Genomic DNA, 88,645 nt, shown 5'->3' on the forward strand with positions numbered 1-88,645 from the left:
AAAATGATGAAGAGAGGGATCATGGACAGCAACGAGCTTGCCATGATCATGTTCTGCGAAACATTGCTCTTGCCCTGCATGTCGTTCAACGCAACCGTAAAGGTCCAATACTGGGGCATATTGTTCACGACGAGCGGCCATACGAATTCATTCCAGACCGGAATGAACGTCAGCACCGCAACGGACGTGAATATCGGAATGGACAACGGGATGACGATTTGCGTAAACGTGCGCAGCTCGGAAGCGCCGTCCACTCGCGCCGCCTGCATAAGTTCCTTCGACAATTGGTCGAAAAATCCTTTAAAAAGGAAAATGATGATGCCCCATGCCGTATGCGGCAAAATAATGGCGAATAGGGAATTGACGAGATGCAGATCCTTCATCAACAAGTAAAGCGGCAGCAGCAGCGAGATATCCGGAATCATGATCGTCGCGAGGAAGAACATGATCCAGAAGAACTGCCATTTCTTGCTGCGGATCAAATGGGAGAGCGTATAGCCGGCCAAGCCGCCCAAGACCATTTGAATCAGCACGCTGGACAGCGTGACGATGCCGCTGTTGAGGAAGTATTTGAAAAATCCGAGCGAGCCGGCCGTATCCTTCGCCAGCTTGTTCAGCGAGAGATAGCTGTCGAACATCCGGACCCATGAGGATTTCTCCGTAATCGCCGTCACGTGGCCTTTGACGAATTTGGTCGACCCGTAGAATTCCGAAAACTTCGCGGAGAGCGCCTTGTCGGAAATGCCGGGGGCCGAGCTCTCGGCTTTGCCGTCGTCTCCGTAAAAGCTGAACGAGGACAGCTTCTGTTCCTTGATGAGCGGCAGCTTGATATTCATCATGACATCGTTGAACAGCGTCGAAGGCACGATGATCGGCTGACCGACATGGAACGAAGAGGAGATCGTGCTGGCGCGATACAGCTGCTTGCCGTCTCGAACGCCCGTTATTTTCACTTCTCCGATGTTCTCGCGGATGTTTTTCATCCACGGAAACCAGGTCGCTTTCATCGCGTCCCGCTCGTAATAGAGCGCATCCTGCTCGTCTTGACCGGTGTAATCGATCGTCACTTGAATGGAATGCGGTATGCTTGGCAGCCATTTCGGCGGATAGGATTCGATATCCCGATCCGTCTTCAGCGAGGACGTGATCATCCACAGCAGAGGAATCAAGGCAGCGAGCGTAAAGAAAATCGTCACGACGTACGCCGTAATGGTCAAGGACCGCTGGCCTTTCTCCGCAATGCGATTTTTCATCATATGATTCAATCCTTTTCAGCGGAGATTTTGTTCTGCAAGATCGTAAGCAAGGCAATGACGACGAACATGAACAACGACATGGCGCCCGAGATCCCGAACCTGGACTGCTGGAACGCGGTGTTCACCACGAGCATCGAGACGACGGTCGTGCTGCCAGCGGGACCGCCCTGGGTCATGACGTAGATATTGTCGTAAGCAAGCAATACGCCGGACATGAACGCGACGAACTGAATCACGACGATGAAACGAATATTCGGCAGCAGCATCGTCCACATCCGTTTCCAAGGTCCGGCGCCGTCGATCTTGGCCGCTTCCAATATTTCGGCTGGAACCGACTTGATCGCCGAGTAATACAGCAGCAGCGAGATGCCGTTGCCGGCGAATAACGCCGGAAGCACGATGGCCAGCTTCGTCATATGCAGATCGTTCAGCCACATGTAGGGGCCGAGGCCGAAGAAATGCAGCCAATAGTTCAGCAGGCCGAAATCGGGATTGTACATCCACTTCCATACGAGAATGCCCGCTACGGCCGGCATGATGGTCGGCAATTGATACATGAAGCGGAAGAACGCGTTGCCTTTGCGAATGTCGCTGAGCAGCAGCGCTTGCGCGATGGGAATCCAGAACGTCAGCCCCAAATACAACGCGAAGAAAATAAACGTGTTGGACACGGCCTGCCAGAACGTGGAGGACGTAAGAAATTCCGTATAGTTAGCCAAGCCGACGAAGGAGCCTGGCGGATTGACGACGCTATAGTTAAAGAAGCTGATATAGATCATGTTCAATAACGGGTAATATTTGAACAGCACGTAACAAAGCACGGAAGGAAATAGAAACAGTATGGGCATCCAACGGATGTTTATTTTCCGGATCATGCGGCCTTTTCACCCCGAGAACAGTTGTCGGGATTCCCCGCTCGGAGAATCCCGACAGCTATTATTTTTTAATTTCAGCGTTGTATTTATCGACGACTTCCTTCTGAGCCAGATCCTGCGCGGCTTGCAGCTGCGTTTTCGGATCTGCCTTCTCGTCGAGCAGAACCTTCTGAATCGGCTTCACGACATACGTGCTGAGTCGGGATTTCAAGAAATACTCCAAGTGCGTATTGGCCGTTGCGCTCTGCACGCTCGAAACCAGGTCAGCCGGCAGGCCGTCTACGTACTTCGAGACGTCCACGTCGGTGCGAACCGTAAGCAGATTCGGGAAAATGCCGTTGTCATGGAAATACTGCAGGTTGGCTTCCAGCTGCGGCTGGGAAGAGAAGAACGTCGCGTACGTAAACGCGGCTTGCTGCTTCTCCTTGGACGCTTTCGGATTCAGAATCCAGTAGTTGCCGCCGACTTGCGACGGCGTTACGCTGCCTGACGGTCCGGCCGGAAGCGCGGAGAAGCCGATGTCGTTGATGTCCATGCCTTTGGTAACGAGATTGCCGAACCAGTCGGAAGCCGCGACCATCGATGCCGCATGGCCCGTGTAGAAATCCTTCTGGTTGTCGTCCAAGCTTTGAACGACGTTCTTCTGCGTCGCTTTATACTTGAATTTCAAATCCTTATAATATTGCAGCGCTTTGACCGCGGCATCGGAAGTGAACGTCAGCTTCGCCGAACCGTCCGCCTGCTTCTCGGTCAGATCGCCGCCTGCTTGCCATACGTAATACTCGAAGAACCAGTCTGCCCAGTCCATGCCGAGCATCGCGTAGCCGTACGTTCCTTTGGCGGGATCCGTCAGCTTCTGCGCCGCGGCCCCGAACGAATCCCAATCCTTGAGGGCGGTATTCGGATCGATGCCCGCATCCGCGAACAGCTTCTTGTTGTACATCAGGCCGGTTACGTACATGCTGCTCGGAACGCCGTAGATTTTGCCGTCGACCGTAGCTGCGTTGAGCGAGGATGGCAGGAATTTATCCTTTTCCGGGTAGGAGTTCCACAGATCGGTAATATCCGCCGTAATGCCTTGCGCGATGTAGGATTCCATGTCCGGGTAAGCGTTCAAGACCACGTCCGGCTGTTCGCCGCCCGCGACGGCCGTCATGAATTGCTCGCGTCCTTTTTCTTTCGCCGGCTCGAAGTGCGTCACTTTGATATGCGGGTATTGCGCGTCGAACTCGGCAAACTGCTGTTCCTTGAGCGCTTTGTCCGCGTCGTCTGCATGCGGTTTATCCCACACGACGATGCTGACGTCGGCTTCGGGATCGCCTGCGTTCGCGTTGCCCGCATTCGTGCCCGTATTTGTTCCCTTATTAGCGGATCCGGTATCGTTCGCGGAATTTCCGTTCGTGGAAGCATTGTTATTGCTTCCGCAAGCGGTTGCCGTCAATGCAGTAGCGACGAGCAAGGCGATGGCTGCGGTTTGTTTCGTTTTATTCTTCAACCTGAGTTCCCCCTAATAAAGATCTGCTTGCTAGTTTTATTGTAGGGGAGCCCCCCTGACCTTTTAAGCGAATATCTTAATCGCCGACTATGAAATTCTTAATGTGAAAATCTTAAGATCGCCATCCTTACGATGGAATTCCGAAATTAGCGCTTGGAAGAACACGCATTCCGCGGAATCTTGTGATCGGCCTTCCGTCGCGCGATCGCGATCTCGCTCCTTTTGCCGAGCACGCAGCGTGAAGGATGTCGGAAGCCTAACGGTTGCCAGCGTTGCTAATCCGCGAAAAATACGGTTTTAAAAGCGCTAACGGTTATGACTGGCTTTATTGAGAGCCCGGTAGGCGGTTTGCGCGGAAAAGCATCGCATTAAGCTTGCTGGCAACCTTTAGACATTTAAAATAGCCATTTTGAGCAGATTAGCCACGCGCACAACCGTTAGCTTTTAGGCGGTTAGGTTTTAGCGGTTGGCTTTGGTGATTGGCGGTTTGCTTTTAATGTTTGGTGTTTGGTGTTTGGTGTTTGGTGTTTGGTGTTTGGCTTTTGGCTTTTGGCTTTTGGCTTTTGGCTTTTGGCTTTTGGCTTTTGGCTTTTGGCATTTGGCATTTGGCTGTTGGCTGTTGGCTTTTACTTTTGCTTTTAGGCTATGCGGTGCGGTCAGGCTGCACACGAAATTCTGCGGATGAATCGTTTACGTTGTCTCGCGAGCCCGAAATTGCTTCGGCGTTTCCCCGTGATATTTGCGGAACACGCTGCCGAAGTAGGCCGCGTCCTCGAAGCCGACCCTCTCTCCGATCTGATGGACCTTCAAATCCGTGTCTCGAAGCAGGGCAGCGGCCTTCTTCATCCGTACCGAGGTCAGATAATCGATGAAGCTCTCGCCGTATTTCTCCTTGAAACGCTTGGAGAAGTAATTCGGATGAATGTAGAAACGATCGGCGATCGACTGGAGCGACAGCTGCTCGGCGTAATGCGCATCGATATACAGCCGCACCGCCTCCACGAATTCCTTGCCCGCCAATTCGTCGCTCTTGGAGAGAAGCCCGACGATGTTGCTTGCGAGACGGTTCATCCGTTCCGAAATTTCCTGCCAGTCCGCGACCTGCTGCAGCCAATGCAGCAGATCGTCCATTTCGCCGATCGTCCATTCCGAATCCTTCGCGTTGTCCATCAGAAATTTGTTGAACAACAGAAACAGATCGACGCAGAACCACTCGGCCTGCACGTAGACGGAATTCGGGTCCTGCACGATGGCGCCCAGCCGCCGCTCCACCCAGCGGTGAATCTTGTCCGTCTCCCATCGTCTCAGCCAATCCTCCAGCATTTTGCCATCCTCGTTGCCGATGATCGACCTGCGATTGACTGCTTGCGGCATGGCGCCGTTCGATTGATAGATCCGGTTATTGCCATGCAAAATCGCGTTGCGGGTCAGCTGCTTGGCTTCGCGATAACATTCTTGAATCCGCTGCAGACCGTCAACGAACGAACCGAGTCCGATCGTGAGACCCAGCTTCAAGTATTTGCGGATGCCGTAAGAAATCTCCTCCAGCGCCACCAAGACGGAGGACTTGTCCGGTTCGGATGTAATGCCCAGCACGTAAACAAGCTCGTAACGGTGCAAGGAATGATGGACGAGCACGCCTTGAATGCCTCCTGACTGGAAACGCTCGGTCATAATGTTCTTGACGGCGAACCACAGCAAATCCTCCTCCTCGGCGGAGAAGGAGTAATGCGGCAGGCTGAAGGGCTCCAGAAGAAATACGGCAGCCGTAAAGTAGGCGCATTTCTGAGCCAATTCCTGAAGATCCGTATCGGGAATCGCGGCGTCGCCCGCCTGCAGAAACTGGGTCAACGCTTGCTGACGCACGGTCTCGCGGCTCGTCTGTTCAAAGGACTTCAGCTCCGAATATATTTTCGCCTGATGGTTCTTGGCTTCCTTGCTTTCGATCAGCCCGGACAGCGCTTCGTACAGCTCGTCGTCGTCCACGGGCTTCAGCAGATAGTTGGTAACCCCATGGCGCATCGCCTGCTTGGCATATTCGAAATCGTCGTAGCCGCTCAGAATGATGAACTCCGTCCGCGGTTCGACCTCGATGACGCGCTGGATAAATTCCAGTCCGTTCATTTCGGGCATCTGAATGTCCGTGACGACGATATCGGGCGCGGCCGAGCGAATCAGCTCGAGTCCGGCAATGCCGTCTCCGGCTTCCCCGGCGAGCGTGACCGGCAGGCCGGTTTGACGAATTTTATGTATAATCCCTTGACGAATAATCGGTTCGTCATCCACTACGATGATTTTCAACGTTCCGTTCCTCCTTGAGGCAGGGTTTGATGAATCGTAAGGGTAAAGGCGGTGCCGTACTCCTCGCTGCTTTCGAATTCGATTCCGTAGTTCTCGCCATAGAGCAGTTGAATGCGGTGCTGGACATTCGTCAGGCCAATGGAGGAACGTTCCTCGACGGGCTCTCCGTTCGCGGCGATCTGCTCCAGCAGCATGCGCAGCCACTCCTGCTTGGCGGCATCGATCGGCAAACCGTTATTCCATACCCGGATTTGGACGCTGCCGCCGTCGCCCTTCATCGCTTCGACCCGGACGGTTCCCCCTTTGATGCTGCGGCTGATACCGTGCTGAATGCTGTTCTCCACGAGCGGCTGAAAGAGCAGCTTCGGAATCAGGACGGATTCCAGGCCCGGCTCCAGATAGATCGAATAGTCGAACCGGGTATCGAAACGAATTTTCTGAATGGACAAGTAGAGCCGGATTTGCTGCATCTCGGCATCCAGCGTGGAAATATCCTGGCCGCTGATATTGTAACGGAACATTTTGGCCAAGGATCGGCTGATATAGGACACGCGGGTATCGCCGTCAATGGCGGAGAGGCTGTCGATAATGCCGAGCGTGTTATAGAGAAAATGCGGGTTGATCTGCGACTGCAGCGCCTTGATCTCCGCGTTCTTCTTCACGAGCTCCGTCTCGTACACCTTCATGATCAACCGATTGATCTCCCGGGCCATCCGGTTAAAGGAAGCGCTGAGATAACCGACCTCGTCCTCGCTGCGAACGGGCAAGCTGACCGCATAATTGCCGACTTCGATCGCTTTCATCCCCTTGCTCAGCTCCTTGAGCGGCGTAATGGTGCGCGACGAGAACAAGCTTGCCAGCAGCAGGGAGACGAACAGGCTGATCAAGCCGAAGATCGCCGTTCGCTTGGTGAAATCGTTGACGGGCTTGATGAGCTGCTTCACCGGCGTCTTGGACACCAACAGCCAATCGGTTCCGCTCAGTTGTTGGTACACCGCCAGCGACTTGCCGGACTTGTCGCCGGTGTAGTAATGGCCGCTTACGGGCGCTCGCCGGACACGAGACAAATCCTCGGTATCCATCAGAACTTTTCCTCGCTCTGCCGGATCAAGAGAATGCACGATGGTGCCGTCATGGACTTGAACGATATACATACGATTGGTGTGATCGCCTTCCACGTCCTCCAACCAGCGCTGGAGCGAATCGTACGAGATGTCGAACATCATGACGCCGATCACGTCTCCCGGGGAAGTCAGCGTTATTTTGCGAACCGCTTGCACGAACGTCAACGTTCCCACGGTCTGCTTCGAGCTGATGTGATACGTGACGGACGGCACCCAATTGCCTCTGCCGTTGCTCTCGATCGCGAGATCGGCCAAGCGTGCCCGCTCTTCGGGGGGCGCATCCATCACGGAGTTGCCCGCCCTCATGGAGAAGCCGTTCAACCGGCTCACCACGACCGAGGACAAGATCGGATTATCGGTAATAAAATTGGCGAATTTACCCGTATACGTGCTCAGTGCGTCGGGATCGCTCCCCATGTTCAAAACAAACTTCTGAAACTCGGGATCCCCGAAATAGTTCCACGCAAAGCTGCGCACGTTACTCAGATAAGCGCCAAGCGTGGCGGCGGATTGCTGGGTCAGCTGCTCCCGCGACTCGACCGACTGACGCTTCAGGTCCGCAGCGGTATGGGAGTAGAAATCCGCTACGAGCACGGAAATCGTAATGACGCTGATCAGGAAAAAGGAAAGCAGCATCTTCCGATACATGGAACGCCGAAAGTAGCGAATGAATGAGAAAGCCTTGGCAAACACGTTCAAATAATCCCCTTCCGCACGTCAAATAAATACATTCTTATTATCATACTTGTTTTTTCGACAATTAACAGTCCGATTGATATTGAATTAAAATGCTGAAGAACAATGAATTTAAGAAAAATATGGAAATAAACATAGACATATGTCATTACCGTTCAGCAAATACACAAAATAAAAACGGGATGGAGCAGGTTTAGCACCTGTTCCATCCCGTTTGCAATTGGACAACCCGATTATTCAACCGACCATTCTTCCAGCGACAGCCCCGGCTCCGCCTTCATGTCGAGCAGCGTAAACTCGCCGCGCGTCCACTTCAGATGCGCCGCGGCGCCGATCATCGCGGCATTGTCGGTGCAGAGCCGAAGCGGCGGAATGAGCAGCGGAATGCCCGCCTCGGCGCAGCGTGCCGTCAGCTCCGCGCGCAAGCCGCCGTTGGCAGCGACGCCGCCGCAGAGCAGCAGCTGCTTGACGCCGAATTCGCGGGCGGCGCGAAGTGCCTTGGTCGTCAGCACGTCGATGACGGAAGCTTGGAACCCGCGGGCCAAGGCGGCCTGGCGGATCGTCTCGCCTTTCATCGCGGCGGTGTTGATGCTGGCAAGCACGGCGGATTTCAAGCCGCTGAAGCTGAAATCGTACGAATCCGGCTCCAGCCAGGCGCGCGGCAGCAGAATCTCTTCTTCCGCCTCCTGCGCCAACCGGTCGATATGCGGCCCGCCGGGATACGGAAAATGCAGCGTCCGCGCCACTTTGTCGTACGCTTCGCCGACGGCGTCGTCGCGCGTGCGCCCGATGATGCGGAATTTGCCTTCGCTCTCGAGCAGCACCAGCTCCGTATGCCCGCCGGATGCAACAAGCGCCAGGCACGGGTAGATCATCTCGTGCACAAGTTCGTTAGCGTAAATATGGCCGGCGATATGATGCGTGCCGATGAGCGGCAGGCCTAATGCCATCGCCAGGCCTTTGGCAGCGACGATGCCGACGAGCAGCGCGCCGACGAGTCCCGGACCCTGCGTCACCGCGATTGCGGAGAGGTCGCGGAAGGTAACGCCGGCCTCGGCCATCGCCTGCTCCATGATGATCGTGATGGATTCCACGTGCTTGCGCGACGCGATCTCCGGCACGACGCCGCCGAATCTGCGATGCGTTTCGATTTGGCTGGAAATGACGTTGGATAAGATCTCCTTGCCGCCGCGGATGACGGCGACCGAGGTTTCGTCGCAGCTCGTTTCTACGGCGAGGATGAGTTCGTTTGTTGCGTTTGTTGCGTTTGTTGCGTTTGTTGCGTCTGTTGCGCTGGTCGCGCTAGTTGCGTTCATCGTCATACGAATACTCCACTTCAATGGACTCCGGCAGCTCTGCCCACATGATGAGGGCATCCTCCATATTGTCCGAATAATAGCCGGGCCGAATGCCGGATGGCTCGAAGCCCAGCTTGGCGTACAGCCGCTTCGCGACCTCGTTGCTGACGCGCACTTCCAGCGTCATGCGGCGCGCGCCGAACAGAAGCGCCGTTCGCTGCAGCTCCGTCATGAGCCGTTCGCCGAGACCCTGCCCGCGGTATGCTTCGCGCACGGCCACGTTCGTCACATGCGCCTCGTCCATGATCGTCCACATGCCGGCATAGCCGATCACGGCGTCCTCGTAATCCATGACCATGTATCGGGCAAAATGATTGTTCGTCAGCTCGTTCACGAACGCTTCCTCCGTCCAAGGCGTCGGGAAGCATTCCTGCTCGATGGCGACGATCGTCGGCACGTCGTCCATCGTCATGGCACGAAATACGAGTCGGTTCTGATTAATGGGCGTCATCGGAAACAGCTCCTTCCGCTGCGGCTTGCTTCGCCGTTCTCTCCTGCAGCTTCACTTCGGCTTCCGTCAGCTGCGTGTAATTCGGGGTAAACGCGTGCACGTCATCGCTCTCGCCAGCTGCAAGTCTGGCTGCGCCAAGCGCGGCAACGGCTCGTCCTTCCAGCCATACAGGCAGCTTGCGGACATGAATGCCCGGGCAGACGGTCTGCAGCCGATCGGCTTCCGCCTCATGCAGCGCCAGTTCGCCGGCTATCCAGATGGCGGCCGGGCGCAGCGCGGCATCGGCAGACTCGACGGCAGCCGCCAGCTCGTCCACCCAATCATACATCAGGCGAATGCCGTCCTTGGCCAGCCGCTTCCAAGCTCTGCCGCTTGCACCAGTCCCGGTCTCGAAGGAAGCCGTATACACCTGGCCTCTTCTTGCATCCATAATGGGAACGATCCAGACCGGTCCCGTTGGGTTCTGAACCGTATCGGCAGGCTGGCTGTTCGATTGCTGCGAAGCCGAGTTTGTCGTTGCCGGCATGCCGGCAGCTGCCGAATCGACACCGCCGCCGCTTTCGCGATTGTCCTGCTGCCATGCGCCGTACGCCAACGCCTCCAAGCTGGACACGCCGACCAGCGGCTTGTTCCAGACCCACGCTAACGTTTTGCCGAGCGAGACCGCGATTCGCATGCCGGTATAAGAGCCCGGCCCCCGGCCAATGGCGATGCCGTCCAGCTCCTCCGGCTTCACGCCGCATTCCGCCAGCATCGTCTGTACCGTCGATACCGTATGCACGGAATGATTGCGTTCCGCGAGAGACAACACTTCCTGCAGCACCTCGCCGCCGCGCGTCAGCGCGGCCGCCAGAGCGGCCGTCGACGTATCCACCGCAAGCACGAGCAGCCCCTCCGGACCGCCCTCCGTTGTATGTTCACCCATGTGCTACTTAGCTCCCATTCCCTGTAATTGCCGGCACCACGCCGCATAAGGCTCGCCGATGCCGGTAATCGTAATCCGGCGCGATTCCCCGCCCGTATGCGCGAGATACATCTGCAGCCGGTCCGGCGGCAGCAGCGCCTCGATCAGACTCGCCCATTCCACGATGGTCACGCCATCGCCGAAGAAGTAGTCGTCGAGGCCCAGCTCGTCCGCTTCCGGCTCCGACAGCCGGTAGACATCCATATGATAGAGCGGCAGCCGCGCGCCCTTATATTCTTTAATAATCGTAAACGTCGGACTGTTCACCACGCCCGGCACGCCGATTCCCTTGGCAAACGCCTGCGAGAACCGCGTCTTGCCGGCTCCGAGGTCGCCGTCCAGCGCCAGCACCGTTCCCGGCGCGGCCCAGCCGGCCAGCGTCTCCGCGAGACGAACCGTATCCGACTCGTCCGCCGCGTCCCATATAATTTCGAAGGTCTCGCTCATTCCTTAACGCTCCTACCCGCCAAAATGATTATATCCGCGCTTCGCGAGCGGCTCGCGCCGATGCGATGACGCGCTGCCGCGCCTGTCCGTTCCGCGGTCGTCTCCGTGATCGCGGATCAGCTCTACTGCGGCGGCGCCTTCCTCGACCGCGCCGATGATGTACATCGGCAGGCCGGCTGCTTCCAGCTCGGCCTTGGCCGCGTCCGCGTCTTCGGATGCGATGGTGCCGAGCAGCACGTAGTCTTCGCCGCCGTAGAGGATCCACGACAGCGGATCCTCGCCGCAGCGGTGCGCGTAAGCGGTCAGGCTGCCGCTCCTCGGCAGCCTCGACTCGCGGAGCGCGAGCAAGGCGCCCGAAGCCTCGGCGATTTCCCAGGCTTCGCTGGCGAGTCCGTCGCTGACGTCATTCAGCGACGTGACCGTGCCGCGCGCGGCCAGCAGCGCCGCCGCGCGCACGGACGGCGCCGGCCGGCGGTGCGCCTGCACCAGCGCCGCCGTGCCGGCCGCCTCGGCCGCGGCCAGCGGCACGGGCCGCGGCTGCGCCCCCGGCGGCGGCGAAGCCTCGCCGCCGTCCGGCCCGCTAGGCGCGGCCCCGCCCGCCGCTGCCGCGGCGAGCAAAAAATGCAGACCGGCCGCGGCCATCCCCGCAGCGCCGGTCACGAACACGGCGTCGCCGGGCCGCGCCCCCGCCCGGCGGACCGCCGCCCCGGCCGCGACGGTGCCCGTAACCGTCACGGCGACGACCAAGTGCACCGGCGACGAAGTCGTGTCGCCGCCAATGACCGCCACGCCATAATGGGCGGCGCAGGCGTAAAGCCCGTCATAGAGCCGGCGCACGCGCTCCGGCCCCCAAGCCTTCGGCACGCTGATCGCGACCAGCGCGTGCCGGGGCGTGCCTCCCATCGCCGCGATATCGCTTACGTTCGCGGCCAAAGCCTTCCAGCCGACGTCTTCCTCCGCCATCGTCGCGTCGTTGAAGTGCACGGTCTCCACCATCGTGTCGACCGCGAGCAGCCACTCCAGCTCGCCTCGCTCCCCCGGAGGAGTGCCAACGACCGCGGCATCGTCGCCGATACCGAGCACGACGCCTTGCGACGCGAGCAGCGAATGGCTCTGCCTGCTGTCCGTCCAGTGGCGGATTCGCGCAAATTCGTCCAGACTACCACCCTCCATCGGCACAGATACCGCAACCGTCTAATTGACCTTATTATATCGGTCCGTCCGCGGAGCCGCAACAAAAGGAGGCAGGACCTCGCCTCCGACGGGCGGTCCTGCCTCCTTGATAGACAACTGTTCGCGTCCTGCTTGCCGTGTTTGGCAATGTTTCTGCCGAGCCGCGCGCTCTGCTCCGCGCCGTTAGTGAATATCCCGCTTCTTGAAGCGTCCGCCCTTCACGTCGTGGATGTTGCCGACCGCCAGGAAGGCGCTCGGGTCCAGCTCCTGGACGATGGACTTCATCTTGGCTTCTTCCAGACGCGTGATGACGCAGAAGATGACCCGCTTCACGCCGCCGGAGAAGGCACCTTCACCGTGCAAATACGTGACGCCGCGGCCGAGGCGGCTCATGATGGCGTCGCCGATTTCCTTCGCTTCTTCGCTGATGATCCAGACCGACTTCGACTGATCGAAGCCCTCCAGCGTAATGTCGATCATTTTGAACGCAATGTAGTAGGCAATGAGCGAGTACATCGCGCTGTCCCAAGAGAAGACGAAGCCCGCGCTGCCGAGAATGAACAGATTGAAGAACATGACGATCTCGCCAACGGAGAACGGCGACTTCTTCGTGATCAGAATCGCGATGATTTCCGTTCCGTCGAGCGAGCCGCCGAACCGAATGACGAGACCTACCCCGATACCGAGGATAACCCCGCCGATGACAGGCGCCAAGAATGGACTGTACGTCAGCGCCTTCACCGGGTGCAGCAGCGTCGTGCCGACGGACATGACCGTAACGCCGTAGAGCGTGGAAAGCGCGAACGTTTTACCGATTTGCTTGTACCCGATAATGAGGAAAGGCACATTGAGTAAGAATAGAAAGACTCCGAGAGGCAATCCCGAAACGTGGGCTATAATGATGGAGATACCGACAATGCCGCCGTCAATAATGTTGTTCGGCACGAGAAAAATTTCCAGAGCTACCGATACAAGCGCCGCACCAATCGTAATAAATACGATTCGCCGCAGCAATTCAAGCTTTGTAATCTTATAATGCTGTTTCGCCATATCTTCTCCCCCTTGCGATGGATAGTGAAAAATCCACCTTCTTCCTCCATTATACCTTGTTTTCGCTCAAATTCAAAATGAAAAGCAGAATTATCACGCAATTGAATACGTTTTAATCGATCTATCTTCGAATATCGCATGTTTGATTTACCGTTTCACCTTAGTAAAGCTACCAAGTCACTTGGAATTCAAGAACAACAACAGCGGCCACCGCCGCCGTGCTCCCCGCCCGCCACGACAAAAAGCGGACACCCTCTCGGATGTCCGCTTTTTGTCGTATATTTTCAAACGCTTGGATGCTGTTTCTCACGTGTACTTGATGATATTCGCCACGATAATGAATACCGCGCCGATGACCAGCCACATCAGCATGAGCGGCCAGAAGAACTTCACCCATCGCTGATACGAGATGCCGGATACCGCCAAACTTCCCATCAAGGCCGAGGATGTCGGCAGAATCATGTTCGAGATGCCGTCGCCCAATTGGAACGCGAGCACGGAGGTTTGCCGGGTAACGCCGAGCAGGTCGGAGAGCGGCGACATGATCGGCATCGTCGTAACGGCCATGCCCGAGCCGGACGTAATGAATACGTTCATGACGTTCTGGAACAAATACATGCCGAGCACCTGTACCGAGGAAGGCAGATCGCCGACGAGGATGGCAAGCCCGTTCACGATGCTGTCGATGACGTTGCCTTGGTCGAGCACGACCATGATGCCGCGCGCAAGGCCGATAATGAACGCCCCGTACGCGATCCCCTTGATGCCGACGACGAACTCGTTGGCGATGCGGCTCGGACCCAGTCCTCCGCTGAAACCGGCCAGGATGCCCATGGCAAGGAACAGCGAAGCCAGCTCTTCCATCCACCAATCTTTCTTCGACACGCCCCATACCACGAGCACGAAGCCCGCCGCCACGACGGCAATGGTCAGCACATGCTTGAACCGAAGTGCCGGCAGCTTGCTCAGATCGAGCTTCTCGCTCGCCGCAGCCTGCTCCAATTCTTGCACCAGCCCCTGCTTCGGATCCTTCCGCACTCGGCCCGCATATCGCACCAAATAGAGGCTCGTGACGGTGACGAGGCAGATCAGCAAAATCACGCGCAGCCATGCGCCGGAGAACAAGGGAACATCCGCGATCGCCTGCGCGAGACCGACGTTGAACGGATTCAGAATACCCGCGGTAAATCCGCATGAAGCGCCGAGGGATATCATCGCCGTCCCCGTCAAGGCGTCGAAACCGAGCGCGCGGGCAATCGCGATCCCGATCGGGACGAACACCATGACTTCCGTGGACATGCCCATCGTAAAGCCGCCGACCGAGAAGAGCACGATGAAGATCGGAATTACCCATCGTCCCTTATCCGCGAACGCCCTTGCGACCCGCGAGGTTACCGCCTCAATCGTGCCGGTAGCCGAAATCACTTGGAAAGCGCCCCCGACGATGAAGATGAAGAACACGACATCCGCCGAAGACACCAAGCCGTCGACGATCGCTTTGGGCAAATGCAGCAAGTTTACGGGAGACGCATCCACGTGGTGGTACGATCCCGGCACGACCAGCGTCTTGCCGCTCGCGGCATCGTCGGCCCGGTCAAATTCTCCGGACGGGATGACATACGTGAGCGCGGCCGCGATGATAATCAGCATAATCAATAATACATACGTATGAGGCATCTTGATCCATTTCGCGATTCCCGCCGGTTTGGCCGCGGCATTCGCGGCATTATGGTTTGCCGTGCTAGCCATGGGCTCCGCCTCCATCCTGATTATCCTTAATTTGCTTCCATTGCTCGAATTCGTCCCTGACCTGGCGCAGCGCCGCTTCGTCGGCGATGAGATCGTAGGCGGTCAAGGCAAGCGCTTTGGCTGCCAGATTCAGCTCGACCATGCCTTCTTCCGAGCCGGCCAATCGCGCGAATTCCGGCGTATGCGTCCGCGCGTCGCCAAGACGGATGTACGGATGGATCGCAGCCGTCACCTGGCTGACGTTGCCGATATCCGAAGAACCGACGCCGCCCTGCTGAGGCGGATCAACGACGTCGACGCCCATTCGCTCCAGATTGCTTCGGAACAATCCGGCCATCGCCCGGTTGCTGTTGCGCTCCGCGTAGATGAGCCCTTCCGCGATGTCCACGGACGCGCCGACGCCTTCCGCGGCGCAGCGTACGGCCCGATAGACCTTCTCTCTCACCGTTTCAAGCTCCCCGACGGTCGAGGCGCGCAGGATGAATACCGCTTCGCACAGCTCCGGCACGACGTTCGGCGCGTCGCCGCCCTTGGTGATGATGCCGTGAACGCGCACGTCGTCTTTCATGAACTGGCGCAGCGAATTGATCGCCACAAACGCGTTGATCATCGCATCCAGCGCGCTGATGCCGTTCTCCGGCGCGGATGAAGCGTGCGCCTGCCGTCCATGGAAGGTGAAGGTCGCGTCCACGCAGGCGAGCGCGCCGCGAAGCACCATGGTCTTGTTCTGGGGATGACACAACATCGCGGCGTCGATCTTATCGAATACGCCATGCTCGCACATGATGATTTTGCCGCCGCCCTCTTCCTCGGCCGGCGTGCCGAGCACGACGATCGTGCCCGGCAGGTCCGCGCATGCTTCCTTAAGCGCCAGCGCCGCGCCGACGGCCGACGTGCCGATCAAATTGTGGCCGCAGGCATGTCCGATGCTCGGGAGCGCATCATATTCCGCGAGCAGCGCGATGGCAGGGCCTCCGCTCCGTCCTTCCCATGTCGCCCGGAACGAGGTCGGCAGCCCCGCGATCCCCGTCTCCACGTTGAAGCCCGCTTCGCGCAGCGGCTCGATCAACCATTGCTGCGCCTGGCGCTCGTGAAAGCTCAGCTCCGGATTCGCGTGAATTTGCGTTGCGATCCGGCGAAGCTGTCCGTCCCGCGCGTCCACGGCTTCCTCGATCCGCCGTTTATCATCCTGATTCAAATGCGTCTCATTCAAGGATTTCCCCACCTGTCTATGTCCATGTAGAATTGCCCAGCGGCCCGCAGGCTTTGCCGGGAGGTTGAATATTTATTCATCTTTACGAATATTTTATCCAGCACGCCGAAAGATGTACAATTCATAGTTTTTTGGCGCGGCCTTAAATTTTTTTTGCCTGCTTTCTTCATATCGCGCGTCTTCGCAATCGAACGGCAGGCATAGAAAAAGCACGCTGCCGCCGGCAACGTGCTAAAATCCCCTGCTATTCAGCAGCTTTTCAATCCAAGCCCACCTGCGGCAGCTTTCTCTACTTCCTGAAGCGCTGCGCCTCGGCAAAGCGCTTCAATCAACACGTTTCGAATCGTGTTCGGCTTTCATAAACGCGACGAATCGGTCGACGATCGCCAATTCCAGAGACGCCTCACGATAGAGCATCCAGGTGTTGCGCCGGATGGCGTCCCCGTTCTTCCGAATAAGCTCGACGGTGTGCAGCTCGTCCCTGGACGACACGAACACGCCGGGAACGATGGCATACCCGAGTCCTTGCTTGACCATTTCCTTGCAGGTTTCGTACGTGTCGACCCGCATCGTAATCGAGGGCGGCGCGCCGAAGCGTTCATGCCACCAGGCTTGGATCGTATCGCTGAAGGGCGATTTGGATGGGCTGTTCGATTTGATCGCCGGTTCTTTATAGAGGATATGCGGCAGCTCGGGAAGGCGGCCGAGATCGATCGGCTCCTTGGAAACGATATAAATCGGCTCGTCATGCAGCAGCTCCCGGGCATCGAACCACGGATACTCGCCGCGGATGACGCCGACGTCGATCTCTTCTTGATGCAGCGAATCCAGGATTTCCGGGCTCAGCGCGGAAGTGACGCTGATCTGCACGTCCGGATACAGGTCTTTGAATTTGCGCAGCAGCGGCGGCAGCTTGTACAAGCCGAAATAGCTGGCCACGCCGAGCCGCAGCGTCCCCCGCAGCTCGTTCTTCATGCCCGTAATGTAATGTTTCATTTTATTCAGCTCGACGAGCGTTTTCTTCGCGTAGCCAACCAGATAGACGCCTTCCGGCGTCAGCCGGATGCCTTTGGAAGCCTTGTCGATAATGCGCACGCCCAGTTCCTTCTCCAGCTGCTGGATGCGATACGACAGCGCGGGCTGGGTGATGAACAAGCGCTCCGCCGCTCGGGTCAAGCTTTGCTCTTCCGCCAGATACTGCAGCATGATGCAATCTTTCTCGTTCAAAGCTCCCACTCCTTCGGCAGCCGGCAGGCTCGGCGGTACGTTTTGTTGCCATTGTACTAGGTTTGGACTGCGGCGTCGAATGGCGCCTGCGCATGTGCTCCCGGGGACAACGGCACGGCACAAAAAAGGAAGAGCCCAGGCGCCTGAGCAGCCCGAGCTCTTCCCGAGGCCTTGCAGCCTCCCCGCTTAAATTCCCGCATGACTTCAGAACGTGCTTAGAATTGGGTGAATACGTAATGCACCAGGAAGTACAGTAGCCCGAAGAAAATGATAATGTAGGCTGCATACTTGATAAAGGTCGACGCAACCAAGCTGGAATCCGACTTCCGTTCAATGTGACGTTCCTCGACGTCGATATCGCGATGTGTCATTCCATCCACGCTCCTCTTTCTTGCGAATGAACTGCTGTTAGGACTCTTTTACCCCGCAGCATCCGATGTCAATCAGCCTAACCTCCCATGTTTGTCATTTCATTCCTGCGCTTGTTTGCGGCCAGCCCGTCCTTCCTTGCCACGCCATGCCAAATAGGCGGCCTCCGATGATTCGGAAGCCGCCTATTGCGGTTGAACAGCCGCGTTATGGCATCAAGTCGTCGATAAACCCTTAACGAACGCGTGCTCGATCAAATGGTTCAGCCCGACATCCTTGCCGGACCATTGGCCGTGAAGCATGTCGACCGCCATTCTGCCCATCTCGATCTCATCCTGCCGAATATGGGTAAAGGCATGCTTGTCGAACGGATCGGGCGGCGAGTCGAAACAAACGATCTCGACGTCTTCCGGAATCCGCTTATTCATGCCGGTCAGCACCTCTCGAAGCACCAGCGCCAGGTTGTATTCGGCGGCGACGAATGCCGTCAACTCGGGATTGAGCTCGACAAATTCACGGACTCTCTCGATGTCCGTCTGAATATTGGCCTGATCGGAGGAGCAAGGCAGCGAGCTGTGCAGATTCGCCATCATATGCTGCGGCTTGAAGGTGATCCCGTTCCGCATCAGCGTCTCGGAGAAGCCGGCGATCCTTTCCTCGATTGAGGACGTGTTGTCCGAAGGTACCGATATGAAGCCGATCTCCTTATGTCCGCGTTCCAGCAAATGCATGGTCAAATCGGACACGGACTTCTGGTTATCCGTGTAGACCGAGCATGCGGCAATGCCCTTCAGGTAACGATCGACGAGGACAAGCGGGAATTTGTCCAGCACGAGCCGAAGCAGCGCCGTATTGTAATGCTCGCCATGCACGGGGAAGATGATGAATCCGTCCACGCCCAGATCGATGAACGACTGGATGGCGGACTCTTCGACCTCGCGGCTGTCGTAGGTCAGCTTCATCAGCATCCGGCAATTCGTCTCGGAGCAGCGCTCTTCGACGCCGTGAATCAGCCGCGATCCGTAGGACTCGGCGAACTCGGGAAGAATCAGCCCGACCAGCTTTACGGACTCCGCCTGGGTAACCGTTCCGGTATCCGCAAGATTCTCATATAGCACAGTTTCTTCCTTACCGGGCAGGACTTCCGACACATAGGAGCCTTTGCCTCTGATCCGTTCGACCAGCCTATGCTGGGCCAGCGTCTCGAGCGCCTTCTTGGTCGTAATCCGGCTGACGTTGAACTGATCCGCCAATTCATTCTCCGAAGGCAGGCGGTCGCCGCTCTTAAGTTCGCCGTCTTTTATTTTCTGAAACAGATGATTGTAAATTTGCTCGTACAGAGGCGCCTTCATGTGTGATCATCCTTTGAGAATCATGTTATACCAACTATACATAATAAGTTTACTGATTTCAACGTTAATTTTCACGACGTACAAAATTGAATTTCTTACATTTCCTCGTGTAAACAACTACAATAACGCGCCGGACGAACATTCTTCTTGCATGTAAGGATGAATTGAATCGTCTTTGTTCTATTTAGTTGGTATATCAATATAAAAAATATGTTGACATCATAATTTTCCAAATGATATGCTCGCTCACGTAACCAATTCGCAATACGATGCATCACGATCAACTGTTAAGGAGTGGGACGATGTACGAAACTGTCTACCGCAAAATCGAGGCGATCTCTTCTTCGCTGAAGGAAATCGACCCTCATCTAGCGGATGTATTCCGAAATTGCTACCCGAACACGTTGCAAACGACGGTGGAGCTGCTCGATGACGGCACATCCTTCGTCATTACAGGAGATATTCCGGCGATGTGGCTGCGGGATTCGTCGGCGCAAATCCGTCCCTATATGGAGATGGCGAATGAGGATGCCGATCTTCGCCGGCTCATCCGAGGCGTGATTCATCGGCAAGCGAAGTTCTTGCTTCTGGACAACTATGCAAACGCATTCAACAAAGAAGCGAACGGTCAAGGACATACCGGAGACCTGCCGCCGAAGGGGCCCGGCGTATGGGAACGCAAGTACGAGCTGGATTCGCTCTGCTACCCCGTTCAGCTGTGCGCGCACTACTGGCGGACGACCGGAGATCGTTCGGTGTTTAACGAAGACGTTCACCAGATGTTCAGGCAGATCGTCGCCACGATGCTCATCGAGCAGCAGCATGACCAGCAATCCGGCTATGCGTTCCAACGGTTTCAATGCCCACCGTCGGATACGCTGCCTTTCGACGGCAAAGGAACGCGGACGAATTTTACCGGCATGGTCTGGTCGGGATTCCGGCCGAGCGACGACGCCTGCAAATACGGCTATCTCATTCCGGCGAACATGTTTGCCGTCGTAATCCTGCGCGACCTCGGGCAGCTGGCTCTCGAGATGTACAACGATACCGCCTTAAAAGAAAGCGCTATCAATTTGGCGGCGGAGATTGAATTCGGCATCGAGACCTACGGCAAAGTGCAGCATCCCGAATTCGGGACGATCTATGCGTACGAGACGGACGGATACGGCAATTACAATCTGATGGACGATGCCAACGTGCCGAGCCTGCTCTCCATTCCTTATCTCGGCTATCGTCCGGCAGATGATCCCGTATACCGCAATACGCGGGCATTCGTGCTGAGTCCAGCCAATCCGAGCTACTACTCGGGCACCTATGGACGCGGAGTCGGCAGTCCTCATACGCCGCCCGGACATATTTGGCCGATCGGACTCATCATGCAGGGGTTGACCTCTGCCGATCCTCAGGAACAAGAGTCGCTGATCCGCACGCTCGCAGCTACGACGGCCGGTACGAACTTCATGCACGAGAGCTTCCATCCGGACGATCCCGGCACGTTTACGCGGGAATGGTTCGCCTGGGCGAACAGCCTGTTCGGCGAATTCATCGCGCGTTGGGTCGGCGGGGTGACTACCGCGGACCTGACCGCAAGCCGCTAGGTCTGATTTTCTAATCTACTCTTTTTTACCGACTACTCAGATTTTCAAACTGCATTCAGCGGCTGCATGCCGGCCTCTGCCGGCCAGCCGCAAGCCAGCCTGACGCCGCAAGGCGATCATGAAAGGAGGAATCCGTTTCAATGAAGAGCGCATCGTCACGCAAATACAATCGCTTCGAATGGGTGAAAGGCTATCTGCATATCTCGCCTTCCATTATCGGCTTCGGCATCTTCGTCGCCTATCCGCTGATCATGTCCATCTATTACGCGCTGACCAAATGGGACGGCATCAACAAGCCGGAATTCGTCGGGTTCGACAACTTCAATTATCTGTTCACGGTCGACCCCGTCTTCTGGAAGGCGCTCCGCGTTACGTTCTATTACGTGCTCATCAACGTGCCCGCTTCGTTGATCGGCGGCCTGGCGCTTGCCATGCTGCTCAACAAGAAGCTGCCGTTCATCCGATTCTTCCGTACGGCGTTCTACTTGCCGACCGTGCTTCCGATGATCGCAACGCTCACGTTGTGGAAATTCATCTATCATCCGCAGTACGGCCTGGCCAACCGCGTCCTGCATCTGTTCGGTTCTCCGCCGGTCAACTGGCTTAGCGACGAACGGCTCGCGCTGTTCTCCGTCATTCTCGCCGGGCTGTGGCAAATCGGCGGCGGCATGATTATTTTCCTCAGCGGCCTGCAGTCCATTCCGCAGGACTTGTATGAAGCATCAGGCATGGACGGCGCGAGAGGCTGGGCGGTGTTCCGCAACGTCACGCTGCCGATGATCGCCCCCATCCTGTTCCTGCAGCTCATTCTCGGCATCATCGGCTCCTTCCAATCCTTCGCCCAGGTGCAAGTTATGACCGGCGGCGGACCCAATTACGCGACCGAATTGCTTAATTTCAAAATCTACGCCGACGTCTTCGGCTCGAAAATGTTCGGCTACGGCATTGCCGAGGTTTGGATTCTGTTCCTGATCATCATGTTCTTCACGGTCATCACGTACCGCTATTCCAACCAGTTCGTTCATTACGAAAACGACAATCGATAGGAGGAGACCTCTAGTGAAGACTGTATATTCCGCTCCGGCCGTCCCGAATGCCGGTCGCAACAGGCGCAAGATCGAGCCTGTGAACAGCATCCGGATGGTGATTCTCCTGATCGGTACGGTCGCCATGCTGTATCCGCTTCTGTGGGTCGTCACCATCGCCTTGAAGGGCAACAACGATATTTTCACGACCACGCCGCAATGGTTCCCCAAGGAGTTTCATTTCGAGAACTTCGTCGAGGGCACCAAGCAAATCCATTTTTGGCTGACGTTCAAAAACTCGATGATCATCACCGTCATCAGCACCGTCGGTCAGGTCGCCAGCTCCATCATCGTCGGCTACGGCCTGTCGCGCCTTCGTTTTCCTGGCCGCAAGCTGTGGTTCAGCAGCTTCATCGGCAGCATGATGCTGCCGGGCTTCGTCGGTCTCGTGCCCGTCTTTTATCTGTTCTCGCAGCTCGGCTGGTACAATACGTGGCTGCCGCTGATCGTGCCTTCTTATCTCGGCAATCCGGCCTTCACCTTCCTGTTCATTCAATTCCTGAGCACCATTCCGAAATCGTTCGACGAAGCGGCCAAAATGGACGGCGCCGGCGACACGCAAATCCTATGGCGCATTCTGGTGCCGATGTCGCTGCCCGTCGTCGTGACGATGATCATCTTTGCGTTCAACGGTTCATGGAATCAGTACCTGGAGCCGCTCATCTACCTGGTCGATCAGAATAAATGGACGCTGTCCGTCGCGCTCGCCTCGTTCGCATCCAACTGGTCGACGCAGTGGAACTATTTCATGGCCGCCGACCTGCTCTACATGATGCCGCTGCTCATCATTTTCTTCTTCGGCCAGAAGTACTTTATGCAGGGTCTCGGGTCGGTCAATTCAGCCGGCTTGAAATAAAACAAAACTAGGGAGGTCTTTCTATGAAAGCGATTAAAATCGGAACGACACTAACGGCATTCCTGCTGGTCGCGGGCATGCTGTCCGCTTGCGGCAGCTCCGGAAACGACAACACGAACAACGCGGGAAATACGGGGAACGCGCAGAATACGGGCAATGCGAAGAATGAAGGCAATGCAGGCAACAAAGGCGATGCCGGCACGGAGAAGGCGGAAGTCACGCTGATGACGTGGGAATCGCAGGACATGAACAACAAAATCATGGAAAGCATGAAAAAATTCGAGCAGGAGAACCCGGGCATCACCGTCAAGCTCATGCCGGCTCCGCTCAGCGACTACGGCACGAAGCTAAACGGCATGATTACCGCCAAGCAGGCGCCGGATATATTCCAATTGGGCAACGACATGCTGGTTTCGTACCAAGCCCAGAATCTCCTTTACGATTGGACGGAGCATGCGAGCGCGGACGCGGACTTCATGAACGGCTTCTATCCGGGCGTAATGGACGGTTGGAAGGTCGACGGCAAAAACTTCGGTCTGCCAGGCCTGCTGAATACGTACGGCATTTTCTATAACAAGCAGCTGTTCAAGGACGCGGGACTCACCGAGCCGAAGATCGGCTGGACCTACGATGAATTCTTCGCCGACATGAAGAAGCTTTCTTCCAAGAAAGACGGCGTGCAGCAATACGGCTTCTATTTCCATCCGGATCCGTTCACGGTATCGCTGTATGCGGCCTCCGCCGGCGGCGCTCCGTTCGCCGACAGCCTGCTGAATCCGACGAGCGCGACGGTCAGTCCGCAGTTCGTCGAAGGCGTGACCCGTTATCAGCAAGCCATTGCCGAAGGCTCGATGAACCCGGCGACCTTCGACCTGTCCACGATCATGGGACCGTTCAAGGACGGCAAAGTGGCGATGACGTACCAAGGCCAATGGATCGCGGACGATCTGATCCGTAATGCGCCCGACCTGCAATGGGGCTTCGTGCCGATGCCTGTCGTAACGACGCAGACCGAAATCTATGACGCCGTCGGCTGGGCTACCCCGGTCAGCACCAAGAACCCGGATGCGGTCTGGAAGGTTCTGAAATACCTGGATTCGACGATGTACAAGGACGTGCTGCCGCAAACGCCGGTCGCTCCTTCCGCTTTCCAAGCTTCGGCCTCTTCCTATTACGATACGCTCAAAGCAGCCGGCCACCAGGATCTGGCTGACGGCATCGACCATATCTTGAAATCGCCTACGACCCAGCCGGTCCGCTTCCTAACGGCATGGGCAGGTAAAGCAAATCCGTTCATCGATACCGTATGGAACAACATCCTGAGCGGCAAGGGCGGCGAGAAAGAACTGCAAAGCATGGCCGACAAAATCAATAAAACCATCAAAGCCTCTTAAACCGGCAAGTCGGACATGACTTGAACGCGCACGAATTAGGCGGGAATGACAACGCAGGAGTAGACAGCTAGGGTGCTGCTCCTGTTTTTTTTACCCCATAAAGGAGGTGAAACGAGGGATCCGGCGCTCGCCGCGCGGGAAATGCATCGCTAACACGACTAATGGAGGTTCAATAAATGACGCTGAAAACGAACAGCAAGCTATTGGTATGGACGACGGCCTTTGCCGTCACACTCGCTTCGTGGTCCGGTATCGGGGCTTCGCAGGCTCATGCATCGACCGATACGACAGGTCATTCGGTGACGGCATCCTTCAACGACGCGGATGCGGATGCGGCGATGAAGGCATTCAACCAAACGTTCTGGGACTCCACCGCCAAGTTCTTCTGGGCGAACTCGAATCAAGGCACGTCTTACCAAGGGTTCTGGGTAGAGGCAGAACTGTGGGAAATGGTGATGGATGCCTACGAGAACACCTCCGATCCCGAGCTGAAAGCGCAACTGCGCCAGCAGATCGATGACGTCTTCGACGGCACCGTCGCCAGCTACGGGCCGGATTGGACGAATAATCATTTCAACGACGACATTATGTGGTGGGCGATGGCAAGCGCGCGTGCCTATAAGATAACCGGCGAACAGCGTTATTTGGACAAAGCGAAATATTATTTCGATTTCGTCTACGATACGCAATGGGACGACAGCTTCGCGAACGGCGGCATCTGGTGGATGAACAGCGATCACTCGACCAAGAACGCCTGCATTAACTTCCCCGCCGCGGAAGCCGCCGTGTTCTTGTATAACGCGACGAAGGACGATCATTATTTGGATGCGGCAACGCGTATCTACCGTTGGAGCAAGACGGTGTTGACCGACGGCAACGGCAAAGTGTTCGACCGGATCGAAATGAAGAACGGCGTTGCGCCGGATGCGACGCATTACAACCAGGGCACGTTCATCGGCGCAGCGGTAGGCCTATATAAGATCACCGGAAACAGCGTCTATCTCGACGATGCGATCAAAGCAGCCCAATTTACGGAAGAGCATCTGGTCGACGGGAACGGCGTGCTCCGCTTCGAAGGGCCGAACGGAGATCTGAAAGGCGGCAAAACGATCCTGCTCCGCAACCTGGCTTATCTGCAGCAAGCGGTCAATGAACATCCAGGCGGCAATACCGCCGCGTTCGCCGGCCAATTCAACGACTGGCTGACCTTCAATGCCAACGCGGCGTGGCATAACCGTAACGCCAACAATATCGTCGACGGCAACTGGGGCGGGCAGCTCCTGGCCGGCACCTATGAATCGTGGTCGTCCGCCGCGGCCGTCGAAGCGCTGACCGTCCTGCAACCCGGCACCTCGACGCTGCATGATCCGGTTCGGGATCCGTATGCAAGAACGGAAGCGGAAACGTACGACGTCGGCAGCGGCTTCGGCCTCGAAGGCAGCGGAGACGGCACGCTCCAATTGGGTGGTGTTCAACCCGGAGGTTATGTGGCGTTTAACAATGTCGATTTCGGCAGCACCGGCGCAGCCGGGATGATCGCCAGGGCGTCGAGCGCGACGGGCGGCGGGAATATCGACGTCCATCTCGATTCGCTTGACGGCCCGAAAGCCGGCACCTTGAACGTCCAAGGAACGGGCAGCTGGAACAGCTTCTCCGACGCGACGGCCGTCCTGAAGGACGATCAAGGCAATCCGAGCACGATCACGGGCGTTCACGATGTCTATCTCGTGTTCGCGAAGACGAACGACGACTACTTGTTTAATTTGAACTGGTTCAAGTTCACGACTACAGATCCGACCAAGACCGATGCCTATGCCCGGCTTAAAGCCATCAACGCGGACGGCAGCGGAGGATTGACCAAGAATGCGGACGCGGGCATTCTGGACGGCATTCATGACAATGCGTATGCGTTCTTCAAAGGGATCGATTTCGGCGCCGGCGCAGCCGGAATAACGGCGCATGTCGCAAGCGGCAATCAAGGCGGCTCGATCGATGTGAAGCTGGACAGCCTGACCGGGCCGACGGTCGTAACGCTGGGCTTGCCGGCGCTTGGAGACTGGGATAAATGGGTCGATCTCATGTCCAATCTCGACGATACGCAGGCCAAGGGCATTCATGACGTATACCTCGTATTCCACGGGACGGACGGCGCCGACTATCCGTGCAACCTGGACTGGTTTACGTTCACGACGGTGAAAGGCAAATCGCGCGACGCCTACGGCAAGCTGGAAGCCGAAGACACGACGGGCGGCACCGGCTTCGGTACGGAGAACGGCGGCGGTCAGACGTATCTGGCGGGCATCAACGCGGCAACCAATCCATATGCAATGTACAACTTTATCGATTTCGGGGATACGAGCCCATCGCAAATTCATGTCAATGCAGCCAGCGATACAAGCGGCGGTACGATCGAGGTGCGCATCGATAGCATGAACGGACCGGTCATCTCGACGGCCCAAACGACCGGCACCGGCGGCTGGCAGAATTTCGCGGTCACCGCGGCTCCCGTTACGACGCCCGTGACCGGCAAGCATATCGTGTTCCTCCTCTTCAAAGGAAGCGGCTATCTGTTCAACGTGGATAAATTCACGTTCGGAGATCCGGCCGTCTTTACAGCGCCGGAAGTTCCGCCGGTTACGGTGCCGGACAGCATCCCTCCGGGCGAGGTCGAGAACGTGCAGGTCATCCGCGATAACGGCAGCGTTCAGCTGATTTGGGATGGTCCGTACGACATCGACGCTCAGCAAGTCAAGCTCCAGCCTGTCAAGGGCGGACAGCCGGCGGGCGAAGTAGTGACAGTTGGCAAAGGCATTCAACATGCCGCATGGTCCAATCTCGGCGATACTTCGCATTTGGCTGTGGTGATCAAAGCCGTGGATGCGTCCGGGAATGTATCGCACGGTACCACGGTCAACCTTGCGGATTATCCGTCCTTCACCCTGACGGCGAACGGCTCGGCCCTGCAGAACGGCGCAACGGTTGAAGACAGCGCGATCCTTCGATTCAAGGCTGCCGATCGCAAAGGAGCCATCAAATCGGCCGCGATCGCGTTCGATGGCCGTACGTATGCGGTAAATTCCGCAGGATCGCCGAGCGTCGATATCGATCTGGCCGGCATGTCGGGCGCAAAGTCGGCTGTCATTACGATCGAGGACGTAAATGGCAACAAGCTGCAGCAAACATTTGCTTTCACGGTTAAGGTCAGCATTCATTCGATGCAGCAATTGATCGAACGCTACAAGCGTTCGGGGCAGCTGCGCGGGGCGCTGGTTTCGCAGTTAAGCAATGATTTGGACAAGGCGCAGCGTATGCTTGACGGCAAGAAACGGGATCAAGCGGTCAAAGCACTGAATGACTTCGTGAAGCATCTTAACAATAAGGCGCAAAGCGGCTCGATCGCAGCGGACGCCAAAGCGGTGCTGAATAAAGATGCCGAGGCCGTTATTCGGTCGTTGAAGTAGCGGACTTGCGGAATAAAGGAACGCATTAATGGACGAAAAGCAGGATATGAAGAGCTGCAGTACGAGTAGGAAGGCAGTGCCCGTAAATATAAGCATGGCAAAAAGAAGCAGCATTATTCGCTGCTTCTTTTTTGTTGATCAGCCCGCCAGCGTGCGTTAGCCCAATAGGCTTGGAAAGCTGCTGATAGGCAGCTTTCCAGCGCAATTTAGGGGCGTGGGACTTCGGAAGCTGCTGTTTTGCAGCTTTCAGAGCGGATCCCGACCTGGCGGGGCATGCAAAGCTGCTATTTGGCAGCTTTTTCACGCATTGCGCCCTGCTCGGACTTCTAAAGCTGCTGTTTCGCAGCTTTCAGAGTGGATCCCGACCTGGCGGGGCATGCAAAGCTGCTATCTGGCAGCTTTTTCACGCTTTGCGGCCAGCTGGGACTTATAAAGCTGCTGTTTTGCAGCTTTCAGAGCCGATCCCGAGCTGGCGAGGCATGCAAAGCTGCTATTTGGCAGCTTTTTCACGCTTTGCGGCCTGCTGGGACTTATAAAGCTGCTGTTTCGCAGCTTTCAGAGTGGATCCCGACCTGGCGGGGCATGCAAAGCTGCTATCTGGCAGCTTTTTCGCGCATTGCGCCCTGCTCGGACTTATAAAGATGCTGTTACGCAGCTTTCAGAGCGGATCCCGACCTAGCGGGGCATGCAAAGCTGCTATCTAGCAGCTTTTTCGCGCATTGCGCCCTGCTCGGACTTATAAAGCTGCTGATTCGCAGCTTTCAGAGTAGATCCCGACCTTGCGGGGCCTGCAAATCTGCTATCTAGCAGCTTTTTCACGCATTGCGGCCTGCTCGGACTTATAAAGATGCTGTTTCGCAGCTTTCAGAGCGGTTCCCGACCTTGCGGGGCCTGAAAAGCTGCTATCTGGCAGCTTTCTCGCGCTTTGCGGCCTGCTGGGACTTGAAAAGCTGCTGATTAGCAGCTTTCAGAGCGGTTCCCGACCTTGCGGGGCCTGAAAAGCTGCTATCTAGCAGCTTTCTCGCGCTTTGCGGCCTGCTGGGACGTGAAAAAGCTGCTATCTAGCAGCTTTTTCACGCATTGCGGCCTGCTGGGACTTATAAAGCTGCTGATTCGCAGCTTTCAGAGTAGATCCCGACCTTGCGGGGCCTGAAAAGCTGCTATCTGGCAGCTTTTTCACGCATTGCGGCCTGCTGGGACTTGAAAAGCTGCTGATTCGCAGCTTTCAGAGTAGATCCCGACCTTGCGGGGCCTGCAAAGCTGCTATCTAACAGCTTTCTCGCGCTTTCTGGCCAGCTGAGCCTGAAAAGCTGCTGTTCGGCAGCTTTCCACTCCAACTCACGCAAAAAAGACACTGCTTTGCGGCAGTGTCTTTTTGCATTGCAAGAGGTCGAGGCAGCTAAGGTGCCGCTGCGCCTATTCTTCTCCCTCTTCCGTCAACCGGTCGCACGACACGGTCTGCGTGTTGAGCGGATCCGATCCGACCTGCACCGTCGCCATGCCATTCGTTTCATCTACATTTTCAATCCAAACGGACTTCTCGCCCAGATGCACGGCAAAAGTATCCTTCGAATTGTAAATTTCCATCGCGCGTCTCGTGTCCATAATTACTCCTTCGATTCGATAACCATCGTGTCCGTGGTGGATTCGTCAATCAGACCGTTGTTCAACGTCACTTGGCCGCCGCCCAACCCCTCATTCACCATGCGGTCGATGTCCATGAAGAAATCGTCGCGTCCTTCACTGCATTTGTCGCCGCAGGACCCTGCCTGGGAATTGCCTGTTTCGCTCATTCCGCTGCGCCTCCTCAAGATGATTGATGGTTGTGCTAACGAAAATATGCCCGAAACCGCTTAGGCTCATGCATTCGGGGGAAGACTGAAGATACAGGAATCTTCAGGCAAGACAAGACTGGCCATTATAAAGCACCGCCAATCGAAAAGGAGGAACTCGGTATGCATACCGTTTGGAAAGGCGCCATCAGCTTCGGTCTCGTGCATGTGCCCGTCAAAATGTTTTCCGCCACGGAGGACAAGGACATCTCCATGAAGTTGATTCACCGCACATGCGGCAGCAACGTCTCTTATATCCGCAAATGCCCGACCTGCGAGGTCGAGGTGGAGTGGGACGACATCGTCAAAGGCTACGAGTACGAGAAAGGCCGGTACGTGCTGTTCGAGAAGGACGAGCTGGAGCAGCTGTCCGGCGAGGTCACGAAGACGATCAACATCTTGGATTTCGTCGCGCTGGAGGAAATCGACCCGATTTATTTTCAGAAAACCTATTACCTCTCGCCGGACCAGGCAGGGGGCAACGCGTATAATTTGCTGCTCGAGGCCATGCGCCAATCGGGCCGGATCGGCATCGCCAAAGTATCCATCCGTTCCAAGAGCTCGCTGGCGGCCATTCGGATCATCGACGACTGCTTGGCCATGGAGACGATTTTCTATCCTGACGAGATCCGTTCGGTTAATCAAGTGCCGGGCCTCCCCGATGCCGTCAACGTGAACGAGAAGGAATTGATGATGGCGCGCATGCTGATCGAGCAGCTGTCCACCCCCTTCGAGCCGGCCAAATATACGGATGACTACCGCGCGCGGCTTATGGATCTCATTCAGCATAAAATCTCCGGCGAGGAAGTCTCCGTGGCACCGGAAGCACAGAAAACAAACGTGCTCGATCTGATGGCCGCGCTGCAGGCAAGCCTCGAGGCAGTGAAGCTTCCGCCGAACGCGCCGGGCAGCTTGGATAAGAGCGCCGCAGGCGTGCCAAATCCGGCCGACGCGGCCGGTCAGACGCCAGCCGAAGCAGCCGGCGGCAGCGAAGTCGTCGCGAAGGTGAAGAAACCCCGGGCACCGCGCAAAACGAAGGAAGATACGGTGTCATAGATGGAGCACACTTCGCCGCAGCACATGCCCGATGATTTGACACCTTCTTTCGGCTCGGCAGCCGGGTCAGAATTGCCTGCGCTGCCGTCCGACCCGATGGCACCTCTCTCCGACCCGGAGCTTCCGGCCGGCAGCGAATGGGGCTATCAGCTGAAATGGGACGGGATTCGCATTCTTGCCCGGCTGAACGGCTTCGGGCAGGTGGAGCTTTTCTCGCGGAAAATGTATTTGAAAAACACGATTTATCCGGAAATGACGTCGTTGCTGGAAGCGAAATCCGCCTCTTGGGGACCCTGCCTGCTGGACGGCGAGTTCGTATGGTGGGACGGCATACGGCCGAATTTTCAGCAGGTGCTGAAGCGCGAACGGTCGCGGGGACTGGCACGGCAGCCGCTGCCTCCCCCCGCAATCGGCACGCAAGCCGCGTCGCCGGGAATCCCGGCCGAGCAACGCCCCGGCTCCGAATTATCCGGCACCGGAATTCCGGCGGGCGCGGCAGCTTCCAAGTCGTTCGGCGCGCTCGTCTATGTCTTGTTCGATCTGCTGGCCGATGAAAGCGGCGACCTGCGCCACCTCCCGTACGAGGAGCGGCATCGGCGTTTGACCGCGCTGGTCGGAACCGACGATCCGCGCGTGTTCGTGACGGACTTGTTCCGCGACGGCGAAGCATTATGGACATGGGTAGAGGCAAACCGTTGGGAGGGCGTCGTCAGCAAGCGGCTGTCGAGCCCCTACCGCGAAGGCAAGAAGCACCGCGATTGGCTGAAAAAGAAGATCGAGCTCGTGCTCGACGTCGACATTGTCGGCCTCAAGTGGCGCAATGGCATCGTGGCCAGCCTCATTATGGAGCTCGAAGGCGAATATCTGGGCAGCGTCTCGCTCGGGCTGAATGATGCGCTTCGCCGCGTGCTGGCATCCACCTTCCGTCCGCAGCACGCGCATCTTGCCGTCGTTGCATGCCCGTTCCCCGCGATGCCGGAGGATCTGAAGAACGAAGAAGTTCAGTGGCTGTCCCTGCCGTTTCGCTGCCGGGTAACCGGACTTGAGCTGACGTCCGCGGGCCAGCTGCGCCATCCGAAGCTCGTGACGTTCCTGCCGAAGGAGCCATTGTCATGAGCCGCTCCGTCAAGGGGACGATCGTCGTCGAGGGGCAGGAGCTGACGGTCAGCAACCCCGAGAAGCTGCTGTGGCCCGAGATGGGCATCACGAAGGCGATCTTCCTTCAGCGGCTAGCGGCACTGTCGCCTTGGCTGCTGAAGCATTGCCAGGATCGGCTGCTGACGACGATCCGTTATCCGGACGGCGTGAACGGCAAGTCCTTCTATCAGAAGAACTGCCCGACTCCCGCGCCAGACTTCGTCGAAACCGTCAGCAGCGAAAGCATCGATTACGTCAAATTGACCTCGCTGCCGGTGCTGCTATGGCTCGGTAATTTGGCCTGCCTGGAATATCACGCTTCCTTTGACCGCATCAGCGACCCGGCCCATCCGACGGAATGGGTGCTCGATCTCGATCCATCGCTCGAGGAAGAGCCGCGCATCATGGAAGCGGCGCTGCTGGCCGGTGATCTCCTGCGGTCGCTCGGGATCGCGTCCACGCCGAAGACTTCGGGCGCCACGGGCGTCCAGATCATCGTCCCGCTTGTTAAGGATTTGACCTTCGACGAGCTCCGGAGGATCGGGGAATTCGTCGGCGCTTATCTGGCGGACAAACATCCGAAGCTGTTCACGATCGAGCGGCTCAAGAAGAACCGCGGCGATCTCATTTACGTGGATTATTTGCAGCATTACCAAGGCAAGACGATCATCGCCCCCTACTCCCCAAGAGCGCGCACGGGCGCGAGCGTCTCCACGCCGCTTCATTGGAATGAAGTCCGCCGCGGCGCGGCGATTACCGACTACCATCTGCTCAATATCGAAGAGCGGCTGCTTCGGGAAGGCGATCTGCTGGATCAGGTCCCTGCTCAGACGCTGCGGCCGATTCTATCGTTTATTGGCCGAAGGTAGGATAGATTCACGGTTTCGCCCTTCAGTTTCTGCATTTGCATCATTATATACACGCAAAAAACTGCCTCCGCAGCAGTCCCCCGCCGCAGAAGCAGTTTTTTTTGTCTGGCCTTATTTAAAATACGTCAATAGCTCGTCAACCATCTTGTTCGCCGAGATAATGCCGCCCGACGTGTTCCAGATCGCATCGTCCACCATATGCACATTGTTGTTCTTCGCAACGGACAGGTTTTTCCACAACGGATCGTTCATCCACTCGTCCGCCACTTTTTGCGTCGCGTCGGAGCCGTCCGGGTTGTACATGAAGTAGAACAGGATGTCGCCGTCCATATCCGGAATACGGTCCTTGTTCACGTCGTCCGCGAAGCCGTCCTTCGATTGGGCGGCAGGTCTTGCGAAGCCGAGCTTGTCGAGCAGCATGCCCGAGAACGTCTCGTTGTAATAGATACGCGTCTTGTCCGGCATGAAACGCACGATCGATACCTTCTGCTGAAGCTTATCGCCCAGCGTTGCTTTGGCATCCGCGATTTTCTTGTCGAAGTCGGCAATCAGTTGATCGCCTTCCGCCTTCTTGTTCAGCGCTTCGGCGTACAGCTTGAAGTTGGCCTGCCATTCGCCGCGAAGCGTCTCGGCCATGACCGTCGGCGCGATCGCGTTCAGCTGGTCATATACCTTCTCTTGGCGCATCTTGTTTCCGATAATCAGGTCCGGCTTGAGGCTGGCGATCAGCTCGATGTTAGGCTGCGACTCGCCGCCGACATTCTCGACGCCTTCCATTTGATCCTTGATATGCGGATACCATGGATCGCCTTCGAACGATTCTGCCGCGCCGACCGGCTTAACGCCGAGCGCCAGCAGCGCCTCCGTGCCTTCGTTCGTCAGAATGACGACGCGCTTCGGCGTGCCTGTCAGCTTCGTCGTGCCCATTGCATGCTTGATTTCGCGTACATCATCCGACTTCGCGTTGCCAGTATCGCCAGCTGCCGTATCCGTGTTGCCATTTGCCGTGCCTGCATTGCTATTCGACGTATTGCTCTCCGTATTATTGTTCTTCGAACCGCAGCCGGATGCTACGACAGCGAATGCGAGCATCAGCACGATCATGCCGAGCCATCCTTTTTTCATGCTTTTCAATTGTTTCCCCATCCTTTTCCTAGTTCATAATTGCATAGAACCCAAGACGAATATCGCCTTATAGTGATAACGATTCTCATTATTAATGCCTCACGTATCATAGTACAAGTTGTTAAACGCTGTCAAGCTTTTGAAAATGATTCTCATAATCATTGACGCTCATTTCATCTTTGCCTAAAATAATAGAATCGTCTATTATCGGGAGTCGATATTTTCATAGGCAGGAGCGCATGCGCAAATGAATTCTTATTTCAAAAGCAACGGCCAACGGACTGGTTTTCTCCTTCTTGGCGTTATCCTCATGCTGGCCGCTGCATCAGCCAGTTTGCTGTTCGGCGGCAGTCATACCTTCTCACCTTCCCAAGTGTATGATGCCTACACCCGGTTCGACGGCTCCAATACGGACCTGATCATCCGCAATGTCCATCTACCCCGAATGGCGATCGCCGCAGTGGTCGGCGCAAGCCTGGCGGTCGCAGGCGCGTTCATGCAGGCGATGACGCGCAACCCGCTCGCCTCGCCCTCCGTCATGGGCATTAATTCCGGCGCCGCGCTGGCCGTCGTCATCGCGATGGCTATAGCGGGAAGCAACGCCTTCTCCAGCTCGCAGCTGATTTTGATCGCTTTCGTCGGCGCCGCCGTCACGGCAGCAGCCGTCTTCTCCCTTGGCGCGGCAGGAAAGAACCAAGGCGAGACGCCGATTCGCGTCACGCTCGCCGGCTCGGCTGTCGCCGCATTCGCTTCGGCTTGGACGTCGGGCATCCTGCTCAAACAGAATAAGATGCTGGACGACATCTTGCTGTGGATCGTCGGCTCCGTATCCGGACGCGAGCTTCATCACTTGACGGCCGTGCTGCCTTATACGGCAGTCGGGCTCATCGGCGCGCTGTTGATGACCAAATCCGTGAACGTGCTCAGCATGGGAGAGGAGACGGCGCGCGGCCTCGGTCTTCGGATCGGACTCGTCCGTACCGTGCTCGCAGCGCTGGTCGTGCTGCTCGCGGGCTCGTCGGTCGCCATTGCCGGGCCGATCGCTTTCGTCGGCGTCATCATCCCGCACATCAGCCGTTTTCTCGTCGGACACGATTATCGCTGGATCATTCCCTATTCGATCGTGCTGGGCGCGACGCTGCTGCTCGCAGCCGACATTATCAGCCGATTTATTTTACAGCCGGAGGAGCTTCCGGTAGGCGTCGCTACCGCGATCATCGGCGTGCCGTTCTTCATCTATGTCGCACGGAGGAAAAGCTATGCGCAATCTTAAATTCACGTCCATACTTATTCTGCTGTTCGTTCTGACGGCGGTTGTCATCATCACCTGCGTGGCGATCGGCAGCACGTATATTCCAATCGGCAAAGTCGCCGCGACATTGTTCGGCTTCGGCGATGAGCAATCGTCGCTCATTATCGTGAAATTACGGCTGCCGCGCATCTTGATGGCGGTTCTTGTCGGCGCATCGCTCGCCGCAGCAGGCGCAATCCTGCAGGGACTCGTTCGCAACCCGCTTGCTTCGCCCGACCTCGTGGGCATATCGGGCGGCGCTACCGTCGCCTCCATACTGTTCCTAACGTTCTCCGCCGGTCACTTTAGCATCAAGTGGATCCCGCTGTTCGCTATTCTCGGCGCCCTCATCACGGCCGCGATCAACTACGCGGCGGCGTGGCGCAAAGGCATCTCGCCGCTGCGCTTCGTGCTCATCGGCATCTCGCTGGCAACGGCCATGGGCGCGCTGACGACATTCGCGCTGAAGATCGGACCGCCTTACATGGCGGGGCAAGCGCTCGGCTGGATGACCGGGACGCTGTACGGAACGGCATGGATGCATGTATGGGCGCTACTGCCTTGGGCCGCGGTCCTGCTCTTCGTCGCGATCTACCTCTCCCGCTTCCTGAATGCGCTCGAGCTCGGCGATGAGCTTGCGGTCGGCATCGGTACGCGTGTGCAGCGCATGCGGCTGATTCTGCTCCTGCTCAGCGTCGGCCTGACCGGCGCGGCGATCGGCATGGCCGGCGGCATCGGCTTCATCGGCCTGATGGCGCCGCACATCGCCCGCCGCATCATTGGACCGAAGTATGGGCGCCTTATCCCGACCTCGGCCTTCATCGGCGCCCTGCTGCTGCTCCTTGCCGATCTTGCAGGTCGCACGGCATTCCTGCCGAGCGACATTCCGGCAGGCGTATTCACGGCTGCGATCGGCGCGCCTTTCTTCTTGTATTTACTGTTGTCCAAGCGTAAAGGCGCACGAATCTGAGGGTTGAGCGTACAAGGCGCGTTCAGACAGGTTCTATAGAGCTGCAGATGATTATTAACAAGTCCAACGGGATGGAACAGCATGCTTGCTGCTCCATCCCGTTTCTCTTTATTCTGCGCAAAACCGAACACGCCCGAAGGCGATGCCGGATTTCTTCCGTTGAATTCTCTCCTTCCTTTCAGATGACCATGGACAGGATATTGTTGGAAATTCTAGGCGGAATCTGTGGGACGATACCGTTATTACAGGCAATAATAGCGATTTATAGCACCGAATTATAGTGTTTTTCGCAATTGTAGCAGTTTACGATCGGTTCGAATTTATGACACCATGAACGTGAAGGAGGCGATTGTCACAGTTTGAAACGTAACGATCGATAGAATGCTCACTGTATTCCCGGACGGGCAGACAGACTTGGGAAAAATGAAAACGAAGGATGGAGATTAATGGTGATCAACAAGAACGGGAAACTCGGAAGATTGAAAAAACAAGCGTTTAGCGTCATATGTGCAATGTCCGTTATGCTTCCGGTAATTCCGGCTGCGACGGTGCATGCCGCGACGATTAATGTAACCGCTTTCGGAGCAAACGGAAGCGACACGTCGGATGACTTAACGGCGATTCAGAACGCGGTAAATTCGGCTGCGGTGGGCGATACGGTAGTGATTCCGTCGGGCACTTACTATTTGTCGGCGAACGTGAACGGCAAGACCGGCGTCAAAATCTCCGGAGCGGGCCGCGACTTGACGACCCTTAAAATGACTTCCGGATCGGGCTCCACGATGTTCTTCTATCTTCATAACGTATCGAATTCGGAAGTATCGGATATGACGCTCGACGGCAACAGCAGCACGGTGCTGCTTTCCGCGATCACCTCGGAATCCGGCGACGGCAACAAGATGCGCCATCTGCGGGTGAAGGATTTGGCGGCATCCGCCGGATTTGGACCTTTCGCGCTGTACGCAATCGGATCCACGAACATCGAGATTTCCGACAACATCGTGACCAACACGGGCGTCAACTCCGACTGGGGCGGAGGAATCCGCACGGGCTGGGGCTCCAGTCACGCCCTGATCGAGAACAATACGATCGCCAATACCGGTCGCGGCGGGATCTTCGTCAACGACGACAGCCCGTATGCCATCGTTCGCGGCAACACGATCACCGGCACCGGCTTACACGAGGAAGGACTTGGCATCGAGCTGCACACCAATGCCGACTATTCGATCATCGAGAACAACAACGTCGACCATTGGATCAGCGCGGTGCGTTCGAAATACATCGCGGTGCGCAATAACACCGTCAAAGCCAACGACGGTTCCATCGGCTTCATGGGTCTCGAAGTCATGGTCGACCACGGGGTTACTTCGGGCAACGTGGTCGATGGCGGCCAGCAAGTCGGCATGCAGCAATCGCCGGGCACGGGTTACCAGCTATGGAACTACAATACGGTGAAGAACATCGTCATGTGGGGCATGCAGCTTCAAGGGGCCGGTACCGGCTTCACGGAGCAATACCAATACTTCTACAAGAACATCATCAAAGACGGCGCATCCGGCAATCCGGCCGCCGCATATCCCGGCTACGACGGCAACGCGGTTCGGATTCATGGCGATACGAAGAATATCGTCTTCGACAGCAACCAAATCACCAATAACGGACGCAAGGCGATCGAGATCACGACCGCATCCGGCACGGATCGTTTGAGCTTCATCAACAATACGATCACGGGCAACGGCGGTCCTTCGATCGACCAATACCCTTCCTCCGCGGCAGACCTGGAGTGGAGCGGCAATACGGTAAGTGGCAACGCAACGAACACGCAGCTTACGAGCCGCGGGTTCAACGATGCCAAGCCCGTAGCGAACTTCACGGCTCCGCTTACGGTACAATTGGGCCAGCCGGTGACGTTCACGAACACGTCGACGGACAACGGCACGATCGTCGAGAACTTGTGGGATCTGGGCGAAGGACTTCCGGTTACTACCGCTAGCCCAACCTACACGTATCAGAAGGCCGGCACCTACAAAGTCATTCTCGGCGTGTGGGATAACGGCGGACGTGCGAGCGTCAAAGAACAGACGATCACGGTATTCACAGGACCGCCGGACACGACGGCTCCAACGGCTCCGACGAGCTTGTCCGCTCCGACGAAGTCGAACGTGACGGTCGATCTGTCCTGGACGGCGTCCACGGATAACGTCGGCGTTATCGGCTACGATGTCTACAAAGCCGGCGTATTGATCGGCTCGACGAGCGGAGCCGGCGCGACGACGTTCGGCGTGACGGGCTTGACGCCAAGCACGGCATACAGCTTTACGGTCAAAGCGAAGGATGCTTCCGGCAACGTGTCGGCGGCGAGCAATACGCTGAACGTAACGACGGACGCAGGCGATACGCAAGCGCCGACGGCACCTTCGAACTTGACCTCTCCGGCCAAGACGGACACGAGCGTCAGCTTGTCCTGGTCGGCATCGACGGACAACGTCGGCGTGACTGGCTATAACATCTATAACGGATCCACGCTGGCCGGAACGACGACGGGCGTAAACGCCACTTCCATCACGCTGACCGGCTTGTCGACGAGCACGACGTTTACGTACACGGTCAAAGCGAAGGATGCTTCGAACAACCTATCGGCGGCGAGCAACGCATTGTCCGTCACGACCGATCCGGCCGCGAACTGGACCAATTGCGCGGGCGAAAACAATCTGTGCTCGTTCTCGGGCACGAAGCAGGTGCGTTACGGCGTGACGGGCAGCTACATTTACGGAATGTTCACGACTTCCGTCATGTGCTCGAATAACACCTTCGGATCCGACCCGGCTGCCGGACAATACAAGCATTGCGACGTGAACTTAGCCGGCGGCAGCGGCGGTGACACCACGGCTCCTTCCGCTCCTGCTGGTCTTTCGTCTCCATCGAAGACATCGACAAGCGTCAGTTTGTCTTGGACGGCCTCGACCGACAATGTCGGCGTAACGGGCTATGATGTCTATGTCGGAGGAACGCTCGCCGGTTCGACGACGGGCGCGACGACGTTCACGGTGAGCAGCCTTGCGGCGAACACCGCTTACAGCTTCACGGTCAAAGCGAAGGACGCGGCCGGTAATGCTTCGGCGGCCAGCAGCCCGCTTAGCGTGACGACGAACAGCAGCTCGGATACGACGGCTCCGACGGCTCCGACCGGACTGACTTCGCCATCCAAGACGGATACGAGCGTTAACCTCTCTTGGACGGCATCCACCGACAATGTCGGCGTAACGGGCTACAACATCTATAACGGCTCGAACCTTGCCGGATCTACGACCGGCGCGACGACGTTCACGGTCAGCGGCTTATCCGCGAACACCGCGTACTCGTTCACGGTTAAAGCGAAGGATGCGGCAGGCAACTTATCCGCGGCCAGCAATACGCTTAGCGTAACGACGAACAGCAGCTCGGATACGACGGCTCCAACGGCACCGTCCAGCCTGGCTTCGCCATCCAAGACGGATACGAGCGTTAACCTCTCTTGGACGGCATCGACCGACAATGTCGGGGTGACGGGCTACAACATTTATAATGGTTCGACGCTTGCCGGATCAACGACCGGCGCGACGACGTTCACGGTCAGCGGCTTGTCCGCAAGCACCGCTTACACGTTCACGGTCAAAGCGAAGGATGCGGCAGGCAACTTGTCCGCAGCCAGCAACTCGCTCAGCGTGACGACGAACGCCGCTTCCACGCCGACCAACGGCGTTACCGCCCAATATTACTCCGGTAACTTCGGCACCTTGGCTCTGACGGAAATCGCGCCTACGATCGACTATGATTGGGGAGGCGGACGACCAACCCCCGACGTGCCTGGCGAATGGTTCACGGCAAGATATACAGGCAAAGTACAGCCGCAATACACGGAAACCTATACCTTCTATACGAATACGGACGACGGCGTTCGCCTCTGGGTGAACGGACAACAATTGATCAACAACTGGGTGAACATGAACGGCGAACTCAGCGCTACGATCACGTTGACCGCCGGCGTGAAGTACGACCTCGTCATGGAATACATCGAGAACGGCGGCAACGCGCATGCCCAGCTGTCTTGGTCCAGCGCATCCCAGACGAAGCAGGTGGTTCCGAACAACCGACTGTTTACTAGCTAATACGATTAACACAAGAAGCCTCCCCCATTACGATAAGGGGGAGGCTTCTTTCGCGTTCTTGCATGAACTGCCACGATCTTATTTCAATATCTCTTCCACTCTCGCCAGCACGTCCTCGCTCAGCTCAATGCCGGACGCCTTCACGTTCTCGATGACCTGCTCGGGGCGGCTTGCGCCGACGAGCGCGCTCGCGACGTTGCGTTGGCGGAGAATCCATGCCAACGCCAGCTGACCTGTCGAAATCTCCAGCTCTCCGGCGATGCCGGACAATGCCCGCACCTTCGCCAGCTTCTGTTCGGTGATGCCGCCCCGCATGCCTTCCAGCTTGCTCGCGCGGCTGTCGGCCGGAATATCGGCAAGCGCCGTATATTTGCCCGTCAGCAAGCCTTGCGCCAGCGGAGAAAACACGACTTGTCCGATGCCGTTCTTCTCGCCGTACGGAATGACTTCCTTCTCGATGTAACGCTCGAACATATTATAGATCGGCTGGCTGACGACGATCCGATCCAACAGATAACGATCCGCGGTCGCCAGGGCGTCCGCCATCTGGGAGGCCGTCCACTCGCTCACGCCCGCGTACAGCACCTTGCCCGAACGAATCAAATCGTCGATGGCGCGAAGCGTCTCCGTAAGCGGCGTCTCCGAGTCGTAGCGGTGGCAGTAGAAAATATCCACGTAGTCCGCGCCCAGACGCTTCAGGCTCGCGTTACACTGCTCGATCACGTGTTTACGGGATAAGCCCCGGTCATTCGGCCCGTCGCCCATCGGCCAGAACGCTTTCGTCGCGAGCACGTAAGAGTCGCGCTTGTACGCCTTCAGCGTCTCGCCAAGCAGCGTCTCCGCCGCGCCCCGCTCGTACACGTTTGCCGTATCGAAGAAATTAATGCCGAGATCATAGGCCTGCTCGATCGCCTGTACCGCGTTCTGCTTCTCCACGTACCCGCCGTAGGTCAGCCAGCTGCCCAGACTGATCTCGCTAACCTTCAGTCCGCTGCCGCCAAGTTTACGATATTGCACCGCAATCCCTCCAAGTTCAACTAGATTCGTCTCGCCGCGGGTTCCATACCCACAGCCTATTCTAGAAGAGTCTGGAACAAATAGGAAGCGCGCATCGTGATCTGCTTCATTAGAATCCTATAATCCGCAGGATCTGAAGCTTCCGGTGGCTCGTCAGATCGATGAACTCCTCGCCGGCCCTGACGAGCTGCGCTTCGCCGCTCTGCGGGTTAATGAAGACGATTTCGCCGATCCGCCCATCGGTCAGCAGCACCCGCTGCCCCACTAATTTCGACGTGATGTTATCCAGGAACAACATGACGATGCCGGGATCCAATTGACCGAAGAAGCCCTCGCGAAGCTGGCGGACGACTTCATGGAACGGCAGCGCCTTATGGTAAGGACGGTCGGAGGACATCGCATGGAAAATATCCGCCACCGCCACGATTTTGCTGAACAGGTCGATCTTGTCCGAGGCCAAGCCGAGCGGATAGCCGCTGCCGTCCTCCCGCTCGTGATGCTGCAGCGCCACGAGTGCCGTACGATAGCTGACTCCCTCGGTTTTCCTCAAAATCTCGTAGCCGTAGATCGCGTGTTTCTTCATGAGCTCGTATTCTTCCGACGTCAGGGCACTCGGCTTATTCAGAATCTCCTGCGGAATCTTCACTTTGCCGACGTCATGCAGGGTAGCGGCGAGCGTAAGCGCTGTCAACTCTTCCTCGTCGAATCCAAGCCATCTGCCGATCATCGTGGAGAGTACGCCGACGCCGATGTTATGCTCATAGGTATAGTCGCCGTGTGCCTTCACCGCCTCGAACAGCTCGAAAATGTTCGGATGGCTGGCAACGTCCTTGACCGCCGGCACGATCTCCGCCTCAAGCTCCTTCAGCGGCACTTGTCCCGTCTCATGAATGGAATCGTACAGCATCTTCGCCTGCTCCTTCACTTTCCCCAATGCTTCGCGGGGCGGTTCCGATGGGCCGGATGCAGGTTTGACGTTATCCAAGTGGAGCGTTACTTGCTCGATGCCGTGCCTCTCCAACAGCGCGAGATGCTCTTCGCGAAGCAGAATGCCTGCCGGGAGGACGGTGACGCCGAAGGCGTTGACCAAATCGTTTTTCGTGATTTTCCCCAAATACTGTCGCATTGTGCCTCCGACGAAATAAGACTTGTTGAATTTTTCCAAGGTAAATCTTGTTTATTGTTACTACCATACCATGACTCCATGGCTACTGTCCTATGGTATTGATTTACAGCCGAAAAAATAGGATTAAAGACCTACACTTACTCATGTCGAATGCTAGGATGAAATAATTGTGTCCGTCTTCTATAAATACTGACGGCTCGCGGCGCAAACTCGTTTTACCTGCCGAGAACGGTTTCGCGCGGAATATAAAAAACCTTCGCTGCCGCGCAAAGTCCCGGACTGACTCCGGGCCTCGACTTGGAAAGGAAGGTTTTGTATTTGTATAGTCGGGTTTGTTTGCATTTAACGCTCGCCGGTCATCAGCGCTGTCGTCCAGCGCTCGATCGCATAGGGAGCCGGGGCACTGACGCGCCTTGCCATTTTGCCCCGCGGCGCTCCGGCGTTGATATCCTGCGGGCGGCCGCGCTTGCGGAGCGCGTTCTTCGAGCGGTGCAGCACCATTTTGACGGCGGGCACGGTGCAATGCAGCACATCGGCGATGTCCTGATACGTATAATCGAACACTTCCGCCATCAGCAGCATCTCGGTCTCCCGTTCGGACAAATGCTCCGCCAGCCACTCCAGCATGCCCCGTATGGAGACGTAATCCGGATCATGATGCGGCTGCAGCAGCGCTTCATCGAGCGCAACGGTCACTCCCCGCCGTCTGCGGTGCGCGTCGATCTGCAAATTGCGGGCGATCTTATAAAGCAATGAACGCGGGTGCAGCAGCTTCCCCGTATCCCGGTAATACTTAAACGCCCGAAGAAGCGCCTCCTGCAGCAAATCCTCCGCCTCCCATTTCGATGACGTCAAATAAGTGCAATACGCCTGCACATGCTTGAGATGCGGCTTGACGGTTTCTTCGAACTCGGTCCACGGTTGTTCCATGCTTTCGCCTCCCTGCCTATCGTTAGATTCCCTGTCACGAAACCTAGTCTAGCAGGCCATTATGAACCTCATATGAAAAAGCGCCTGCCGCCAGAAATTAGCACACGGACAGCCGAGGCCCAAATGATACCTGGGATAGAAGGCGGAGGCTCCGGATACGCAAAACCCCGCTTCGTCCGGGAGGACGAAGCGGGGCCGCCATACAATACCTGCTGTCTGCTGCAGTTATTCGAATTCATTGTTATTCAATTCGTTATTATTCGATCGTTATTATTCGATTGGTTGTTATTCGATTTCTTCGCCGATCAATTCGTTATTGCTCGAGCCCGGAGTGACGAGCCACTTGCCGTCCTTCTTCACCAGGTCAAACTGCGTCACGGATTTGAAGGAAAGGGGTTCTTCGTCCGTTGCACTTAAATCATAGCGGAAGGAAGCCAGTACAATCGCAGTGTCTTCGTTCAGTTCAACCACCGCGCTGCGAACGAGAGCGACATTGAGCGTGAAATCCGGATCGGTGAACATTTCTTCTATAGAAGCCACGTCTTCGTCATAAGCATCTTCGTCCGACGGGTCAAGCGTCGCCTTGTAAGCCGCGAGATCCTTCGCATTAACGGCCTTCACATAAGCATCCACCATGCCGGTCAGCGCAGCGCGGTCCGCATCGGAAGTTTTCACTTCCTGCGCCCACAGGCTGTCTTCGTCCAACACCGTCGTATAATCGACGTACACGTCGTACACCGCCCATTGGCCGTTCGCATCCTTATGCAGCGTGTATTCCGTTTCGTTCTCGACGTTCGGATAGAAGCTCGTTCCGCTTACTTTGGTGGACTGTTCCACCGTGCTCACGACCGCTTCCGTCGCCGTATACGATTCCAGCGTCATGTCCGTATAGACGGTCTGGCTGTGCGTCTTCGCGAATTGGTCGCGAATGTACGCATCCATCGCGTCCTTGATCGGGGAAGCGGAATGGAACAGCGCCATGAAGGCGTCGGCATCCTGCTTGTCTTCCGCGGCCGACAGCTTGTTCAGCACCGCGAATACTTCCGCTTGCTGCGCAGCCGTCGGGCCTTTGTCCGTGATCGTGACGATTTTCTTCGTGCCGTCCCAAGCCACGTCCTTATCGGAAAGCGTCGCGATGAAGCGCACGCCGACCATCGTGCGGCCGTTCAGCAGCTTCATCTCGCCGTTCACCGGCACCTTCACGCCGTCTACCAGCGCGCTTGTGCCCGTGGGCGTCATTTGAATGGTGCGGGCAGCAGACTTCGCCTTGATCGTCTTGGTTGCTGCGTTATAGTCGATGGAATAGCCCAGCTTCGTAAAGAGCGTACGGAATTCCACAAAGGTTTTACCGTTCGAAAGTACAGGCGGGGCAGGGAAAATAACCCATTCTCCATTCAGTTTCACTTTGATATCCGTGCTTGCGCTCGCCGCGGAAGCCGTTCCCGCAAACGCCGCGAATACGATCATCAGTGTTAAAGTCAATCCGATCCAACGTTTCATAGTAAACCTCTCTCTCATTTCATAGGTATAAAATCGTCATAGACTTCATAATCCTATCCATTTATCCGTTTTTTTACAATGATCAAATAGTGCCAGCACTAGTGCTTAAGTCGCTATCTTCGCGTACGCGCCCACTGCCGGAACAACCGGATGGACAAAGCGACCCAGCAGGCGCTGACCCAATAACCGGCGAGAACGTCCGACGGATAATGAACGCCGAGGTAGACGCGGCTGAGGCCAATGCTCACGACCATCGCGCCGCTGAAGATCAGAAGCGCCACTCGCCATCCCCGGTTCGGCAAATGCCGCCAGAGCAGGTAGGTGACGAGGAAATAGAACGTGAACGCCGCCATGGAATGGCCGCTCGGATAGCTGTATCCCTGCTCCTCCACGATCCGGTGGATGTCCGGACGCGCGCGTTTGTAGATCGCCTTGAGCAAATCGTTGAGCAGCGTCGAGCCCAGCATGCCGCCGAGGAGCAGCACGAGCTCCTTGCGGTGCTTCAGCACAAGAAACAGAAAGACGGCGAGGACGAGAATGGCCGGAATAATGACGGACGACGAACCGACCTTGCCCATGAATTTGGCGATGCCGGTCAGCGTGCCGTTCTCCCAGCCCTGCACGGTATCTATAACGGAAGCGTCGAAGCGCTCCAGCTTGTTCCGCGAGACAAGCATCGAGGCGCCTTGAAATCCCGCGATCGCGAGCAGCAGCCAAATGATCCACATGATACGAATTCCCCCGTTATTGAAATGATTTTTTTATTATAGCGGCTTGCGGGGGGATAGGCTACGGAAACTTGGCGTTTTAGGGCCGACGGCCAAAGATTTACGTTCGATGACAGCGGTTGTCAGTCAACCAGGGGTACACTAGATGCTGAACTTGAGAAAAGCAAACCGGATACAGCCAGTTCTAAGGAGGTTTTTACGATGACGAATACGCCTTTGGCAGGAAAAATCGCCGTCGTCGCCGGCGCAACGCGCGGAGCGGGACGCGGCATCGCGGTGCAATTGGGGAAAGCAGGCGCAACGGTCTATGTGACGGGAAGGAGCTCGAAGCTTGGCCTATCGGATATGGGGAGAAACGAAACGATCGAGGAAACGGCGGCACTCGTAACGGAGGCTGGAGGTCTCGGCATTGCCGTGAGGACCGACTATACCTTGGAAGCGGATGTTCGCGCGCTGTTCCAGCAAGTAGAGGAGGAGCAGGACGGACAACTGGATCTGCTGGTCAACGATATATGGGGCGGAGATCCGCTTACCGTATGGGGAGAGCCTTTCTGGGAGCATTCGCTCCATAACGGCCTGCTCATTCAGAAGCGGGGCGTGCATACGCATATGATGGCCAGCTATTACGCTGCTCCCCTCATGGCCGCCCGCCGTTCCGGCCTTATTATTGAGATTACGGACGGCTTCGACTACCGGTACCGCGGGAATTTGTATTACAGCTTGGCGAAAATATCCGTCATTCATCTCGCCCAGGCGATGGCGGCGGACTTGGCGCCTCATCAGGTGACGGCGCTTGCGCTGACGCCGGGCTTCCTACGTTCCGAGGCGATGCTGGACCATTTCGGCGTGACGGAGGAGAACTGGCGCGAAGGCGCGGCCCAGGACGTGCACTTCCTGCAATCCGAGACGCCCGCGTTCGTCGGACAAGCTGCGGCAGCGCTAGCAGCCGATCCGAACGTGCATGCGAAGTCGGGTAAGGCGCTAACCTCCTGGGACTTGGCCGAGGAATACGGATTCTCCGATGCCGACGGCAGCCGTCCCCATTGGGGACGCTATGCGGCCGAGCACGGTTTCTAATGGTTAACGGGAGCCGGGCGCGCTGGAAGTAAGTGCTAGAGTCGCAGCGCTCGAAGCGCCAAATGCTGAGCGAGCCGATAAATACGGGCCGCTAAGGAGCGAGCCGGATCCAAATCGCCGTCTTATCGTCGGACTTCTTCATGCGCGGATAGACGGTGCATTCCGGATCGGTGTTTTCCAGATCCGTCAGCTGTTGAAGATAACGGTCAAGCCCTGCTTCGCGGACGAGCGAGGCGATGTCAACCGCGCTGTCCTTGTCCGATTCGCCGGGCGGCTTCGGCATATACAGCCCGTCCGAGAACAGCAGGAGCGACACGACGTTCGTTGCGGCGATCCGGCCGTACTCCACGTAATCCGCGCAGGCGGGATCCCCGTTCAGCACGCCGTATCCGCCGGGACGGTTCGCGAGTGCCCGGCCGATGGCGATTTGATGATGGACATGCTTCCACAATTCGGCGGACGACGATAGGCCCGAGTTGATCCCTTCCAGCCAAACGGCCTTCGTGCGGTCGTCCACATGCGCCAATTGATCATGCGTGACGATGCGGATGGTGCCGTCGTTGTAATAGACCGCCAGCATGCAGTCGCCGAGCTGCGCGTATTCGATCCACTTGGGACCGACACGCACGAGCACCGCGCAGGCGCTCCACAGCGCTTCCGGCACATCCGCCGAGATACCGGCATCCCGCATCTCTGCGCGAAGCCGCGTGTTCGCCTCGATCAGCATGTCCGGCAGCTGGGCATCTTCGAGACGTTCGTCTAGAACAGCTGCGGCGATGGACTGCGCGGCCAAATACCCGCCCGTCTCTCCTCCCGCGCCGCGATAGGGCACGAGCGACGTCGCCCCATCGATGACGCCGAACAGCTGCTCGCTCTCCTTGCATACGACAGCATCCTCGTTCCATGCGCCGACTCCTTGTATCGTACGGACTGTAACTTCCATCGAATCTCCTCCTGCGGTGAATGGCTTGCTTGTTCCTCGACCTTTCATTTAACCTTATCGGATGCTCGGCTTGAAGGCAACCTTTCCGGAAACCAACCATTCGACGGCACGCAGAATGCATTCCGATATTCGGCCAAACGGTCGACAGAAATCGAAAGCCTCGGAATCGGCGCCGGTATCGCGCCAATATCCGAGGCTTCTGCTTCAGCTAGCCGCCTCCGTTTTGTTGCCGGAAGCGGCTCTCTGCTCAAGGTTTGAACTTGTTCATTTCCATATAATTCGAATCCCGCGGATCTTCGAATGACTTGCCCGAGAGGATATTCCCTTGTTTATCTACCGCCTCGATATCGTAGGAAGCATCAGCGGACAGCGGGAGAACCGCATACCAGAGCTTCTTCCCTTGCTCGTACTCGACGACGCTCGCCGCCTTCTTCCCGGCTTCCGGACCGCCGAACGTGACGTTCACGCCCGCGATCGACGCATTCTGAATCTGACCGAAGATAATCGGAAAAGGTCCGTGGATGCCTTGGAATTTCGGCAGGCTCATATAATCGAGTGCGATGTCGCGCCCGTTCGGAGCGGACAAGCCGTACATGCCGCCCATCACCCATTTCCAGCCGAGCCAGCTTTTACGCACGAATTCGATCTCCAGATCGGTCCCGCCCTGGTAGAAGCGCTTGATGAACAGCAGCACGCCGCCGTCAATTTTCTCCCGGTGAATCACCGTCATGGAGGCGTACTGCCGAAACTTCCTGACCGCATCCTCCGGCGTCCGTCCATACGGAATCCGGATGGTGTCCGAGTACCCCGCCGCGCGCGAGTATCGCCAGTCTCCGATTCCGCCCGGCTTGTCGTAAACGTAGACGAAAGCGCCTAGCAGCACGATGATGCTTATAATCGCCGCCGACCAACCGAACACTAACCGTCTCGTCCTTCTCGCTCGCTGCATCGGTTCCGCCACCTCCCGCTGAATATGGGCGATCCGCGCCTCGGAAGGCATCCGTCTCCCTGCGGGACGCTGCCGCATTCGCGCCAGCAGCGGATCCTTGCCCAGCTCCTCATCCGTAATCCGTCTCGACATCGCGTCCCGCCTCCTTCATCAGCTTCGCGAGCTTCGTCCTGGCTCTGTACAACCTCGACTTCACCGTGCCCTCCGAGATCCCGAGCAGCTCGGCCAGCTCCTTGTAAGACAGCTCTTCATGCGCGTGAAGAATTAATATCTCGCGGAAGACCCGAGGAAGACGCAGTACCGTGGTCCAAACGTCGTCCGCGAAGCCGGTGCTGAAGTAAGCCGATTCCGCCGAAGGCGACCTGCGCTGATCGACCAGCAGGCCGACAAGCGTCACTTTGCGCAGAAACGCCGATTTCGTATAGTTGAACGCGGTATTGCGGGCGATTTTGAGCAGCCAAGTCTTGACGGTACACTGTCCGCGAAACGCATCGACCGATCGGAACGCCCGAATGAACGTATCCTGCGCAATATCCTCGGCCAGATGCTCGCGCCGGGTCAGGAAATACGCGTACTGCCATATATCGTGCCAATAATGGCGGACGAGCGACTCGATTTCGGGCGGATCGAGCCGCGTGATCGTCTTCAGGTAATCGTCCTCCATCGCGCTTCCCTCCCCCTCCATCAAACAGACAACGCATGCAGCGGTTTTGTTCCCGATCGGCACAAAAAAGCTGGACCGCATCGGCAATGCCAACCGAAGCAGTAAGAAAAAGCCGCGTTAAATGCGGCTTCAATAGAAGAGCTGACGAATAATAAGCTAACGTTCTTGCTTCCGGTATCGGCCCGGCGTCGTCCCCGTCGCCTTCTTAAACGCCTGTTGAAAATGCGTCAGGCTCTCGTAGCCGACGAGCAGCGCAACTTCCTCTGTCGTCCGCTCCGTATTCGCGAGAAATTGGCATGCCGCCTTCATCCGATAAGCGATCGCATACTGAATCGGCGCCATGCCCGTCGCTTCCTTGAACAGCCGGCTGAGGTAGTACGGACTGAGCAGCCCGACCGCCGCAAGACGTTCCAGCGTGAGCGGTTCGCTGTAATGCTCGTGAATGTAAGCCTGCACCACCATGACGCTCTCTGCCGCCCGGTTCACCCGCGGTGGCGGACGCTTGACGGAGGCGCGGTTCCATTCGGCCAGCAGCGCGGCGAGCTTGTAGCGGATGACCCAGGGATCGCGTCCATCCGGCGCGTGAAATTCCGCATGCAGCTCGCGAAACTGCCTTTCCATGCTCAATGCGTTTTCCCAGATCAGGACGACCGGCGGCATGCCCGGCGAGTGCAACTTTCCATGTTCCTGACCATCCAGACGCAGTCCCTTCACGGCGAGGAACAGCATCGTATGCGGAAGGTCCGGATTCGTCCGCTCCTCGTGCCATTGTCCTTCATTGAAGGTGACGAGCGCGGGGGCATCGGCCTGGTAGAGCTCGCTGCCGATCCGAACCTCCGCGCTCCCTCGCGTAATATACAGCAATTCGATAATGTCCGGATGATGATGGTACAAGCTTTGATACCCTTCTCCCGCCGGCCGCTCGATCCAGCCGATGTACACCAACTCCGGTATTGCCCCGTCAGCAAAAAGCTCCTCCAAGCTCTATTCGCCCTCCACAGAGAAAAAGCAAGATTTTATAATAAATTCACAGGATTCCGAGTTATTTCGCTTCATTCACAATGCTACTCTTACAGTATCAGCAAGATTTTATAGTTTCAAGGAGGAGTCGCGCACATGGATATGCACACGATGCTTACAGAGCTCGGAGTCGAAGCGAATACGCTGAGCGAAGCGGAGAAAACGACGTTGGCGGAGCAAGGCTATATCGTGTTCGAGGGGCTGATCGGACAGGAGCAGCTGCAAGCGCTGCGGGACCGGTACGAGGCGCTGATGGCGAATGCAGTCGGTACGATCGCCCATCAGCGGGAGAGCGGGACGCGGCGGCTGTTCGATCTGGAGAACCAAGGCGAGGAATTCGATGCCATGTACACGATGCCGAAGGTGCTTGCCGCCGTGGCGCATTTGATCGGCCGTGATTTTCGCTTCGTGACGCTGAACGGCCGCGATGCGGTCCCGGGCGAAGGATTGCAGCACCTGCACGCCGACTGGCCCGCGGGTCCAGACGGACGGCAGAATGCAGTCACCTGCCTCGTCATGCTGGACGATTTTACGCCGGAGAACGGCGCAACGCGCGTCGTCCCGGGCACGCACCGAAGCGCCGTGAACCCCGCTTCCGACTGGGCAGCGGGCAAAGCGCTGGAGACGCATCCGGACGAGGTGCTCGTCCTCGCGCCCGCCGGCTCCGTTGCCGTCATGGCCAGCCATCTGTGGCACGGCGGCACGCAGAACAAGACGGACGGCACGCGCCGGGCGCTGCACCCGTTCTACATGGGCCAGGACCAGAAGCAGTCGGACGGGCATTTGGATGCGCGCGACTACATCCGCGTCAAGACGTACAAGCGGCTTTCGCCAGCGGCGAGGTACTTGTTGAACGTGGAGTGGGACTCGATCTAGGGCTCTCGCTGAATCCCCCTCCGTCTCACGCCCGCGCCCGATGCTTCGACCGGTAGGCGCCGGGCGATGCCCCCATGTGCTTGCGGAACAGCCGGATGAAATAGTTGACGTTCGGCTGCCCTGCTTGCTCCCCGACCTCCTGGACCGACAGGTCCGTCGTGAGCAGCAGCGTGACGGCGCGGTTCATTTGCAGATGATGCACGTATTGGAGCGGACTCATGCCGGTGTGCTGCTTGAGGCAGCGGGAGAGGTAGTCGAAATTGTAATGCAGCGCCGCCGCCATTGCCTCCGCGTCGAAAGGCTCCATCATATGCGTCTTCAAGTACTGCACGGCCCGCTCCGAAATCTGGTAGGACCGGCTGTTCAGGCCGCCGCTAATCGTCGATTGCAGCCGCTCGAACAGTTCACCGCTCAGCACGTTGAGCCGCAACGAATTGCGCAGCGTCAACGTCTCGTGAAGCTCCGTCATCTCGTCCAACAGCGGAACGAGCAGCGCGGGGTCGATATTGGCATGCTTCGGCAAATACATGTATTGATCCACGGGAGTCAGGTCCTTGTCGGTCCCTTTGCCGAGCAGCGTCGACCACTTGATGGTTTCGCGCTCTTTCGTCACCGGCGGATGGGGATGGTTGAAATGCACCCAATAGAGTTCCGTCAGCTCCGTGACCGGCCTCTGCCCGAAATGCGTCCGGCCCGGCTCCAAAATCAACAGATCGCCGCGCTCCAGCTCGTACGCCGTATCGTCCTCCGTCATATAAAACCGTCCGCCCGTCACGTACAGCATGTCGTACACGCTGAACGAGCGCTTGAAATGCTGCATCCCCTGCGGCCATAAGCCGTGCCCGATCATAAGCAGCTGGGGAAGCGGCGGAATGCGCAGCTCCAGACAATCCACTTCGGCACCTCCTCTCTAACGCTATCGTAACTACGGCATGCATGTACCGTGTATTATACGGCATGATGGCATGGGCAACTAGTCGGAATCGTGCTAGTTTGGGCAGAAAACGTCGCTACCCATCATGGATTGAAATCCCTTACATTAGAGACAAGACATCTATCCGAAGGGGAGGAAGCTCACGATGCGTTTCCGTCAGGTCCATCTTGATTTTCATACGTCCGAGGCGATCGGCCAGATCGGCAGCCGGTTTTCCAAGGAACAGTTTCAAAGCATGCTGCGCAAAGGCCATGTCGACTCCATTACCGTGTTCTCCAAATGCCATCATGGCTGGGCCTACCACCCGTCCGAAGCGAACGAAACCCATCCCGAGCTGAAATTCGACCTGCTCGGCTCCATGATCGATGCCGCGCACGAAATCAATGTCAACGTGCCCGTCTACATCTCCGCGGGGCTCGACGAGAAAATTACCCGCCGCCATCCGGAATGGCTCATCCGCGGCAAGAACGAAAGTACCACCTGGGCAAAGGACTTCATGACGCCGGGCTATCACCGGCTCTGCATGAACACGCCTTACCTCGACGTGCTCGTCGCCCAGATCGAAGAAGTGGTACAGAACTACGACGCGGACGGCATTTTCCTCGATATCGTCGGCGTCGTTCCGTGCTATTGCCAAGCCTGCGTGGCCTCCATCCGCGCCGAAGGCGGCGATCCGAGAGACGACGAGGCGATGCTCGATCTCTGGGAGCGGACGTATGCGAACTACGCCGCTCGGACCAACGAAGCCGTGCACAAGCATAAGCCGGGACTGCCCGTGTTCCATAACGGCGGGCATATTCGCCGCGGGCGGCGCGACCTGGCGCATTTCAATACGCATCTCGAGCTGGAATCGCTGCCGACCGGCGGCTGGGGCTATGATCATTTTCCGCTCTCCGCGCGCTACGCGCAGACGCTCGGCTTGGATTATCTCGGCATGACGGGCAAATTCCATACGTCGTGGGGCGAATTCGGGGGTTACAAGCATCCGAACGCGCTGCGCTACGAGACCGCGCTCAGCATCGCGAACGGCGCGCGCTGCTCGATCGGCGACCAGCTTCACCCCGAGGGCTTGATGGACGAAGCGACGTACGCGCTCATCGGCGCGGCCTACGGCGAAGTGGAAGCGAAGGAAGCTTGGTGCAGCGGCGTGAAAGCGGTAGCGGATATCGCCCTGCTGACGCTCGAGGCACTCCATCCGGACAAGGAAGAGGCACATGGCAGCACGCGCGGCAGCTCGGATACGGGCGCCGTCCGGATGCTGCTCGAAGGCAAGTTCCTGTTCGACGTCGTCGATTTGGATGCCGACTTCGACGCGTACAACGTGTTGATTCTACCGGACCGGGCCCGGATCGACGCACCGCTGCAGGCCAAGATCGACCGCTTCCTGCAGGGCGGCGGCAAGCTGCTCGCATCGGGCGAATCCGCGCTTCCGGCTGGCGCAGACTTCGCTTCCGGTGCTGCTACCGCGTCGCTCGGCGGTTTTGCATGGGATCTCGGCGCATCGTACGTCGGCCCGTCCGCGTTCAAGCCGAGCTTCTTCCGGCCGGACTTCTCCGTCGCCGGTCTGCCTGCCGCCTCCTTCGTGACGTATGCGGATGCGCAGGAAGTGGAGCTTGCGGACGGCGGCACGTCTCTCGGCTCGCGGGAAAATTCGTATTTCAACCGCGATATCTTCACCTTCTGCTCGCATCAGCACACGCCGAGCACCGGACAGTCGGCGGGGCCGGGCATAACGGAAGGCCGAGACGGTATCTATATTGCCTGGAACGTCTTCGAGGACTATGCATCCAAAGGCAGCCTTGCGCTGAAGGAAATCGTCGTCCACGCGCTGAATCGCCTGCTGCCGGAGAAGACGCTGACGACATGTCTGCCCGCGCAGGGCATCGTCACCCTTCAGAGGCAGGAAGAGCAAGACCGCTGGGTGCAGCATCTGCTCTATGCGGCACCGGTCACGCGCGGCGAGAACATCCAGATTATCGAGGATTTGACGCCGATTCATAATACGGCCGTCACCGTTCGCACTGATCGCCCAGTGCAAGCCGTAACGCTCGCGCCATCCGGAGAGCCGCTGCCATTCGAGCAAACGAACGGCATCGTCAGCTACACCGTGCCGGAATTCACGTGCCACGCGATGGTCGTGCTGCAGTTCTAACTGAAACGGGCTCGCCGCCCAAAGCATCGAAAAGGGGCTACATCAGCCGATGGCAGATGTGGCCCCTTCCCTGTCAGTGCCTTCTTGTGGCCCTGCTTGTTACCTTGCGACCTCAAGCCGCTTCCGACAGCGCCTTGATATGCGCCATGACTTCCAAGTGAACGTTGCGGACGATGCTCTTCGCCCACAGGTTGAAGTACAGCGGCGGTTTGACCTTCAAATCGTACCAGCTGTTGCCGGTCAGCGTAGTCGTGCCGTCGCCGTTGTCCTTCAGAATAAACTGGCCGCGTTGCAGCTCCAGGTGACCCATGATTTCCGGATCATCAGGCTGCTTCGTGATATCGAAAGTCAACTTGACCCCGGGCTCCAGCTCCGCGATCCGCTCCTCGAACACGATTCCGTTGCTGAAGATGCACTTGCGCCACGCCCCGACGAAATCCCCCTCTGCCGTCGACTGCACCGGGCTCGGAAGGCCCATCCGAAACAGCCAATACTGAGGCTTCTCCGCAATCGGCTCGAACGAGACGATATGCTTCCATACCTCATCCGGACTCGCGTCGATGACGACCGTATCGCTGACCAGCGTGCTGCCGGACGGGGAGACGGTGACGAGATTGACGAGCAGCAGCGCGCCGAGCGCCGACAGCACCGACATCCGTATTCGATTGTCGGCCGTCCTGAACATGCCCCAGCCCATCAAGATCCCCATCATGATGAAGAAGTACACCAACGGAGAGATAATGATGATGCAAATATAACCTTCGCCGAGAAACAACGCGGATCCCGCGATCACGACCAGCAGGTTGTACAGCCCATAGAGAAAGTATTTCGCCGCGCCGACCCGCTCGCCGCGCAGCATCCAGGCATTTACGATGCCGATCAGAATCGGCACGATGATGAAATCGCCGATGACGTAGATGCCGGCAAGGCCATCATCGCTCCAGCGCAGCACCCAAACGCTCAGTGCCAACAACGCCGCCGCCAGTACATTCCCGTATACGATGCCGAGCAGCACCTTCATTGCGCGGCTTTTGCCGCTCGTCTCCGTTCCCCCAGCCTCCGGCAGTTTCATTTCCGGCCTGTTCGGCCCCTTATCCTCCGGTCCCTCTCCCACAGAAGAACACGCTCCCCGCCATCTATTTCCGGTGCATTTTAAACTCCAGGAACAGCTCGTTATAGTGCGCCAGCATTTTCTTGCCCAAATTCTTGTACACCTCGAGCTTCGAGGTCAGCTCCGGGTCGGGGTAGAACCGCGTGTCCCCCGAGATATCCTCCGGCAAGTATTCCATCGCCTTCTCGTTCGGCGTGGAATAGCCGACGTATTCGGCGTTCTGCGCGGCATGCTTCGGATCTAGCATGAAGTTGATGAACTTGTGCGCGCCCTCGATATTGCGAGCCGTCTTCGGAATGACCATATTGTCGAACCATAGGTTCGAGCCTTCCTCCGGCACCACGTAGTCGAGCTTGTCGTTGGCATCCATAATCTCCGAGGCATCCCCGGACCAGACGACGCCGACCGCCGCTTCCTCGTTCGCCAGCAGCATCTTGATCTCGTCGCCGACGATGGCTTTCACGTTCGGCGTCAGCCGGTTCAGCTTCGCCTTCGCCTCCTGCAGATGCGCCTCGTTCGTGTCATTGAGCGAATCGTGCAGGCTGTTCAGCCCGAAGCCGATGACCTCGCGGGCGCCGTCCACGAGCAGAATCTGGTTGCGCAGACTTGGATCCCACAGATCGTTCCAGCTCTTGAACGTCCGCCCTCCGAGCATCTCCGAGTTATAGATAATCCCGACCGTGCCCCAGAAATACGGGATGGAGTATTGATTGTCCGGATCGAACGAGAGGTTCATGAACCTCGGATTGATGTACTTCAAGTTCGGCAGCTTCGAATGGTCGATCGGCAGGAGCAGATTTTCTTCTTTCATTTTGCTGATCGCGTATTCGGAAGGAACGCTGATGTCGAACGTCGTGCCGCCTTGCTCGATCTTCGTCATCATCGCCTCGTTGGAGTCGAAGGTTTGGTAGATGACTTTAATGCCGGATTCCTTCTCGAATGCCGAGACGAGATCGGGGTCGATATAATCGCCCCAGTTATAGATCGTGAGCGTGCTGTCGCCGGAGTAACCCTCGGACGAATTGAGCGCGGAAGCGCCGTACATCAGCGCAAAACCAAGAATGAGCACGAGGAGCAGCATACGAATCAACTGGTTCATTTGTTCGGCAGCCCCCAATCCACGTTCCGGTCTTTACGTCCGGCACTCGCGCCTTGTCCGCGGCGGCTGATCACGTAGTACCCGACGACAAGCGCCAGCGTGAACAGGAAGATAAGCGTCGAGAGCGCGTTGATCTGCAGCGAGACGCCTTGTCTCGCCCGCGAATAGATCTCGACGGACAGCGTCGTGAATCCGTTCCCCGTCACGAAGAACGTGACCGCGAAATCATCCAGCGAGTAGGTCAGCGCCATGAAGAAGCCCGCGAAAATGCCGGATTTGATGAACGGCAGCATGACCTTCGACAGCACGTCCCACTCCGTCGCCCCGAGATCGCGCGCGGCGTCCAGCAGCGTCGGACTCATCTCCTTCAGCTTCGGCAGCACCATGATGACGACGATCGGCACGCTGAACGCGATATGCGAGATCAATACCGACGCGAAGCCGAGCTTGATGCCGAGCATCGTGAACAGAATCAGGAACGAAGCGCCGATGATGACGTCCGGGCTGACGATCAGCACGTTGTTGAGCGACAGCAGCGCATTCTGATTGGGCAGCTTGCGCAGCTTGTGGATCGCGATCGCGCCGATGACGCCGAGAATCGTCGAGATGGCCGATGAGAACAACGCAATGACGATCGTATTCAGCAGGATGATGAGCAGCCGCGTATCCGCGAATACTTCGCGGTACCATTGCCATGTGAAGCCTTCAAAGCCGTGCATCGTCTCGCCGCTGTTGAAGGAGTAATAGGCTAAATACAGAATCGGCGCATAGAGGACGATGAACACGAGCCATAGATAGAGGTTCGATAATTTGATTTTACGGGTCATATGCTCGCCTTACCTCCTTACTCTGCTGCGCGTGCCGGTCAGCACCATGATGATGGCCATGGCGATGATGAGGAACACCGCGATCGTTGCCCCCATGCCCCAGTCCTGCGTCACGAGAAAATGCTGCTCGATTGCCGTGCCGAGCGTAATGATGCGGCTTCCCGCGATGAGCCGCGTAATCATGAAGAGCGACAGCGCCGGGATGAATACGGCCTGGCAGCCGGACTTCACGCCGTTCAGCGTCAGCGGGAAGATGACGCGCCGGAACGTCGTCCACGGCGATGCGCCAAGATCGCGCGAGGCATCGATGAGCGACGGATTCAATTCCTCCAGCGCATTGAAGACGGGGAGAATCATGAACGGGATGAAAATATAGACCGATACGAATACGAAGCTGAAATCCGTGAACAGGATTTGCTGGCGCCCGATGCCGATCGTCTCCAGGATGGCATTGGCCGCGCCGTAGGTGCCGAACAGGCCGATGAACGCGTACGTTTTGAGCAGCAGATTGATCCAGCTCGGCAAAATAATGAGCAGCAGCCACAGCTGCTTATGCTTCGTCTTCGTCAATAGATAGGCCGCCGGATAACCGACCAGCAGCGAGAACGCCGTGATGAGGAAGGCGTACCAGAACGAGCTGAACGTCATTTTCATATAGACGGGCGTGAAGAAATGCGCATAATTCGCGAACGTGAAAGTGCCCTCGACGTCGAACAGCGAATCGTAGACGATCAGGAGGATCGGCGCGAAGACGAACAGCACCATCCATAGCAAATACGGAACCAAGTAGATGTTCCGCGCGCGGGGCAGCGTTCCGCCCTGCGTCTGTACCTGCGCTTCCGTTGCCGGCCTCATGCGTAGGCCTCCAGCCGCTTATCGAATTCCTCTTCCGTCTCGTTGTAGCGCATGACATGAATCGCTTCGGGGTCGAACGTGAGGCCGATGGCTTCGCCGACCTCCGCCTTGCGCGTCGAATGCACGAGCCAGCGGTTGCCGGCTTCGTCGGCGCACTGAATCTCGTAGTGCACGCCGCGGAACAGCTGCGCCTCGACGCGGACCTGCAGCTTGGCTTCGCCGGCGCGCGTGATCTCGAGATCCTCGGGACGGATGACGATGTCGACGGGTTCGTTCGGCTGCAGCCCCTGATCGACGCACGTAAACGTTTTGCCCGCGAATTCCACCAGGAAATCCGCCGCCATCCGGCCGGGCACGATATTGGACTCGCCGATAAAATCGGCCACGAACCGGTTGATCGGCTCGTCGTAGATGTCGGTCGGCGTGCCGCTTTGCTGGATTTTGCCCTCGTTCAGGACGAAGATCTCGTCCGACATCGCGAGCGCCTCCTCTTGGTCATGCGTGACGAAAATAAACGTGATACCCAGACGTCGCTGCAGCTCGCGCAGCTCCACCTGCATCTCGGTGCGGAGCTTCAGATCGAGCGCCGACAGCGGCTCGTCCAATAGAATGATTTCCGGACGGTTGACGATGGCCCGGGCAATCGCGACGCGTTGGCGCTGACCGCCGGACATTTCGTTAATCTCCCGGTTCTCGTAACCGGCCAGATTGACGAAGCGCAAAGCTTCCAGCACCTTCTCCTTGATGTCTGCGGGCTTGAACTTCTTGATGCGCAGGCCAAAGGCAATGTTCTCGAACACGTTCAAATGCGGGAACAGCGCGTAATCCTGAAACACCGTATTGACCTGGCGCTTGTTGGCCGGCACGTGGTTGATCAGCTTGCCGTTAAAATAAATGTCGCCCTTCGTCGGCTCCATGAAGCCGGCGATGAGGCGCAAAATCGTCGTTTTGCCGCAGCCGGAAGGACCGAGCAGCGTATAAAAGTTTCCCCGCTCGATCTCGAAGCTGACGTTCTTCAGGACGGCTTCGTCGCCCTCGTATTGTTTCGTGACGCCCCGGAAGGAAATAATCGATCCCGGGTTCGCAGATTCGTTCATGACCGGACACCTCCTTGGATTAGGTAGATTCTAAATGATGGCTAGATGGAAAATGGTTACTTGGGTAGTATACCCAGCAAAGGCGATTGGTTTGCGTTAAGGCGATTGGTTTGCGTTTCCGTCGCGAGACGGAAATGCAGCATTCGCCTGCTTCCTCGAAAAGAGCCGGAAATGCAGCATTCGCCTACTTCGAAAGCATAGGCTTGGCGATTGGTTTGCGTTCACCAACGGAGGTTGGGGAATGCAGCATTCATCTACTTCCTCGAAAAGAGACGGAAATGCAGCATTCGCCTACTTCCTCGAAAGGAGCCGGGAATGCACATTCGCCTTCTTCCTCGATTGGACGGGAATGCAGCATTTGCCCGCTTCGGAAGCATAGGCATGCCATTATCGTCACGCTTAAACACCCTGCATCTAACGGTTGTACGAAGGGCTATTCGGCTCAAAACGGCCCTTTTCAAATACTAACGGGTGCCAGGAAGCTTATTGCGAGATTTCCCCATGCAAATCAGCTCCTCGACGCCAAATAACGTCTGTCATACCCTTTAGCGTTTATTCAGCCGTATTTTTCGAGGATTAGCGATGCTGGCAACCGTTAGAAGTCAGCCGATGTTTAAATGCCCGCTATCGTTGACCCCTCGTCCAACCCTCGCTTCGCAAGCAAAAGCTTGGTGACTGTCATCACCAAGCCAGATAAAACCGCTCGTTATCCATAATTTCATCGACCGCCTGCTCCAAACTGAGCGCGGTGGTATCCAGCAGGTTCGCCTCGTGCGGACCGTCCGCCAGCAGCTCGCGCAGCACGATGCCGCAGCGTTCGCCCATGCGATACTCGGGCACTCGCTCCGCATCGCGCCGGCGAAGCTCATTCTCTTCAACAGTCAGCAGTATGAATTTGACCGCGATCTCCTCGGCCATCTCGCCGAGCGCTTCCTTGAATAACCGAATATCTTCGCGGAATACCACGTAATTGACGACGACGTCATGACCCGCCTCGATGAACCGACTGGCGAGCGCCGCGATATTTTGCCACATCAGCCGGATATGGAACGGACTTTCCCACGGACTGCGGATTCCCCCGATAACCATATGGTACACATCGTCTCCGTCGATCATCGCGCTGCGGCTCAGCCGATCGGCAATGGCCCGCGAGGTCGTCGATTTGCCCGCTCCCGGCGGACCGGAGATCAAGTAAATGATCGGTTTGCTGCCTTGCATCGCTTCTTCCTCCCGTTATCGCGTTATCGCGTTCCCGCTACGATCTGCCCGTCCGCATCGGCCGCGCGTACGACGAAGCTGCCGATCTCCTTAGCGTCCACCGTTTGCCGCATAATGCCGTACTTCTCCGCGACATTCAGCTCCACGTACACGGAGGCATTCCCGTTCACGTCCTTGACGTTCGCCGGCTGGCTGAGCTTATCGTTGCTGATGACGACCTTTTTGACCGATGCCTCGAACGATTCCGCCGCGAATACGAGCAGCCGCTTGTCGTCCGGACTAGCGCTATCCATGGAGAACCAGGCATATCGCACGCTTGGATGCCCCTCGATCGGCGCCATTTCTACGGACGTGCCGGGTTTATACAGGAACCGCCACTTGCGATGCACGACTTGGACTTTGCTTCGGCTGCCGTTCGAGAGAATGACCACTTCATCCTTGCCGAACGATTGCTTGTGGGACTGCGTCATGCCGCCATAGTCCGCGCGTTGAAGCGCCCGCTCCTCGGTAAGCGAATACCCCGACTGATAGTAAACGAAATACACGACCGCGACGAACAGCAGCACGATCGCCAATATCGCATTTCTTCTTTTCATATCCGAATCCCCTTCTCGTATCGGAGCTGGACGAATTCGTCTCCCCGTAAAATAACGCGCCGCTGCCCGTCGGGCCGAAAACCCTGGCGCTCGTAGAACCGCCTTGCTCCCGCATTTTTCTCCAGTACCCAGAGGCCGGCCGACAGGCAGCCGAATTCCCGCAGCCGCTCCAGCCCCCAAGCCATTAACCGGGTTCCGAGCCCGTGTCCCCAGTACTCCCGCAGCAAGTACAGGGCGGTGATTTCACCTGTCCCCTCCTGCTCTTCCGAAGGAAAACGAAGACTTATGTAGCCGACCGGCCGCTTGTCGACAAGCAGGATCGCGATATAGTTCAGCTCGTCCCGCAGCCATTCGCGACAGCCGGACTGCCGGCTCTCCGCGGTCACGCGGTTCAGAAACGCGTTCGGCAGCAGCCCGCGATAGGCATCATGATAGCTTCTTGCCTGCAGCGCGCCGAGTTCCATCCAATCACCCGGCGTCGCCTGCCGGATTACAGCCGCTTTTAACACGTTTGCGCAGCTCCTTTAGATGGGAATGACTTGCTTATGTAAATGAATTCGTTTGAATTCATTCCAATACGACAGCAGTGTTTATGCTGTTGATTCTTACTCAAAACATTATACCAACCCCCCTTCTTTTTGAAAATGAGCGAATTCTTTCGCCTACCTTTCGAAATTAAAACTGACATAAGTCTTTCGTAACGAAATAACTTATGTTAATATCATTTCAAAATGACAGCTAGGAGTGGAGTCATGACTGCCAAACCGCCGCAACAATTCACGCTGCCCGTCGTTTCGCTGGACGAGACGGACCGCAAAATCCTGACTTCGCTGCACGAGAACGCGCGCGTTTCCTACACGGAGCTCGGCAAATTGGTCGGCCTCTCGCGCGTCGCGGTGCAGACGCGGATCGCGGCGCTGATGGACGAAGGGGTCATCGAGCGTTTCACGGCGGTCATCAACCCTGCCCGGATCGGCCTCGAAATATCGGCTTTCTTCAATGTCGAGGTGGAGCCGCAGTTCCTGGAGGAAGTATCCGCCAAGCTCTCGGATGAACCGGAAGTCACCAGCCTCTATCATATGAGCGGCCCCAGCAAGCTGCATATGCACGGCATTTTCGAAACGATTCTCGCCATGGAGCGCTTCCTCGTCGAGAAGGTATATGCCATGCCGGGCATCGTGAGCGTTGATAGTCAGTTGCTGTTGAAGCGGTATAAGAGCCGCATGGGCATGAAATTGTAAGCGTTGGTGGGGCATGACCTGCGGTCAGTATGGGTCTCCACTCGCTGTTGTAGCCGGATTTCTATGAATTAACTTTTTAGTTGTAGAAATCCGGCTACAAAGGCGACCGCTGAGGTGATTGGTTTGCGTTCACTGTCTGGAAGACAGGGAATGCAGCATTCACCGGCTTCGTAAGCATAAGCTCACGCTGTTCCGACTCCATACTGTCCTCCGGTCACTTTCCCCAACACTTACTTGAAGAAAGATAAAGAGAGATAAACGAGAGGATGGAGAAGCCGATGTGGACTGACTTATGGAAACTATTTCTTTCGTTCGGGCGCGCGACGATGCTTGGATACGGAGGCGGGCCTTCGATTATTCCGCTGTACGAGAACGAGGTCGTGAGCCGGATGTCGTGGATGACGACGGAGGATTTCGGTCATGCGCTGGCTTTCGGCAACTCGCTTCCGGGACCGATCGCCACGAAGCTCGCGGCTTACATCGGCTTCAAGATCGCCGGTTGGCCGGGCGCCGTCGTTGCGCTGGCTGCCGTCGTTCTGCCGACCGCGCTGCTCATGATCGTGCTGGTCGGCGTCATGTCCAAGCTGCAGAACAACCCGTACATCAAAGGCATGATTCGCGGCATTCAGCCTGTTATCTTCGTCATGATGGCAATGCTGGCCTATGATTTTGCCAAATACGCGATGAAGACGACGCCTGGCTTCATTTCGTTCATCCCGTTCCTGCTTGCCGCCGGGTACTTCATCCTGGTGAACTATTTGAACCTGAATGCGGTATACGGCATCGTCGGATCGCTGGTAATCGGGGCGTTGTTCCTGCGGGGCTAATTCAAACGCACATAAGGCTGTCGCGACTTTTCGCGACAGCCTTTGCTTTGTTGACCAATCGTGCGTGCGAAGTCGTCCATGCATTGCGCGGGCGCAAAGGTCCAACACCGTCGTCCACCCCTCCCAAATAAATGCAAATCTGCACTTGTTTTTTGAGATACAGCGGCGCTAGAACAAAATAAATGCATATGTACACTTATTTAATCGGACTGGCTCTGATTTTACCTGGAATCAGCTGAATAGGAGCAGATTTGCATCTAAATCCGTTTTCTCGAGAGAAAGCGGAGGAAATAAGTGCAGTTTTGCACTTATTTCTCTCTACTTCGATTTCACGTATTACTTTCTATCGCGAATCGTGTCCGTACGTCGGTCTCCCGCTCAATCTCTGCGTCCCGCGCTTCGCTCGCCCACTGATTCCACAGGCATCCCTGGGTAGCGCTCCAGTTGCACGCCCCGCGTCTGCCCCAGCCTTCCCCTCATGCGAGCGATGCCCAACAACAAAAAGGCCGCCGACGTATCGGCAGCCTGCGGAGCAAGCAAGACTTATTCGGGAATCGAGATCGAGAACGATCCCGTCAACGTCTCCTCGGTCAGGTTCAGAATACCGATCGATTGAATCCGATCGATGCTGACGCCGTATTCCTGGCCGCCGAGAATATCCAATTCAAAGGCAGGCAGACCGTTGTAGCGCGTAACGACCAAACGGGCTGGCCCCGTCAAGCTGTCCACGCTGACCGTTACGATACCGGACGTTCCGGGCGCATCCACCGCGGAATAATAACCCTGCCCGACGCCGGGATCCTGCGAATAGAACGTGAAGAATCCGATCGACATGTGCTCGTACACCTCCTCCTCATCTAGTAGATGACGATAGAGGTGCTAATGGAACGGCCATTGCACGAGGTTCGCGGGAAGCGCGGCTATTCCGTTTCCGTAAGCAAATCCACGCTGATCACTTAAAACGTTCCCGTCCCCCCAAAGTTGTTCTTGGCCGCGAATTTCACGTAAGCCGCCGATACGGCCGGGAATAAACCGACCTGCTTGCCGCGCTGATTGCGCCGTTCGCCGGATGCAACCGCTTCTCCCCAAGCAACGCCGTCTTGGCTGATATGCACGCCGTAGTCCTTGATTCGCTCGCTGAGCGGAGCCCCGTAACCGCCATTTCCGACGGCTCCCGTCTCGGGCTGCACCAGGCTGATTCCCCGGAAAACGAGATATGAGCAGTCCTTAAAACGCTAATTCAGGCGTCTTCCCTATCACGCCGCTCCTCTTATTCTCATAAAATACTAAGAGTCAAACTATAGAAAAGGAGCCGTGATGCTATGCAGGCGAAAAGCGCTAGCAACTTGAAAGTGATTGACGTTTCGCATTATCAGGGCAATATCGATTGGAAAAAGGTGCGTGCGGACGGCGTCGTCGGCGCGTTTATGAAAGCTTCGGAAGGCACGAACTTCAAGGATTCCACCCTGCCGTCCAACGCGGTGAACGCGGCCGCCGAAGGACTGCTCGTCGGCTTCTACCATTACGCGCATCCGGAGAAAACCGATGCCGTGTCGGAAGCGGCGTACTTCGCCTCCGTCATCGCGGGCTACAAAGCGGATTTCCCCCATGTCCTGGACGTGGAAGGCGATGCATCGAAGGTACCTGCCGATAAACTGACGGACTGGTGCGTGAAGTGGCTGCAGGAGGTCAAGCGGCTTACCGGCCATGACACGATGATTTACTCCGGCGCCAGCTTCGCCAAGTCGTACCTGGGCAAGGCGCTCGGCCAATGGCCGCTCTGGATCGCCCACTATGGCGTCGATAAGCCGATGGACAACAGCACGTGGAGCGAATGGGCGGTCTTCCAGTATACGTCCTCCGGAATCGTCAGCGGCATCGCCGGCAAGGTGGACGTCAACGCCATGGAAAAGGCATTCTACGACAAATACTCCGGCGTCGTCGTCGTAAAGCCTCTCAGCGATCAAGATACGATCAAGGTCGTCATCAACGATAAACTGGCCGCTTACGGACGCAACGTGAACGGCTCGGTCTATGCGCCGATCCGCCAATTCGGCGATGCGCTCGGCATGACCGTGTCCTGGAATTCAACGGAGAAAGTGCCCTATCTGAACGACATCCCGTTCACCCAATATACGCTGTTCGAAGGATCGGCTTACGTCAGCGCACGGTCCATCGGCATGATGCTCGGCGGTACGGTGAATTGGGACGGCAAGACGCAGAAGGTGTACATCTACTATTGATCGCGGGAGGATGACGAAACGAATAGGAACTCGAAAAAACCGGGACGGGGCAGAAGCTGCCTCTCCCGGTTTTCTTATGCCCTTATCGGCATTTGCCACCGCTCAACCCTGCGTCGTCGGACCCGCCGCCTCGGCCAGCTGCCGCTCCAGCTCGGCCGCGTAAGCGGAACGCTGCTCCTTCGTCCACCGCAGCCGCTCGGCCATCGCGGCGACGACGGCATCCTTCCAACGGCGCACCTCCGCGATGCGGAAGAACATGCCGCCCGTGCGGCGAACGAGGAAATCGGCCGGCTTCACCGCCATCTCCGATTCCATCGCGTACCGCAGCGCCACGGCAAGCACGAGCGGCAAGCCGTGCTTCAGCGCCCACGGCTTCGTCGAGGCCGCGAGCCCGAACAGCTGCGCGGCATTGGAGCCGTATCGACGCGCCAGGAACGCGGCTTCTCCGGCGGTGAAGCCGCTCCGCTGCCCCTCGCCCGTCTTCGTGCGGACGAACGCTTCGAAATTGCGCGAGCCGCCGACGTCGCCGCCGGACAGCGCGATCGCCTTCGTCCCGCTCGCGGTCAGCGGAGGCTTCCCTTCCGCGCGGAGAAGCTCGTCGATTTTGTTCACGACCGTCTCGGCCATTTTGCGATAACCCGTCAGCTTCCCGCCGGCAATGGAGATCAGGCCCGAGGAAGAGACGAAGATCTCGTCCCGCCGCGAAATTTCCGATGGCGACTTGCCCTCCTGCTGAATTAGCGGGCGCAGCCCCGCCCAGCTCGATTCCACGTCCGCCGCCGTCAGCGCGAGGCTTGGAAACATGAAGTTGACCGCCTCCAGCAGGTAGCTCCGATCCTCTTCCGTCAGCGTCGGATGCGCCGTATCGCCGGCGTAATTCGTATCCGTCGTACCGAAGTAGGCTTTGCCCTCGCGCGGAATGGCGAACACCATCCGCCCGTCCGGCGTATCGAAGTAGACCGCCTGCCGCAGCGGGAACCGTCGCCCGTCGAAGACGAGATGCACGCCCTTCGTCAGGCGGAGCGTCTTGCCCTGCTTGGAGCCGTCCAAGTCGCGCAGCTCATCGACCCAAGGCCCGGTGGCGTTGACGATTTTGTCGGCGTGGACCGCATAGACGCCTCCGCCGATAAGGTCGCGGACGAGTGCGCCGGTCAACTTCCCGTCCGCATCATATTGCAGCTCTTCGACTTTGACGTAGTTGATGGCAAGCGCTCCGTTCTGGACCGCCTTCTTCATGACCTCGATCGTGAGCCGCGCGTCGTCCGTCCGGTATTCGACATAATAGCCGCCGCCCTTCAGTCCTTCCCGCTTCAGCAGCGGCTCCTTCGCCAGCGTCTGCTCCGTGTTCAGCATGACGCGGCGCTCCCCTCGCTTGACGCCGGCCAGGAAATCATACACCCGAAGGCCGACGCTCGTGGACAGCTTGCCGAATGTGCCGCCTGCGTATAGCGGCAGCAGCATCCATTCCGGCGTCGTTACATGCGGTCCGTTCTCGTAAACGATGGCCCGTTCTTTTCCGACCTCCGCCACGACGCCGATCTCGAATTGCTTCAAATACCGCAGTCCGCCGTGGACGAGCTTCGTCGACCGGCTCGAGGTGCCTGCCGCAAAATCCTGCATATCCACGACCGCCGTCCGCAAGCCCCGGGTAACCGCATCCAGCGCGATGCCTGCACCCGTAATGCCGCCGCCGATGACGAGCACGTCGAAGGGCTTGTTCACCATATCCGTCAACAGAGCGGGCCGGTCTTCCGCCGCGAACCGTCCCGTTCTCGTAAATGTCGTTGTCATGACTTCACGCCTGCCTTTCCCCATTCAGTGTACGCCGGAGACGCCGATGCTGCGCATGGCCGCGGGTAATCCGCGGCCCGATAGATTCTGTATTACCCATCAGACGGGCAGATGATATAAGCGTAACAGCCAGATCATTCGGAGAATGCCATGGCCGCCTTGACCGCTCGCAGCCAGCCGCCGTACAACCGGCTGCGCTCCTCCTCTGCCATGGCCGGCCTGAACAGCCGGTCCACCTTGCGCAGACGCGCGATTTCGCTGCAGTCCTTCCAGTAACCAACGGCAAGGCCGGCTAGAAACGCCGCGCCGAGCGCCGTCGATTCGTTCACGACCGGGCGCTCGATCGGCACGCCTAGCATATCGCTTTGGAATTGCATGAGCGGATCGTTGGCCACAGCTCCTCCGTCGACGGACAAGGAACGGAGCGCGAGGCCCGATTCCTGCTCCATGACCGTCAGCACGTCCTTCGTCTGGTAAGCAAGCGATTCCAATACTGCCCGGATGATATGCGCTTTGGTCGTGCCGCGCGTCAGGCCGAACATCGCTCCCCGGACGTCGCTGTTCCAATACGGCGTGCCCAGTCCGACGAAAGCAGGCACGACGTACACGCCTTCCGCGGAAGGCGCTGCAAGGGCGGCCGACTCCGCCGCGGAGGCGATCATCCCGAGGCCGTCGCGCAGCCACTGAATCGCCGCGCCGGCCACGAAGACGCTGCCCTCCAGAGCGTATTCGACGCGTCCGTTCACCTGCCATGCGATCGTCGTCAGCAGCCCGTTCTTGGAAACGACGGGCGTTTCGCCGGTGTTCATCAGCATGAAACAACCTGTTCCGTACGTGTTCTTCACGCTGGCCTTGTCGAAGCAGGCCTGCCCGAACAACGCCGCCTGCTGGTCGCCGGCAATGCCCGCGATCGGAATCGTATGGCCGTCCAGCAGCGAAGGCTCCGTCTGGCCGTATACCTCCGAAGAGGAGCGCACCTCAGGCAGCATTGCTTTGGGCACGTCGAGCAGCGCCAGCAGGTCATCGTCCCATGCCAGCTCGTAAATATTGTATAGGAGCGTGCGCGACGCGTTCGTCGCGTCCGTGATATGCGCCGCGCCGCCCGTCAGCTTCCATATCAGCCATGTATCGATCGTGCCGAACAGCAGCTCTCCGGCCTCGGCCCGCTCCCGCGCACCCGCTGCATGCTCTAGAATCCAGGCCACCTTCGTGCCGGAGAAATACGGATCGATCCGCAGTCCCGTCCGTTCCTTGACGAGAGCATCATGCCCCTGTGCCGACAGGCGCTCGCAGATCCCGGCCGATTGCCGCGACTGCCAGATAATCGCCGAGTAGACGGGTTCGCCCGTGGCGCGGTCCCACACCACGGTCGTCTCGCGCTGGTTCGTAATGCCGAGACCCGCGATTTGCGCAGGCGTTACCCCCGTCTCGCGCAGCAGCTGCAGGATAACGCCGCGCGCCGATTCCCATATAAACGCAGCATCCGCTTCAACCCAGCCGGAATGCGGATATTGCAAGGGCAGCTCCTGCTGCGCCATGCCCGCGATCGTTCCGTTCCGATCCACGAGCAGCGCGCGCGTGCTTGTCGTACCCTGGTCCAGCGCCAACATGTAGGTGTCCATGGTTTCCCCTCCATACGAACAGAGTCACCGCTTTCGCGGCCGTTCATTCATGCGTCCGCCCGCCGCTCCCCTTATGGACAGCTATTGCGGCAGGCGCGCTTCGGTCAATCTCAATATGCCAAATTTCTTGCGCTTTGACAATCGGGCGCGTACGAATTCGCAAGCTGGTCATGCATAATTCAAGCCGGCATAGCGGCATATTGATGAAGAAGCATACCAATAGGACAAAGGAGACTGCAGCATGAACAAATTGCGCGCGCAAGAGATCGCGGCATCGCCCGTCATGGCCGAGGTGACCTGTGACGGCGTGCCGGTCTATATTCAATATGTCGATGACGAGAACGACACGGCCCGTATTTATCCGCTTGACCGTCCGGACGAGGAGTCGACCGTCTCTCTGGGTAGTCTGACCGAACCGTCCCAATTCCAATCGGACGGCCTTCATATGATATGTCCGCCGTCGCAGCAGTAAAGAAAACCAAAAAAGAGACCCGCAGCAACGGGCTGCGGGTCTGAAGTCAATCTATATAATAGGGGGTTGAGTCTTATTATAGGGACCGAAGATTAAAGGAACATGAAAATGGCATTGCAGTTCCGTTACAATTCGATATCAAACGTAATATCCATTCCCCTTCCCCGCCTCGTGAGCCTGCTTCATACCGGATGCGAAATACCGCGGAACAGCTTGGCCGACGCCGTTAGAACAACCATGCCACCCATAAGGACAGCACCACGAGCGTGAAAATAACCGTCACGGGAATGACTACGATGGTGACTTTGATATATTGCATCCAGCTGACCGCGACGCCGCCCTTGCGAACGATGTGCATCCACATCAGCGTGGCGAGCGTGCCGATCGGCAGGAGCAGGGACCCCATATCGCTTCCGATGACGCTCGAAAGGTAAGAGATCTTCAGCGTCAGCGGATCCAGATCCATATGCGTCAGCGTCAACGTACCCACCATAAGCGCGGGATGATTGTTGAACAGATTGGACAGCAGGCTTAGCAGGATGCCCATTAGGACGCTTGCATTCAACAGGCCCGCCGTGACGATCGGCTCGAGCACCCGCACCAAGTAGTCCGTCAACCCAAGGTTGTTCAACCCGTAGATGATTACGTACATGCTGAACGCGAACAGTAAGATGTACCAAGGCGTTTTCTTCAGGATGTCCACTGGGGGAATCTTCAAGTAGAACCATCTCCAGGCCAGCAGCACCGCGGATCCGATGACGGCCATGACCGGCACCGGAAACCCGAAGTATGAGGCAGCGAAGAGGCTTACCCGCACGGTGAATACGAAGAGCAGCACATTGCGCATGAACGCGCCGCGGTGCTCGCCCTGATAAGGGTCCTTGAGCGGATGTCCGCCCGGCATGATGCCGAACTGCCCCGAAGCCGGAAGCTTCTTCGGCAGCACTTTGCTGAAGGTCAAGTACAGAAGTCCCGCCATAAGGAGCAGCCCCAGCGATGCCGGAACGAACATCATCGCGGTCTGCATATAGAGACTCATATTCACGATTTTGAGCGCGATCAGATTGACGATATTGCTGACGCCGATCGGTGCGCTCGAAGCGGTTGCAACAAGCGCGCCGGAGATGAGGTAAGGAATTTTCTGATGATTTTTCAGACCCATGTTCCGCAGCAGCAGCAGCAGGATCGGCGTCGTGATGAGAATGCTCCCGTCGTTGTTAACGAACAATGTCATGAGGAAGCAGAACAAATTCGTCAGCCAAAACAGACGGATGCCCGATCCCCGGGCTTTGCGAATCAACAATTCGGCGGCCCAGTAGAAGAAGCCGAAGCTCTCCAGCACGATGGCCATGACGATCGTCGCGATAATGGTAATGGCCGCGCCGCCGATCGTCTCGGAGATGCTCCAGAGATCGGACAGGGAGACGCTGCCGCACAGCATGACGACGCAGGCGCCGACCGTCGCCGGTATCGCTTCGTTCACGTGAGGACGCCAGAAGATGAAGCCGATGGTAAACAAGAACGCGCAGATTGTCGCTAGAACCATTAAATCATGCATGACTCAACCTCTCTTTCCGTTTCGAAGTGGGAGCGTTCCTTGCTGTATGCCGACGGAAATGAAAGAGCTCCTCCGCGATGCGATTTTCATAGATTTCCTTCTGCGGGAATGCCACCGATAGCAAGGATGTACTGTATTTATACGTATGTGACAGATGGCTCGTACTGGTCATTCTACCTAACTCTATGAAAACCATCTCTTACCGCTTGCAGACAGATGTCTCCGAATGACGTTTGATGGCCCCGGACAAACGCCTATCCTGACCGCAGCCATGCGGGGCAATCGCCCTCGTTCCGCAGCCTTGTCCGGACATGGCAGTAAGCCCTCGGCATCGAAATGCCGGGACTGTATTCGCGCGGTATCCGCTGCCGGGTAACACCTCTAGGCGGCTGGGCGTATAGTAAATCATTCGATCAGGAAAGGAACAACGATCCTATGATTCCCTATATGTTCAGCCCGTACGGGCCTTCCGGTCCATTCGGGCAAAATAGAGCCTTCGGTTATTCGCCGCCGCCCGTAACCTTCTATTACGGCTTTCCGCCTCAGCATTGGACCGCGAATTCCGCGCATCGCCAAGAGCCCTCTCGCAAGAAAGAACAGCCGCTGACGTTCGTGCTCGTCCACGGCTCTTGGGCCGACGCCAGCTTCTGGGACGGCGTCGCCGCCGAGCTGCGCAAGCAGGGGCACTCCGTCTACGTGCCCGAATATCCGGGACACGGCGCGGACTTCGCGAATACGACGGCCACGCACGGCATGATGTCCAAAGCCGTCGCGGACGACATCGAAGCCCTTGATTTGCACGACGTCGTGCTCGTCGGCCACAGCTTCGGCGGCTCGGTCGTGCAGAAAGCCGCGGAGCTCGTACCGGATCGCTTGAAGCGAATCGTCTTTATCGACGGCTTCGTCGTGAAGGACGGCGGTACCTTGGCGGAAGAATTCCCTCCCGAGCGCATTCCTGTCTTCAGCCAGCTCATCGCCGACTCCAAGAACAATACGCTCATGCTCCCGTTCCCGTTCTTCCGCGAGACGTTCGTCAACTTGGCGAGCCTCGAGCTGGCCCGCAAGATCTATGCAGGGACCAAACCGGAGCCGGCAGGGCCGCTCTTCGAGAAGTTGGATCTGAAAAAGTTCTATAGTCTGACTACGCCGAAAAGCTACGTCTACTTGACGGAAGACAACGTGCTGCCGCAAGGCGAAGGCTACGGCTGGCACCCCCACATGTCGAGCCGCCTCGGCTTGTTCCGGCTCATTAAAGGCCACGGCGACCATATGACGACATTCTATACGGAGCCGCGCAAGATCGCCGAGCTGTTGTATGAGGCCGGGCGGGACTGAGCGCCTGGTAAAAAGCAAAAGGGATGGAGCAGCGTTTAGCTGCTTCATCCCTTTTTCGCTTGCTAGCTATGTTATGTCATAGGTCATGAGATGGCTGCTGTACGAGTGTCGTAAGCCCGCAGCTCCATCATCCTATGAACTTCTCGAGCTCGATTTCGTCATGAATGGGAATGCCGTAATAGCCTGTCTGCGGGATGGCCGGCTTAAGCTTCCTGGTCTCATCGATCGCGCCTGGATATACGGCCTTGATTCGATACCCGAGCCTTTGGTAAAACCGCAGCGCGTCAAGGTTATCGTTGGTCGTGATCATCCATAATCGCGCGGCTCCAGCTTGCCTTGCCGCCTGTTCAACGGCCTGCAGCAATCGGCTTCCGACCCCTGCGCCTTTCACGGACGCATTGAGGCTCATCAATTCGCAATCCTCCTGGCTTAACCGATAAGAAGCAGCTCCGACGCGCGCTCCGTCCATCCAAGCAATGACGGCATTCAAGTCATGAAGCTCGTACTTCCGTCCTTTGGTGATCATGATTTCACCGCCCCACTCGTTTAACCATAAGTCCTGCAGCCATTCCTTATCGTCCTTGGTTAAAGGCAGGTGTATTTCTATCACGTTTTGTCGCTCCATATCCATCACCTTCTTCAGTTGATCATAGAACCGTTGATGCATTGTATGTATCCGGACCACACCGCCATTCCCGACGTTTCTCGATCATGCGCCTAAGCGATTCGACTTCGTCGCGCAAGGGACGTAGAATTGGAAGAGGCGGATGCAGCCATAATAGCAATAGGTTTCCATGGCCGAATGGCTTCATGGGGAACACGAGGAAGGACGTAGATAGCATGAGTACCCGGATGGCCGAACGGGATGATGCGCCGCAGGTCGTTCCGCTTCTGATGGATGCGATCGGCGAGATCGCCTACTTACTGACGGGCGCATCGGACGAAGCCGACGCGGCGCGGCGGTTGACGGATTTCTTCAAGCAGCCGGGCAACCGGATCAGCCGCGAGCATATCATCGTGGACGAGCGGGACGGCGTAATCGCGGGCATGATCGTTGCCTACTCCGGCAATGACGCGCAGGCGTTGGACGAGCCGTTCCTGGAGCGCATGCGCCGAGACTTCGGCGATGCCGACCGCGAGATCGTGAGGGAAGCACGGGATGGCGAGTACTACCTGGACGCGCTGGCCGTCGCAGAGGAATTTCGGGGCCAAGGCATCGCGAAGGCGCTAATGACGGCAGCGGAACAACGGGGACGCGAGCTTGGGTTTGATCAAGCCTCGCTCATCGTAGAGTCCTATAACGATCGAGCCTATGGCATTTATGCACGCAGCGGATACATAGAGGACGGGCTGCTGCGCATCGGCGGCAGCGACTATCGGCGCATGGTGAAGCGGCTCTAGAGATAAGGACGAACGTCTTCAAGCGGAGAGCAGCCAATCCGTGCTAAGGCTGCCTTCATAAGGCGCGATTTTAATAGCACGTCGTACGATGACCATCAAACCAATCGCTTCACGAACCCTCTCTTATCCGTCGAATAACCGATGGATTCGTAAAACTTATGCGCGGCTTCGCGATTGCTTGAGGACATGAGCATGGTATAGCTGCATTTGTTCTTTTGCCCGAAATCTTCAAGGGCTTGGAGAAGCAGCTTTCCCACGCCCTGGCCCCGATATTCAAAGGAAACAACGACGTTCTCGATCAACATGAACGGGTTGCAATGGCCGACCAAATCATAGCAAACGATTCCCATTGCCGTACCGATGACCCGGTTACCGTCGCAAGCAACTGCAACGTAATAGTTAGGATGCTTCGCTAGGATATCCAGCTGATTTTTCATGGCAGCGGCATTGGACTTTTCGCCGATAAATTCAACGAACAATTCGGAAAGCCCCTGAACATCACCGATTTCTGCTTTTCTGATCACGATATGATCCAAAGGTACACCCCCTACTAACACAAGTATGAAATATCAGATTCCATCATGCACGGGCGTTCCCGATCTGTGGAATTCCTTGAAGCGCGTTCCTTGATACGTGAGCTCTCCTTGGTCGCCGACAACGATCAAGCCGAATTTATTGTCCTTTACCTGCAGTTCCAGGCGCGATCGATCATTCATTTCAAAGGTCACGTAGTAGTTGGTGCTCGTACTGGAATCCCCGGAACCTCCCCATACCTCTGTCCGTTTATCCACGACCGTCGCGCCCGTCGTCACCATATCTGCGGCATTATTGGACGACCATACCCACAGACCGCGGATGATCACATACAGAAAACCGCCGATGACAATCGTAAAGACGAGTCCTCCGAACAGTTTGAAAAACAGCGGCATCTCATTAAAGAATCCCCAAAAGCCGGTATCATTCGGAAAATCGTTCATGCGATCTCTCCTCTAAGTTGACATTTCATCCATCATTTTCATGACGGCAGGTTATATCCTTATACGACGGGAGGAGCATTAACGTTGCGCAAGGCCATCACCTTACACATAAAAAAACGACAACCATTATCATGGCTGCCGTCTCCTGCATCTATGAAGCTGTGTCGTTCCTCTATGCGCAGACCGTCCGGTTTCTCGGCAAACTAAGCCAGCTTCGGCATTAATCCGCCGCTAAGCACGTCGCCCTTCTCCAAGCCTTGCCCGTCGGTGATGACGTGATTCGCTCCGCTGTAGGTCGTGCCGTCCTCCATGAAAATAATCGCGAGCGCCCGGCGCGGTTTGTCCGTCTTGTTCGCATGCGCGAAGTGGAACGTCATGCCGTCATGGAACGTGGCGCTGCCTGCTTTCATCCGGCAGATGGCGGCCGTGTTGCGGTCGAGGTCCTTGGCGCCTTCCTGAGCGAAAATATCATCCGGCGACACCAGATCGATACTCTTCAGGTTGCGGATTTTCTGGGATTTCGGGACGAACATCATGCAGCCGTTGTTCTCGTCGACATCGTCGAGCGCGATCCAGATCGAGAAGGCGTTCTGCGGCTTCATCTCGTTCATCGGCCAATACGGGCGGTCCTGATGCCACGGGGTAACTTTGGAATCGCCCGGCATCTTGAGCAAGGCGTGGTCGTGGAACAACCGGATGCCCGCGAAGCCCGTCAGCTGCTTGCCTACGTCGGCGAAACGCTCGCCGAGCACAAAGCGCGCCATGCCGCCGTGATCCCGCCAGGTGTTCACGCGCTGATTCAGCACTTTAAAATAAGCGCCGCCGTCTTGGTCCGTCTGCAAGCCGCGTCCGCCTTTGTTGTTCATCGTCTCGTCCATGTATTCCCGAAGCTCTTCGAGCTCCTCCTGCGACAGGATATTATCGATTTGCACGAAGCCGTTTTCCCGGTAAAATGCCACTTTTTCTTCGCTAACCTTCATGTTTGCTTGCAGCATGATCGTCTCATTCCCCTTCATCTATCGGATACCTTAAAGATACATGAAGGTAACCGCTTTCTTCTTGGTCGATAAGAGAAAAAACACGGTTGATCTGCCAAAATCACTCCGAACCTCTCGCTTACGTTGCTGCCGTCTAATACAATCCAAACGTTTATCCCCGCATTTTGCTAACATCTGCCCGGTATGATGAAGCAATCTTGGCTAAATTGGAGAGGTGCATGTTCTTGCTACGCTGGTTAAAACGAAAAAGTCTTATGTTCAGCAGTTCCTTGATCTTATCGCTCGTATTCCTGCTTCTTATAGGCGTCATGTCGTATCTGCTCTACAACGCCCAGAAGAACGCCGCTTACGACCGGTTTACCGCGCTCGGCGACAAGCTCCGCGCCCAAGCGCAGGCGAATTTGAATCTCATCGAGCCGCTGGCCCAAGCGGTCGACGCCAGAACGGAAACGCCGGATAACGAAGCCCAAATCTTAAAACGGCTGCTCGACGGCATGACCGATAAAGATATCATGGCCAACGCTTACTATCTGTCCGCCGTCTCCGCACCCAAAGAAGACGGCACTTACCTGCGAAATATGCTGACCAGCGAGACGCTCAGCGCCTCGGGCCAGAGCACCGGCACCGATTTCCTCGCCATCAGCGAGCTGCTGAACGCCTTTAACGCGGCAGTTAACGGAAAGTCTGTCCTGTCCGCGACGTACGAGGATGAATTCGGTACCTGGATCACGTATATGGCGCCGATCAATGACGCCGTGGGCAAGCCCGTCGCCGTGTTCGGACTGGACTACGATTATGCGAAGGTGCAGGACCAGATGAATCTCATGCTGGCCAAAGCCGTCGGCGCCGGCTTGCTGATCGCCATGATCGCGATCGCGCTTGTGCTGCTGCTTGTCCGCACCGTCGTCCAGCCGCTCCGCTTGCTCGCGCAAACCGCGAAGATCGCGGCCCAAGGCAACTTGACCGTCGCCATGCCCTCATTCAGCACGAACGAAATCGGCCAGGCAGCGAGCTCGTTCAACGAGATGATCGACAGCCTGCGCGCTCTGACGCTGCATATCAAGCAGACCGCCGGCGAGGTCGCGTCGTCCTCCGGCAGCCTGAAGGAAACCGCCGGCCAAACCGCGCTGGCCACGAATGAAATCACGCAAGCCATCCAGCATGTAGCCGAAGGCTCCCAGACGCAATTGGCGAGCACGGAAGAATGCCTGCGGGCGATGACCGAGATGGCCGTCGGCATTCAGCGTATCGCTGAATCGTCGTCATCCGTGTCGGACTTGGCCGCGGAGACGACGGAGCAAGCCGAGAACGGGGAGCGGATTATTACCCGCACCATGGATCAGATGCAGACGATCGAGGATCAAGTCATTCAAGCGGCTTCGACGATGGAGGAGCTCCATGCGTCCAACGGCCGAATCGGAGACATTCTCGCGCACATCGCCGACGTCGCCAATCAGACGAACCTGCTGGCCTTGAATGCCTCCATCGAAGCGGCAAGAGCAGGCGAGCATGGCAAAGGCTTCGCCGTCGTCGCGCAGGAGATCCGCAAGCTGGCCGAACGCTCCAAGGTATCGTCGGAGGAGATCTCCGGCATTCTCCATGCCATCGGCTCCCATGCCCAAGAGGTCGGCGCCGCTTTGACGACGTCCGCCCGACAGGCGCGCATCGGCACCGAGCTTGCCGGTACGACCGGCGAGTCGTTCCGCGCGATTTTGGATTCGGTCAAGCAAGTATCGGAGCAGGTGCAGGAGGTATCCGCCGCTTCGCAGCAAATGTCGGCCTGCAGCGAGCAGATCGCCGCTTCGCTGGAGGAATCGGAACGCATTGCCGAAGCCGCATCCAGTCACTCGCAGCAGGTGGCGGCCGCTTCGGAGGAGCAGCTTGCCTCCGTGGAGGAAGTCGCCAGCGCCGCGCTGCAGCTTCGCTCGCTCGCAGGCGAGCTGGATAACGGCGTCAGCCGGTTCCAGGTGTAACGGGGGACAAGTTAGCGGGGATCGATTAGGGAAGGACCGGTCCGTTAACCGTCTCGAATTTCGTAGGCATCGAGCTTGCTTTTCACTATAATGAAGCTGACGCGCAGATAGAGCCTGTACGCCGCATCCCTCTGAAAGACCACCTGAAATGGAGGAAGCTTCTTATGCCACGGAAGAGACAGGTTTGCATTACGGGCACCGATCGCGGGATCGGACTCGAATTGGTCAAAGGCTTGCTGCAGGACGGCTGTACCGTTTACGCGGGAGGCATCCTGAGCCCGAATCCCGAGCTGGAACGGCTGAAGGAGCAGTATCCGGGACAGCTTCACGATTTGCTGCTGGACGTCGGAAGCGACGCCAGCGTGCAGGAGGCCTCGGAGCGGATTCGCAGCCTGACGCCCGAGCTCGACATGCTGATCAACAATGCCGCCCTGCTGGGGGACACCGGCCATACGATCGCGGATGCCCTCGACTTCGATGAGATGCAGCGGGTGTACAACGTCACGGCGCTCGGCGCGATTCGGACGTCGAACGCGCTGCTTGCGCCGATCATGAACGGCGGCAAGCTGATCGTGAATATCTCCTCGGAGGCCGGCAGCATCGGCAACAGCGGGCGCGAAGCCTGGTTCGGTTATTGCATGGCCAAATCCGCATTGAACATGGGCTCGACGATCATCCATAACCGGATTCGCAAGGACGGCGGACGCGTGCTGCTGCTCCACCCCGGCTGGGTCAAGACGTCGATGAGCGGCAGCTGGAACGACGCCGGCACGTTTACTCCGCAAGAAGCGGCGGCGAATATCTTGAACCGCATTGAAGAACGGCGGGACGAGCTTCGCGAATTGCCTCTGTATATCGAAGCAGATACCGGCAGCGAGCTGCCTTGGTGAGGAGAGATGACGATGAATGAATCAACTCCGCAAGCCCGACTGCCCGTAAACGTCCTGTTGCTGGGTGATTTCAATGATGCTCCATGGCATCCGCTGGAGCCAGCCCGAGCTGCGCTGCAATCCATTCTGGAGCCCGCGTTCCAATTGACCGCGACGGAGAATTACGATGAACTGAGCCGGCTGAATCAGGCCGAGTATCCGCTCTGCATCTCCTACGCGGACTGCTGGAATCGCAAGCCGGCGCCCGAACAGACGGCTGGGCTGCTTCGTTACGTTGCGGGAGGCGGCGGACTGCTCGTCATCCACAACGGCATCTCGCTGCAGGCCGACGACGCGCTGGCGCAGCTCATCGGCGCCCGCTTCACCGGACATCCGCCGTACCAGCCGCTCCGCTATGTCACGCTCGGCGGTCACCCGCTGCTGGACGGCGTCGAGGCCTTCGAGCTGGACGAGGAGCCGTATGCATTCGAGCTCGACCCGCTAGCTGAGCGGACGGCATTTCTGGCGTACGAATTCGAAGGCGCGCAGCACCCCGCCGGCTGGGAACGAAGCTATGGGCTGGGGAACGTCGTTTATGTGCAGCCTGGGCATCACGCACCATCGTTCGAACCCGCGTCTTATCGGAGGCTGATTCTGAATTGCGCGCATTGGGCGAGCGGACGCAAGCAGACAATTGGAAACCAAACGCTTGCAGACTTCATAGAATAGATTTACTAGATATAGATATAGAAACAGAAGCAGCCTTGGACGAGAAGTCCGAGGCTGCTTCTGTTTCATGGCACTGACGTATCCCGCCGGAGCCTGGCTGAGCTTTCTAAAACAAGCCGAACCGTTTCTTGCACGTATTTTTGCGATTCGGATCGACGACTTCGGTTACGCCTGCCTTGTCGAGCTTTTCCAGCAGCGCCTCCGCTCCATGTTGGAGCTTGAAGTTCATTTCTTCGTTATACAGCGGCATTAAGCCGAAGAAATGCACGTCCTTGCCTGGCGAGACCGTAAGCGTGAAGAACTCATTGATGGATTCGACGGAAGAGGGAACGGTGACCATCATGCCGGTTAGCTTGGTATTGCTTGCATAGGGTTCGACAGGGTTCTTATTCGGAATCGTATGCGCCGCATACAGCCAAGTGTTGTATTCGTGCGGCAGTCTGGCAAGCGTCTTGAGGGCTCTGACCGGCCAATAATGGTCTTCGTTCTTGAAGCTTTCATCGGACAGCTTCCACGTTGCAGGAAGACAAATCATCAGTTCCGCATATCGAAAAGCCTCGGCTCCCTCGGGAACCGTCATCGGTAAATTGCTCATGCCGCACGTAATCAAGGTATAGTAGTTACGCGCTGCCGTGGGAGCGACGAGCAGAACATCGAGATGGATCAGATCGGAAACCATTTCGTGGAATACCGCCTCGATCGGTCCGATATGCTTCTCGATATGGTCGGATATCAGGTCGATGGAAGCCGTATCTCCGCTTGCCGGCGTAAACGGACGGTCCGATGACTGGTGACGATAAATCATGCTTCCGGCTGGCGATCGCTCTGCTGTGCTCATGGGGATAGGGGCTCCTTTAGATAGATAGAATTAGCTAAATTATACAGGACGAGCCATTAGTTGGGAATAACAAGAAATTGCGGCGCATAATTGGTTCATTCCCGAATGTCTCTATCGCTCGCATAAATGACTAGTCGACCACGCACTTCCTCAGAATTTCCTCACGGAATTTCAACCCATGCCCGGGGCGATTCCAGGTCGTAACCATGCCGTCCACGATCTGAGGGACCTCTTCGAACACATCGTCGTACCAATCCATGTACTCGATGTAGACACCGTTCGGAATGGCGGCAAAGATCTGAATTTGAAGCTCCCACGCCAGATGAGGCGTCACCGGAATGCGATGCGCGCTTGCCATGTTGGCGATACGGACCGCTTCGCTAATTCCCCCTGCCCTGAGGTTAATCATCAGAATGTCTCCGGCTTTCCTGTCGATCAGGTCGCGAAACGCGTATCGCGAATACTCGGTCTCGCCTGTCGTAATCCGAATATCCAGCGCTTTGGCGACCTCCGCATGACCGATCATGTCATCCGCGGGAACGGGTTCTTCGAACCAGTATACGCCGAGCTTTTCCAGCTCTCTGCCGAACTGAATGGCCGTTGCAACATCCAGCCCCTGGTTCACGTCCACCATGATGTCGATCTCATCGCCCAACGCTTTTCTAACGGCAGCCACCCGTTTAAGGTCGATTCTTAGATCCGGGAATCCCGCTTTCATCTTGAACGCTTTAAATCCGCGAGATACAAACCGTTCTGCTTCCTGGACGAGTTCCCCCTCCGATAACGCCATGAATCCAGCGCTTCCATAGGCTTTGACCCGATCCGCGTAAGGCCCGAGCATGGCATGAATCGACGCATGCTGAAGCTTCCCGGCGAAGTCCCATAGCGCGACATCCACCGCGGATATCCCGTACATCGCAACCCCCTTGCGGCCGATCATATTGAGCGCCCACCAAAGCTTCTCCCCTATTTTGTTTCGGTATAACGGGTTTTCGCCGATAAGCAAGTCGGCAATGTCACGATCCATGCAGGTTTTGATCGTCTCGCCGCCCCTGCCCAGGATGGGCAAGTACCCCATGCCGGTAATCCCTTCATCCGTCTCGATTTCCACGACGATGGCATCTCTATTCGCAATGGAAAACGTAGAAACGCGAATGGGCGCCGGAAACGGCACTGAAATAAGCTTCGTTTTCACCGCTGTAATCTTCATGGCAACCTCCTGCCGAATCAGATTCTTTTCTCCATGCGTAGCCCTCTAAGAACATCTTATTTACCGACTTGGCAAAATAATCGCGAGAAAAAAGAAACGCTTCCGACAGGCGCGAACCATGGATAGCGGCTATTCCACGCGTTCGGGAGGCCCTAGAAGCTCCCAGTTGATCATGCCATCCGTTATGCCCGTTCGTTTCATGCCGAGCTTCTCCAGAACTCGGGCTGACGGTAAATTATCGATCAGACATTCTGCCGTAATCCGATTTACTTTGCCGGTAGAAAACGCCCATTCCATAAGAGCTCCGACCGATTCTGTCGCCATTCCCTTATTATGCATCTCCGGAATGAGGCCGAATCCGACTTCAACCATTCCTTGATAATCAGGCTTCCCTTTAAAGCCGATGTCGCCGATCACTTGGTTATTCTCGGCCAAGGACACGAACCATACGCCCCAGCCCAGCAGGTCGGGATCGCTCTTAAGGTTGTCCACGTAGTTCGCGATATGTTTTCCGACTGCATACGATTGCGATACCCGTTCGACGTTGTCCGGGGTAAAAGCTTCGATAAGTAAGCGATTCGTTCTTAGTTGCATTGCTGAATCCTCCTGTAATTGAAGCGGATTAGATTATTCGATTACCACGAGCTCTACCACTTGCTTCGCGAACGCGGCATACGCTTCGATCCGGTCCGGACTGCGATCGATCGCCCATCTGAGGGTATCGAACGCCTTTAACAGCATGACAGGTCTCATCTCGACAAGGTCTTCCGCGCGCATGCCGTACCCGTCCAGGAAAGCTTCCAATTGCTCCGGATTCGGATTTCTGTCCAGCATTTGCGACTGAATCACCGCGTTTACGTCGCCATGCGGCACCGCGCTTACTTCAGCATTGCCCCAATCCAATACGATGACTTGTCCCGTCCGATCGACAATCGTATTCTTCAAGGACAGGTCGCCATGCGTTAAACCGAAGCGGAACGTTGCTTGCTTCAGCTTCTCGAAGATCTCCCGCACGCGCCGCGATCGCTGCGGCGTGATGACGCCGAGCTCGATGAGCCGATCCTGCTCCGTCAAACTATGGATATTATACTGCACGTACCCCAGCCAACTGCCGTCCGAACCTGCATGAGGAGGAGAATGAAACTCGCCCTGAACGGAATCGATCAGGTTTTCCCCGAATCCCTTCACTTGGATGGCATGAATGCGCGCGGCATACTGGCCGATTCGCCTCCAAATATCGGTTGCGGGAACCGCGCTGTCCAACCCGTTGTCTCCGTCGACAAACGATTGAATCATATAGGCGGTGTCCTCCACGATACCCAATGACAACACCTCAGGTCCGGGAATGCCGGCGGCGGCGGCTTGCTCGATGCACCATTTTTCCTTTGCGTAGCTAGGGTAGGAACTTCTCTCGTTCATGCGAACGACGACTTTCCGGTGTTTCGTTTCGACGACGCATACCTGATTGACGAAGCCTTTTCCTAGAATCTGATAGGAAGCTTGTACCGGCTCCTGAAGAAAATCGCCGGCAATTCGTTCCGCTTGCGCAACTACTGCGTCCGCCATCGTTTCCGTCATCTCCTCGAGTGTCGTGCTCCTTCTATGAACAATCCTATATTCTCGTAGCGAATGCAGCAATAGGCGTCCGCTAGCCAACCCATCCTCCCAAGACAAAAAGAGACCCGCAGCAACGGGCTGCGGGTCTAAAGTTTATATTTTAAAAAGGGGGTCGAGTTCTATTATAGGCGAGATTTGTTAAGACAAGATGAAATTAAGATTTCAGTTCCATTACATTTTACTTCCATTAATATCCACCTGCTGCCATGCCCCTAAGCCTCACGTGCCTTTCCCAACTCCATGACGCACCAACACTGCCTTTACCTCTTCGCTGCCCGACGCTTGGCCCGGCAAGGGAGAACCGGCCTGAATAAGCTGCTCCGCCACCGTCGGATAATTGCCGGCCGGATCTCGAAAGTGAACCGATCCCCACGCGCAGCTGTCCAATGCGTTCCCGCCGAACCCATGAGTGACATGGGTGGATGCGCCATGTGCAAGCAGCAGCTGCACCACTTCGGCGTTACCACGCATGGCCGCATTGTGAAGCGCCGTGAAATCCTTGTCCTCGCGGCGGGAATCCGCAGGGAAGCCGACTTCGAGCATCATACGAACGGCCCCAAGCTCATGGTTCCATGCCGCATCGGCAATCAAGCTTAGATCCCCAGGCGAGAGCGACTGCACCAGCTTCGAATCCTGCGCGAGCAGAGCCTGCGCGGCCGCCCGGTCCGCCTGCATGCAGGCAAGCAGCAGACGCTGTTCGGACGAACTATGCTTCGCGATCAAATCCACAATCTCGGCATTATTAAGACGCGCCGCAAGCTGGAACGGCCGCGTATTGGCACCGATCTTATACGCGTAGATATGTCCTCCGTTCGAATCGCCGGACGTGAAACCGCCCCGCCCGACTTGCGCTTGAAGACTGTCGGGATCGGTACGAAGGATCGCGCGGACCAGCTCCGCATCTCCGAGCTGAATCGCCATAAAAATATCCGTCGCCGCGCCGCGCGCAATCAGATACCTGCACTTCGCCGCATTGTCGATCGCCCACTGCGCCGGCGTGCTGCCATGATCGATGTCGCGCCGATCGATATCGGCGCCGTGAACGAGCAGCCAATCGATGATTGCAGGATCCGTGGCAAAGTGAAGCGGCACCTGCCCGTCGGGTCCTCGCTGATTGACGGCATCGGAGTTGCTCTCGATCATCGCTTTCACGGTGTCCAGCATACCTAACGCCGCAGCCGCATGGATATCGACGGGCGCTCCCCGTTCGATCAAATATCGGGAAAGCTCCTGGTGGTCATGATGCAGCACGCCGAAGCCACCGGCCCACCAGCTGCTTGTCGCATGCAAATCGGCGCCGTTCGCAAGCAATACATCCACCACTTCTCGGTTTCCGTTGGCTGCCGCGGCGACGATCGCTGGCGTATCGAAGGCGAACCACGGCTCGTTGATTTGTTTGGCCAGCGTGGGATTCTCGTCCAGGCATCGGCTAGTCGCGATCGCATCCTTGCTCATTACCGCCTGTTTGAATTGTTCAATGACCTGCTGCTCGACCATGTCTTCATCCTCCTCCTATGCACGTTTTAAGTTTCGCTATTAACTTCTCCCGGTCCGGGCGAATACGAAATTCCCTGACGGTAGCCACTGCGTAATAAGGCAAATTCTCCAGCCCTCCCAGACGACAATCATCGTAAACCAAGTGGATCTTCAACGTCTGTTTCGGTTCCGTATTCGTATCCGTAAGGAATTGCTTCAGACGGGAATACACCTCGTTATGATCGTCGTTACTAATAGAGCCCTCAAGGGCGAACCTCCCGGCAAAGCTCTCCCACCAAGCATGGAACGAATCGTACAACGCTTGATACGCCGATCGTCCGGATTGGCCAGGCTGAAACAATCGCTCATACACCTTCGCCTCATGATGATGGAACATGCGAAGATCATGGAGTTGGTTTTCATTGATCTTAACGACGGCTTCGTCCCACAGCTCTTTGAAGGCATTCGTGAAAGCCGAATACGCGAGAAACCCGTCATTCCAACTCGTGAAAGGGAATTTGTTTCCCCTGGCGTCCGTATGATGATGATTTAAAAAGGTATTTTGAAGATAGACGAGAAAATTAAGCGTATAGGGCGGTTCAACCGTCACGAACAGCGTTTTCTTCAAGGTAAGCCTCCCTTCTCTACTATCATGGCCTACTTCTATTATTACCTACTTATTCTCGGAAAGTTTACGTTCACCTATGCGCTGCTGCTCTTCAGCGGAAATCGCGTACAACGCAGCGCCCCATTTGCCGATAAAAATCAGATCGCTGCTCTGCCTCGGATCCCCGTCGCTGTAAACGATCAGCGTTCCCGGTCCCCCGTCCCCGATCGAAAATCGTCCTTTCTCGCACATCGCGAAGCCATATTTCATGCCCGGCTCGCGCGTCGTCTTCTGGGCCGTCAACGCGTAGTTCCGCCCAGCCCATTGGAACTCGCCAGGCGGCTTGTCGCAGGAAGCGGAGGTACCAAGAAGCTGTGCCGGCTCTTCCGACGACGGATGCTTACCGCTCTTGATTTGCACGGAGACCCCCCGAGAACCGCCGGCAGCACCACTAATCGTCAACTGAACGTCTTTTGCAGGAATGTCTAACGAGTCCGGGATGACCTCCGTTACCGTGAATACGCCGTGATCTGTGGTTTCTTCCTTGGACCAGATCTTCTGGTTGTTCTGCTGGAGCTCCACCGTTACGCTCCCATCGACCCAACCATTGCCCGAGACGGTAAAGGGTTCACCTGCAATAATGGTCTGCGGATAGACGAGAAAGGCTCGCTCCGGCATCCATTCCTTATACTTCGAGTCAAGAAACGCATACAACGACGAGGAATGAGCAACGTAATGCTCGGTTTCTGGATTGTCGTCCGATTGCTTCATCGTTAGATAGACTTCATCTTGGACCGCATTGCATGTCATTGACTGGCTCCCGGTAGATTCGCTCGTATCGCTGCATCTCCAGGCAGGAGTAACGTCGATCATCCCGCCGTTCTTCATGGCGATATGCAGGGCATTGCTCCTCATCGGCTCGGATAGATCGGATTTTGGATCGGGAACTGCCGCTTCGAGCCACGCCAGTAATTGTCCGATCCGCGCGCCATCCGTATCCGGAAACATCGGCTGACTGACCGTATCGGATGGAAGCGGCGGCGTCATTGTCACCCACTTGGTATCCTCGACTTTCCAGCGTAAAGCGACATCCGGCTGGGGGCGCGCTTGCGTTTCTTGCACATGATGAACGGTTGACTGCGTCTCGCTCGTCGGCCGCCCCTCCTTGCAGCCCGAAAGCAGCGCAATTGCCAGAGATAAGAGAACAATCATACGAATCGGTAAACTCGGCATAACGATGACCTCCTGTGAGGTTTTTGTTATAGACTCGCCGGCGGGGCAGAAGGTTGCATTTTCCATTTCATAGACGCAATCGATTTTCTAGCGTGCCCTTCCTTTACATATCCCTATCTGCCATTTAGTATAAAGATAAATAAGGATAAGGGGCGAGGCTATTGAATGCAAAGGAAGCATCAATATTGCTTGGCGTTCACTATAAAACGATCCTGAACATGATCAACGATGGCCGGCTGGCGGCCGTGAAGAACGATTCCGGGGATTGGGATATCAGCGAGAGCGACCTGGCCGCCAGAGAGCAGCATATCGAGGATAAAGAATTTTCCGCCATTTACACCCATATGGCAGTACAATTAATTGAGAAGGAGCACAGCCGTGCCGTGAATGCAGCCCGAGAGGATCTGCTTCATATCGCAAGATCGATGGTCAAGAACGCCGAGCAGCCGCACGCGTTCAGCCAGCATGTCGGCCGTCTCTCCAAAGCGCTCGATACTTACAGGGCAGCAGAGGCCTTTAACTATACGGTTGAATCGATTCGCAAAAAAACGGACGCCGAAGTGAGCAGTTAATCCACCTTGATCGCAGATGTGCATTTCATTCGAATGTCGGTTCCCTGAAGAGCATGATCCGAAGGAGTTGAATGAAAGTGGCGGTTCCGATCGAAGCATTATGGCAGCAGGTATTGGATCAGATGAAAGCAAAAATAAGCAAGCCGAGCTTTGACACTTGGCTGTACGCATCCAAAGCAGTCGTCTTTAATGACGCGCAGCTAGTCGTAAGCGCACCCACCCAATTCGCGCAGGAATGGTTAGAGAACCGTTATGTCAAATTGATTCAATCTACCGTATACGATTGTTTCCATCGTCATGTCGAAGTCACCATAACCGTGGAGAAAGAGACCGCGCAAGCCCAGGCAGCCGCAGGGTCATCGCAATCTTCATCTCCGTTGCCATCGTTAATGACATCGCCGGCGTCAGAGCCATTGCCGATCGATTACGAACAAGCTTCGGGAATGACGCTGAATCGGAAGTATACCTTCGATACGTTCGTCGTGGGAGCAGGCAATCGGTTTGCGCATGCCGCCGCGGTTGCCGTTGCGGAATCGCCGGGCAAGGCGTATAACCCCCTTTTTCTATACGGCGGGGTTGGCTTAGGCAAGACCCATCTCATGCATGCGATCGGGCACTATGTCTTGGAACATAAACCGAATGCCAAGGTGCTCTATTTGACGTCAGAGAAGTTTACCAATGAATTTATACAAGCGATCATGACTAACCGGGGACAAGCCTTCCGAAATAAATACCGCAATATTGATGTCTTGCTGATTGACGACATTCAATTTATCGCCGGCAAGGAACAGACCCAAGAGGAGTTTTTTCACACGTTTAACACCCTTCAAGAAGCAAGCAAAGCCATTATCATCTCCAGTGACCGCAAGCCCAAAGAGATACCGACGCTCGAGGATCGGCTGCGTTCCCGTTTTGAATGGGGACTTATTACGGATATTCAGCCTCCGGACCTCGAGACGCGAATTGCCATCTTACGCAAGAAATCGAAGGCGGAGAAGCTCGATATTCCCGACGAAGTGATGGCCTACATCGCCAGCCATATTCGGACCAACGTTCGCGAGCTGGAAGGCGCGCTCATCCGGGTCGTCGCTTATTCCTCGCTCATTAATCAGGATTATAGCGTTCAATATGCCGCGGAAGCGTTAAAAAATATCATTCCCTCCGACTCCCCCCGTGCCGTTACCATTCCCGTCATTCAACGCTGCGTCGCACAATGCTATGGCCTGCATTCCGATGATCTGCAAGGGCGCAAACGAACGAAAGCGATCGCCTTCCCGCGGCAGGTGGCCATGTATCTCGCAAGGGAGCTCACCGACCATTCGCTTCCGCAAATCGGCGAAGCCTTCGGAGGACGCGACCATACGACAATCATCCATGCGCACAAGAAAATCATGAAAACCATTAAGCAGGACCAGGACCTGATCGGCGTGGTAGCTTCGTTGACGGAGAAGATCAATGCCGAGCTTGCTTGAGGCTGGGGGGAGGCTGCTGCATACGTGTACTGCAGGCTGCCGAGCGGTCCGGTGCGAATGGGCCGGGAAAGCTGCTAATATGCAGCTTTTCCGGGCTTTTCGGCCCAGACGAGCTTCAACAGCTGCCAATATGCAGCTTTTTCGGACTTTTCACTCCTGGCGAGCTCCGAAGCTGCCACGAGCTTCAAAAGCTGCTAATCGGCAGCTTTTCCGGCCGTTTCGCTCCTGGCGAGGTCCGAAAGCTGCCATTTCGCAGCTTTTCCAACGGTTTTGGCCCTGATTTGCTCCAAAAGCTGCTAATCAGCAGCTTTTCCAGCCTCTTCGGCCTCGGCGCTTCCCCGAAAGCTGCTAATATGCAGCTTTTCCGGCCGTTTTGGTCCCGACTAGCTCCAAAAGCTGTCATTCTGCAGCTTTTCCAACCGTTTCGACCTTGGCATGTACCGAAAGCTGCCAATATGCAGCTTTTCCGGCCGTTTCGCTCCCGATTAGCTCCGAAAGCTGTCATTTCGCAGCTTTTCCAACCATTTTGGCCCTGATATGCTCTCAAAGCTGCTGATCAGCAGCTTTTCCAGCCTCTTCGGCCTCGGCGTTCCCCGAAAACTGCCAATATGCAGCTTTTCCGGCCGTTTTGGTCCCGACTAGCTCCAAAAGCTGTCATTCTGCAGCTTTTCCAACCGTTTCGACCTTGGCAGGTACCGAAAGCTGCCATTTCGCAGCTTTTCCAACCGTTTCGGCCTTAGCAGGTCCCGAAAGCTGCTGATCAGCAGCTTTTCCGACCTTCTAGGCCTTAGCAAGCTCCTAAAAGCTGCTAATTTGCAGCTTTCCGCCTATCTGGGCCTAGAATAGAAAGTGGACACCTCTTAAGAGAAAGTGAATAATAACTTCAACAGGAGGTGTTCACATGGGTGAACAACGGAAAAGATTCAACGAAGAGTTTAAAAAG

At 56.8% G+C, this 88,645-nt stretch carries 80 protein-coding genes (1 of these 80 running past the window's edge); 26 read left to right on the plus strand and 54 right to left on the minus strand.

Features of this window, described 5'->3' with window-relative positions:
- The 3 genes from AC0YNU_RS27235 to AC0YNU_RS27245 form a co-directional block, all read right to left on the minus strand.
- Positions 1 to 1,256, minus strand: the 5' portion of a protein-coding gene (locus tag AC0YNU_RS27235; protein ID WP_475762159.1) for a carbohydrate ABC transporter permease. It extends 58 nt beyond the left edge of the window; 1,256 of the gene's 1,314 nt are visible here — the first part of the coding sequence; the start codon lies at positions 1,254 to 1,256; its stop codon lies beyond the left edge, outside the window.
- Positions 1,257 to 1,261: 5 nt separating this feature from the next.
- Entirely contained in the window at positions 1,262 to 2,131 is an 870-nt protein-coding gene (locus AC0YNU_RS27240) for a carbohydrate ABC transporter permease (RefSeq protein WP_475762161.1), read from the minus strand.
- 61 nt (positions 2,132 to 2,192) lie between these two features.
- A complete protein-coding gene (locus AC0YNU_RS27245; protein WP_475762163.1) occupies positions 2,193 to 3,626 on the minus strand; it encodes an extracellular solute-binding protein in 1,434 nt (477 codons plus the stop codon).
- A 466-nt stretch (positions 3,627 to 4,092) separates the two neighbouring features.
- On the opposite strand from AC0YNU_RS27245, the gene AC0YNU_RS27250 reads away from it, so the two are divergent.
- Positions 4,093 to 4,311: a hypothetical protein gene (locus AC0YNU_RS27250; protein ID WP_475762165.1), complete on the plus strand. Its 219-nt coding sequence runs from the start codon at positions 4,093 to 4,095 to the stop codon at positions 4,309 to 4,311.
- 5 nt (positions 4,312 to 4,316) lie between these two features.
- Here AC0YNU_RS27250 and AC0YNU_RS27255 read toward each other — a convergent pair whose 3' ends face one another.
- The 13 genes from AC0YNU_RS27255 to AC0YNU_RS27315 form a co-directional block, all read right to left on the minus strand.
- The gene (locus AC0YNU_RS27255) at positions 4,317 to 5,927 is read right to left on the minus strand and encodes a response regulator (protein ID WP_475762167.1); all 1,611 of its coding nucleotides are present in this window, start codon (positions 5,925 to 5,927) and stop codon (positions 4,317 to 4,319) included.
- A complete protein-coding gene (locus tag AC0YNU_RS27260; RefSeq protein WP_475762169.1) occupies positions 5,924 to 7,744 on the minus strand; it encodes a cache domain-containing sensor histidine kinase in 1,821 nt (606 codons plus the stop codon). Before AC0YNU_RS27260 ends, AC0YNU_RS27255 begins: the two co-directional genes overlap by 4 nt.
- Positions 7,745 to 7,980: 236 nt before the next feature.
- Entirely contained in the window at positions 7,981 to 9,069 is a 1,089-nt protein-coding gene (gene tsaD / locus AC0YNU_RS27265; protein WP_475762171.1) for a tRNA (adenosine(37)-N6)-threonylcarbamoyltransferase complex transferase subunit TsaD, read from the minus strand.
- Positions 9,050 to 9,556 (minus strand): ribosomal protein S18-alanine N-acetyltransferase, encoded by a 507-nt coding sequence (gene rimI / locus AC0YNU_RS27270; RefSeq protein ID WP_475762173.1) that lies wholly within the window; start codon positions 9,554 to 9,556, stop codon positions 9,050 to 9,052. The genes tsaD and rimI overlap by 20 nt, the downstream gene beginning before the upstream one ends.
- Positions 9,543 to 10,481, minus strand: a complete 939-nt coding sequence (gene tsaB, locus AC0YNU_RS27275) for a tRNA (adenosine(37)-N6)-threonylcarbamoyltransferase complex dimerization subunit type 1 TsaB (RefSeq protein ID WP_475762175.1) — start codon at positions 10,479 to 10,481, stop codon at positions 9,543 to 9,545. The genes rimI and tsaB overlap by 14 nt, the downstream gene beginning before the upstream one ends.
- A gap of 3 nt (positions 10,482 to 10,484) precedes the next feature.
- Positions 10,485 to 10,967 (minus strand): tRNA (adenosine(37)-N6)-threonylcarbamoyltransferase complex ATPase subunit type 1 TsaE, encoded by a 483-nt coding sequence (gene tsaE / locus AC0YNU_RS27280; RefSeq protein WP_475762177.1) that lies wholly within the window; start codon positions 10,965 to 10,967, stop codon positions 10,485 to 10,487.
- A 12-nt stretch (positions 10,968 to 10,979) separates the two neighbouring features.
- Positions 10,980 to 12,140: a thiamine-phosphate kinase gene (gene thiL, locus AC0YNU_RS27285; protein WP_475762316.1), complete on the minus strand. Its 1,161-nt coding sequence runs from the start codon at positions 12,138 to 12,140 to the stop codon at positions 10,980 to 10,982.
- 183 nt (positions 12,141 to 12,323) lie between these two features.
- Positions 12,324 to 13,190, minus strand: coding sequence for a YitT family protein (locus AC0YNU_RS27290; RefSeq protein WP_475762179.1), 867 nt, complete (start codon positions 13,188 to 13,190; stop codon positions 12,324 to 12,326).
- A gap of 306 nt (positions 13,191 to 13,496) precedes the next feature.
- Positions 13,497 to 14,939 (minus strand): YfcC family protein, encoded by a 1,443-nt coding sequence (locus AC0YNU_RS27295; protein ID WP_475762181.1) that lies wholly within the window; start codon positions 14,937 to 14,939, stop codon positions 13,497 to 13,499.
- Positions 14,932 to 16,152, minus strand: a complete 1,221-nt coding sequence (locus tag AC0YNU_RS27300) for a M20 family metallopeptidase (RefSeq protein WP_475762183.1) — start codon at positions 16,150 to 16,152, stop codon at positions 14,932 to 14,934. The genes AC0YNU_RS27295 and AC0YNU_RS27300 overlap by 8 nt, the downstream gene beginning before the upstream one ends.
- Before the next feature lie 324 nt (positions 16,153 to 16,476).
- Positions 16,477 to 17,379, minus strand: coding sequence for a LysR family transcriptional regulator (locus tag AC0YNU_RS27305; protein WP_475762185.1), 903 nt, complete (start codon positions 17,377 to 17,379; stop codon positions 16,477 to 16,479).
- Positions 17,380 to 17,594: 215 nt separating this feature from the next.
- A complete protein-coding gene (locus AC0YNU_RS27310; RefSeq protein WP_475762187.1) occupies positions 17,595 to 17,750 on the minus strand; it encodes a hypothetical protein in 156 nt (51 codons plus the stop codon).
- 213 nt (positions 17,751 to 17,963) lie between these two features.
- A complete protein-coding gene (locus AC0YNU_RS27315; RefSeq protein WP_475762189.1) occupies positions 17,964 to 19,100 on the minus strand; it encodes a GntR family transcriptional regulator in 1,137 nt (378 codons plus the stop codon).
- Positions 19,101 to 19,402: 302 nt separating this feature from the next.
- Between AC0YNU_RS27315 and AC0YNU_RS27320 the strand changes: the two genes are divergently transcribed.
- From AC0YNU_RS27320 to AC0YNU_RS27340, 5 genes are all read left to right on the plus strand, one after another.
- Positions 19,403 to 20,698, plus strand: a complete 1,296-nt coding sequence (locus AC0YNU_RS27320; protein ID WP_475762191.1) for a glycoside hydrolase family 125 protein — start codon at positions 19,403 to 19,405, stop codon at positions 20,696 to 20,698.
- Between the two features lie 140 nt (positions 20,699 to 20,838).
- Positions 20,839 to 21,744 carry a carbohydrate ABC transporter permease gene (locus tag AC0YNU_RS27325; protein WP_475762193.1) on the plus strand — a complete coding sequence of 302 codons (906 nt, stop codon included), beginning with the start codon at positions 20,839 to 20,841 and terminating at the stop codon, positions 21,742 to 21,744.
- A gap of 13 nt (positions 21,745 to 21,757) precedes the next feature.
- On the plus strand, positions 21,758 to 22,639 hold the full coding sequence (locus AC0YNU_RS27330; RefSeq protein WP_475762195.1) for a carbohydrate ABC transporter permease: 882 nt from the start codon (positions 21,758 to 21,760) through the stop codon (positions 22,637 to 22,639).
- Between the two features lie 23 nt (positions 22,640 to 22,662).
- A complete protein-coding gene (locus AC0YNU_RS27335; protein ID WP_475762197.1) occupies positions 22,663 to 24,033 on the plus strand; it encodes an ABC transporter substrate-binding protein in 1,371 nt (456 codons plus the stop codon).
- A gap of 176 nt (positions 24,034 to 24,209) precedes the next feature.
- Positions 24,210 to 27,494, plus strand: a complete 3,285-nt coding sequence (locus AC0YNU_RS27340) for a carbohydrate-binding protein (RefSeq protein WP_475762199.1) — start codon at positions 24,210 to 24,212, stop codon at positions 27,492 to 27,494.
- Between the two features lie 25 nt (positions 27,495 to 27,519).
- Here the strand turns inward: AC0YNU_RS27340 and AC0YNU_RS27345 are convergent, their stop codons facing one another.
- From AC0YNU_RS27345 to AC0YNU_RS27355, 3 genes are all read right to left on the minus strand, one after another.
- Positions 27,520 to 27,798, minus strand: a complete 279-nt coding sequence (locus AC0YNU_RS27345; protein WP_475762201.1) for a hypothetical protein — start codon at positions 27,796 to 27,798, stop codon at positions 27,520 to 27,522.
- 1,112 nt (positions 27,799 to 28,910) lie between these two features.
- Positions 28,911 to 29,099, minus strand: coding sequence for an H-type small acid-soluble spore protein (locus AC0YNU_RS27350; protein WP_475762203.1), 189 nt, complete (start codon positions 29,097 to 29,099; stop codon positions 28,911 to 28,913).
- Between the two features lie 2 nt (positions 29,100 to 29,101).
- A complete protein-coding gene (locus AC0YNU_RS27355) occupies positions 29,102 to 29,287 on the minus strand; it encodes a hypothetical protein (RefSeq protein ID WP_475762205.1) in 186 nt (61 codons plus the stop codon).
- Positions 29,288 to 29,449: 162 nt separating this feature from the next.
- Between AC0YNU_RS27355 and ku the strand changes: the two genes are divergently transcribed.
- From ku to ligD, 3 genes are read left to right on the plus strand one after another with little or no spacing between them, the layout of a single operon-like run.
- Positions 29,450 to 30,382: a non-homologous end joining protein Ku gene (gene ku, locus AC0YNU_RS27360; protein ID WP_475762207.1), complete on the plus strand. Its 933-nt coding sequence runs from the start codon at positions 29,450 to 29,452 to the stop codon at positions 30,380 to 30,382.
- Positions 30,383 to 31,498, plus strand: coding sequence for an ATP-dependent DNA ligase (locus tag AC0YNU_RS27365; protein ID WP_475762209.1), 1,116 nt, complete (start codon positions 30,383 to 30,385; stop codon positions 31,496 to 31,498).
- Positions 31,495 to 32,388 carry a non-homologous end-joining DNA ligase gene (ligD, locus tag AC0YNU_RS27370; protein ID WP_475762211.1) on the plus strand — a complete coding sequence of 298 codons (894 nt, stop codon included), beginning with the start codon at positions 31,495 to 31,497 and terminating at the stop codon, positions 32,386 to 32,388. The genes AC0YNU_RS27365 and ligD overlap by 4 nt, the downstream gene beginning before the upstream one ends.
- Positions 32,389 to 32,499: 111 nt before the next feature.
- Here ligD and AC0YNU_RS27375 read toward each other — a convergent pair whose 3' ends face one another.
- Positions 32,500 to 33,513, minus strand: a complete 1,014-nt coding sequence (locus AC0YNU_RS27375) for an ABC transporter substrate-binding protein (protein WP_475762318.1) — start codon at positions 33,511 to 33,513, stop codon at positions 32,500 to 32,502.
- Between the two features lie 247 nt (positions 33,514 to 33,760).
- Between AC0YNU_RS27375 and AC0YNU_RS27380 the strand changes: the two genes are divergently transcribed.
- The 3 genes from AC0YNU_RS27380 (at position 33,761) to AC0YNU_RS27390 (ending at position 39,922) form a co-directional block, all read left to right on the plus strand.
- Complete coding sequence (locus AC0YNU_RS27380; protein ID WP_475762213.1) at positions 33,761 to 34,786, plus strand: FecCD family ABC transporter permease; 1,026 nt, start codon at positions 33,761 to 33,763, stop codon at positions 34,784 to 34,786.
- Complete coding sequence (locus AC0YNU_RS27385) at positions 34,773 to 35,774, plus strand: FecCD family ABC transporter permease (protein ID WP_475762215.1); 1,002 nt, start codon at positions 34,773 to 34,775, stop codon at positions 35,772 to 35,774. Before AC0YNU_RS27380 ends, AC0YNU_RS27385 begins: the two co-directional genes overlap by 14 nt.
- Before the next feature lie 521 nt (positions 35,775 to 36,295).
- Complete coding sequence (locus AC0YNU_RS27390; protein WP_475762217.1) at positions 36,296 to 39,922, plus strand: fibronectin type III domain-containing protein; 3,627 nt, start codon at positions 36,296 to 36,298, stop codon at positions 39,920 to 39,922.
- A 78-nt stretch (positions 39,923 to 40,000) separates the two neighbouring features.
- On the opposite strand, the gene AC0YNU_RS27395 is transcribed toward AC0YNU_RS27390, so the two are convergent.
- From AC0YNU_RS27395 to AC0YNU_RS27415, 5 genes are all read right to left on the minus strand, one after another.
- The gene (locus AC0YNU_RS27395) at positions 40,001 to 40,939 is read right to left on the minus strand and encodes an aldo/keto reductase family protein (RefSeq protein WP_475762219.1); all 939 of its coding nucleotides are present in this window, start codon (positions 40,937 to 40,939) and stop codon (positions 40,001 to 40,003) included.
- 109 nt (positions 40,940 to 41,048) lie between these two features.
- Complete coding sequence (locus AC0YNU_RS27400) at positions 41,049 to 42,065, minus strand: HD-GYP domain-containing protein (RefSeq protein WP_475762221.1); 1,017 nt, start codon at positions 42,063 to 42,065, stop codon at positions 41,049 to 41,051.
- A gap of 342 nt (positions 42,066 to 42,407) precedes the next feature.
- Entirely contained in the window at positions 42,408 to 42,995 is a 588-nt protein-coding gene (locus AC0YNU_RS27405; protein ID WP_475762223.1) for an RNA polymerase sigma factor, read from the minus strand.
- 285 nt (positions 42,996 to 43,280) lie between these two features.
- Positions 43,281 to 44,495, minus strand: coding sequence for a stalk domain-containing protein (locus tag AC0YNU_RS27410; RefSeq protein WP_475762225.1), 1,215 nt, complete (start codon positions 44,493 to 44,495; stop codon positions 43,281 to 43,283).
- Positions 44,496 to 44,608: 113 nt separating this feature from the next.
- Positions 44,609 to 45,223, minus strand: a complete 615-nt coding sequence (locus tag AC0YNU_RS27415) for a phosphatase PAP2 family protein (RefSeq protein WP_475762227.1) — start codon at positions 45,221 to 45,223, stop codon at positions 44,609 to 44,611.
- A gap of 201 nt (positions 45,224 to 45,424) precedes the next feature.
- Here AC0YNU_RS27415 and AC0YNU_RS27420 point away from each other — a divergent pair, with 201 nt between their 5' ends.
- Positions 45,425 to 46,300: an SDR family oxidoreductase gene (locus AC0YNU_RS27420; RefSeq protein WP_475762229.1), complete on the plus strand. Its 876-nt coding sequence runs from the start codon at positions 45,425 to 45,427 to the stop codon at positions 46,298 to 46,300.
- 91 nt (positions 46,301 to 46,391) lie between these two features.
- On the opposite strand, the gene AC0YNU_RS27425 is transcribed toward AC0YNU_RS27420, so the two are convergent.
- From AC0YNU_RS27425 to AC0YNU_RS27440, 4 genes are all read right to left on the minus strand, one after another.
- Entirely contained in the window at positions 46,392 to 47,243 is an 852-nt protein-coding gene (locus AC0YNU_RS27425; protein WP_475762231.1) for a protein phosphatase 2C domain-containing protein, read from the minus strand.
- A 247-nt stretch (positions 47,244 to 47,490) separates the two neighbouring features.
- Positions 47,491 to 48,324, minus strand: a complete 834-nt coding sequence (locus AC0YNU_RS27430) for a hypothetical protein (protein WP_475762233.1) — start codon at positions 48,322 to 48,324, stop codon at positions 47,491 to 47,493.
- Positions 48,302 to 48,856, minus strand: a complete 555-nt coding sequence (locus tag AC0YNU_RS27435) for an RNA polymerase sigma factor (protein WP_475762235.1) — start codon at positions 48,854 to 48,856, stop codon at positions 48,302 to 48,304. Before AC0YNU_RS27435 ends, AC0YNU_RS27430 begins: the two co-directional genes overlap by 23 nt.
- Positions 48,857 to 49,012: 156 nt before the next feature.
- Positions 49,013 to 49,837: an AraC family transcriptional regulator gene (locus tag AC0YNU_RS27440; RefSeq protein WP_475762238.1), complete on the minus strand. Its 825-nt coding sequence runs from the start codon at positions 49,835 to 49,837 to the stop codon at positions 49,013 to 49,015.
- Between the two features lie 135 nt (positions 49,838 to 49,972).
- On the opposite strand from AC0YNU_RS27440, the gene AC0YNU_RS27445 reads away from it, so the two are divergent.
- Positions 49,973 to 50,752: a phytanoyl-CoA dioxygenase family protein gene (locus AC0YNU_RS27445; RefSeq protein WP_475762240.1), complete on the plus strand. Its 780-nt coding sequence runs from the start codon at positions 49,973 to 49,975 to the stop codon at positions 50,750 to 50,752.
- A gap of 25 nt (positions 50,753 to 50,777) precedes the next feature.
- On the opposite strand, the gene AC0YNU_RS27450 is transcribed toward AC0YNU_RS27445, so the two are convergent.
- Complete coding sequence (locus AC0YNU_RS27450) at positions 50,778 to 51,647, minus strand: helix-turn-helix transcriptional regulator (protein WP_475762242.1); 870 nt, start codon at positions 51,645 to 51,647, stop codon at positions 50,778 to 50,780.
- 184 nt (positions 51,648 to 51,831) lie between these two features.
- Between AC0YNU_RS27450 and AC0YNU_RS27455 the strand changes: the two genes are divergently transcribed.
- Positions 51,832 to 53,838: an alpha-amylase family protein gene (locus AC0YNU_RS27455; protein ID WP_475762244.1), complete on the plus strand. Its 2,007-nt coding sequence runs from the start codon at positions 51,832 to 51,834 to the stop codon at positions 53,836 to 53,838.
- A gap of 112 nt (positions 53,839 to 53,950) precedes the next feature.
- Here AC0YNU_RS27455 and AC0YNU_RS27460 read toward each other — a convergent pair whose 3' ends face one another.
- From AC0YNU_RS27460 to AC0YNU_RS27495, 8 genes are all read right to left on the minus strand, one after another.
- On the minus strand, positions 53,951 to 54,952 hold the full coding sequence (locus AC0YNU_RS27460) for an SRPBCC family protein (protein ID WP_475762246.1): 1,002 nt from the start codon (positions 54,950 to 54,952) through the stop codon (positions 53,951 to 53,953).
- A 22-nt stretch (positions 54,953 to 54,974) separates the two neighbouring features.
- Positions 54,975 to 56,048 carry an ABC transporter substrate-binding protein gene (locus AC0YNU_RS27465; protein WP_475762248.1) on the minus strand — a complete coding sequence of 358 codons (1,074 nt, stop codon included), beginning with the start codon at positions 56,046 to 56,048 and terminating at the stop codon, positions 54,975 to 54,977.
- On the minus strand, positions 56,045 to 56,875 hold the full coding sequence (locus tag AC0YNU_RS27470) for an ABC transporter permease (protein WP_475762250.1): 831 nt from the start codon (positions 56,873 to 56,875) through the stop codon (positions 56,045 to 56,047). Before AC0YNU_RS27470 ends, AC0YNU_RS27465 begins: the two co-directional genes overlap by 4 nt.
- Positions 56,876 to 56,884: 9 nt before the next feature.
- Complete coding sequence (locus AC0YNU_RS27475) at positions 56,885 to 57,730, minus strand: ABC transporter permease (RefSeq protein WP_475762252.1); 846 nt, start codon at positions 57,728 to 57,730, stop codon at positions 56,885 to 56,887.
- Entirely contained in the window at positions 57,727 to 58,827 is a 1,101-nt protein-coding gene (locus AC0YNU_RS27480; RefSeq protein WP_475762254.1) for an ABC transporter ATP-binding protein, read from the minus strand. The genes AC0YNU_RS27475 and AC0YNU_RS27480 overlap by 4 nt, the downstream gene beginning before the upstream one ends.
- Positions 58,828 to 59,508: 681 nt before the next feature.
- Positions 59,509 to 60,045, minus strand: coding sequence for a P-loop nucleotide/nucleoside kinase family protein (locus AC0YNU_RS27485; protein WP_475762256.1), 537 nt, complete (start codon positions 60,043 to 60,045; stop codon positions 59,509 to 59,511).
- 23 nt (positions 60,046 to 60,068) lie between these two features.
- Positions 60,069 to 60,641 carry a hypothetical protein gene (locus AC0YNU_RS27490; protein ID WP_475762258.1) on the minus strand — a complete coding sequence of 191 codons (573 nt, stop codon included), beginning with the start codon at positions 60,639 to 60,641 and terminating at the stop codon, positions 60,069 to 60,071.
- Positions 60,638 to 61,150, minus strand: a complete 513-nt coding sequence (locus tag AC0YNU_RS27495; protein ID WP_475762260.1) for an N-acetyltransferase family protein — start codon at positions 61,148 to 61,150, stop codon at positions 60,638 to 60,640. The genes AC0YNU_RS27490 and AC0YNU_RS27495 overlap by 4 nt, the downstream gene beginning before the upstream one ends.
- A 243-nt stretch (positions 61,151 to 61,393) precedes the next feature.
- Between AC0YNU_RS27495 and AC0YNU_RS27500 the strand changes: the two genes are divergently transcribed.
- Complete coding sequence (locus tag AC0YNU_RS27500) at positions 61,394 to 61,882, plus strand: Lrp/AsnC family transcriptional regulator (protein ID WP_475762262.1); 489 nt, start codon at positions 61,394 to 61,396, stop codon at positions 61,880 to 61,882.
- Between the two features lie 278 nt (positions 61,883 to 62,160).
- Positions 62,161 to 62,709, plus strand: a complete 549-nt coding sequence (locus AC0YNU_RS27505) for a chromate transporter (RefSeq protein ID WP_475762264.1) — start codon at positions 62,161 to 62,163, stop codon at positions 62,707 to 62,709.
- Positions 62,710 to 63,252: 543 nt separating this feature from the next.
- Here the strand turns inward: AC0YNU_RS27505 and AC0YNU_RS27510 are convergent.
- Positions 63,253 to 63,543, minus strand: a complete 291-nt coding sequence (locus tag AC0YNU_RS27510) for a hypothetical protein (RefSeq protein ID WP_475762266.1) — start codon at positions 63,541 to 63,543, stop codon at positions 63,253 to 63,255.
- Between the two features lie 122 nt (positions 63,544 to 63,665).
- Positions 63,666 to 63,899 carry a hypothetical protein gene (locus AC0YNU_RS27515; RefSeq protein WP_475762267.1) on the minus strand — a complete coding sequence of 78 codons (234 nt, stop codon included), beginning with the start codon at positions 63,897 to 63,899 and terminating at the stop codon, positions 63,666 to 63,668.
- Between the two features lie 132 nt (positions 63,900 to 64,031).
- Between AC0YNU_RS27515 and AC0YNU_RS27520 the strand changes: the two genes are divergently transcribed.
- Complete coding sequence (locus AC0YNU_RS27520) at positions 64,032 to 64,952, plus strand: GH25 family lysozyme (protein ID WP_475762269.1); 921 nt, start codon at positions 64,032 to 64,034, stop codon at positions 64,950 to 64,952.
- 102 nt (positions 64,953 to 65,054) lie between these two features.
- Here AC0YNU_RS27520 and AC0YNU_RS27525 read toward each other — a convergent pair whose 3' ends face one another.
- The gene (locus AC0YNU_RS27525; protein WP_475762271.1) at positions 65,055 to 66,743 is read right to left on the minus strand and encodes a glycerol-3-phosphate dehydrogenase/oxidase; all 1,689 of its coding nucleotides are present in this window, start codon (positions 66,741 to 66,743) and stop codon (positions 65,055 to 65,057) included.
- Positions 66,744 to 66,877: 134 nt separating this feature from the next.
- A complete protein-coding gene (gene glpK / locus AC0YNU_RS27530; RefSeq protein ID WP_475762273.1) occupies positions 66,878 to 68,365 on the minus strand; it encodes a glycerol kinase GlpK in 1,488 nt (495 codons plus the stop codon).
- A 241-nt stretch (positions 68,366 to 68,606) separates the two neighbouring features.
- Here glpK and AC0YNU_RS27535 point away from each other — a divergent pair, with 241 nt between their 5' ends.
- Positions 68,607 to 68,837 carry an H-type small acid-soluble spore protein gene (locus AC0YNU_RS27535; protein WP_475762275.1) on the plus strand — a complete coding sequence of 77 codons (231 nt, stop codon included), beginning with the start codon at positions 68,607 to 68,609 and terminating at the stop codon, positions 68,835 to 68,837.
- Between the two features lie 226 nt (positions 68,838 to 69,063).
- Here AC0YNU_RS27535 and AC0YNU_RS27540 read toward each other — a convergent pair whose 3' ends face one another.
- A complete protein-coding gene (locus tag AC0YNU_RS27540) occupies positions 69,064 to 70,395 on the minus strand; it encodes an ArsB/NhaD family transporter (RefSeq protein ID WP_475762277.1) in 1,332 nt (443 codons plus the stop codon).
- Positions 70,396 to 70,830: 435 nt separating this feature from the next.
- Between AC0YNU_RS27540 and AC0YNU_RS27545 the strand changes: the two genes are divergently transcribed.
- A complete protein-coding gene (locus AC0YNU_RS27545; RefSeq protein ID WP_475762279.1) occupies positions 70,831 to 71,730 on the plus strand; it encodes an alpha/beta fold hydrolase in 900 nt (299 codons plus the stop codon).
- 127 nt (positions 71,731 to 71,857) lie between these two features.
- On the opposite strand, the gene AC0YNU_RS27550 is transcribed toward AC0YNU_RS27545, so the two are convergent.
- Entirely contained in the window at positions 71,858 to 72,340 is a 483-nt protein-coding gene (locus AC0YNU_RS27550; protein WP_475762281.1) for a GNAT family N-acetyltransferase, read from the minus strand.
- A gap of 230 nt (positions 72,341 to 72,570) precedes the next feature.
- Here AC0YNU_RS27550 and AC0YNU_RS27555 point away from each other — a divergent pair, with 230 nt between their 5' ends.
- The gene (locus AC0YNU_RS27555; RefSeq protein WP_475762283.1) at positions 72,571 to 73,131 is read left to right on the plus strand and encodes a GNAT family N-acetyltransferase; all 561 of its coding nucleotides are present in this window, start codon (positions 72,571 to 72,573) and stop codon (positions 73,129 to 73,131) included.
- Between the two features lie 95 nt (positions 73,132 to 73,226).
- Here the strand turns inward: AC0YNU_RS27555 and AC0YNU_RS27560 are convergent, their stop codons facing one another.
- From AC0YNU_RS27560 to AC0YNU_RS27570, 3 genes are all read right to left on the minus strand, one after another.
- Positions 73,227 to 73,667 carry a GNAT family N-acetyltransferase gene (locus tag AC0YNU_RS27560; RefSeq protein WP_475762285.1) on the minus strand — a complete coding sequence of 147 codons (441 nt, stop codon included), beginning with the start codon at positions 73,665 to 73,667 and terminating at the stop codon, positions 73,227 to 73,229.
- Between the two features lie 33 nt (positions 73,668 to 73,700).
- Complete coding sequence (locus tag AC0YNU_RS27565; RefSeq protein WP_475762287.1) at positions 73,701 to 74,108, minus strand: DUF2500 domain-containing protein; 408 nt, start codon at positions 74,106 to 74,108, stop codon at positions 73,701 to 73,703.
- A 203-nt stretch (positions 74,109 to 74,311) separates the two neighbouring features.
- The gene (locus tag AC0YNU_RS27570; protein WP_475762289.1) at positions 74,312 to 75,103 is read right to left on the minus strand and encodes a phytanoyl-CoA dioxygenase family protein; all 792 of its coding nucleotides are present in this window, start codon (positions 75,101 to 75,103) and stop codon (positions 74,312 to 74,314) included.
- Positions 75,104 to 75,360: 257 nt separating this feature from the next.
- Here AC0YNU_RS27570 and AC0YNU_RS27575 point away from each other — a divergent pair, with 257 nt between their 5' ends.
- From AC0YNU_RS27575 to AC0YNU_RS27585, 3 genes are all read left to right on the plus strand, one after another.
- On the plus strand, positions 75,361 to 77,079 hold the full coding sequence (locus AC0YNU_RS27575; RefSeq protein WP_475762291.1) for a methyl-accepting chemotaxis protein: 1,719 nt from the start codon (positions 75,361 to 75,363) through the stop codon (positions 77,077 to 77,079).
- Positions 77,080 to 77,243: 164 nt separating this feature from the next.
- Positions 77,244 to 77,969, plus strand: a complete 726-nt coding sequence (locus AC0YNU_RS27580; protein WP_475762293.1) for an SDR family NAD(P)-dependent oxidoreductase — start codon at positions 77,244 to 77,246, stop codon at positions 77,967 to 77,969.
- A gap of 12 nt (positions 77,970 to 77,981) precedes the next feature.
- On the plus strand, positions 77,982 to 78,677 hold the full coding sequence (locus AC0YNU_RS27585) for a ThuA domain-containing protein (protein ID WP_475762295.1): 696 nt from the start codon (positions 77,982 to 77,984) through the stop codon (positions 78,675 to 78,677).
- 106 nt (positions 78,678 to 78,783) lie between these two features.
- Here the strand turns inward: AC0YNU_RS27585 and AC0YNU_RS27590 are convergent, their stop codons facing one another.
- The 7 genes from AC0YNU_RS27590 to AC0YNU_RS27620 all read right to left on the minus strand — a co-directional run bounded on the left by AC0YNU_RS27590 (position 78,784) and on the right by AC0YNU_RS27620 (position 85,658).
- A complete protein-coding gene (locus tag AC0YNU_RS27590; RefSeq protein WP_475762296.1) occupies positions 78,784 to 79,515 on the minus strand; it encodes a suppressor of fused domain protein in 732 nt (243 codons plus the stop codon).
- A gap of 130 nt (positions 79,516 to 79,645) precedes the next feature.
- Complete coding sequence (locus tag AC0YNU_RS27595) at positions 79,646 to 80,725, minus strand: mandelate racemase/muconate lactonizing enzyme family protein (protein WP_475762298.1); 1,080 nt, start codon at positions 80,723 to 80,725, stop codon at positions 79,646 to 79,648.
- A 129-nt stretch (positions 80,726 to 80,854) separates the two neighbouring features.
- Entirely contained in the window at positions 80,855 to 81,319 is a 465-nt protein-coding gene (locus AC0YNU_RS27600) for a GNAT family N-acetyltransferase (protein WP_475762300.1), read from the minus strand.
- 33 nt (positions 81,320 to 81,352) lie between these two features.
- Complete coding sequence (locus AC0YNU_RS27605; RefSeq protein WP_475762302.1) at positions 81,353 to 82,291, minus strand: aminoglycoside phosphotransferase family protein; 939 nt, start codon at positions 82,289 to 82,291, stop codon at positions 81,353 to 81,355.
- Positions 82,292 to 82,561: 270 nt separating this feature from the next.
- Positions 82,562 to 83,839 (minus strand): ankyrin repeat domain-containing protein, encoded by a 1,278-nt coding sequence (locus AC0YNU_RS27610; RefSeq protein WP_475762304.1) that lies wholly within the window; start codon positions 83,837 to 83,839, stop codon positions 82,562 to 82,564.
- Between the two features lie 4 nt (positions 83,840 to 83,843).
- Entirely contained in the window at positions 83,844 to 84,446 is a 603-nt protein-coding gene (locus AC0YNU_RS27615) for a hypothetical protein (RefSeq protein ID WP_475762306.1), read from the minus strand.
- Between the two features lie 45 nt (positions 84,447 to 84,491).
- Positions 84,492 to 85,658 carry a hypothetical protein gene (locus tag AC0YNU_RS27620; RefSeq protein WP_475762308.1) on the minus strand — a complete coding sequence of 389 codons (1,167 nt, stop codon included), beginning with the start codon at positions 85,656 to 85,658 and terminating at the stop codon, positions 84,492 to 84,494.
- 161 nt (positions 85,659 to 85,819) lie between these two features.
- On the opposite strand from AC0YNU_RS27620, the gene AC0YNU_RS27625 reads away from it, so the two are divergent.
- Together AC0YNU_RS27625 and dnaA are read left to right on the plus strand one after the other, a co-directional pair.
- Positions 85,820 to 86,230: a helix-turn-helix domain-containing protein gene (locus tag AC0YNU_RS27625; RefSeq protein ID WP_475762310.1), complete on the plus strand. Its 411-nt coding sequence runs from the start codon at positions 85,820 to 85,822 to the stop codon at positions 86,228 to 86,230.
- Between the two features lie 71 nt (positions 86,231 to 86,301).
- Positions 86,302 to 87,702 carry a chromosomal replication initiator protein DnaA gene (gene dnaA, locus AC0YNU_RS27630; protein WP_475762312.1) on the plus strand — a complete coding sequence of 467 codons (1,401 nt, stop codon included), beginning with the start codon at positions 86,302 to 86,304 and terminating at the stop codon, positions 87,700 to 87,702.
- The last annotated feature ends 943 nt before the right edge of the window (positions 87,703 to 88,645 follow it).

The organism is Paenibacillus sp. J31P316 (genome assembly GCF_056269105.1).

Excerpts from the sequence above, each read along its gene's own strand:
- AC0YNU_RS27380 (WP_475762213.1), top strand. The coding sequence starts at position 33,761 with ATGAATTCTTATTTCAAAAGCAACGGCCAACGGACTGGTTTTCTCCTT.
- AC0YNU_RS27405 (WP_475762223.1), bottom strand. The coding sequence starts at position 42,995 with ATGGAACAACCGTGGACCGAGTTCGAAGAAACCGTCAAGCCGCATCTC.
- AC0YNU_RS27545 (WP_475762279.1), top strand. The coding sequence starts at position 70,831 with ATGATTCCCTATATGTTCAGCCCGTACGGGCCTTCCGGTCCATTCGGG.
- AC0YNU_RS27475 (WP_475762252.1), bottom strand. The coding sequence starts at position 57,730 with ATGAGGCCGGCAACGGAAGCGCAGGTACAGACGCAGGGCGGAACGCTG.
- AC0YNU_RS27575 (WP_475762291.1), top strand. The coding sequence starts at position 75,361 with ATGTTCAGCAGTTCCTTGATCTTATCGCTCGTATTCCTGCTTCTTATA.
- AC0YNU_RS27555 (WP_475762283.1), top strand. The coding sequence starts at position 72,571 with ATGAGTACCCGGATGGCCGAACGGGATGATGCGCCGCAGGTCGTTCCG.
- AC0YNU_RS27535 (WP_475762275.1), top strand. The coding sequence starts at position 68,607 with ATGAACAAATTGCGCGCGCAAGAGATCGCGGCATCGCCCGTCATGGCC.
- tsaB (WP_475762175.1), bottom strand. The coding sequence starts at position 10,481 with ATGGGTGAACATACAACGGAGGGCGGTCCGGAGGGGCTGCTCGTGCTT.
- AC0YNU_RS27335 (WP_475762197.1), top strand. The coding sequence starts at position 22,663 with ATGAAAGCGATTAAAATCGGAACGACACTAACGGCATTCCTGCTGGTC.
- rimI (WP_475762173.1), bottom strand. The coding sequence starts at position 9,556 with ATGACGCCCATTAATCAGAACCGACTCGTATTTCGTGCCATGACGATG.
- AC0YNU_RS27500 (WP_475762262.1), top strand. The coding sequence starts at position 61,394 with ATGACTGCCAAACCGCCGCAACAATTCACGCTGCCCGTCGTTTCGCTG.
- AC0YNU_RS27340 (WP_475762199.1), top strand. The coding sequence starts at position 24,210 with ATGACGCTGAAAACGAACAGCAAGCTATTGGTATGGACGACGGCCTTT.
- AC0YNU_RS27480 (WP_475762254.1), bottom strand. The coding sequence starts at position 58,827 with ATGAACGAATCTGCGAACCCGGGATCGATTATTTCCTTCCGGGGCGTC.
- AC0YNU_RS27600 (WP_475762300.1), bottom strand. The coding sequence starts at position 81,319 with ATGCAACTAAGAACGAATCGCTTACTTATCGAAGCTTTTACCCCGGAC.
- AC0YNU_RS27585 (WP_475762295.1), top strand. The coding sequence starts at position 77,982 with ATGAATGAATCAACTCCGCAAGCCCGACTGCCCGTAAACGTCCTGTTG.
- AC0YNU_RS27425 (WP_475762231.1), bottom strand. The coding sequence starts at position 47,243 with ATGGAAGTTACAGTCCGTACGATACAAGGAGTCGGCGCATGGAACGAG.
- AC0YNU_RS27375 (WP_475762318.1), bottom strand. The coding sequence starts at position 33,513 with ATGAAAAAAGGATGGCTCGGCATGATCGTGCTGATGCTCGCATTCGCT.
- AC0YNU_RS27320 (WP_475762191.1), top strand. The coding sequence starts at position 19,403 with ATGTACGAAACTGTCTACCGCAAAATCGAGGCGATCTCTTCTTCGCTG.
- AC0YNU_RS27455 (WP_475762244.1), top strand. The coding sequence starts at position 51,832 with ATGCGTTTCCGTCAGGTCCATCTTGATTTTCATACGTCCGAGGCGATC.
- AC0YNU_RS27310 (WP_475762187.1), bottom strand. The coding sequence starts at position 17,750 with ATGACACATCGCGATATCGACGTCGAGGAACGTCACATTGAACGGAAG.
- AC0YNU_RS27435 (WP_475762235.1), bottom strand. The coding sequence starts at position 48,856 with ATGGAGGACGATTACCTGAAGACGATCACGCGGCTCGATCCGCCCGAA.
- AC0YNU_RS27510 (WP_475762266.1), bottom strand. The coding sequence starts at position 63,543 with ATGTCGATCGGATTCTTCACGTTCTATTCGCAGGATCCCGGCGTCGGG.
- AC0YNU_RS27605 (WP_475762302.1), bottom strand. The coding sequence starts at position 82,291 with ATGGCGGACGCAGTAGTTGCGCAAGCGGAACGAATTGCCGGCGATTTT.
- AC0YNU_RS27525 (WP_475762271.1), bottom strand. The coding sequence starts at position 66,743 with ATGACAACGACATTTACGAGAACGGGACGGTTCGCGGCGGAAGACCGG.
- AC0YNU_RS27485 (WP_475762256.1), bottom strand. The coding sequence starts at position 60,045 with ATGCAAGGCAGCAAACCGATCATTTACTTGATCTCCGGTCCGCCGGGA.
- AC0YNU_RS27505 (WP_475762264.1), top strand. The coding sequence starts at position 62,161 with ATGTGGACTGACTTATGGAAACTATTTCTTTCGTTCGGGCGCGCGACG.
- AC0YNU_RS27240 (WP_475762161.1), bottom strand. The coding sequence starts at position 2,131 with ATGATCCGGAAAATAAACATCCGTTGGATGCCCATACTGTTTCTATTT.
- AC0YNU_RS27620 (WP_475762308.1), bottom strand. The coding sequence starts at position 85,658 with ATGCCGAGTTTACCGATTCGTATGATTGTTCTCTTATCTCTGGCAATT.
- AC0YNU_RS27445 (WP_475762240.1), top strand. The coding sequence starts at position 49,973 with ATGGATATGCACACGATGCTTACAGAGCTCGGAGTCGAAGCGAATACG.
- AC0YNU_RS27350 (WP_475762203.1), bottom strand. The coding sequence starts at position 29,099 with ATGGACACGAGACGCGCGATGGAAATTTACAATTCGAAGGATACTTTT.
- AC0YNU_RS27580 (WP_475762293.1), top strand. The coding sequence starts at position 77,244 with ATGCCACGGAAGAGACAGGTTTGCATTACGGGCACCGATCGCGGGATC.
- AC0YNU_RS27365 (WP_475762209.1), top strand. The coding sequence starts at position 30,383 with ATGGAGCACACTTCGCCGCAGCACATGCCCGATGATTTGACACCTTCT.
- AC0YNU_RS27470 (WP_475762250.1), bottom strand. The coding sequence starts at position 56,875 with ATGACCCGTAAAATCAAATTATCGAACCTCTATCTATGGCTCGTGTTC.
- AC0YNU_RS27410 (WP_475762225.1), bottom strand. The coding sequence starts at position 44,495 with ATGAAACGTTGGATCGGATTGACTTTAACACTGATGATCGTATTCGCG.
- glpK (WP_475762273.1), bottom strand. The coding sequence starts at position 68,365 with ATGGACACCTACATGTTGGCGCTGGACCAGGGTACGACAAGCACGCGC.
- tsaE (WP_475762177.1), bottom strand. The coding sequence starts at position 10,967 with ATGAGCGAGACCTTCGAAATTATATGGGACGCGGCGGACGAGTCGGAT.
- AC0YNU_RS27540 (WP_475762277.1), bottom strand. The coding sequence starts at position 70,395 with ATGCATGATTTAATGGTTCTAGCGACAATCTGCGCGTTCTTGTTTACC.
- ligD (WP_475762211.1), top strand. The coding sequence starts at position 31,495 with ATGAGCCGCTCCGTCAAGGGGACGATCGTCGTCGAGGGGCAGGAGCTG.
- AC0YNU_RS27295 (WP_475762181.1), bottom strand. The coding sequence starts at position 14,939 with ATGGCTAGCACGGCAAACCATAATGCCGCGAATGCCGCGGCCAAACCG.
- AC0YNU_RS27390 (WP_475762217.1), top strand. The coding sequence starts at position 36,296 with ATGCTTCCGGTAATTCCGGCTGCGACGGTGCATGCCGCGACGATTAAT.
- AC0YNU_RS27415 (WP_475762227.1), bottom strand. The coding sequence starts at position 45,223 with ATGTGGATCATTTGGCTGCTGCTCGCGATCGCGGGATTTCAAGGCGCC.
- thiL (WP_475762316.1), bottom strand. The coding sequence starts at position 12,140 with ATGGAGGGTGGTAGTCTGGACGAATTTGCGCGAATCCGCCACTGGACG.
- AC0YNU_RS27520 (WP_475762269.1), top strand. The coding sequence starts at position 64,032 with ATGCAGGCGAAAAGCGCTAGCAACTTGAAAGTGATTGACGTTTCGCAT.
- AC0YNU_RS27570 (WP_475762289.1), bottom strand. The coding sequence starts at position 75,103 with ATGCTGCAAGCAAACATGAAGGTTAGCGAAGAAAAAGTGGCATTTTAC.
- AC0YNU_RS27490 (WP_475762258.1), bottom strand. The coding sequence starts at position 60,641 with ATGAAAAGAAGAAATGCGATATTGGCGATCGTGCTGCTGTTCGTCGCG.
- AC0YNU_RS27595 (WP_475762298.1), bottom strand. The coding sequence starts at position 80,725 with ATGAAGATTACAGCGGTGAAAACGAAGCTTATTTCAGTGCCGTTTCCG.
- AC0YNU_RS27325 (WP_475762193.1), top strand. The coding sequence starts at position 20,839 with ATGAAGAGCGCATCGTCACGCAAATACAATCGCTTCGAATGGGTGAAA.
- dnaA (WP_475762312.1), top strand. The coding sequence starts at position 86,302 with ATGAAAGTGGCGGTTCCGATCGAAGCATTATGGCAGCAGGTATTGGAT.
- AC0YNU_RS27610 (WP_475762304.1), bottom strand. The coding sequence starts at position 83,839 with ATGGTCGAGCAGCAGGTCATTGAACAATTCAAACAGGCGGTAATGAGC.
- AC0YNU_RS27430 (WP_475762233.1), bottom strand. The coding sequence starts at position 48,324 with ATGTCGAGACGGATTACGGATGAGGAGCTGGGCAAGGATCCGCTGCTG.
- AC0YNU_RS27315 (WP_475762189.1), bottom strand. The coding sequence starts at position 19,100 with ATGAAGGCGCCTCTGTACGAGCAAATTTACAATCATCTGTTTCAGAAA.
- AC0YNU_RS27565 (WP_475762287.1), bottom strand. The coding sequence starts at position 74,108 with ATGAACGATTTTCCGAATGATACCGGCTTTTGGGGATTCTTTAATGAG.
- AC0YNU_RS27465 (WP_475762248.1), bottom strand. The coding sequence starts at position 56,048 with ATGAACCAGTTGATTCGTATGCTGCTCCTCGTGCTCATTCTTGGTTTT.
- AC0YNU_RS27385 (WP_475762215.1), top strand. The coding sequence starts at position 34,773 with ATGCGCAATCTTAAATTCACGTCCATACTTATTCTGCTGTTCGTTCTG.
- AC0YNU_RS27420 (WP_475762229.1), top strand. The coding sequence starts at position 45,425 with ATGACGAATACGCCTTTGGCAGGAAAAATCGCCGTCGTCGCCGGCGCA.
- AC0YNU_RS27400 (WP_475762221.1), bottom strand. The coding sequence starts at position 42,065 with ATGCGACAGTATTTGGGGAAAATCACGAAAAACGATTTGGTCAACGCC.
- AC0YNU_RS27290 (WP_475762179.1), bottom strand. The coding sequence starts at position 13,190 with ATGGCGAAACAGCATTATAAGATTACAAAGCTTGAATTGCTGCGGCGA.
- AC0YNU_RS27590 (WP_475762296.1), bottom strand. The coding sequence starts at position 79,515 with ATGAGCACAGCAGAGCGATCGCCAGCCGGAAGCATGATTTATCGTCAC.
- AC0YNU_RS27355 (WP_475762205.1), bottom strand. The coding sequence starts at position 29,287 with ATGAGCGAAACAGGCAATTCCCAGGCAGGGTCCTGCGGCGACAAATGC.
- ku (WP_475762207.1), top strand. The coding sequence starts at position 29,450 with ATGCATACCGTTTGGAAAGGCGCCATCAGCTTCGGTCTCGTGCATGTG.
- tsaD (WP_475762171.1), bottom strand. The coding sequence starts at position 9,069 with ATGACGATGAACGCAACTAGCGCGACCAGCGCAACAGACGCAACAAAC.